Raw genomic sequence first — 115,343 nt, forward strand, 5'->3', positions numbered from 1 at the left:
GCTGAACGTAATCCATTGGCGAAATTATTCGTATCAAAGCCGACTTCACGCTGATCAATAATACAATTATGGTGCTTATGCAAATACTCAATTGGATCTTCAAGCGTGATGATATGTTTACGCATTGTATAGTTCATATATTGAATCATCGCAGCCAGTGTGGTAGATTTCCCACTTCCGGTTGGTCCGGTGACTAGAACGAGTCCTTGAGGCTTGGCTGCAATTTGCTTTAATGACTGAGGCAAGTCCAACTCTTCAAGCGTCGGAATTTTCGTGGGAACAATTCGGATTGCCATGGCTACACATGAACGCTGAAAATAAGCATTGATCCGAAATCTCGACACACCAGGAATTCCGTAGGAAAAATCAAGTTCTCCTTTTTCCTTAAATTCATCCCACATATTATCTGGGATGATTCCACGCGCCATTCCCTCTGTTTCTTCCGGTGTGAGAAGCTCTTTTCCGTATTTCTTTAGTTCTCCATTTAACCGCATAACAGGCGGCACACCTACGGTTACATGGATATCTGACGCCTTTAATTCATGGCCTGCACGCAGAAGTTGATCAATTTTCGTTTTCATAACTGTACCCCTTTACTCTAATACTGCTACACGCAATACTTCTTCCGTTGTGGTTAGACCCTGTTTTACCTTTAACAAGCCATCATCCATTAAGAATACAGTTTTAGCCTTAATGGCCATTTCGCGAAGCTTCGAGAAGGACTCACCGTTCATAATGACTCTTCTCATATCATCTGTCAGTACGAGTATCTCATGGAGAGCAATTCGGCCTTTATAACCGGTCATATTGCAGGAAGCACAACCTCTCCCCTTGGTTACGTGATCAACTTTAAACCCACGTTTTGCAAAAATCTCTATTTCTCGTTTGGATGGTTCCTGTTTTTGCCCACAATCTCGGCAAACCCGGCGGACAAGCCGTTGGGCGACAACACCGCTCAACGACGAGGCAACTAGAAATGGTTCAACTCCCATATCTACAAGCCTTGTAATCGTACCAAGCGAGTCATTTGTATGAATCGTACTTAAGACCAAATGACCCGTGAGCGAGGCTCTGATTGATACTTCTGCGGTTTCCCTGTCACGGATTTCTCCCACCATAATAATATTCGGATCTTGCCGAAGAATGGAACGAAGTCCTGCTGCAAAGGTCATCCCAACACTTGCATTTACTTGAATTTGATTAATTCCTTCTAATTGATATTCAACGGGGTCTTCAATCGTAATGATATTCACTTCTTCGCTGTTCAAGAGATTCAGCGCTGCATACAATGTGGATGATTTTCCTGAACCTGTTGGACCCGTTATCAGGACAATCCCATTGGGCTGATCAAGCATCGTACGAAAACGCTGCAGATTTAAGTTATTGAAGCCTAGCTTATTTAAGTCATTCAACGAACTTCCAAGATCGAGAATTCGGAGAACGATTTTTTCACCAAAAACGGTTGGAAGACTCGATACCCGTAAATCAATCGGTGAGAATTCTAAATTGACTTTAATCCTGCCATCCTGGGGAACCCGGTGTTCGGTTATATCTAATTTAGCCATAATTTTAATTCGGGCAGTCAGAACATTTTGCATCGATTTTGGCAATACTTTTTCGGTACGCAACACCCCATCAATCCGGTAGCGGACCACGATTTTAGTTTCTTGGGGATCGATATGAACATCACTCGCCTTTTGTGTCACCGCATTGGAGAGAATTTGGTTTACCAAGCGAATCACTGGAGAGTCTTGATCCCCTCTTTGCTCTTCTTGAACAGCATTTTTTGAACTGGAGAGGTCATCTAATAGCTCGACTAGGCCTTCATCCATGTCGTAATACTTAGAAATCGTCCGCAGGATATCATCCTTTGTCGCAATGGCCGTTTCAATTTGAAAACCTGTCGCCAAACGTAAATCATCAATCGCTATAAAGTCCATTGGATCGGCCATCGCAATATAGAGCCGTTCTCCGTCTTTTTTCAAGGGAATAAGCAAATTTCGTTTAGCCGTTTCCTTTGAAAGCAGCGCGAATAACTTTGGATCAAATGGATAATTAAACAAACTGACATGCGGAATTCCAAGCTGGAATTCTAGAACTTCGATCAGCTGCTGCTCCGTAATAAAGCCTTTACGAAGCAAGACATCTCCGAGACGCTGATTTTTCGTTTTTTCCTCTAATGCAGCATGAAGCTGATCTTCATTAATAAGACCAGCTTCTACTAATAAATCACCTAAACGTTTTCGGGTTTGTGACATAGTTAAACCCCGCTTTTCTTATTTTTCCGGTGCATCTGGATCTTCCCAGATATTATCATCGGAATCCTCTGTTCGTTCAGAATCAACTTCCTTGTTCGGTGTGGGCGAATCCGAGTCCGTAGAGTCACCAGTTTCCCCCTGATTGTCACTCTCATCGGTTTCTTCCGTACGACCATCCTCACTATCAGAACCCGACTCATCTTCCACACCATCACTGTCTTCATCCTTTTCAACATCAGAAGGATCTTCTGATTCTTCATCCGTACTTTCAACTACTGGAACAGATAATGGATGAATTTCAATTCGATGAATAGGCGCATAAAAATCTTCTGAAATTTCTTCTGATTCAATCAAATTCCCTTTTTCATCAGAAATTTCCCTTGTGATTTTAATCGAGATTCCTTCTTTACCTGGTTCAGTTACGTTCATCTGCCCGCTGGTAAGCTGCGAGTCAAATTGAATGATTGTTTTTGGTTGATACCTTTTTTCGGCACTTTTCTTTACTTTGTATTGATTCAGGAACGATTTCCCTTTGAGTAGCACATTTAAGTTTTTACCACTTTGGGTAAATTCAAGGAAGTAAGAATTTTCATTTATGTTTGAAAAAACCAAATCAGTATTCTTTTTCGTATTGACCTTCGCTTCCATACCCAGATTCGCATAGCTTGGAAACTTTGTACTTACGCTTCGTTCGATAATTGCAAAATTCGTCGGAAGAATGGTTTCATAGATGCCTGTCGCAATCCGGCTCAATGCTCCCGTACTATAGATTTTATCTTCCTGAAGATCTTTCAGTTTGTTCAACAGCGAAAATTGTGTTCTCCCCTGAATCTCAACAGGTTGTATCAAACTGATTATTTCTTTAATCTCACTGCTATATTTTCCTGTTTTAATGACTGCTTTTGCGATTACTTCATCCTCAGCAGTCACTCCATCCAAATAATTTTCTAAATGGAACCGATAAGAACCAGCGGTAAGCATGGTTGCGCTCGCACTTATATCGTTTGCCAGCTGCTCCGTATTTACCGCCTCCGAAGATAGTGAAATTGATGTATCATATACTGCTTCCAACAAAGTTTCCTGATCAATCAATACTGAAACTAGATTTTTTTGACCAGATTTTACATTTGCCAGTGTTTCTTCTACTCGAAACTGAGTATCAACATCACTCGCCTGATTTTCGATTTCTTTATACGTAAGATTAATGGTCGTTCCTTGCTTCCAAGCTACAATCTCTTCCTCTAGCAACTTCTTAATCTCCGGTTTCGTCTTACCTGAAATATTCAGACCTCCAAGTGTCGTTCCTGGTTCCATAATATCTTGGTCATTGACCAACTTATTAAACGCTGATGCCCCAAAATGTGAAAAACTGAGGATATAACCTGTTGATAGGATAAGAGCAAGAAATAATTTCAGCGTCTGCTGGTTCCTCACATTTAGTTCTCTCCTTTTAGACGATTACGCTTCCACATTCATGGACAAACCAACCAGTACACCCGGTCCCACTTCTTGTGCATGCCTAATGTCTTCCTCTGATAAAACAGAGCCTTCAGCGAAAAGTATATTCCCTGATGGATCTTCGACATTACGAATTAATTTCTTTCCTTTTAACAACTCAATTTGCTTATTCTTGATTTCCATACCCTCGTCAAGAAACATTCCCTCTTCCACATCATCACTGTTTAGTAATTGGTTCGGGTTATCAAGGAAGTAACTCGGCGCTTCTTCCGTGACGATTAGAATATCTTTTCCGAATGTTAGAACGGTTTCAGAAGGAAGAATCACTTCTTTATCCTTAATCTTTATCAGCATACCAATCACATGACCGTTGTCTTCATCTGTGAAAAATTCCATAACAGACCCTAGAAGTTCACCTTTACGAGTCATCACTCTTGCATCTGTTATTTTAATTTTTTTATTGACCAGCTGGTTCGCAATTGGAATTTCATTCAAATCTATAACCGCGCCCTCACTATCTACTGTTAGTGCATACTCTCCAATTCCAATTACTTTTTTAAATGGAATGGCTTTAACACTTACCTGCCAGTCTTCATGCTCTATTGTTAGAAAATCGACCGATCCCTTTTCTGGATTAATCACCAATGATTTAACTGTGCCAATTTCAAGTCCCTCTGAAATACTTATAATGGGAAGTCCTAGCATTTGTGCGCTTGTTCTCATTTCTTCACCCTACCTAGTCTATGAATTTAGATTATTGTATGCTGCTTATCTAGTTGTTTAAAATGATAATCTAGTATGATCCTTGCAGAAACGATTGCTCAGATAACTAATTTCTGCCAGCACAACCGGGTATGCTTGGAATTTGTTCTCTAAACGTGCTAAAAGCTGTGTCAGCTTTTCTTGATTTTTCGTCTGAACGTACTGCTGAATTAACATGTTGGCAAATATATAATAATCCTGATGCGGCAGACTATCGTCTAAATAACTGCTGACCAGCAGTTCATAATCCTGATCACTCTTCTGTTTTTTAGCAAGTACTAATTCCTCTATTAATGTCTGGAACAGCTCTTGTTGGAGCTTGGTTTTATGAACAGGCATTTCAGATTGAGAATCTTCCTTTACTGCTTCTTGTTGTTCAATACTAGTATCTATATCGGTTATAGCTGGTGCTTCTTCAGCAATTTCAGCTAAAGCTTCTACTTCTTGCACCATGATTTCTAAATGTTCATCAATTTCCGCAGGGCCTTCTGCTGTTTCTGTTTCCTCTATGAACTCTAAGATTTCTTCTGAATCAATTTCTTCTACTACATTCTGTCCAATCCACTCAGGTTGTTCTTCTAAACTAGCAGCGGCTTCACTGTCAGTAAACACTTCAACATAGACATTCTCTTCAAGTGAATCTATTTCCTCAGTAACATTTTCACTTTCAAGAAGCTCAGCCAGTGAAATGACTTCTTCAGATTCCTTACCTGCTTCACTAATCAGATTTTCATCTTCGTTTACAGGTACTTCCTCAACCTTGATTGTCTCCGACTCCAACACTTCTAAAAATAAATCTTCGTCCCACTCATCCACAATTTCTGCTTCTGTTTCATCAGACTCTACAACCTCTAAAAATAGGTCCTCATCCCACTCTTCTACTAGTTTCGACTCAGAAACGGACGGCTTGTCCTCTACATCTGGATCTTCCACTTCCATTTGGTTTTGGAAAAAGTCAAACTCTTCAGAAGTTAAAACTGGGGTTGGATTAGATTGAGCTTCTGGATCATTCTTGATTTCTTTTTCCAAAATAATGTGTTCTAAATCAGGTTCACTATCAAAATCAACTATTTCTTCTTTTGATTCATGAAGAAGCTGTTCGAAATCTTGATCTCCTTGTTCACTAAAATTAATTGCCTGTTCGATTCCTTTATCATTTACTGTCGATTCGGCAGAATAATTGTATGAATAGTCCTCATTACCTTGTTCATTTCCTATCAAAGCAAATAACTCGGTTTTCTTCTCAAATAGATAGGTAAATATAACGAGAAGAAGCAATGATAGAAGAGCACCTAACCAAGGATTGTAGGTAAAATTAGCTATTAATCCCGCCATAGCGGCGATCATAGCTGCCCCCATAAGAATTACTTTCCCCTTAAAATCGATACCCATCGGGAGAAAATAAAAAATTGGAATTAGAAAAACCAGAGAAATACATGCAAAAATAATCGTTTCCAATTTATTGCCCCTTCTCTAAACTTGTATTTTTTTCGTATAAAAGAATTTATAACCATAATTACAAAAATCGCCTATAATTATTGTATAATAAATACAGTTATATTGAAAGAAGGGAAAGCTATGAAAAAAATGATTTTTTTCAATACCCAAAAAGGATTTACCTTAATTGAAGTCCTTCTATCAGTCTCACTGCTGGGTATTATTTCCGTTTCTATCCTATCATTCTTCAATCAATCCTATGATTATACAAAAAACAACCAAAGTAAAACGGTAGGTATAAATGTTGCTAGAAACGTTGTTAATTATATAGAACAGCTGGATTTTGATAAAACGATGACTTATCTTACTAACACAACAACAAGCCCATTAGTCCTAAATAAAAGTAATTGTGCCGACCTCAGCAGTGACGCTACCTGCCAAAGGATCTTTGAATCTGTCATTAACAACGTTCGATTTGAAGCCGTCGTTACACTAAATAAGTATGAAAAAGATTCTACTGAGAAAATTGATGCAGAAGTCGAGACCCCCCTTCAATTAGAAAAAAACTTGATACCGATTTCTGTTAACGTTACATGGAATGAACAGGACACCACGGTGAAAGGGATTATAAAAAAATGAAACAACTACTTTCATCTAATCGCGGTTTCACGCTCATTGAAGTTTTACTGACTGTAATGATTGGGACAATTGTCTCTTCTATGATTTATTTATTATTTACGACCGGACTCAATCTCTATCAAAAAATCCAAATCGAAGGACAGCTTCGAGATGAAGCCGATTATATAGCGACGATGATTTTAGATGAAATGTACAGCAATTCTCCTGAAAGTATCGAAACGACAGCTGATGGCATTAAGCTTAACCGGGCCGGTACAAAAGAGATTAACAGCTATCTTATCGAGGATACTGATACGGATAAAGCGGAAATAGACATTTATTTTAAAAATGGTCAATTTACGATTAATAGGACCAAAGAAAGTGGAACTGAGACGACGGTTTTAGATATTCCAAGTGCAACCTTACTAGATGAGTTAGACGGCAAGAAAACAGAGATTTCACTAGCCCCTTCTTCTGCTTGTACAAATAAGGGAGACCAAAAAGAATGTACACATGGCACACTCAATGTAACGATGGTTATCGAAAATAATCCTCGAATACAAGGCTCACTGATTAAAACAGAACCGCTCGTTCTCGAGAGCAGCTTCGGATTTTAAGGAGGATCATATGTTAAAAAGTCAAAAAGGCTCCACACTTATAGCCGTCATGCTGGTCTTTCTCGTTCTGACAACCCTGCTTCTAGTCCTTTTAGCTGCAAATATTGGCGGTGCTAAACGTACCGAAACGCGTGAAACGGATATTACCGAAAATCTAGATGCGCTGGCTGCCATGAAAGAAGGGGTTGCTGTTACCCAAGCATTTATCACTAATAACAGCCCGACTCTGCTTACTTCAATCACTACCTATGATACGCAACTTAAAAAATTTATGGATGAAGAAAATGCTAAAAACATTGGATACAAGCTTAAGGATACAACTAGTGCCCCTCTGACAGCTGGTTTTACGAGAGTACTAAAGGTAACTAGTCCACCTTACAGCCAGTTAGTTTATGTAACCGCCACTCCAAGCTTTCTAAAATATGCACTCGGATCGCGTTCAAATCTAACCATGAATGGTTCGCCCTCCATCCAAGGAGATATTTATTCACGGTATTCCTTGAATATTAGTAATGAAGCATTATATATGAATAACGGCGTGCTTCAATCAAAATCAACGTATCTCCCAGTTAGTAAACATTCACCCGAAGTTACTTCAGAACTTTTTATTGAAGAAGGGGATCTACAGCTTTGTACGAGTGGAAACTGTTATAGTAAAACCGCCAATGCTTATAAAAAAACAGCCGGCTGGGGAACCCTATCCCGTGAGAAGTTACCAATAGATATCCACACAGCTTTTAGTGACAAATATGCCCCACGATACGCACAACTGGATGCACCCTTTGCTGATATCGATATCCCTGGTACTTTTCTAGAAAAAGCAAGAGATGTCGGGATTATGCTAAGCGATTTTCCTACTGCGTTTTACGATACAGAGGAAAAAAGAAATGAAGCTAAAGTCGCCCATATCCGCGATCAATTAGCAAAAGAAGCTCCAACGTATACAGATTCGAAAAAATTAGAAAAACCTCCAGCATCTCCATATATATTGTATCGCGGCGATCCAAATATTAATGTATCCTCCTTAACCGTACCTGAGGATGGATGGCTGATTATTGATGGTGACGCAAATTTTGAAGATAACGCTCAAAAAGCACTCGATATAAAAGGAAATATTTTAATAACCGGTAATTTAAAGCTGACAGGGAACTTGAGTTTTGATTCTGTTATCTATGTATTAGGCCAAACCACCATAAAAAATGCTAATATTCATTGTTATCAAAATTCCTGTACAACCGGAACAATTGATAAAGATATTTGGAAAAATCCCGCCTTTATTTTAATGACTCAGGGCAATTTAGATATTAACTTAGTTAATAAATTTAACAAAACTACAGCTGGAATTAATGGATATCTGTATACCGCTTCAGTCGCGGATGTCTATGGAGTAGGATCGTTACTGAATGTGACGGGCGGCCTCTTTTCAAAAGATAACTTAACAATTAATAGTTTTAGAGGGAATGCAGCAGAGGGCACCCCTGAACTGACTTTTGACGAAAAAGCTGATATTGAATTTTCAAGATTTAAAATCGTTAACAATAAACGACTATTTTTCGAACAAGAAGATGCATTACCTAAAGTTAAACAGCTTTCCGCCGTTCCAGATCGACTGGAAAAAGATAACTAACAAAAAAACTCCGCTCAGATTAGTCAGCGGAGTTTTTTAATGTATCCATCACGTCTTCATGCTTCCATTCTTTTGCGTATCCATAAGCAGTTATTCCTTCAGGACTTTTTAACGCTGCGTTTGCTCCGGCTTTGAGTAACAAATTAACTACTTCAACGTTACCAAACTCACTAGCATACATGAGCCCTGTTTTTTTAGCTTTATCCTTTGTATCTACGGCTATATTATGTGTAAGAAGCAAGCTGACGATATCACTCCGGCCATTAAGAACTGCACTGATTAAAAGGCTATTGCCACTTTTATCTACGACGTTAACCTGCTTCTTATCTGCCTTTATCAGCTGTTCACAAACCTTCGTTTTTCCTGACTGCACAGCGTAAGCTAGAGCCGTTTCACCAGTTTTATTGCTGACAGCTGGAGATATTCCTTCTTCCAGCAAGAGCTTCACTACCTCATCATTGCCTTTTAATGAGGCATAATGCAGGGCCGTATTCCCCTCGTTATCAACAAGATTCAACTGATCCTTATCCTGTTTTATCGCTGTTTTAAACAACTTAACAGCATCTTTTTGCATGTCAGGATTACCTTCAAGCTGAATACTATCATTCAATGAAAGTGACAGCTGAACAAACAGCGGCATGGCTGATTGTTCATTGATTTTCGCGTTTTTTTCCAATAGTTCGTTTGCGATAGCATACTCCTGATAAGCAATCGCATATTCAAGCGGTCGTCTACCATTCTCTGTTTCTGCTTTTAGTAGTTTCGAGTTATCTTCTAATGACTCCAACACCTGTTTTTTATTTCCAGAAGTAATATTTTCTATAAATGCATGAAGTTCTTCAGGATTCACCTTAGCAGTTGCTGATGTATACGCATAGAAACCAGAACCGGCTGCTACCATAATAATCAAGAATATTACTAGATATTTCTTCAAAGGAGTTCTCATTTTACACCCTTTCTATGATGCATGCAGCGAAAAATAAAAAGAAAAGAGGGCATGGAGACTGCAGCCCTCTTGTTCCTTTTAATACTTATCATCATCGTTGTTATTACCGCCGCCACTGCCATTATCGCCTTCTTCACTGACTATGACAGACACCTCAGCAGTAAATTGCATTCCTTCTTCATCAATAACTTTTACGGTCACCATGGATTGACCTATTCGTTCGCCCGTTATCTCACCTGTAATTTTATCGAGTTTAACATAATATTCCTCACCCTTAGCTTGGGTAAACTCAGTGGATTTTACATTTGTTGAATCTGCTGGGTGTTTAATAACCGTAATAGTATTAGTCTGACCTTTGGTAATATATATCGGCCCGTCTACCGAAATGGATGTCAATGGTTGTCCAACCTTAACAGTTACCTTTGTTGTTACTTTTCCATCTGGAGTTGTTACCTCTAGTATAGTTTCACCTGTAGCATTTCCTTGAATTTTACCGTTCTCTACTACCGAGGCAATGGTTGGACTGAGTGAAGTCCACACCACTTCCTTATTTGTAGCATTATCAGGTTCAACCCTAACCGTAAATTTATCGTAAATCTCTGTTTTATCGATTTTCACACTATTAGGCGTCACTATGATATTTGTGACGGGTACATTTTTCACAGTAATAGTAGCAGTTTTTTCAGTCCTGACACCTTCTGAATTTAGTCCCGCGACAAACAGTTTAATTGTACCTTCTTTTAAACCTTTAATAGTGAAGTCATCTTTATTAATAGAAGCTGTTTTCTTATTATCCGTCTCATCAGCAAGCCAAACTTCTAAACTAGATCTACCATCTTCAGGTACTATAGCCGTAATAGGCAACGGCAATGTTTCACCAACATCTATGTCCATATCTTTTACAGTGAATTCTTCAACTGGAATCCGAACTGTAATGGTTGCACTAGCTTCTTTTACATTCCCAAAGTTATCGGTTACTTTTACTTTAACAGTGGTCTGACCTTCCTTAATAACCTTAGCAACACCAGTCGCAGGATTAATCTCTAGGTTTTTCCCACCACTCTCTTCACTCCAAACAATCTCTTTAATTCCAGCCTCTTCAGGAAGTATTTTTAAATCAAGGCTGAAATTCTTTTCAGAACCTTTACTTAAAATATAGCTTTCTGGGAGTTTAATCCCGGTCAAAGCCACATCAGCAAAGAAATTAATAGAATTGAATGCTGGTTTCTCCTTTTTATCGTTTAGGTCTGTATAGCTTAGTATTGAATCGTTAAGGGCATATTGACCTTTCTTAATCGGTGTTACTTGAACCGAAAAAGTTATGGGCTTTGCCGTAAATATAGGGTTTCTTTCAGTTCCGGATTTTTCATAAATGATATCAGAAAGGTTTCTAACCAGTTTGATTCCTGTTTCTTCACTGCCTGTTTTCGTTCCTTCTGAGACCACTTTTAAATTCGCTGGAAAATTTTCTAGTAACTGTATTGACTTAACACTTACTTCATCTATTTTTTTAAGCTTCAAGTCATTAACTAATGATTCAGCAGCTTTCCCTGTAATGGCCTGCGGCGTCACTATATAATCAACAATTACATTCTCCCCAGTTTTCACTGGACTTGGTGCTGATATAGAGCGATTCACTTCTAGACTAGCTGTTATCTTTTGAATAAGAACCTTAACTACCTTTTCACTTATAGCACCAGAAGCATCGGTTGCTTGAATTTTTATCAGAACCTCGCCGCCATTTGGCATTTCATGTCTCAATGATTCATTTATTGTCGATCCATTAGTAACATCATTATTGGTCGAGACTAATTTGTCATTTATAAACACCTTAGTAGACACTTTCTTATCTTTCAAATCATAATCTTGTAATGTGTATGATAATTCGATATTCTGATTTGTTGGAATGATTTGATTTTCTGAAGGCGTATGCACAGTAATTTCAGGTGCATGATTCGAACCTAAAAATGCACGGTACATCGTATTGACGAATAAACGTTGTTCTTCATCTGGAAAACCAGTACTTGTATGGCCAGTTCCTGAATAAGTAATATTCCCCTTAGAATACGTATAATAATGATTCCAACTGTCATTCGCATCCCGACTGTCTTCATCAATGTTATACCATGAAATGATATCGGGATCTTCTAAGTTCAATGTAAAATACTGATTATGAGTATTAGCAATTTTAATATTTGTTTTTTCATTACCTTGTGCATCTTTATCAATTGAGAATGGATAAGAAGTAACGAGCCCTTTATTAACTATTTTTGTGTTTGTTGCTTGGTTCGGTGCAGAATATCCTAAATTGGTCATTGGGTTATCTTGCCCTGTCGCATCTCTAAAGTTTTGCACCCAAGTGTTTGTAGTTGAACCATTTTCGATGAAAATTGTATCATGAGTAAACATAACACTTTGCTTAGAATTAATATAAGAATTTACAGTGTCAGCGGCAATTTGAGAAATAGCTGCTGATTTATTATATGAATCAGCGAACCCGAAGATCACCATATCGTATTTACCATTGATTGTCCGATGTGTTGTTGAATTAAATGTCGTCATGTTGACTACATCTATTTCAATATTATATTCATCTGTTCTTTTTAAATAGGATTGCTTCATGTTTGATTCGGTCTTTAGGGAACTTGAATTTGAACTATTCGTAACTTGAAGAACCTTTACATCTACTGATTTTCCTTTAAATTTAATCATACCTTTTTCATAACTTTTTAGATTCGTTGCATTGTCCACTAATTCCAGCTTCCAGTACCGTACCCCTGAATAGCCTTTTGGCAATACAAAGGAAATGGTTGACGAAGAAGATAACACATCTTTCTCAGCCACGATTTCATCTGTTGAATATTTATCGTCAAAATTAGAATCAATATATAGTTTAGCTTTTAAGCTTCTAGAATTAACATCAGCAGGAACGGTAACATTCATAGTAAAATCAAGCGTATTTCCCGGCACATACTGGGCTGTTTTACTAGGTTCTCTGGTCAAAGAATAACTAGGTGTTTGTTTATATGCATTGCTAGTTAAAAACTGATTAAAGTCTGATCTAAATTCTCTTGTTCCTGTAAAAAATTTCTTATCATATAAAATAACATTAGCCGGTGTATTGGATAAATACGTATTAAATTTTTCTTTTAATTTATTTCCTGTCTTGATGCTGTCTACGTCCAAAATAACAGGTTGACCCTTTATAATAAAATCTTCAATAATTTCATTTGCTTTTAACCTGGTTATGTCATTCATAACTCCTGAAGTATTATGATTTTTCCCGCTTACTCCCGTACTTGTATAGTTGCCTTCCATAATGGCAATCACATCATACTTGCCATCTAATTCCTCACGTAACGCAACAAATTTTTTCATCGTCATAACCGTATAGTCAAAATCATAATCAAAATTCCCTTTTTTAAGTTGGCTCGGTAATTGGGATCCTCCGGAAGCCACAATCTCAAGCACCCGTAATTTTGATCCTGATTGTATAGCTGCTTCGGCATTATTAGACATAGGTGTGAAAATCGAAAAAATCAGCAATAATGACAAAAAGATTGTACTTAGTTTCTTCATGTCCATACACATCGCTCTCTTATAATCTATTATTATTCCTTACTTTTATTATATAACGCGGTTCTTACAAAAATCTTGTTTATTTTACAAATTTTGTGACACAGGTAGACTTATCCCACATACTGAGCAACTTTGTTCCTTCCGGCCTGCTTAGCTCCTGTATACATGGCACGGTCTGCGTGACGAATCAGTGCTTGTTCGTCATCCGCATCAATAGGCGCAGTGGCTACACCCATACTGGCAGTAATCGTCACCAGCTGTTTGGAGCGGTGTTCATCAAGATCTGAATGGACCGCGAATGGTTTATTGGCAATCGATAATCGGATAAATTCAGCAAATTTAAAAGCTTCTTCCTTTGCTAGATTCGGAAGAAGAATTACAAATTCTTCTCCGCCATATCTAGCTAACGTTCCCGTTTTACCCACAATTGAATTCAGCCGTTCTGCTAACTGGCAGAGAATTTCATTGCCGCTTTGATGACCAAAACTATCGTTTACCGCTTTAAACCGATCAATATCGATTAAAATAAGTGAGACATTTTTCGTAATGTGGTTAGCTAGATTCGTAAACTGTACTTGCAGTTCTCGTTCTATATATCGGTAATTATATAAATTAGTTAATGGGCAGCGCTCGCTTTGCTGCATGGCCAGTGAATGGTGTCTAGCATTTTCAATAGCCACACCTAGATACGAACAAAGAATATCCATTATCATCATTTGATGGTTTTCATAGGCGCGTTTTTTTGTCGATACAAGCATGACTTCTGCTACAACCAGCTTGTCTCTGACAATCGGAATCGTCATAATACTCTCTATATTCGGCTCAATGATGCCCATATCGAGATGCTTCCATTCTTTGCGAGAATGAAAGAGTAACGCTTTCCCCGTCTGCCAAACTTCTCCGGTAATTCCAAGTCCATTCCGCAGCGGCTCGATATTTTTTTCTTTAGCCACACCATTTTCAAAATAGCGCAGTAGATGAATTTCCTTTTCTGCGTTATATATATCGAATATATAGCCCTGTTCAGTCTCAACAATCGTCGATATCCGATTAATGAATAATTCAAGAACACCATCGATATGAAGTTTTTGAGTAAGCTGATGACCAAATTCTCCAGCACTTTTCAAATGAGTATTAATCTGTTTAGATTGATTATATAATTTTAGAATCCAAGCTAAGCTAATGATGGGAACGCCAATAAGGACGATTGAAATAATTCCGATTTGTTGATAGAGAATGAATAAGATAATCCCGATTGGCAATATCAACAAAGTGGCTATGCCGTCCCATAAGAGACTTTCATCTTTAAACGTGAATTTCTTATTATGTAAAAAATAATCTGAGATGGAGAGCATAATTGAGTTGGTAACAAAATAGACTAACTGGTAGACCATGATTAAAAAAATGTGCTTCCCATCTAATGTTGAACCAAATTGATGATCACCGCCGAATGAATAATAGGCTAAACCGCTCATTAAACTCATAATAAAAAATAGTAGTGAATTAAGCGGAATGCGATATACTTCCGGACGACGGATGTGTACCATCAAAAGGATAAAGATGAAGGAAATCTGTGTCGCCATGATTTCTGCTGCTAATCCAAATTCGAGAAAGAGAGCTAACGAAACACCTTGTACGACCGTTACCGGATCCTTGTTAATCATGATCGGCATCATGGAAAGAACACACATTAATGCTAAAAAGGCTAAAAGGTGCCATTCCTTGCCGATGAATTGAGGAGGAAAATAATGAAACGTCAGCCAGAGACCTAATGGAAAAATTAGTGCCCATAATCCCCATATCGTCCATATTTTCCGATTTGAAATCACCATTTCCCCCTCCTTCTTCCAAAAACTATGTAAATATTGGTAAAATAGTCCTTGTTTTTAAATATTTTAGCAAATATTTGGATTAAAGTCACACTAATTAGATAGTTTTCAGAAAATTATTTTCCTTTTTAAGTACGGACGAACAAAGGCAACAAAATATAATGAACCCGTAAAAATGAGTATTTCATTTTCTTTTACCGTATTTAGGCCATATTCAGCGGCTTCTTTCCAATCAGTGAAGGCGATTTTATCAGCCAATTTACTTGCTCTAAGTAGATCATCAAGGCTGGAAGCTCGATCGATGTCTATCTGCGTCAAAATCAGTGCGGATGCATGTTCATCAATAAGATGCAGCATGTCGTCGAACTTTTTATCTTGTAAGGCTGTAAAGACAAAACGATAATTCTTATCAGGATACCGTTCCTTTAAGGTTTTAATCAGAACTGTAATGCCCGCAGGATTATGAGCACCATCAATAATTATCTGAGGACTCAGCCTTTCAAATCTGCCGTTCCATTTGGATGCAAGTAACCCCTTCCGAATGCACTCTTCATCTATTTGATAACCATATTGCTGATTCAATAGTAAGATCGCCGAAACACCAAGTGCTGCATTGTCGACTTGATGTCTGCCAAACATAGGTTGAATCAGGTCTACGAATTCTACATCTCCAAACGTAAGTGAAAACGATTGAGTTTGATTCTGTATTTGATAGTTGCTTATCGTCAAATCGTGGTCAAGCCTATAAAGCTGTGCGGACTGCTCAGCTGCTTTAGCGGCAATTACACTGGATGGTTCCTGAACACGAACGCCTGAAATAACAGGTACTGCTTGTTTAATAATACCCGCTTTTTCAAAAGCGATTTCCGCCAGTGTATTCCCAAGAATATTCGTATGGTCAAGTCCAATGGAGGTTATCACTGAAAGAAGCGGTGTAATGACATTGGTCGAATCCAGTCGACCGCCTAACCCTGTTTCAATAACAGCGATATCAACCTTCCTTTTCTCAAAGTACATAAAAGAAAGAATCGTCAAAATTTCAAAATAGGTAGCCCCGTATTTTTCAATGACCGGAAACGCATTATTTATCAATTCAAGTAAGTCCTTGTCTGAAATTTGAGTGTTATTAATCATAATTCGTTCATTTACTCGTTCTAGATGCGGAGAGGTAAACGTTCCTGTCTGTAAACCAGACTGTATTAATATTTGCTTGATTACATTTAGGGTTGAACCCTTTCCATTGGTACCAGCGATATGAATCGACCGGAATTTTCTTTCTGGATTCCCTAGAGCTGTTAGGATCGATTCCATTCTCCCTAGGCCAAAATCCATGCCCAACGCTGATTCTCGAGTATGTAAATAGTTCATCATTTCTTCCACTGTGTTAAACAATTAGTTCCACTCCTCATGGCTGAACTGTAAATTTTTCTTTCCATATTACCATTCTTCTATTTAAAAAGCCCGCTGAAAATAACAACATGTTATTTTCAGCGGGTATTGGCTTACAATTGCTTTAATTCTTGAATCCGGCTGATTACCGCATCACGTTTTTCTACATAATCTTGTTCTTTGGCACGTTCTTCTTCAATAACAGCTGCTGGGGCTTTTTTAACAAAGCCTTCGTTGCCTAGTTTTTTCTGAACACGTTCTACTTCCTTATTCAGTTTCTCACACTCTTTATCTAAACGTTTAATTTCATCCTCAATATTGATTAAGCCTTTCAGCGGAAGAATGAGTTCAACACCCGTAACAACCGCAGTCATCGCTTGTGCTGGTCCTTCTACATTTACCCCAATCGTTAATTCTTCAGGATTACAGAAACGTTCAAGATAAGCACGATTTTTCTCAAGCTTCGCCACAATTGATTCGTCTTTCGCTTTTAACATCAAGTTGATCTTCTTACTCATCGGCGTATTTACTTCTGACCGGATGTTACGTACAGAACGAATAATTTCGACAAGCAGCTTCATTTCTTCTGCTGCTTCCGTATTCGTCAACGCAGGATCAACAGTCGGCCACGCTGCAAGGGTAATGGATTCCCCATTATGCGGCAAGTTCTGCCATATTTCCTCGGTAATAAACGGCATAAACGGGTGAAGCAGGCGCATTGTGTTATCAAGAACATAAGCAAGAATCGAACGTGTTGTTTTCTTCGCTGCTTCGTCTTCCCCGTATAATGGCAGCTTCGCCATTTCAATGTACCAATCACAGAAGTCATCCCAGATGAAGTTATATAGGGCACGGCCAACTTCACCGAACTCATATTTGTCAGCTAGTCTTGTTACGGTTTCAATCGTTTCATTTAAACGCGTTAAAATCCATTTATCGGCCACTGATTTTTCACCATTTAAATCGATTTCTTCATATTTCAAGCCGTCCATGTTCATCAAGGCAAAGCGAGAAGCATTCCAGATCTTATTCGCAAAGTTCCATACGGATTCAACTTTTTCCGTACTGTAACGAAGATCTTGACCTGGTGATCCGCCTGTTGACAAGAAATAACGTAATGAATCGGCACCATACTTCTCAATCACTTCCATTGGATCGACACCATTACCTAGTGATTTACTCATTTTCCGGCCTTGTTCATCGCGAACCAGTCCGTGAATAAGCACATCTTTAAATGGACGTTCTCCTGTAAATTCAATTCCTTGGAAGATCATCCGTGATACCCAGAAGAAAATGATATCATAACCAGTTACAAGTGCACCGGTTGGGTAATAGCGTTTGAAATCAGCTTGATCAGTATCCGGCCAGCCCATTGTAGAAAATGGCCAAAGTGCTGAACTGAACCAAGTATCTAACACATCATTATCCTGTTCCCACATCTCGCTGTCAGCTGGTGCTTCTTGACCAACGTAGACTTCGCCTGTTTCTTTATGGTACCAAGCAGGAATTCTATGTCCCCACCATAGCTGACGAGAAATACACCAATCATGAATATTCTCCATCCAACGTAAGTACGTATTTTCAAACCGTTCAGGAACAAAATTAACTTTTTCGTCTTCGGATTTCTTCTGTAATTCAATGGAAGCATCAGCAAGCGGCTGCATTTTAACAAACCATTGTGTAGAAAGATAAGGTTCTACAACAGCTCCGCTTCGTTCTGAGTGGCCAACTGAATGAAGATGTTCTTCAATTTTGAACAATACACCTTGTTCTTGAAGATCTTTAACAATCTGCTTACGGCATTCAAAACGGTCCATTCCTTCATAAATACCAGCTTTCGCATTCATCGTACCGTCTTCGTTCATCACAAGAATGCGTTCAAGATTATGGCGGTTCCCTACTTCAAAGTCATTCGGATCATGTGCCGGTGTAATTTTTACAACCCCTGAACCAAAATCAATTTCAACATAATCATCGCCCACAATTGGAATTTCACGTCCAACGATTGGTAAAATAACAGTTTTTCCGATCAGGTGTTTATAACGATCGTCTTCTGGATGAACCGCAATCGCAGTATCACCAAGCATCGTTTCTGGACGAGTTGTTGCGATTTCAATTTCACCTGAACCATCAGCAAGCGGATATTTCATATGATAGAAGGCACCTTGAACATCCTTATGAATCACTTCTATATCAGAAAGGGCTGTTTTCGTAGCTGGATCCCAGTTAATGATTCGTTCCCCACGATAGATTAGACCTTTTTTGTATAAGTCAACAAACACCTTATTAACAGCTTTCGACAAACCTGAATCAAGGGTAAATCGTTCACGGGAGTAATCTAGACCCAATCCTAATTTCGCCCATTGATCACGGATATGTCCTGCATATTCTTCTTTCCACTTCCATGTTTCTTCAAGGAATTTCTCGCGTCCTAGGTCATAACGGCTTATGCCATCTGCACGAAGTTTTTGTTCTACTTTCGCTTGAGTAGCAATCCCCGCATGGTCCATTCCCGGCAGCCAAAGTACGTCCATTCCTTGCATCCGTTTCATACGAGTCAGAATATCTTGGAGTGTGGTATCCCATGCATGACCTAAATGAAGCTTTCCTGTCACATTCGGCGGCGGGATTACAATCGTATACGGTTCTTTTGTTTCATCAGGTGCGGCTTCAAAGTATTTTCCTTCTAACCACCACTCATATCGCCCTTTTTCGATAGTTTGCGGATCATATTTCGTTGGCATTGATTGTAGATTATCTTCCATAATAATTCCTCCTATAATGGCTTTTTTTCCATAAAAAAACTTCCTCATCTCAAAAGGACGAAGGAAGTTTTTCGCGGTGCCACCTTTTTTCCGAAAAAGAGAATCATCGCGTGTTTTGCGATTCTTAATCGGCTCTCAAATAAGATAACGGCTTCTGCCGGCACCCGTTACTCACTTCACGGATACAGCTCACAGGCGACTTCAGGGGATACTTACTTAGAAACCTTTCACCAATCGGTTTCCTCTCTAAAAGCAGCTTTCCACCGTACTACTCCTGATCACAGCATTCAATTTATGTAGTTACGTCATTATTCACAAAAGAATTAATACTATTATCTTACTTAAAAAACAGGGCTTTCGTCAATCATCTTTTCCTTATTTCTGAGATTTTATACGATTTGTGCTAGCTTATGCGAGCTATTTCAGGTATGTGCGAGGATTACGTGAAGGAGTCTTCCAGATAAAAAATAGCCGGAGCAAGGATGATCATGATTCTCCTCCTGCTCCGGCATTAACTATGCTCCTGTTCGGCTGCTTGAGCTGCTTCCGCTGCTGCAGCTTTTTTACTGTTTTCAATTTCTTCAATTTTCATCACCATATATTCAATGTTTTTCAACTGCCAGTAGTGGCGTTGTAATGATTTCACGGAGTGGTACTCACTTTTGTTTGTTTTCTCGAAATACTTTCTCGCAATGGAGACAGTAGCGCCGGGATAAGCTAAATAGCTCTGGAAAAGAAGCATTTCTTCTTCCTTAAACGGAAAATAGCGAAAATAATTATATAACCAATCAATACAATCATTATTATTGGAGGGATATGTTTTGGCCGTTTTCTCCAAAAACGGAAGCAAATCAAAATGCGGCGGTGCTTTTTGTGACCTTTCAAAATTAATGAAATAACCATAGCCTCGTTCATTATAAATAAAGTGTTTTAGTGAGACCTTGCCGTGTGTGACAACTGTCCTGACTTTTTCCAAGTCCTTTGACTTCTCTGCCCACGACTCTATTTTTTTCAGGGAGTAATCCATTGCTTGTGAGATATCGGTATAATAGTTGCAAAACATCATTTCAAAAGGCGCCATATACCATTTCTTTTCACAAGCAATGACAAATTCATCTAAAAATTCCCGTTGCTTTTTCCACTCCTCAACGGTCACGTTATAATGCTCTTCTCGTTCCTCAGCATCCACCGGAATATCTCTCACCGATAACGTGTGCATACGTGCTAGTTCACGAAACATCTGCTTGTGACGCTCGGAACGTTCTCCGCTTTCTTCATCAACAAGCCAAGGCATTAAATAATACAAACGGTTGTTATTCAGAACGCCATATCGACCACCCTCAGCTTGGTAAATTGGCACAATTCGATTATAGCCGCGTTGATACAGCGTTTGGATATTGCGGATAAAATCAATCCCCTCCTGTGCTGGCATTGACTTTAACGCAAAAATCCCCTGTTCACTGTAGACCTTCGTGATTTTCCCAAAGTCTTCAAGATACTTAACGCGAAGTCCATATTGAGACAATATTTCACCCAAGTTTTCATTCGGTTCTTTATTTCGGTACACTGTCTGTCACCGCCTTTCTTCATTCAATAAAAGCAGAGCCAATAATGACCCTGCTTTTATCGGTTAGTGCTTGTATATGGTCACCTTAGGAATGTACAACACTTGACCTTCATAAATATCCATTGTTGGCTCAAGCATATTGCTGTTCATTAAGGATTGAACAGAGACCTCATAACGCTCCGCCAAGATATCGAGTGTATCACCTTGTTGGACGATACAGACCTTCATCTTCACAAGCTCTTCTTCTTGTTTCCTGCCGAAGAAATCTGTTAGTGAAACATGCTTCTCTTTCGTTTCTTCCTTTGACTCCTGTTTATTTTTCTTATAACTTTTAGATCGCGGAATTTCTACAGCTTCCGCTTCTTGAGGCTCTGGCTTTCGAACAAGATCCAATAAGTGATGGTATTTCTTTTCTTGTTTTTGTTCAGCTTCAACTACTGACTCCTCTTCACCACTTTCTTCATAAACAGGTTCTGTTTTTTGTTGAAATACCACTGGGTCTGCCGCTTCCACAGAGCGAACTTCCTCCATTTCCACTTTCTTCGGTACAGTCTCAGTCGGGCAATCTTCCTGGTCTCTTTTCAGCACAGGTCCTTTTTTCGGTTCAAAGACAGTGGTTGACGATTCATCATCTGGCTGCTTCCTAGCTTCAACGTAAAACGGCTTATATAAATCATCCTCAGAGTTCATCTCGTCAGACTCAGGACTCTCCCTGTTAAGCGGCTCCATCTTACGATCGGCAACGGCCTCCTCGCTCGATTCAACACTTGACTCCACTTCTAATTCCACTGAAGAATGGGAACTCGACTCTTCTTGTTTTTGCTCCCGGGACCCGGCACTTACCTCTTGTTCTACTTTATCGTATTGCTGAGAACTCGACTCTTGGTCAAATTCGTATCTTGATTGAGAACTTACCTGCTGCTCTTCGGTTGACTGCGAACTTGACTCCTGTACGATTTCGATCTCGTATTCTTCTTGTTTCAAATCTTCTCTTTGTGGCATATGCGGCTGTTCACCATAAATACCTGTCACCAGCAAGTCAGCCTGAAGCTTCAAACAATTTCGTTCAATCAACGTATAATCAAACGTCTGAATGTTTACACCAATATCATCCACTGACTCCACCCGATTATATGGAATGGAAATATCAACAGGAAAGCGATGGTTAAATTCCTGCGTGCCATTCCCTGAGTCTTCTACAGATTGCATCGTCTTTGGATAATACCCCTGTGAATAATGCTTGATTTCTGATTCACCACTTGAAAGATTAATCTTATATTCCCCACTCAAATCAAGAGTTCCTTTAATTACTACATACTCATCGCTTTCTTGAATAGTCACATTTGGATCGAGTGAAATCGAATAGAGCTCGGCTACTTCCTGCCCCTTCTGAAACCAAATCGACTCCTCGAGTGTAAAACGTAAAAACGGCAAATTATCCGCGGTCAAAACCATTCCTCCTTTCAAAACAATAACGATACCAATACAATTTATGAAACTTAACAGCTGTTTATGCCACCAGATTGTTGGATTATTTCAAAAGTTAGTATGGAGGAGGGACTATGAGAAATGTATTTTTACCACTTTACTACCTAGAGCAAAGCAGCCTCTTAAGCCATTCTTCTTCCTTACACCAAAGTCACCAAGCTAATCCGAATATTTTAGTTATCCCTTTATAACTCTTGTTGCAAAAATAGGGTATCTGGCTCTTTTGGATACCCTTTTTGAGCAATTCTGCCTCTCAAGCTATCAGAAAGTGATTGGATATTGATAAAAAGCTAGGATTCTACATTTATTTCACCATTTCAAGCTTGCCGGATCACCTAAATGGAGCTTAATGAACGCTGATTCGTCCCATTTCAGCTGTTATTCGGCCCTTTCTCTGATTGATTCGGCCCTTTTTGGCTATCATTCGGCCCTTTCTCTGATTGATTCGGCCCTTTTTGAATATCATTCGGCCCTTTCCAAGATGAACTTGCTGATCCAGTTATAGCTCTCATTGAAAACTACTGTTTTTAGTAACCCATTTGGATAAACCCGCCTCTCAAGCTACGAGGATGAGCCTATTATTCTCCACCGTTTTAAATGGAAAAGCTAATCCAAATATTTTGGTTATCTCCTTATACCCCGTGTTGCAAAAATAGAGTATCTAACTCTTTTGGATACCCTTTCTGGGCAACCCCGCCTCTCAATCTATCAGAAAGTGATCTATTTTTGATAAAAAGCTAGGATTCTACGTTCGTTTCTCCATTCCAAGCTTGCCGGATCACTCAAAAGTAACTTAATGATTGCTGATTCGGCCCATTTTGGCAGTTATTCGGCCCTTTCTCTGATTGATTCGGCCCTTTTCGGCTATCATTCGGCCCAAACTCGACTTGATTCGGCCTTTCCCAAGATGACCTTGCTGACCCAGCCTTTCCAAATTTCCGCGCCTCTCAAGCTAGAATAAAAAAACCCGAATTCCTCATAAAATGTACCCTATAAGATAGACACTTTGAAAAAAGTCTATCTTGTAGGGTATTTTTATTTATAATGAGAAAAAAGATACGGGAGCGGAACCGAATGACAAAAATCTACTTAACTGAAAAACAACAAGCGCAATTAAAATGTAATCCCTACGTACAGGCAGTTAGTGAAAAGGCCATTACCTATACAGATGAATTTAAGCGCCATTTTATTGCAGAAAATGAGAAAGGAAAGCTACCAAGAATCATTTTTGAAGAAGCGGGATTAGATGTCGAATTAATCGGTTTGGAGCGTGTGAGTTCTTCCGCAAAACGTTGGCGAGCAGCGTATCGAAAAGCTGGTATAGACGGTTTACAGGATACACGTAAAACGAATTCAGGACACCCACTTGAACGGGAACTAAGCCTGGAAGAAAAATACGCACGATTAGAAGCGAAAATGCGATTACTTGAGGCAGAGAACGAACTACTAAAAAAGCTGGATCTACTCGAAAGGCAGATGAGGAAGAAGAAATCACAATGGAAGCGAAAATAAAATTTGAACTGATTTATGGCGCCATCAATAAATACGGATTGAAGCGCATGGTGAGCTACTTCTGTGAACTGATGGGGGTTTCTCGCTCAGGTTATTACAATTATTTTGATGAACGCTCTGCACAAAACCGTGCAGATCAAGATGTGGCAGATGAAGTGGTGAAAGAAATCATTTTAAAGGCGTATTATTTCCGAGGACGCAAAAAGGGAGCACGCCAAATCAAAATGACGCTTCAAAATCAATATAGTGTCACATATAACTTAAAACGAATTCGCCGTATTATGAAGAAATTCGATATTATCTGTCCAATTCGTAAGGCCAATCCCTATCGACGCATGGCAAAAGCAACGAAAGAACATCGGACATGCCAAAATGAACTAAACCGTAACTTCAAGCAAGGTGTGGCAGGAAAAGTGTTATTAACAGATATCACGTATTTGACGTATAGAGGCGGAAAACGTGCTTATTTATCAACGATTAAAGACGCAGAAACGAACGAAATTTTAGCGTATGAGGTGTCCGATTCCTTATCGCTGGATATCGCCCTCCATACAGTAAAGAAATTGAAAAAGCATAAGCATTTAGCGAAAGATGCGTTTATCCATTCGGATCAGGGTTTCCATTATACGAGCCCTATTTATCAAACCTTAGTAAAGAAAATGGGCCTAGGCCAGTCGATGTCACGCCGTGGCAACTGTTGGGATAATGCGCCCCAAGAATCCTTCTTTGGGCATTTTAAAGATGAAGCCAATCTAAAGGAATGTGAGACATTAGAAGTAGTGAAACGAGAAATTAAAAGTTATATGACGTACTACAATCATTATCGAGGCCAGTGGAATTTAAAAAAGCTGCCGCCTGTAAAATACAGACAGCAGCTTCAACAAGTTGCCTAGGCTTTTTCAAAATGCCCTTTACAAAGGGTACACTTTATCATAGGAATTCGGGTTTTATATTATTTTCTTAGTTTAGAGAAGGCTTTTTCTGCTGCGGCTATGGTTTTTTCGATGTCTTCATCGGTATGTGCCGTAGAGAGGAATAGGCCTTCGAATTGGGATGGCGGCAGGTAGATGCCTTGCTCTGCCATTTCTCTATAGTACGTGCCGAAGAAGGCTAAATCAGAGGTTTTAGCTCCTTCATAGTTGATTACTTCTTCGTTGGTAAAGAATAGGCCGATCATGGAGCCTGCACGGTTAAACGTATGAGGAATATCATATTTTGCCGCTGCTGCGCTGATGCCTTTTTCAAGCATGTCGCCTTTACGTTGGAACTCTGTATATACTTCAGGTGTCAGCTGGCTAAGCGTTTCAAGGCCTGCTGTCATCGCTAGTGGATTTCCTGAAAGCGTTCCTGCTTGATAGATGGTTCCGCTTGGTGCAACTCTTTCCATGATTTCACGTTTTCCGCCAAATGCTCCAACTGGAAGTCCGCCGCCAATTACCTTGCCTAGACAAGTCATATCTGGAGTCACTCCGTAGTAACCTTGGGCGCAGTTATAGCCGACACGGAAGCCGGTCATGACTTCGTCGAAGATTAACAGTGCGCCATATTGCGTTGTTACTTCTCTTAGTCCTTCAAGGAAGCCTGGCTGTGGTGGTACGAGACCCATGTTGCCTGCAACTGGTTCAACAATGATACATGCGATGTCTTCACCAAATTGTTCAAATGCATACTTAACCGCTGCAAGATCGTTATAAGGTACCGTAATCGTGTTTTTTGCTGTTCCTTCTGGGACACCTGGGCTGTCTGGCAAACCAAGCGTAGCAACGCCCGAACCAGCTTTAATCAGCAACGAATCACCATGACCGTGGTAGCAGCCTTCAAATTTCAAAATTTTGTTTCTGCTTGTGTAACCGCGAGCGACGCGAAGTGCACTCATGGTTGCTTCCGTTCCCGATGAAACCATCCGAATCATTTCAACTGAAGGAACCCGATCAATGACCAGCTGCGCCAATTCGTTTTCAATCACCGTTGATGCTCCGAAACTTGTACCTGTTTCTGCAACCTTCTTAATTGACTCAACCACGCGATCATTGGCATGACCTAAAATAAGCGGTCCCCATGATAGAACATAATCAATATATTCATTGCCATCGATGTCATAGATTTTCGAGCCTTTACCACGTTCCATAAAGATCGGATCCATATCAACCGATTTGAATGCACGTACAGGACTGTTCACTCCGCCTGGCATGAGGTCTTTCGCTTTAGTAAAAGCTTGTTTTGATTTTTCATATGAACGCATTTTCAGATCTCCTTTGAAAGGTTAGTTTTTTTCATCTCGCAGCCAAGCAGCTGCTTCCTTTGCAAAATAAGTGATGATCAAGTCGGCGCCAGCACGTTTGAAGCCTGTCAGCATTTCTAAAACAATTACTTTTTCATCTATCCAACCGTTGTTAGCGGCTGCTTTCACCATTGAATATTCACCGCTGACGTTATAAGCAACTATCGGAAGCTTCACCGTATTTTTCACATCGCGGATGATATCCATATACGAAAGAGCAGGTTTTACGATTAAGAAATCAGCACCTTCAGCTATATCGGATTCTGCTTCACGGAACGCTTCCATTCGATTCGCTGGATCCATTTGATAGGTTTTCCGGTCACCAAACTGTGGAGCTCCATTGGCAGCGTCGCGGAAAGGACCGTAAAAAGCAGATGCATACTTAACGGCATACGACATAATTGGAATATCTTCAAAACCAGCTTCATCAAGTCCTGCACGAATTGCTGTAACAAATCCATCCATCATATTCGATGGTGCAATAATATCCGCACCTGCTTCTGCCTGGCTGACTGCCGTTTTGGCAAGTAGATCTAATGATGCATCATTAAGAATTTTGTCTCCTTCAACCAGACCACAGTGACCATGACTTGTATATTCACAAAGACATGCATCAGCAATCACGATCATCTCAGGATACAGTTCCTTCACTAGGCGGGTCGCTTGCTGTACGAGGCCATTATGATGAAATGCTCCAGATCCCTGTTCATCCTTATCATGCTCGAAAGGAACGCCAAATAGTATCACGGATTTAATCCCAAGCTCTACTACTTCATCCATCTCAGCACGAAGGTTATCCATGGATAATTGATAGATTCCGGGCATAGAAGAAATTTCGTTTTTAATGTTTTCTCCATCAATAATAAAAATCGGGTAAATTAAATCCTCTTTTTGAAGTACGGTTTCACGAACCATTGCTCGGATGCCTGCACTTGAACGTAAACGACGATGACGGTTAAACTGTAAATCTTTCATCACTTATTCCTCCTTTTTATTTCGGTCAATTAGGTAGGCCGCTAAGCTGTCAATCATGGCGCTAACTGTATATTGTTCTGGACAAACCTTTACCTTCAATCCATAATTCAATGCCGTTTTTTCAGCAATCGGACCAATGACAGTGATGATTATGCTGTCTAAACATGACTGCAGCCGGTGGGTACGAACTATTTCCATAAAGTGATCCACCGTTGAGGAGCTGGTAAAAGTAATCACATCAAGACTGCGATTCTTTAACAGATTCGCAACCACTGGACCACTTTCTTTAGGAAAATAAGTCTCATAGAGAATCAATTCCTGACAATGTGCACCCGCTGACTCGATAGCCTTCGCGATAACCGAGCGTGCTCGATTCCCTTTAGGCAGCAGTACCTTCGTGTTTTTTTCTATCAGCGGAATGAATTCTTTCACAAAGTTCTCTGCCACAAATTCAGTTGGTATGAAGTCGGCTTTGACGCCGTGTTTTTCAAGGGTTTCTCCTGTTTTTTTGCCAATGACCGCAATTCGCGGCAGCTGAATAGGATTGTCTATTTCCTCTAGTAGTCGAAAGAAAAACTCTACACCGTTATGACTGGTAAGAATCAACCAATCATAATCCGCTGTTTTCGCTGCTTTTTCGAGCAGCTTTTCTTTTTCCTTAGGGAATGTAAAGCCGAGTAGAGGGACCGTAACCGGTATCCCCCCATACTCTTTTATTTTGGAAGTCAGACTATCAGACTGCCCTTTTTCTCGGGTGACCAGGACACGGCAGCTGCCCAACGGTCCAGTGTTACTCATTACTGATCTAACTCCGCTTTCACTCGGTCAATCAGATCTTTCGCACCTTGCTCGCTCATTATTTCTGCTGCCTGAACGCCGATTGCTTTCGGATCTGTTCCTTCGACAACTTCCTTATAAATCACTTTTCCATCAGGTGAAGCAACTAAAGCGGTTAATGATACGGTTCCGTCTTCTGATTTCTTCGCAAAACCAGCAATTGGTACTTGGCAGCCGCCTTCCATTTTATCAAGGTAAGCACGTTCTGCTTCAACTGTAATCTTTGTATTTTCACATGTTAATTTTTTAAGTTCATTTAGTAAGTCTTGGTCATCTGTACGGCATTCAATGGAAAGTGCCCCTTGTCCTACAGCTGGCAGACAAAGTTCCGGTTCAAGGAATTCAGCAACAATATTTGGATCCCAGCCCATTCTTGAAAGGCCAGCCGCCGCTAAAATAATCGCATCATATTCTTCGTTCTTTAATTTATCTAATCGTGTATCAATATTTCCGCGGATCCATTTAATTTCTAAATCTGGGCGAACAGCTAACAATTGTGCACTGCGGCGCAGGCTGCTTGTCCCAACAATCGCTCCCGGTTTTAGCTCAGAGAATGTAAGATTGCCTTTCGAAATAAGGGCATCTCGCGGATCTTCTCGCGGTGGAATACAACCAATCGTCAAGCCTTCAGGCAAAACGGCTGGCATATCTTTCATACTATGTACAGCCATATCAATGTCTTTATCAAGCATGGCTTGCTCAATTTCTTTGACAAACAATCCTTTTCCGCCCACTTTAGAAAGCGTAACATTTTGGATTTGATCGCCCTTCGTAACGATTTCTTTCACTTCAAATTCATAAGGAACGCCTAATTTTTTCAACTGATCAATCACCCAATTGGTCTGTGTGATTGCAAGCTTACTCCGTCGTGAACCAACAATAATTTTTCTCATGTGTTCCTCCTATGTAATCCAAAAATGGAATGTTGAAAGACTGCCGAACAGGAAAAAATTAATTAAGACGCTCATAAATGAACACACATTTAAAAACGCTAATGTTTTTCCATATATATGCTTTCTTACCTTAACGTATAAATACACACTATAAACAACAAGGACAAAAAATGAACCGACAATTTTGAAATCAAACCATTGTAACCCCGGAACCTTAATATAAGCCCATTGAAGCCCTAAAATTAATGAAAAGAGCAGCATTGGTACACCAATCACAGTTAACACATATGACATATGCTCAAGCTTATTCAGATCACCTAGACGGATTAATCGTTTTCCCCACTTCTTCCTTTTCAGTAAATCATATTGAATTAAATACAACAAGGAAAACACCGCAGAAATCGTAAAGGCACCATACGATAGAATCCCCAGCGTTATATGGATTAGCAGCAATTCAGATACCAGCTTTTGAGCCAAAACCACTGATTCTATCTGAACAGGTGCAAAGGTATGAATCGCCATAACCATAAATCCGAGAACATTTGTAAAAAATACCGTAAAATCTACTCGCAGGAGCTTATTAATGATAAGTGACAAAGTAATCAGTACCCATGCATAGAAGTACAATCCCTCAAATATCGTCAACACAGGAAAACGTCCTGTTTTCAACACATATAAAAACAAAAACACAGTTTGTAAAAGCCAAACAATAGCAAGTAACCAGAAGGCCGCGCGGTTCGCCTTCTGGTTACTATGGAGAAAATCAATAAAATAGAGGAGAACACTTAAGGCATATAGTAGGACGGACGCTTCGTGCATTCTCGTCATTGTCAGTTCCATCATAAGAACTCTATTATGCTCGGACAGGCGTTGGTATTAGCTCCGCCTGTACCTTAGCCTGTTTTTTCTGTTCAGCCGGCATAGCTTCATCCTCGAGTAGTTCCTCAAGATGAAAGATTTTCACGAAGCGGTCTAATGCTTCTCTTGCATCCGGCTCGTCCGCTATTTCTTTCGCATAAAGGATTGGATCCTTCAGCATTTGATTGATGATACTCTTGGTATGCTTATTTAATACTTTTTTATCACGTTCACTTAAATGAGGCAGTTTGCGTTCAATGCTTTCCATCGTATCTGCTTGAATCGTAAGCGCCTTACTTCTCAGTGCTGACATAACCGGTACTACACCAAGCATATTCACCCATTGATTAAATTCGACTGCTTCTTCTTCAATCATCAATGAGATTTTATCTGCAGCTTGTTTTCTTTCTTCCATGTTTGCTTGAACAATACCCTCAAGATCATCAATGTCATAGAGAAAAACATTTTCATGATCATTAAGTGCAGGATCAAGATCTCGCGGTACTGCAATATCTACCATGAAGATGGGACGCCCTTTACGCATTTTATTAACAAATGTCATCATTTCTTTGTTAATTACATAATCCTTAGCCCCAGTTGAACTAATAACAATATCCGCTTCAACAAGTGCACATTGAAGCTCTTGAAGCTGCTTAGCTGTTCCCGTTACCTTGTCCGCTAATTCGACAGCTTTTTCAAAGGTTCGGTTAATAACCGTAATATCTGAAACACCGCTGCCATGCATGTTATGGACAGCCAATTCACCCATTTTACCAGCACCAATTACCAAGACACTCTTATTATCCAGCTCACCGTAAATTTTCTTAGCTAATTCTACTGCAGCATAACTGACTGAAACTGCGTTCGTATTAATTTCCGTTTCAGAATGAGCTTTTTTAGCAACCGTCAATGCTTGTTTAAATAAGTGATTGAAAACCGTCCCAATCGTATCTTCTTTCTGTGCAAGCATGTAGCTTGAGCGTACCTGTCCAAGAATTTGTGTTTCTCCAAGAACCATAGAATCTAAGCCGCAGGCAACTTGGAATAAGTGTTCAATCGCACCATCTACTTCATAGATAAATAAATACGGGGCGAACTCATCCTTCTCCATATTGAACCATTCAGACAGAAATTCCTTAACATAATACCGACCTGTATGCATTTGATCAGCTACTACATAAATTTCAGTCCGATTGCAAGTGGAAACGATTACGTTTTCTAGTATACTTTTCTTATTTTTAAGAGCCTTCATAGCCTCTGGAAGTTCCGATTCATCAAAAGATAATTTTTCGCGTATTTCAACAGGGGCCGTTTTATAGTTTAATCCAACCGCAAGAATATGCATCCCGTTTATTGCACCCCCAAATTTTAGTCAATGAAACCCTGTATATTATAACATGTATTATTTAATAATCAGAACAAATTTATGAACACTTCATGAAATGATATGCTAACATGTTACTGTACTAGTTATTCCCGTCCTGGATGTCTGGAAAACATCCTTCTAAATGCTACAAAAGTACCATATCAAATAAACTTCTGAACTTCAAGCAATCAATCTAACAAGGAGGTCTCTATGAAAACAACGCGAACCTTTCCCGGTATTATCCTGCTTGGCCTCGGCCTTTATTTCATGCTGCAGCGGGCGCAAATTGAACTATTTCCGGGCTTTTTTGATTGGCCGACCATTCTTTGCCTCATTGGGATTGCCTTTTTAGTCCCTGCCTATGCAGGCGGCGATACCCAATCCATTCTTCCAGGTGTTCTTTTACTAGGTATCGGTCTCCATTTTCATTTTGTTAACGTGCTTGATTTATGGCCGAATAATATTGGGATATTCATTCTATTTGTTTCGTTGGGCATGATTCTCAAGGCTCGAAAGACAAATGCTGGTTTATTACCCGGTATATTATTATTTATCATTTCCTTAATCACCATTTATTATGACCATATAATGTCTTGGCTGCAAATCACTAACACTGGCATGGCGGATCCCGGTAAATACTGGCCATTTGTCTTACTGGCGATTGGGATTTACTTTCTAATCAGTAAAAAAGACTAATATGATCAGGCTGTTTTCAACAAAAGAAAGAGTGCAGAGAACTTGTTCTCTGCACTCTTTCTTTAGGCATTTACATAAATTTCTTAATTACGCCCCAGGCTTGATCTTTTCCTTGTCCGGTTTCAGATGAGAAAAGAAGAAGTTCATCACTCTTGTCCATTTGAAGTGTTTCACGAACCACTTTTAGATGTTTTTGCCATTTACCTTTAGGAATCTTATCAGACTTTGTCGCGACAACCACACACGGTAAGTCGTGGTGCTTGAAGTATTCATACATCGTTACATCATCCTTAGATGGTGCGTGGCGTAAGTCAACAATCATGATTACAGCTTTTAGCTGTTCACGTGTAGAGAGATACGTTTCAATCATTTTCCCCCAAGAATCACGCTCGGTTTTTGGAGCTTTCGCATATCCATAACCGGGAACATCGACAAAGTGAAGCATGTTATTGATGATAAAGAAATTCAACGTTTGTGTCTTACCTGGCTTTGAAGACGTCCGTGCCAGATTTTTGCGGTTAATCATCTTATTAATAAAGCTTGATTTTCCGACATTTGATCTGCCTGCCAATGCAAATTCTGGCATGGGTGCTTTCGGATACTGCTCTGGCTTAACTGCACTGATGACAATGTCAGAACTAGTTACTTTCATTTATTTTCACCTGCCAATGCATGTTCAAGAACTTCGTCTAATTCTGAAACAAGAACAAATTCTAAGTCGTTGCGGACACTTTCAGGTATATCATCAATATCCTTTTCATTATCCTTTGGAATAATTAGCTTCGTCAACCCTGCTCGATGAGCTGCAAGGGATTTTTCTTTCAAGCCGCCGATTGGAAGTACACGGCCTCGTAATGTAATCTCGCCTGTCATGCCTACCTCTTTTCTAATAGGACGACCGGTTAGTGCAGAAATCAATGCTGTAGCAATGGTAATTCCAGCTGAAGGTCCGTCCTTTGGAACTGCTCCCTCAGGAACATGAATATGAACATCTTGTTTTTCATGGAAATCCTTATCAATATGCAGCTGCTCCGTTTTCGAACGAACCACACTAAAGGCAGTTTGAGCAGATTCCTTCATTACATCGCCAAGCTTACCCGTTAACACAAGCTTGCCTTTACCTGGAGATAGAGAGACTTCTATTTGAAGTGTATCTCCGCCAACCGTCGTATAAGCGAGGCCTGTTGCAACACCAATCTGATCCTCTGCTTCAGCCATTCCATAATGGAAAATCGGTTTTCCTAAGAAATCAGCTATGTTTTTATCACTGACAACTACACGCTTTTTCTCACCTGAAACAATAATTTTCGCCGTTTTTCGGCAAATAGCTGCCAGCTGACGCTCAAGACTTCTGACACCTGCTTCTCGTGTATAATAACGAATAATTTGCATCAACCCATCTTCACGAACTTGAAGCTGTGATTTTTGCAGACCATGATTTTGCAGCTGTCGAATCAGTAAGTGATCCTTAGCAATATGAAGTTTTTCTATCTCAGTATAACCTGCAATTGAAATAATCTCCATCCGATCACGTAATGGACCAGGAATTGTCGAAAGATTATTCGCGGTTGCTATAAACATTACCTTGGATAAATCATACGACTCTTCAATATAATGATCGCTGAAATTATGGTTTTGTTCAGGGTCCAGCACCTCTAGCATAGCAGCAGAAGGATCACCACGGAAATCATTTGACATTTTATCAATTTCATCTAGTAAGAAAACAGGGTTAACCGTACCTGCTTTTTTCATTCCTTGAATAATTCGTCCAGGCATCGCCCCGACATATGTCCTGCGATGGCCCCGAATCTCAGATTCATCACGAACGCCGCCTAATGATACACGCACGAATTGACGATTCATTGAAGAAGCAATCGATTTAGCAAGACTCGTTTTCCCTACACCTGGCGGCCCAACTAAACAAAGGATTGGTCCTTTTAATGATTGAGTTAACTGTTGAACTGCTAAGTATTCCAAGACCCGTTCTTTTACCTTTTCTAGACCATGATGATCTCGGTGAAGGATTTTCTCAGCCTTATGAATGTTTAAGTCATCCTTTGTCGCTTTCGACCAAGGAATCGTAATCAGCCATTCAATGTAATTGCGAATCACGGAACTCTCAGCAGATGAGGAGGGAACCTTTTCGTAACGGTCTAATTCCTTTAAAGCGGTTTCCTTGATGTGTTCCGGCATACCAGCAGCTTCGATTTTCTCAGTAAGGACCGCAATTTCACCGGTCTTCCCTTCTTTATCTCCAAGCTCTTTCTGAATGGCCTTCATTTGTTCGCGTAAGTAATATTCTTTTTGAGTACGTTCCATAGAACGTTTGACTCGCTGACCAATTTTTTTCTCAAGCTGCAGAACTTCTTTTTCATTATTAATGATTTCAATAACCTTGTTTAAACGTTCCCGCACATCAATAATCTCGAGAATTTCTTGCTTTTCCTTTTGCTTTAACGGAAGGTGAGAAGCAATGATATCCGCAAGACGGCCAGGCTCCTCAATATCCGAAGTCGACGAAAACGTTTCAGCTGTGATTTTTTTGGACAGTTTAATGTATTGTCCAAAGTATTCAAGGAGCGTACGCATTAGTGCCTGATGCTCTATTTCTTTATCTGGGTTATCTTCAAATACGTCCAGCTTAACGGAAAAATACGTTTCATTATCATAGAACGTTGTCACTTCCGCACGATTAAGTCCTTCTACTAACACACGAATTGTCCCATTTGGAAGCTTAAGCATTTGTTTAACCTTTGTTAACGTTCCCATATTATATAAGTCTTCTTCTCCCGGCTCATTTAAGGACTCGTCCTTTTGAGTGGTCAAGAAGATTAAATGATCATCTAACATAGCTTTTTCAAGCGCTTGAACTGATTTATCGCGTCCAACGTCTAAATGCAACACCATCGTTGGATAGACGAGTAATCCTCTAAGCGGTAGGAGGGGAACGATGATTTCTTTGTCAGCCATAATACCTGGCACCTCACTTTTTATTTCCAATACACTTCCTAAGTCGTTTTTGGCAGAAACACCGATGTGAGAACCCCACTTTACTGCCTTCAACCTTGGTTTTCCGGTGTATAGAACAGGTCTAACATCATTCATATTCTGCAAAATAATTTACTTTCCAACTTGTCAGCCTTCTAACAATTCTAACTTATTTAGCTGGCAGTGTCTATTCGTACACGTTCTTAAGGCAATAATATCAGACACATCCGGCATTTTCTTTTTTATTATCTCCAAAAAGGCAAAAAAACGCACGCAATTACTTCTCTTCTCAAAAACATAAAAAAATCCCCAGTGTTGATGTTCCACTGGGAATTTGGTTATACACTTTCTTTTTTCGTCAGATTGATTTCGACATTCAATTGTTCTGGAATATGGTCTTTCTTTAACGCAAGCTCAAATACCTCTTTAATCATTTTCACAGGAATAATCTCAATGTCTTTAATGTCTTTTAGCAGCGGCTGCATATTCTCATGGGGAATAATGACACGTTTCGCCCCAGCCAGCTTAGCCGCTTTAATTTTCGGAATCACGCCGCCTATTGGCTTAACCGTACCGTGGATTCCAATTTCACCCGTCATTGCCACCAGATGATCGATGGGGAATTGATAAATGGCAGAATAAATTCCCGTCGCCATCGCAATGCCTGCAGACGGACCATCCACGGGACTTCCTCCTGGAAAATTAACATGGATATCAAACTGATCTGCCGGTACTCCCATGGACCGCAGTACGGTAATGACATTTTCTATGGAACCCTTTGCCATACTCTTACGACGGATGGATTTACCATTGCCTCCTATCCGTTCTTCTTCTGCAATTCCCGTAATATTAATACTCCCTTTATCAAGGGCAGGAATTACATTTACTTCGATTTCCAGAAGAGCACCGCTGTTAGGACCATAGACAGCCAGTCCATTCACAAGACCTATTTTGGATTCATCTGCAATTTTCCTATCCATTCTTGGTGTCAATTGACTACTGTGGGCAATCCACTCAATATCGCTTTCCTTAATGTACGTACGATCTTCTGTTATCGCTATACCAGTCAGGGTTTGAACGATATTAACCGCTTCTCTCCCATTCCTTGCATACTCAGCAATTGCTTCCAACCCTTTATCAGATATCTCCATGTTAACTTTTTCAGCAGCTTTCTTTGAAATCGAGCTGATTTCACTTCTCTCTAATTCTCTGAAGAAAACTTCCATACATCTTGAACGGATTGCAGGCGGAATTTCATTCGGTGTTCTAGTCGTAGCTCCAATTAAACGAAAATCTGCTGGAAGACCATTTTTAAAAATATCATGGATATGAGTGGGAATCGTTAGATTTTCTTCTTGGTAATAAGCACTTTCAAGAAACACCTTTCTATCTTCTAAAACCTTTAACAGTTTATTCATTTGAATCGGGTGCAATTCGCCAATTTCATCTATGAACAACACGCCCCCATGAGCGTTCGTCACAGCACCCTGTTTTGGCTGAGGAATACCCGCTTGTCCCATTGCCCCTGCCCCTTGATAAATCGGATCATGAACGGAACCAATCAATGGATCAGCTATCCCCCGTTCATCAAATCGTGCCGTTGTGGCATCAAGTTCAACAAACACCGCTGATTGACGAAAAGGCGATTTCATATTTTGCTTTGCTTCCTCTAAAACTAGCCGAGCCGCTGCCGTTTTCCCGACACCAGGAGGACCATAAATGATAACGTGCTGCGGATTTGGCCCGCATAAAGCAGCCTTTAACGATTTAATTCCATCCTCTTGGCCGACAATGTCATCAAACGTAACCGGCCGCACTCTTTCAGATAGCGGTTCCGTTAAAGAAATCGAACGCATCTTTCTCAGCTGCTCAATTTCTTTTCGAGAATCACGGTCAATTGAAACCTTTTGTGTACGCTGACCCTTAAGTAGATTTAAAAAGTAGACACCAATAATTACTCCAAAAAACAACTGGATAAATAATGCTAGCCCTGTCCAATTCATCTCTTTCCCTCCTGCATATACCACCTTTGTAAGGCTAGTATCTCCTCACTTTAACGAAATAACCGCAAACTTTAGAGATTAGAGAAGGTTCTAATTTACAATAAGGTTGAACTGGGGAGTATCCGTATACTTTGCAAAAAAAAATCCCTGCACGAGGCAGGGCTTTTTGGAGATATTAAGCTGATGTTTTCTTGCCTTTTTTAATAATCGTGCCGTCTTTTAGCACTAATTTAGGAGCTTTGTTAGCCGAGATGGTTTCAGCTGTGATGATACATTTGTCGATATCGTCACGTGAAGGCAGATCGAACATAACCTCCAGCATGATTCCTTCGATAATAGAGCGTAGTCCACGGGCACCCGTTTTACGTTCGATTGCTTTTTTAGCAATTTCAGTAAGTGCGCCATCTTCAAACTCTAGCTCAACATCATCAAGCTCAAGCAGTTTTTGATATTGTTTAACTAACGCATTTTTTGGTTTGATTAGGATTTCGATCAACGCAGCCTCGTCTAATTGCTCCAATGTAGCAATAACCGGGATACGGCCGATGAATTCTGGAATTAAACCAAAACGCAGTAAATCTTCTGGAAGTACTTTCGACAGTAATTCCTTTTCTTTTACATCCTCTTTTTTAACATCTGAACCAAAACCAATTACTTTTTGGCCTAAACGGCGCTTGATAATCGGTTCGATTCCATCAAATGCACCACCGCAAATGAAGAGAATATTGGTTGTGTCAATTTGGATGAATTCTTGATGAGGGTGTTTACGTCCGCCTTGTGGTGGAACGCTCGCTACAGTACCTTCAAGAATTTTCAAGAGTGCTTGCTGAACACCTTCACCAGAAACATCACGAGTAATAGACGGATTTTCTGATTTACGTGCTACCTTATCGATTTCATCGATATAGATAATGCCTTTTTCAGCTTTTTCTACATCATAATCTGCTGCTTGGATTAGTTTCAGAAGGATGTTTTCAACATCTTCCCCAACATAACCAGCTTCTGTCAATGAAGTTGCATCGGCAATAGCAAATGGAACATTCAGCAGACGAGCAAGTGTTTGTGCAAGCAAGGTTTTCCCGCTTCCTGTTGGTCCAATCAGGGCAATATTACTCTTAGAAAGTTCAACATCGTCAGTCTTTGAGCTCGAATTGATACGTTTATAATGATTATAAACAGCAACAGCCAAAGATTTTTTAGCCTGTTCCTGACCGATTACGTATTCATCAAGAATGTTCCGAATTTCATGCGGCTTCGGTACATCTTTAAATTCTACTTCTTCGTCCGTCCCTAGCTCTTCCTCAACTATTTCTGTACAGAGTTCAATACATTCATCACAAATATATACACCCGGTCCTGCTACAAGTTTACGCACTTGTTCTTGAGTTTTACCGCAAAAAGAACATTTTAATTGTCCTTTTTCATCATTAAATTTAAACATATTCACTCACCCCTTTAAATACTTTTGCAACATCTATACGTGGTAAAGTCCAGTCTATACAACCGGTACTCCCCTTGAACATTTAATAGGTCTTGTACATCTGTACATTCTTGCCTTAACACCAAGCACACCTCATGATATGCGTCAGCTTTTATTAAACATTGGGAGTAGTGCCGAAAACTCCAATGAATACTTGTATGCTTTGCATTTTATCATGTTCCTGACAGGAATGTAATTAAAATGCTTCATCCAAGTTGTTCATATGGTATTAACTTAAAATAATTCTCTATGTATTTGTCCTTTACCATCATTCCCAAACCTTTAGCTTTTCATAGCATGAGAATGTAATTATTTATGTATATGCGGCTTAGCATTTAATCTACACTTAAATGGAAAAAAAATCAATCTATACTTGTCAGAAAAATTAATTTTTATCTTCCAAACTAAAATAGTCCTTATATGTATAAAACAAGGCACGATTGCTCGCGCCTTGTCTCTTTTCTATTGTTTATGGAATTATTCAGCTGAAGCTTCAACGATCTTGCTGTTTTCAACAAGGAAGTCGATTGCTTTACCAATTTTCAAATCACCTTTAACGCCTTCAAGGCTTCCAAGTGCTTGTTTGATTGCTTCTGTTTCCATTTTGTACATTTCAGCCATTTTTGCAATTTCAGCATCAACATCAGCATCAGATGCTTCAATGTTTTCTGCAGTAGCAATTGCATCAAGAGTCAAGCTAGTTTTAACTTGTGTTTCAGCTTCTTCTTGCATTTGCGCTTTCAAAGCTTCTTCATCTTGACCTGAGAATTGGAAGTAAAGCTCTAGGTTTAATCCTTGAGATTGTAAACGTTGATCGAAATCTTTCATCATACGTTCTACTTCTTTTTCGACCATAACTGCAGGAATATCTACTTCTGCATTAGCTGTCGCTTTTTCAACAACTGTGTCACGGACTTGGTGTTCTGCTTGGTGCTTTTTATCATGCTCAAGCGTTTTTCTAGTTTTTTCTTTCAATTCTGCTAATGTTTCTACTTCTTCATCGACATCTTTTGCGAACTCATCATCAAGCTCAGGAAGCTGCTTAGATTTGATTTCGTGAATTTTTACTTTGAATACTGCAGGCTTACCAGCAAGTTCAGCTGCATGATACTCTTCAGGGAAGTTCACTTCGATATCTTTTTCTGCTCCTGTTTCAAGACCAACAACTTGTTCTTCGAATCCAGGAATGAAAGAGTTAGAACCAAGTTCTAGAGAATAGTTTTCAGACGCTCCGCCTTCGAAAAGTTCTCCTTCAACACTTCCTTCAAAATCAAGAACGACTGTATCGCCCATTGCTGCTTGTCCTTCTTCTTTAACAACAAGCTCAGCTTGTTTCTCTTGCAATGTTTTGATTTCGTTATCGATATCTTCGTCAGTTACTTCAGTGTTAACTTTTTCTACTTCAAGACCTTTATATTCACCTAATTTAACTTCAGGCATTACAGTCACAGTAGCTTTGAAAATAAGGTTTTTGCCTTTTTCCATTTGGTCAACATCGATTTCTGGACGATCAACAGGGTTAATTCCTGCTTCTTCGATAGCAGTTGCATACGCGTCTGGAAGAATGATATCCAATGCATCTTGGTATAATGATTCTACGCCGAATTTTTTGTCGAACATTTGGCGAGGCATTTTACCTTTACGGAAGCCAGGTACGTTAATTTGTTTTACGACTTTTTTAAAGGCTGCGTCGATACCTTCGTTAACTTTAGCTGCGTCTACTTCTACAGTTAGAACGCCTTGATTACCTTCTAATTTTTCCCAATTTACAGACATTTGTTTCCCTCCAAAAAAATCTATGATATTTCATGAATAAGCAACGGATGAATCTGCCTTGCTATTCGTAACAAGTCATCCCCGGTATTCCCAATTTACATGGAACCCGTCGTTTTTCCTAAAATCGTTACATTACAACCACTACATTATAACACAGGTCCCCTTAGTTTCAATAACAATAGGCTAAATAATCGGGGAAGAAAAATCTTCAATTTCCCTTAAAACCTTTAACTTTTCTGCTGCTTGATTTTGATCTACCTGGTATAGTTCAGCAATTCTCTCTAACGAAGATTCCCCATACAGGTACTCCTCTGCTAACAGATGATACCCCGCAGCATACCCGCTGTATTCTGCCTTCTCGGGTGTGAAGGGGTACATAACGAGGTGCTGCCTCTCTATTAAACTGACCGCCATATCAAATAGAGTCGGATCACGGTCACCCAAGTTTTCTTCTAACAGCTTAACAGAATGCTGATAAAAGACTGTTTCATTAGGTGCAGAAAGAGTAGACGGGATGACCTTCATTTGTTTTGAAAATTTTGAGATAGTGAGCTCTTTATCGTATTCTTGTTCTTGCAAAATATTAAGCAGCAATGTTTTGACAAACGGGCTGATTTGGTTATTTTCAAGAACCGGCCTGATTTGATTCATATGCGGCCTAATGTTCACTTTAGATAAACTAGATACAACGGCAAGCAGCTCATTATCTGTCTTGTTTTCAAAAAGTCCTTCGTCTTCAGCTAACTCTTCCTGGATTTTTTCTTCAATACGTACTTCCAGATCCTTTTGTTCATCAATTGCACGTCTGCTGAAATGAAGCATATTCTCAAAGTGATCTTTCTTATCTAAAGGAACATGTCCCTCTTCAAGCAACGCTTCTATCGTAGTAACCATTTCTTGATGTTCATTTAGATGCAGGAGAACCATTAAATAAATCGTCACTACATGGAAGTAGTCACCAATCCCTTTAAAGAGCAGTTCCTTACATAAATCTCGCGCTTCCTCATAATCATTCAGCTCTACAAGTGATACAACCAGCCCAATATTCAAATCTGGATTTTCTGGTTCTAACTCTCGTGCTTGACTAAATAATTCAGCTGCCATTTTAAAATCTCTAACCTCTAATCGCTCCAACCCTTTGTCGACAAGTCTTTTGCAAAGGTTTGGAAAAGCAATGATGTTTGAATTATCCATGTTTCTTCCGCCCATTAGCAACTCCGTCCTGTCCTTTGTCTTTACTGACAAACAGTTTAGCATGGAAAACCTTCAAACACAAAATTTTACCAATAAAAATTTTTGCATAAAAAAACCCACTCATGGAGCAGGTATCAAACAAATTCATGTGAAAATCGAGTTTATCTTTTTTTGTAGATTGTATAACTTGAACCTTGATTTCCACTTCAGGCACTTGCTTTCCGCGGGCGGTCGGGAAGCCTCCTCGGCTTTCGCCTGCGGGGTCTCCCCTAGACACGCTTTTCCCGCAGGAGTCTCGTACCTTCCGTTCCAATCAATTTTGTTTTACCTTTTAGATCCTCGAATCACTTTGTTTGAAAATAGAAGGATTAGTACTTGAGGTGATGAGGATGCTTTCTAAACAAGATTCTATTCAGCGAGATCCATTTAAAATGTTAGATTAACTAGTGCCACTGAACCATTTGTTTCGTAAAATTGAGGCGGCCATTGATTTCACCTTTCATTTATGACTTGGTGAAAGGTATGTATTCAGAGGCAGATGCCCAAGTTTTCCAATAGGGAATCGGAATTTTTTAATTCCAACCTCATTTAGTCTAAAAACTGATACCTGCTCAATAAGCAGGTATTTTTTCTTCTATTATATAGAGAGTGTTTGTTTACTATTTTCGTATTCAGAAATTTTCTTATCATATTGAAGTGTGATAGAGATTTCATCCCAGCCGTTAATCAGCATCTGCTTCCAATATGGATGAATCTCGAAATTCGCTTCAAACCCATCTGGTCCAGAAACCTTCTGATTCGGCAAATTAACTGTCAGTTCATACTGACCACCCACGGCGGCTTTCATTAAATAGTCCACTTCCGCTTCAGTCAAAGCAATTGGCAGCATGCCGTTTTTCATGCAATTACTTTTAAAAATGTCCGCAAAGGATGGTGCAATTACAATTGGAAAGCCAAAGTCAAGCAGTGACCACGGGGCATGCTCTCTTGACGATCCACATCCAAAGTTTTCCCCTGCTAAAAGAATGCTTGTTCCTTTATTTTCTGCCTGATTTAATTCAAAGTCAGGCCGCTCATTTCCTTGTTCATCATAGCGCCAATTAAAAAATAGATATTGACCGAACCCACTTCGTTCGATTCGTTTTAAAAATTGCTTTGGAATAATTTGATCTGTATCCACATTTTTTCTGTCCATGACAGCCATTCGTCCTGTATAAATCGTTATTGGTTCCATATAGGGCACCTCCTTCATGATTTGCTAACTTAGTGTACTGGTTCTGCGATCCGTTCATTTTTTCTAATGTCCACAAAACGACCGTGTAAAGCAGCGGTTGCGGCCATTGCAGGACTAACTAAGTGCGTACGTGCTCCTGCACCTTGACGTCCTTCAAAGTTACGGTTCGAAGTAGATGCACAATGCTCGCCTGCAGGAACGACATCTGGGTTCATACTTAAGCACATGCTGCAGCCAGATTCGCGCCACTCAAAGCCCGCTGCTTTGAATAGTACATCCAGTCCTTCTTCCTCTGCTTGTTTCTTGACGCTTTGCGAGCCTGGAACGACCATTGCCCGGACTCCAGGATGAACGTGTTGACCGGAAAGTACTGCCGCTGCTTTCCGAAGATCTTCAATACGAGAATTCGTACATGATCCGATAAAAACATGTTGTACTGGAATTTCTGTAATGGCCATCCCTTCGTTTAAGCCCATGTAATCTAATGCGCGGCCAAGCTCACGAGCATCCATCACACCATCCCTGGTTGTCGGTACAAACCCATCGACTCCCGTAGCCATACCAGGATTAGTACCCCAGCTGACCATTGGCGGAATCTCATTTCCATCTAGGACTATTTCACGGTCATAAACTGCATCCGCATCACTGGCAAGCTGACTCCATTCTTCTACACAGCGATCAAATTCACTGCTTTCCGGAGCATACTTACGTCCTTTCATGTAGGAATAAGTCGTATCATCTGGACTGACAAGCCCTGCTCTTGCTCCTCCTTCAATCGACATATTACATACCGTCATCCGTTCTTCCATCGACATATCTCTGAACACTTCACCACAATATTCAATAATATGCCCTGTCCCGAAATCCACACCAAAACGCGAAATCACATAAAGAATGACGTCTTTTGATGTGACACCATAGCCCAGTTGACCGTTCACTTCAAGCTTTAATGTTTTTGGCTTGGTCTGCCAAATGGTTTGAGTAGCTAGGACGTGCTCTACCTCACTTGTACCAATACCGAATGCAATCGAACCAAAGGCACCATGTGTCGAAGTATGACTATCTCCGCAAACAATGGTCATCCCCGGCTGGGTAAGTCCAAGTTCCGGCCCGATAACATGAACAATTCCCTGCTCGCTGCTATTTAAATCAGCTAAGTGTATGCCAAATTCCTGGCAATTCGCAGACAGTGCATCAAGCTGTTTCTTTGCAATTTCATCTTGAATGAAATAACGGTTCACGGTAGGAACATTGTGATCCATAGTGGCAAAAGTCCGGTCTGGCCTTCTTACAGAACGTCCTTTCATTCTAATTCCTTCAAATGCCTGTGGTGACGTTACCTCGTGAATATAATGTAAATCTACATATAATAAATCTGGCTTATCTTGTTCTTCTGAAACAATATGCCGATCCCATATTTTTTCAATGATTGATTTTCCCATTTTCCATCCTCCTACTCGCTCGTTCAGTTTAGAAAAAAAGCTGACGCGCTGTCAGCCTTTTCAGAAGTCTTATTTACGCATATGCTCCCATGATGTTTAAAATAGCTTCCTGATCCAGCAATGCCGCTTTGATTTCTGCTATCATTTGACTGGTCGATATTCCTCTGATTGGGCCGTTAGCCAGATCACTGGTTCGAAGCCCAGCATCAAGGACTTTTTGAACGGCTTTTTCAACGGCGTCTGCTTCTTCTTCCAATCCAAACGATAAACGAAGCATAGAGGCAGCTGATAAAATCATACCCATTGGATTCGCCACATTTTTCCCTGCAATGTCTGGGGCTGACCCATGAATTGGTTCGTAAAGGTTGCAGCCTTCCAATGAAACAGAGGCTGAAGGGAGCATACCAAGTGAGCCAGTCAATACAGATGCCTCATCACTTAAAATATCGCCAAACATATTTTCTGTAACGATGACATCGAACTGTCTTGGATTACGAATTAACTGCATTGCAGCGTTGTCCACCAACATATGCTCAAGCTCAACCTCTGGATAATTCTTGGCTACTTCTTCTGCCGTTTCCCGCCACATTCGACTGGATTCAAGGACATTTGCTTTATCAACAGACGTGACCTTATTCCTTCTTGCCGAAGCCAGTTTAAATGCTAGTTCAATAATTCGTTTGATTTCTGACTTCTGGTAAAATAATGTGTCCACGACTGCTTCTTTGCCGTCTAATGTTGTACGCTCACTTGGTTTACCAAAATATAATCCACCAGTTAATTCCCTGACAATTAATAAATCTACGCCTTCAATAATTTCTTTTTTCAAGGGGGAGGATTCCGATAAACTCGAATAGTAGCTGATCGGCCGAAGATTGGCATATAGGTGCAAGTCCTTGCGGATTTTAAGTAAACCGCGTTCGGGCCTCAAATGCAGCGGTTGCTGATCCCACTTTGGTCCTCCGACAGCACCTAATAGAACCGCATCGCTGCTCTTGCACATTTCAACTGTTTCATCTGGAAGCGGTGAACCAGTTTGATCAATGGCACTCCCGCCTATTTCTCCAAAATGAAACTCAAAGTCATGACCAAATTGTTCTCCAACAGCTTCGAGGATTTCGACGGCACCTCGTGTTACTTCTCTACCTATTCCATCTCCCGGCAATACTGCTATTTTCCGTTTCATCGAAATCTCCCCTTCCCATGCTTTTTATTGTAAAATTGGTTCTTTCTCAGTTAAGTAAATGACACGGTTTACCGCGTTCAAGTAAGCTTTAGCAGAGGCTTCCAATACATCTTGATCCAATCCTCTGCCTCTTGTTTCTGTTCCTTTGTATCGAATCGTGACAAATACTTGAGCTAACGCGTCTCTGCCTGCGCCTACTGATTGGATTCGGTAATCAAGTAAGTTCACTTCGCTTCCAATACACCGTTCAAGTGTATTATAAAGTGCCTCAACACTCCCAGCTCCAGTAGCCGCCTCACTAACGGTATCCTCTTCACCTTTTTTCAACCGGACTGTTGCTGTCGGAACTTGGTTTGTACCGTAGCTGATTTGCATGGATCCAAGTTCGTAGAATCGATTATCCTTCGACGTTTTTTCTTCAAGGACAAGGGCAACCAAATCTTCGTCAGTCATTTCTTTTTTCTTATCAGCTAATTCCTTAAACTGAATGAATAAACGATTGCTTTCTTCATCTGAAACGGAAAGCTTCAATGTTTTCAAACGATCTTTAAATGCATGACGCCCAGAATGTTTACCTAGCACAAGTGCATTCGAGGATACACCCACAAGTTCTGGAGAAATGATTTCATACGTTGTTTTTTCCTTTAATACGCCGTCCTGATGAATACCTGATTCGTGTGCATAGGCATTTCGACCAATAATCGCTTTGTTTGGCGGAACTGCAAATCCAGTTAACTTACTAACTAAATCGCTGGTCCGTTTAATTTCATTTAGTGTTAAATCAGTTTTTGCTTGATAGTAATCAGAGCGAATTCGTAAGGCCACGGCTAATTCTTCAAGAGCAGCATTTCCAGCACGTTCACCAATGCCGTTTATCGTTCCTTCAATTTGATTAGCTCCTGCTTCAATGGCTGCCAGTGAATTCGCAATTGCCATTCCTAAATCATCATGACAGTGCGCAGATAAATTTACTTTATCTATAGAAGGAACATGTTCTCGAAGGTGCTTAAATATGGCTCCATATTCTTGTGGTGCCGCATAGCCGACTGTATCTGGAATGTTAATCACGCGTGCACCAGCTTGAATGACTGCTTCAACAATTTCAACCAAATAATCAAGTTCAGTTCTGCTTGCGTCTTCCGCTGACCATTGGACAATCGGGAAGCGTTCTGCCGCGTACTTCACAGTCTGAACGGCCGTTTCAATCACTTGTTCTTTAGAAAGCTTCAATTTATACTCCCGATGAATCGGTGAAGTAGCAATGAACACATGCAATCTTGGTTCTGCTCCGCCCTTTAATGACTCCCAAGCTGCATCAATATCTCCTTGAACAGAGCGCGCAAGTCCTGTAACGGATGCATGACGGATTTTATTCGCAATTTCTTGCACGGAACCAAAGTCACCTTTTGAAGCAGCTGGGAAGCCTGCTTCAATGATATCAACACCTAAGCGTTCTAACTGAAAGGCGATCTCTAATTTTTCCGAGTAATTTAGATTGATACCAGCGGATTGCTCGCCGTCTCTAAGTGTCGTATCGAAAATATTAATTTTTCGCAACAGTCACCACTTCTTTCTTAGTTTGTTGTTGTTTAACAAATGGCATCATTTTACGTAGTTCACGACCTACCACTTCGATTGGATGTTGATTTTCTCTTTGGTTCACAGCGTTAAAGACAGGTCGGTTAGCTTGGTTTTCAAGGATCCAGCCTTTTGCGAATTCCCCATCTTGGATATCTTTCAATACTTTCTTCATTTCACCCTTAACCGTTTCATTTACAATACGAGGTCCGGATACAAAATCTCCCCACTGTGCTGTATCAGAAATAGAATAGCGCATGTTCTCTAGGCCGCCTTCGTACATTAAGTCAACAATTAGTTTCAATTCATGTAAACATTCAAAGTAGGCAACTTCCGGCTGATAACCAGCTTCTGTTAGTGTTTCAAACCCAGCTTTAACGAGTGACGTCACTCCTCCGCATAGTACGGCTTGTTCCCCGAATAAGTCAGTTTCGGTTTCTTCTTTAAATGTTGTTTCAAGGACACCTGCGCGTAAGGCTCCGATTCCTTTTGCATACGCAAGAGCTAATTCTTTCGCTTCACCTGTTACGTCCTGATGGATAGCGAACAGAGCGGGTACACCTGCTTCTTGTTCATATGTACGGCGAACGAGGTGACCAGGTCCTTTTGGTGCTACTAGTAGGACATCAACATCTGCCGGCGGAACGATTTGACTGAAATGAACATTGAAACCGTGAGCGAAAAGCAAGGCATTTCCTGCTTGGAGTCCAGGTTTAATATCTTGTTCATAGACCTTCGGTTGTGTTTCGTCTGGAAGAAGAATCATAATTACATCAGCTTGAGCCGCTGCATCTTCTACTGTATAAACGGTAAAGCCATCCGCTTTTGCTTGATCAAATGATTTTCCTTTTCTGATTCCGATAATAACGTCAACACCGCTGTCGCGTAAATTTTGAGCGTGAGCATGACCTTGTGAACCGTAGCCAATCACTGCTACTTGTTTGTTAGTGAAATAATTTTCGTTTGCATCTGAATTGTAATATACCTTTGCCATTATAAAATCTCTCCCTTTTTTATCATCATTTTATTTTTATTTAAATATTTAGTATTTTCAAACTATAGTTAAGCTTTTATTGCTCATACGCTGGGTTCCCCGCGGAAAAGCGGTGGTGCCGGTACGGGCTAATTCTTTAATGCCATATGGCTTCATTAATTCTATAAAAGCACCAATTTTTTCGGATTCACCCGTAATTTGAATGGTCAATGAGTCCTTACTGATGTCAATAACAGCGGCTCGAAACGGTTCAATTAAACTATTAATCTCCGCTCTATTTTGGCTCGTTGCCATTACCTTGATTAAGGCGAGCTCTCTCGATACGATCGATTGGTTTGAAATATCATTCACTTTTAAAATATCAATTTGTTTATTTAATTGTTTGGTCATCTGTTCAATCACATGTTCATTTTCAACATGTACGACGACAGTCATGCGTGATATTCCTTCTTGCTCGGATGGACCTACTGTCATGCTCTCGATGTTATAGTTCCTTTTTGTAAATAGATTGGTGATCCGGTTCAGCACACCCGGACGATTGTTTACCGTTAGGGTTATAATTCCTTTCATTGCTTGACTCCTTCCATTTCATGCAGCCCTTTTCCTGGAGAAACCATCGGATAGACGTTTTCTTCGGGCTCCACGTGAAGATCGAGTAGAACCGGTCCATTCATCGTGACTGCTTTTTCTATCAAATCAATTGCTTCTGACTCTGTTGTGGCTTTAAAGCCTGGAATTCCATATGCATCAGCAAGTTTCACAAAATCCGGCTGAGTCTGGAATGTGCTGTGTGAATACCGCTTCTCATGGAAAATTTCCTGCCATTGTCGAACCATTCCCAATGCATGATTATTAATAATCACAATTTTGATTGGCAGATTCATTTCTGCAATGACGGCCAGCTCTTGATTTGTCATTTGGAATCCGCCATCCCCAGATATGGAGATTACTATTTTTTCTGGTTCTGCAATTTGGGCGCCAATTGCTGCTGGCAATCCAAATCCCATTGTTCCAAGCCCACCCGATGTTACCCAGGCATGCGGCTTATTGAAAGGATAGTATTGTGCAGCCCACATTTGATGCTGCCCGACATCAGTGACCACAATGGCTTCTCCATTTGTGTACTGATGTAAAAGTTCAATTACTTTTTGCGGTTTTAAAGCCCCTGTATCATTTCGATAACATAAGGGAAAGTCTTTTTTCCAAGCGTTAATGGTTTCAATCCACTTCGTTACTTCTGGTTTTTTCCCGTCTTGTGCAATCAATTCTGTAAGTGCTTCTTTGGCATTGCCGACGATAGGAATCTTGGTTGGTACATTCTTACCAATTTCAGCAGGATCAATATCGATGTGTGCAACCGTCGCATACGGAGCAAAACACTTCAAGTTTCCTGTCAGCCGGTCATCAAATCTCGCTCCAATATTAATTAGTAAATCACAGGTTGATAAAGCCATATTTGCTGCATATGAACCGTGCATGCCGCCCATTCCAATAAATAAGGAATGATCTGCTGGATATCCACCCAATCCGAGTAAGGTATGCACGACCGGAATCCCCTGTTGCTGGGCATAGGTCTTTAATTCATCTGCACCCTTAGAATGGAGGACTCCCGCACCAGCAAGAATAACTGGCTTTTTCGAAGAGCTCACAGCTTCAACCAATTTTCTAATTTGAAGATGATTTGGCTGAACAGTTGGCTGATAGCCCGGTAAATCCATTTCTGGATCTTCATCTGCAAAGCCTGACAGGATGGCAATATCCTTTGGTATGTCAATTAAGACTGGACCCGGCCGGCCGCTGGACGCAATATGAAAGGCTTCTTTAACAATTCTAGGAATATCTTCTGTCTTTCTAACCTGATAATTATGTTTCGTTATAGGTGTCGTAATCCCGAGTACGTCCGCTTCTTGAAAAGCATCCGTACCAATGACACTTGTAGAAACTTGCCCAGTGAAAATGACGAGGGGAAGTGAGTCAATCATTGCATCGGTAATCCCCGTTACAACATTCGTTGCTCCTGGACCTGATGTTGCAATGACTACGCCTGGTTTACCAGTCACTCTGGCATAGCCTTCAGCTGCATGAATGGAGCCCTGCTCATGTCTGGTAAGAATATGAAAGAGACCTGAGCTGTAAAGCTTGTCGTAGATTGGCAATACAGCTCCACCAGGATAACCAAAAATAACGTCTACATTTTGCTTCTTGAGAGCATCCATTAAAAAATCTGCTCCGCTTTTTTCTACTTTTACTTTCTCCCTGTTAGTCAGGAGTGCTTTCTCAGTCATTTAAAGACCTCCTCTACATCATTTCACCGGTACTCGTTCGGAACCTTACTTTGTATCGATGGATTTTTTCATATAAAAAAGCCCTCCACCCTAATAGACCCGCTTTCGCAAGTTTCAAGGGGTGAAAAGGCTACTTGACCAGTCCACGGTACCACCCTAATTCGTACAACTATGTACGCTCTTCATCTTTTTGGTAACGGGTGCCGGTATGCACCCGTTCAGCTTTACTTGCAAGTTGCTTTCAAGCTGAAACTCAGAGGTGAGTTCATCTTTTGTAACACTACCGGTTTCCAGCAATCCCGGCTCTCTGTGAATGTTGTATCAAAAGACTACTTTTCCTCTTCATTGCTTTTCTTTATAATAGCCAACGGCAATTTTATCTAAATAGTAAGTAAATTCAGTATGTTAGGATGTCCTCGTAATTCTCGGCTGTTGATGATTATATTACGACGATATGTAAGGTACGTCAATAGGTTTTTTTGTAATTATTAGATTATTCTTAAAGTTCAAACTAATTTGTATCCGCTTACATCGTTGAAGAGAAAGAGTTTCCCATACCTTAAATTTTTTGATTATTCTTTATACTTTTTCTCAAAAAAAACCTGCAGAGCTGTTCGCAGGCTAAAACATTTTATCCCAAGTTTCTTTTTCAACAGTACCTGTAACTTTAAGTTTGTTTTTTTTCTGATAAGCTCTCACAGCTGTCTCTGTTTTCTTTCCATACTTCCCATCTAATTCACTTTTTTTCAAACCAGCTGCTTTTTGAATTTTTTCCACGTTTTTACCACTCATTAGTGGAGATTTAACTTTATAAACAACCCCTGGGTATGAACTTGCAACCGGCACCTTCGAAGTGAGAACCGGACGTTTTCCACTCAACAACTCTTTCATTGTCAAGCCTTTCGTCATTTGTAAATGGGGATAATCTTTAAAAGATGACCATTCTCCTCCCCACTCAAATCCTAGTGATTTAGCAATACTTGCCGCTCTGCGCCATTTATCAGTTACTGTCCAAATTGCCCTCCTGCCATCATCACTTACAATCACAAAGTCAATCGCTAATCCATAATTATGGGCAGAATACCCTCCGCGCGCATTCGTCACAATCGGTTTTGATTTATTAGTTCTTCCCTGAGCATACAACTTATCTTGTTCCGCGAAGCTTCTAAACCCATTGGAAATAAGGACATATATTTTTTCTTTATAGGCCCGCTTCACCACTTCAATAGCCGTTTTTTTCACAACAGGATTGATATTTTTCCCCATATTCGTTTCAGCTTTTTTAATTAATGAATCCACACTTACTGCCATCTTTACCGCCTCCATACACTAGTAAATGCAAACGAGCCGCCCTTGGTAAGGGCGGCTCGTCTGTATCATAAACCTATTTTTCAGAAGCTAACAATAAATCTTTTCGACGATAAACGCTTAGGATGGTTCCAAAAATGACCGAGTTTATTAAAACCGGTACCGCTCCATAACTGATGAACGGCAGTGAAATAGAAATGATAGGCAATATCCCGAGAGACATTCCTAGATTAGCAATTACTTGGACCGCAAAAACTGTCAGCCCTCCGACAATTAGTAACTTCCCAAAATGATCATCCACTTTTAGTAAAATCCAAGACATTCGATAAATGACTAATAAAAGAACACTTGCCAGGATACATCCAAACAACCAGCCAAGTGTATGGGTAAGACCTACAAACACAAAATCTGGATTACTAAACATTAAACCATTCATATCGTCTGATAATGGCTGATCTAACCACCCTGCATTTTACATATGATTTTTAACACTAATATACATGTAGCCCTTCCTTTTCAGCCTCTTGTCTGTCACTAATCGGGTACAGGTAAAAGAAGGACTTTTTCATGAAATAGAAGAAATATTCTTAGTAAAAAGAGGAGGTGGCAATTTTGAGTGAATGTTCAACCTGTGGTAGTGAAATGAAGAAAGGTTACATACAGAGCAGCAATAGGCTTGCGTGGGTACCCAAAGTGGCTAAGTTGAGCGTGGAACCTAGTTTGAATGAAGGGTCGGTTTTATTATCTAATCAAAATCGATTTTCCATTAATTATGTGGATGCTTTTCTTTGTGAGAATTGTAAAAAAGTCCTTATAGACTTTTCCGATAAAGAAGAGTAGCGGGGCAATTTATAAGAGCCTTGCATAAGGATTCAGCAAGGCTCTTTCAATTTATTCTGCTAGAACATCTTGGTACTCCTGATTTTTGTCAAATTCCTTTTGTGCAAATGTACAGGCCGGGACAATTTTTTTCTTTTCCTCCCGAGCAAGGTCTACTACTTTTTTTACTAACTGATTACCTATTTTCTGCCCCCGAAGCTCTTCAGAAACTACCGTATGGTCGATGGTCATTTCCTTTTCTCCGGTTTCGGTAAACGTTATTTCCGCCACTACTTCACCTGATTTTTCTACATAAAAACGCTGCTTTCCGCGTTGAATATCCATCTCTAAAACCTCCCTGTTTTTTTCCCCTTACTCTTAACTAGCCGGAGAATGCGATATCTAAACGTTACTTCCTTTACTATTCTCCATAAGTAATTTTTAAAAACACCCTCAACTCATATTTCTACTTCTACTAGTTTCAAGAAAATAATTAGTAATTCTCTTTACAAATGAAAGGAAAACCTGTTTAATTAATTAGGCTAACTAACTAATTTCAGAGGAGATCATCATTATGAATTCTATGTTTTCCGCATTTAAATTTTTTAATCGTCCTTATACAGTTAAGTTACAACAGCTTATCTCTCCTTATCATGTAACGGAAATACAGTGGGCAATGGTCCGCTATCTATATGAAATGGGGCCTGCTACAAATTCTGATATCGCTTCGTACTGGCTTGTCGAAAAGCCCTCTGTTACAGCCATTGCACAGAAACTAATCGATCAGAAATTACTCTATGTAGTTCCTGGTGTGGATAAGCGGAAAAAAGTCATGCATTTAACAGAGGAGGGAATTTCTATTTATCAGCAGTTAAAGGTAACAATTGATACCTTCCATGCTTCTCTTTTAGATGGGGTAACTGAAGAAGAGAGTCAAATTGTTAAGAACGTTTTCACTAAACTGCATCAAAATATTGAAAGGTGAGATAGGATTTATGAACAAAGAAAAACTTTGGACAAAAGAATTTATTGTCGTTTCAACCATCAACTTTTTAGCCATTTTAGTCTTCTTTTTACTTATGGTAACCATCGCTTCGTATGCAAAAACTGAATTTGGAGCCGCTACTAGTACAGCGGGGTTAGTATCTAGTATCTTTATTATTGGGTCCTTATTCGGAAGACTTGGCGCCGGACGCCTAATCGGTCAAATGGGTCCAATCAAAATTCTTTGGATTGGACTCACTGCGTTTACCCTTACTTCAGCCCTTTATTTTATCGCCATTAACATACCGCTATTATTGGCTATCAGATTTATTCAAGGTGTATCCGTAGGCGTTATCGGTACAGCCACAGGAACTATCGTGGCACATATTTTACCGAATACACGCAAAGGTGAAGGCATTGGCTACTTTAGTTTAAGCGCCATACTTGCAACTGCCATTGGTCCGTTTATCGGGATTTTGCTTATGAAAATGGATAACGGCTTTACCATCATGTTCACAATGAACGTCATTTTATCAATAATTTGTTTGGTCTTCCTTGCGGTCGTTAAATTACAATTACCTGCACCGAAAGTTTCCACAATAGCAGAAGAAAAAGGCTCTTTTTTATCAAAATTTATCGAACCAAAGGCTGTACCTATTTCTTTAATCGCCTTAATTATCGGATTTAGTTATTCTGGTGTAATGTCTTATTTATCCTTTTATGCAGAGACAATAAATCTAGTAGATGCTGCCAGTTATTTCTTCTTAGTTTATGCAGCTATTATCATCATCTCGCGGCCCTTTACTGGGAAATTGATGGATACAAAAGGGGCAAACCTGATTGTTTATCCATGTTTTATTGTTTTTGCTGTTGGGATGTATTTCTTCAGTCAAGCAACCGCTGGATGGATGTTACTGCTTGCCGCAGCGTTAATCGGATTTGGCTACGGAAACTTTAATTCCATTGCCCAAACTGTTGCAGTCAAAGTGACTCCTCCCCACCGCTTCGGCTTAGCTACAGCTACTTACTTTATTTTTTACGATATGGGCTTAGGATTCGGACCATACTTATTAGGCTTTATCGTTCCCATCACTGGATACCGTTCGATATTCTTAATCATGGTAGCCGTGATTATAATCTGTATTCCACTCTACTATTTACTACACGGTCGAAAAGACAAAGAGCTATTAAAAATTGTGTAACTCAAAACGCCCGACGAAAATTTTTCGTCGGGCGTTTTTTATAAGTTTGATGTTTATTTCCCGTCCACGACTTCTTTTAAAAGTTCGTACGACCGTTTTTGTTTTGCTGGATCGAAAATATACGAAACAGCCATCAGTTCATCCACATTATATTTTTCTTGGAAACGTGTCAGTTGTTCCTTGATTGATTCTTTGGATCCAAGTAAAGCCATACTAGACATCGACATAGCCATTGCCTTTTCAGATGGACTCCATAATTCATCCATACTTTCAACAGGAGGACTTAACAGATTTTTTGTCCCACGGACTACATTTAAGAAAAATTGCTGCATGGTAGTTAGCTCAAACTGTGCTTCCTCATCGCTGTCAGTTGCAATCACATTCAGACAAACCGTCATGTGTGGAGTCTTCAAGTATTTAGACGGTTGGAATCTATCTCGGTAAATCGCTATCGCTTCTTCCATATAACGCGGTGCAAAATGAGAAGCAAATACATAGGGCAGGCCCAATTTAGCAGCTAAGACAGCTGAATCGGTAGACGAACCAAGAATATAAATAGGGATATTTGTTCCCACCCCAGGATAAGCTTTTACATAACTTTGTTCCTCTTCAGATCCAAAATAAGTCAAAAGAGATTGAACATCGTGTGGAAAGGTGTAAACAGAATCCTTATCAGATCGTCTTAACGCACTAGCTGTCATCATGTCAGTTCCAGGAGCTCTTCCAAGTCCTAAATCTACACGATTCGGATAGATGGTTGCCATTGTTCCAAATTGTTCTGCCACGACTAACGGTGAATGGTTAGGAAGCATGATCCCGCCTGAACCCACTTTTATATGATCTGTATGTTCTAGAATATGTTTAATTAAAATCGCTGTCGCTGAGCTGACCATTGTCGGTGTATTATGATGCTCCGCAACCCAATATCGAGAATAGCCCATTTTTTCGGTCGCTTGCGCCAAGTCAACCATCGAATTAATGGCTTCTTTAGCATCCTGACCTTCTCTAATCGGTGCTAAGTTTAAAACAGAAACAGGGATTTGTATAGTTGACATGTTTGATGTATCCTCTCCTCGTTAAGTTACCTTCATCCTAACAAAAAGTAACCAATAAACAAACTTTATTGCTTGACCATTCACTTTGAAAAATTAAAACCAGTCTTCAGATTCCTGTTATCATTTCTTACCCTTTTTCTTCTCGTAAGTTCTCACGGTTGTTGAAGGTGAAAATATAATTTTATACTCCCCTTTAAGTTCATCCTTTATTTTCTCTGTTAAATTCAACCCTTTTTCATTGTGTTCTTCTTCTAATTGAATTCCATTAGAAAGTAAGATATCTTTATCCCAATCTATCCACTCACCATACATGTTTATCCATTCCTTCAATTCTCTTATTAACTCAATCGAAATCGGAATGTCCTCTATATCAAGATTACAACCACATCGATTACACCAAATAGGATCCGCACCAACATCCCCTGCAATTTTTAAATCAAAGGATTTTTTCTCACATATACATTCCATATGATTTACGCCTCCCTATTTATAACACGAACTATGGTTTCTCTTTTTAACAAAGGTAAGAATCTGTTAGATGAAGAGCAATCTATAGTATTTTACAACTAAGTCTTGCACCCATAAAAATATCAACCAGCCACACACTCCGAAACTAATGGCTATGAATAAATGAATGGAATTTTGTAAGGATATATAAACAATCACTAACAAAACAGCAGTTGCAGGAAAACCCAAAAGTACTCCTAACGCAAACTTACTTAACGTGGCTGTTTGTTCTCCTTGAAAATACAGCCATATGATGCTAAGTAAACTTACCAAAGGAAGTGCAGCTATTATTCCTCCATATGACGGAAATCTTCTGGATATCTCCGTAACCACACCAATTACAATTGCTGAAGCCATAATTTTCGTTATTAAGTACATTCTTTTGCTCGTTCACTTAATATTTTCAAGGCGTTTTCTACTAAGATCTTTTCATTATCATCTAGTTCACTTAATACCCGTTCTAGTTTTTCTTCATCCAAACTCGTATTTCTATGTAAAACTTCTTTACCCAAATCAGTTAAACAAAGGCTAACTTTTCTCTCATCAAGAGGGTCTCTCCCTTTTATTAAATAGTTCTTTTCAATCAATCTTTTAATGTGTTCTGACGCAGTATTATGAGAAACTTGTATGTATAAAGCAATTTCATTTACGCCTATCTCTTCCTGTTTATCTACAAGCTGAAGAATACGGACCACTTGATGAGAAATCTTTTCTTTATGAAGATAATGTAAATGGAAATAAATATCCGTCCAATATTGGTTTAATAGCGAAACTTTACTGCTCAAAAATACCACCCCTTTATCGTTACTTACGATTATATCGTACTATACGATATAAATAAATACGTTGATTGTTTTTTGATGTAAAAGTGAATAAATAAACTGCTATCGTTCTACATACATTCCAATATATCTCTCCATATTAATCCTAATTATTGTCTTACTTTACAGCAATGAATTATGCTCTAACGATCTAGTGTAACTCTGTATCACGTATTTTCTGGAATCCTCTATAAACAAAAAAATGCCCCAAACCCTTAAAAGGATTTGAAGCATTTTTCTGGTTCGAACTTAGTGTTCTGAACACTTGGATGTCCCAGGAGAGATTCGAACTCCCGACCCACGCCTTAGAAGGGCGTTGCTCTATCCAGCTGAGCTACTGGGACATTATGATATTTTTGGCGGTTCGTTATGTAATTCCTTACATTGTACTCTCCGTCAGGACATTTATTATTATAGTACGATATCGACATGAAGTCAACACTTTTTCTCACTCTTTTTTAGAAGAGAGAGGAGAAGTTATTTCCACTTCTCCATTATACATAAATTCAGCCCAAATTGTAAGCCCTATTTAAATCTTTTACTTCTGCTCCTTCGTGGTCATAAAACGTTACGGCAGCTTCTTTGTCAATGACTTCAACAATCGCATAGGTTTTTTCTTCTCTTCCTCGAGGTAAACGAATACTCCCTGGATTAATATAGAGCCGACCGTCAATAAGCTCAGATCCCGCTTGGTGAGAATGACCGAAACAGATGATAGACGCATCCTCTTCCTCCGCTTTATAGGATATATTCATTAACGTCATTTTAATATTATATAAGTGACCGTGAGTAACTAAAAAACGAGTTCCTTCTATCTCTTCAACAAGAGCATCTGGGTATCCTGTATCGTAATCACAATTACCACGAACGCCGATAAAATCAGCCATAACCGGACTTTCTTTCTGCAGTTCTGAATCTCCACAATGAATCATTGCGTCTACTTCTTTCTGATGACGATTTTTTATAGCTTGTACCTCTTCCGTAAGACCATGACTGTCACTGATGATCAAGGTTTTCATCGGCTGCTCCCTTCTCTCGTTAAAAATAAATCAAGCTCTTTTTCCAGCTCTTTTAACGCATTTGCCCGGTGACTAATTGCATTTTTCTCTGCTGATTCGAGTTCAGCCATTGTTTTCCCTTTTTCTGGGACAAAAAATACAGGATCATATCCGAAGCCATTTGTACCAGCAGGTGATTCAGCAATACGGCCTTCCACATAACCAGAAACAGTAATCGTTTCCTGATTTGGCGATGCTAATGCAAGGACGCAATAAAAACGAGCCGTTCTTTTTTCAGCAGGAATATCTTTTAATTCCTCCAGCAGTTTTTGAGTATTCGCTTCATCATCTTTATCTTCACCTGCATATCGAGCAGAGTAAACACCAGGACGGCCATCCAATGCATCAACAACCAAACCAGAATCATCTGCCATGACAACTTGATTTAATTCTTTTGCAATTGTTTCTGCTTTTAAAATAGCATTTTCAGCAAAGGTCGTTCCTGTTTCTTCAACGTCTGTCGCGTTTTCATAATCTAGAAGCGTGTGAATTTTATACCCTCTAGGTGAAAATAAACTTTCAAATTCCTTTGCTTTTCCTTTATTTTTCGTTGCAATTAGAACATTTTTCATCGTTACACTCTCCTGAATAGCTGCATAGTTTGTTTCTTTAGTCTACCACAATCAGGATATTTGCCCAAAAGAAATAGGAGCCGCTTTTCGCGTGCCCCCGAATAATCAGTATTAGAAACTACCCGTATTAACCTTTGCCGGCCGGCTTACTGGTTCCGAAAGCGGCTTGCCATCTTCTTTCAATAAATCAGCATTTCCATCCACTTTCAGCTCTACCCGTTCAATGCCCTTCTGTTCTGTTAATGACAGAACAAGTGCATCAAGTACTTGTTGGGAAACCTTTTTCTCTTTAAAACTATTTAGAATCGATTCATTGAAATTCAAGGTAACCATGCCATCCGCTAATTGAGGCTCATCCAACAGTTCTACATCAGACATCACAATTGATTGTAAACCGGAGAAATGTGATGGTCCTTTAGCCAGTTCTTGAACAACCGCTGTCACGTTATCCACATCGGTCTCGTTTACCCGCTTCGTGATTGGCACATAATAGTAATTGCCTTCCTCTCCGCCGATATAATAAACCGTCAATGCCTTCGATTGGCTAATATCATTAACACCACTTGTATCTAGATTAATGCCGCTTGCCCGAGACAGTCCTTCCTGCACTGGTGTACCGTTAACCGGCATCTGCTTCAGTTCTGTACCATTCAACTTAAGCTTGACTGTCTGCACTGAATCAAACTGTGTCAACGTCCAAGTCACAGCCTGCAAAATTTTCAGTTCATCTTCTTTCTTGTAATTCTTAAACTCTTTTGAAAAATCAACCACCGCTGTTCCATCTTTAATATCCACACTAACCTCAGTACCTGCTGGCAGAACTGCTCTAAAACCAGAAGGAAGGACATTCGATATCGGACCATCCTCCACTAGATATTTCAGCGACTGCGCAGCCACACCTCCACCTTCTGTAGATGGCAGTGCCAAGGTTTGCGGAACCACATACCCGCTGCTATCAATCAAATACAGTTCCGTCTTTACACTTGCTTCTTCAGTTTCCTTGTTTTCATCAGCCGTCGTTTCAGCTGGATCTCCCTCTAATTTAGAAGGACTGTCAACAAGTGATACATCCGGCGGGTCAATTTTATTTTTTTCTTCGCCGGTAAACAAGCCACAGCCTGATAAAAGAACAGCAGAGGCCAGAATGGTCGTGGCAACTGTTGCCTTTGTTACATTGGACATATATATCCCTCCCAGGACGGTTTGTACTACTATTTATACGAGCCCTGGGAAGTTTTAGACCGAAATCTTTTTATTTTATAAAAAAACTCCCATCAAGGGAGCCTTAATCGAGCTTAATTGTTTGTACGACACCAACCTGTTCACCAATCCAGGAATGAGCAATATCCTGAAAAATATCTTTGGAACCTGTGGTGAAAAATTGATGCTTTGGTTCCTCTGATGAAACATTCATCAGCCCTTTATGTTCAAGAATAACACTTGCTTCACGGGCCGTTTCATCTCCTGAAGAAATCACCTGAACACCTTTGCCCATGTACTCTCTAATTACTGGGCCAAGCAAAGGGTAATGTGTACAGCCAAGTATCAGTGTATCTATACCCGTACGTTTCATCGGTTTTAGCGTTTCGGCAATCACCTTTTCAACAATTCTTCCTTCAAATTCCCCGCTCTCAACAATCGGTACGAATTTCGGGCAGGCCAAACTATCAACGGTTACCTTCTTATTAATAGAAAGAAGCGCCTGATTATAAGCCTTACTCTTAACCGTTCCTTCGGTGCCAATAACACCAATATGTAGATTGGTAGATACCTTCAAGGCGGCACGTGCACCTGGATTAATGACGCCTATTACAGGAATAGACAGTTCCGCATTAATCTCTTCAAGCGCTGCTGCGGTTGCGGTATTACAGGCAATAATCAGCATTTTAATTTGTCGTTTTAATAGGAAACGCGTCAGCTCCCATGTGAAGTCTTTCACTTCTTCCTTCGTTCTCGGTCCATAGGGACATCTTGCTGTATCACCGACATACATTATATGTTCATGAGGAAGTTGACGCATCACTTCTTTTGCAACCGTCAATCCGCCAACCCCTGAATCAATAATTCCAATTGGTCGTTTCAATTATATCGCCTCAATCTTCTCGCATTTCTTGATGTAGTTTTGTTAGGTTCTTAGTGAGGGAAGCTATGTCTGTATCTGAAAAATCGCTTAAAATATCCTGCAAATAAAGCTGCCGTTTCTTAATAACTTCATCAATGATCCGTTCACCTTCCGAAAGAAGGTTAATGCGAACAACCCGACGATCTTTATCATCTTTCACCCGGCTTACCAGTTCATTCTTTTCCATACGATCGATTAAATCTGTCGTCGTACTGAATGCTAAAAACATCTTTGAAGATAGTTCACCTATTGTCATATCGCCTTCTTCAAAAAGCCATTGCAACGCGACAAACTGCGGGGGGGTAATTTTATAGACATTCAATATTTCCCGGCCCTTTTGTTTAATCAGACTGGAAATATACCGTAATTCCTTCTCGATTTTTGCAACTTGGTCCATTTTCAATTCAGTCATTCACGTTTCTCCCCCTAAAACTTCCTGCTCTTTATTGTCTCTGAAAATCATAAAAAATTCAAGGTTGAGGTTATAAGTTAAATTATGCTAAAAAAAAGGCACCAGAGACAGCAGCCGAAAGGATTTCTCGATAGCTGTCTTTGCTGCATAGTAATCAGGGAAAATCTATTATTCTGCCATAAGCCTCTTCTTCTACTGCTCTTATACTGAAAGTTAAACAATCTATAATTTAAGCTCCCCCATGCGTAGAAGTTCGATAACTGCTTGTGAACGGCCTTTTACTCCAAGCTTTTGCATCGCATTTGAAATATGGTTTCGAACTGTTTTTTCGCTGATAAACAATTCGCCTGCGATTTCTTTCGTTGTTTTGTCCTGAACTAATAATTCGAATACTTCTTTTTCTCTTTTGGTGAGAAGTGGCTTATGAGTGAACTCGTTCTCTTTCAAGTATGGTAACCCTCCCTGCCTTCACCAGCATAAAACCCGGAGTGGGTGTCTATTTAGTCAAGATATAGTATGTCAGGGAGGCGAAGGAAGTGACTGCTGTATATGGGATTATGTGTTTTACGTTTTTTATTTTCTTACTGGACTTTGCTTATCCATTAATTGTTTCATTTCGTCTGTCCATGCTAATGGCTTACCTGTCGCTTTATTGATTTGGACGACCGTTCCTCTGCCTGTCAAACAGATTGACCCATCCTCTTTTTTACCTAGATAATGAATATCAGCGGACGTATTGCCAATCTTCGCCGCCTTAACCTGAATAAGTACTTTATCATTAAAGAACATTTGCTGAAGAAAATCGCACTGCAAATCGGCAACTACCGGTATCGCTCCACTCTCATCATGAACCCAATCCTGCATAAATCCTAGGCTTTTAAAGTATTCAATTCTCGCTTCTTCGAAATAAGTAAAAGGTACCGTATTATTCAGATGTCCAAACATATCCGTTTCTGAAAAACGAACTTTCACTTCATGTGTAAAGGAAAAAGAAGCAGTCCAATCCTCCATGTTTTCGATATATGAAATTCTACTCATTATGACAACCCCTTTTTCGAATAAAATGAATGGTTATTCATTCATTTTATTCGAAAAAGAACATAAAGGAAAGTATTTTGGTAAGAAAACCCGCTAAGAGATCAAAACGAAGGCTGTATCTCTTAATATCTTCTTTACAGCTCCTATTGGAAGACTAGTTTCCTACTCTTGAAGCCATCATTCGGCCCATTCTGTGCTACATTCGGCCCTAATCGCACTTCATTCGGCCCATTTCTACATTTATTCGGCCCAAAATCAACTTGATTCGACCCTCAGTAAATTTTTAAAAGAAAAAAGCTGTCGAGGATTTCGACAGCCAGTCTTTCTTTATACTTGATCGCTTCCGAAGAAGTTACGGAACATTTGGATAGATGTATCACGGTTTAATGATGCAATTGATGTAGTCAACGGAATGCCTTTTGGACAAGACTGCACACAGTTTTGTGAATTACCGCAATTAGCTAGTCCTCCGTCTCCCATAATTGTATTTAAGCGTTCTGCTTTATTCATTGCACCTGTTGGATGATTGTTAAATAAACGCACCTGTGAAAGTGCTTGCGGCCCAATGAAATCGGAATTATCGTTCACATTCGGGCAGGCTTCTAAACAAACACCACATGTCATACATTTCGATAATTCATATGCCCATTGGCGTTTCTTTTCTGGCATACGCGGACCAGGTCCGAGGTTATAGGTACCATCGATTGGAATCCATGCTTTTACTTTTTTCAAGGTATCAAACATCCGACTACGGTCAACCTGAAGGTCGCGGACGATAGGGAATGTGCGCATTGGTTCTAAACGTATTGGCTGTTCAAGTTGATCGATAAGTGCTGTACAAGATTGGCGCGGTTTACCGTTGATTACCATTGAACATGCTCCGCAGACCTCTTCTAGACAGTTCATATCCCAAGAAATTGGAGCTGTTTTTTTACCCTCAATTGTAACCGGGTTCCGTCTGATTTCCATCAGTGCAGATATAACATTCATATTCGGACGATAGTCCAAATCGAATTTCTCCGTGTAAGGGGCTGAATCCGGTGTATCTTGTCGAACGACTTCAAAACGAATTTTTTTTGTCTCAGCCATTACTTACTCCCCCTTTATTTAATGTTTTGTTGTATAGTCACGTTTCCGTGGTTCGATTAGCGATACATCAATATCTTCATAATGGAAGGCAGGGGCTGTTTTTGGACCAGTGAAGTTAGCCATGGTTGTTTTCATAAACTCTTCATCATTACGTTCTGGGAAGTCAGGTTTATAATGTGCTCCACGGCTTTCATCACGATTTAAAGCACCAATTGTTATAACACGTGCCAGCTGCATCATGTTTTTCAATTGTCTTGTGAAGGTTGCCCCTTGATTGCTCCATTTTGCCGTATCATTGATATTGATATTTTCGTAACGTTGTAACATCTCCTGAATTCTTTCATCTGTTTCCTTAAGCTTATCGTTGTAACGGACAACAGTTACATGCTGTGTCATCATTTCCCCTAGTTCTTTATGAAGGACATATGCATTTTCTGTTCCATTTAAGGACATGATGTTATTCCATTTTTCCTGTTGTTCTTTAACCGCATCCGTAAACACTGAAGGTGAAACGGAATCAGCACCTTTTTCAAGGCCTTGGATATATTTAACTGCATTTGGACCTGCCACACTGCCGCCATAAATAGCAGATAATAGTGAGTTCGCTCCTAGACGGTTTCCGCCATGCTGTGAATAATCACATTCCCCTGCTGCAAATAAACCTTGGATGTTCGTCATTTGATCATAATCTACCCATAATCCACCCATTGAATAGTGAACAGCTGGGAAAATTTTCATTGGAACTTTACGTGGATCCTCACCCATGAATTTTTCATAGATTTCTATAATTCCACCAAGTTTAATATCCAACTCTTTCGGATCTTTGTGTGAAAGATCAAGATATACCATGTTTTCTCCATTAATACCAAGCTTCTCGTTCATACATACGTCAAAGATTTCACGTGTTGCAATGTCACGTGGTACTAGGTTTCCATACGCAGGGTATTTTTCCTCAAGGAAGTACCATGGTTTACCGTCTTTATATGTCCAGATCCGTCCGCCCTCACCACGAGCTGATTCACTCATAAGACGCAGTTTATCATCACCTGGCAATGCCGTTGGATGGATTTGAATAAATTCTCCATTAGCATAAGTAGCTCCTTGTTGATAAACAATTGAAGCCGCTGAACCTGTGTTAATAATAGAGTTTGTTGATTTTCCGAAAATAATTCCAGGTCCGCCGGATGCCATGATGACGGCATCACCAGCAAAGGATTGAGTCTCCATACTGGTTAAGTTTTGCGCAACGATTCCGCGGCAAATTTGTTCCTCATCTATAATAGCTCCAAGGAATTCCCAGCCTTCATATTTAGTGATTAGTCCAGCCACTTCATAGCGGCGAACTTGCTCGTCTAAGGCATACAGAAGCTGCTGGCCTGTAGTAGCACCGGCAAAGGCTGTCCGACTATACTGTGTTCCCCCAAAACGGCGGAAATCCAATAAACCTTCTGGAGTACGGCTGAACATAACACCCATACGATCAAACATATGAATAATTGATGGTGCCGCTTCACACATTGCTTTTACCGGTGGTTGGTTAGCCAAGAAATCTCCACCATAGATCGTATCATCAAAGTGAATATATGGGGAATCCCCTTCACCCTTTGTATTTACTGCGCCATTAATTCCGCCCTGGGCACAAACTGAGTGGGAACGCTTAACAGGAACTAGTGAAAACAACTCTACCTGCTGGCCTTCTTCAGCTGCTTTAATCGCAGCCATAAGTCCTGCTAATCCGCCGCCTACGATAATGATTTTACCTTTACTCACTCTTGCTCACTCCCTTATATCCAATATCAAAGCACGTGCTTTGACTAGTAATCTCATACAAAAGCAAAAATTGCTCTAACACCTACATAGGACAGAAGGACAAATACGACCAACGTAACATATGTAGAAATCTGTTGTGATTTTGGTGAAACAGTAAGCCCCCAGCTTACGGCAAACGACCATAAACCATTAGCGAAGTGGAATGTAGTTGATAGAATACCAACAACATAGAAAGCAATCATAAATGGACTAGACAAAATAGTTGCCATCATATCAAAGTTTACTTCTGTACCAAGTGCTGCCTGAATTCTCGTTGACCATACATGCCAAACGATGAAAATTAACGTAACAATCCCGGTAACACGCTGTAATACGAACATCCAATTACGGAAAAATCCATATCTTCCCGCATTGTTTTTAGCCGTAAACGCAATATAAATGCCATAAACAGCATGATAAATCAATGGTAAGAAAATGATAAATACCTCAAGAAAAATTCTGAATGGCAGACTTTCCATAAAATGCGCTCCTGCATTGAAAGCTTCCGGACCTTTTGTTGCCATATAATTGACAATCAGATGCTCCAACAAAAATAGGCCGACTGGAATAACTCCAAGAAGCGAGTGCAGTCTGCGGTTTCCAAACTCACGATTTTTTGCCAATTAGTGCCCCCCCTTAATTTGTGAAAATTCATGCAAAGATAAGTATAAGTTCCCCTTTATCCCAACATTTCTACTCTATTGCTATCTTTCTAACAATTATGTGACATGTTTATTTTACTCCTGACTGGTAAAAGCGTCAAGAAAACGGATACAAGATTTCTTTTTTAAAATAGAATTATTGTTCTGAATCGTTCAAACAAATGAAGAATAAATACTCTAAATCCAAAAATGGATTAATTTATCAGCAAAATATTTTTTTCAAAAAAGAAAATTACTTGTAAATGGATAATAATTGTACGAATTTAGTATCACTTCCGTTTATAATAGAGTTATATAGAAAGTGGGGAAATGCCTTGAAAAAAGAAAATCAAACACTACTTGATTCCAAGGATGATGGTGAATTATCAATCCCCGTCTTTGGCCATGAACTCATAAGAGAAATATTATTAAAAGATCTTCTAGGACCGAACTCTCGCCAGGTGCTCTATTGGGCAGGAAAGCGTATGGCTCGTAAATTCCCACTTGGAAGCATGGAAGAAATTATTGAGTTTTTCAACAGTGCTGGATGGGGAAACTTAGAATCTGTAAAATCCATTAAAAATGAATATTCACTAATGCTGTCAGGTGAAATGGTCGAACGCCGTTTTTCCATAGACAGCGACTGTCACTTTCAACTAGAAGCAGGATTTCTTGCCGAACAGATCAGCTTACAAAAAGGATTTAATGCGGAAGCTCTTGAGGAACCAAAACGAAGAGCCGCCAGAGTTTCTTTCTTAGTTAAGTTGGATTTAAAAGATCCAATTCAATAACAATGGTATGATTGCCATCAATTCATCTAGTTGGATTGATGGCATTTTTTTGAATGGATATACGAATAGGCTGTCAAGATATTCTTGACAGCCTAAGGATAAAAAAGTTATTTTACAATACTTCTACCGGTTTGCGTTCATCCAGATTAAACGCTTCATGTAATGCTTCTACTGCTGTAACCATTTCTTTTTCATTGATAACGGTCGATACTTTGATTTCAGAAGTACTGACCATTTTTATCTGGATTTTTGCTTCAGCTAGGACTTCAAACATTTCTGCTGCTACACCCGGATTTGAAATCATTCCTGAACCGACGATTGAAACTTTCGCCAGATTGGTTTCTGTTTCAACTCTTTGAAACGGCATCATTTCTTTATTCGCTTCAAGCACCTCAAGCAGGTTTGAGACATCTTCGCTTTTAATAGAAAATGATAAATTATTCATGTCATGCTCTGTCATACTCTGAATAATGATATCAACATTTATCTGATTCTTTGCAAGTGTAGTGAAGATTGTAGATAATGTTCCTAAACTCCCAGCCAATCCATAAATTGTGACTCGGGTAATTCGATCCTCAAATGCGATTCCTCTAACAATTAAATTCTGCTCCATCGTTGCTTCCTCCTCTATCAATGTTCCTTTTTCTTGTGCTGTACTTGAGCGGACTTCAAGCGGTATATGATGATTCTTGGCAAATTCAACGGCTCTAGGATGTAAAACACCTGCGCCTAGGTTAGCTAGTTCCAGCATTTCATCGTATGAAATTGAATAAAGTTTTCTCGCGTTTTTTACATACCGAGGATCAGTAGTAAATACCCCCGTTACATCTGTATAGATGTCACACCGATCTGCTTTTAATGCTGCTGCAAGAGCTACGGCCGTCGTGTCAGATCCTCCGCGTCCAAGAGTGGTTATCCCACCATCTTCTGCCAATCCTTGGAATCCAGCAACAACGACAACTTTCCCCTCATTCAAACTATTCTGTACTTTTTCTGTATCTATATCTAAAATCCGTGCATTTCCATACACCGCTTCACATTTTATCCCTGCCTGCCAACCTGTTAACGAAATCGCTTCCTGTCCTTTTTCTATCAACGCCATTGTAAGAAAGGCAATGGTTACTTGCTCTCCTGTAGTGAGTAACATATCCATTTCCCGCTTCGATGGTCGTTCGGTTATATCGTATGACATGGAAACGAGCTCATCAGTCGTTTTCCCCATGGCTGACACAACGACGACTACGTCATTACCATTTGCAGCCTCTTCAATTACTCGATCCGCAACATTTTTGATTTTTTCTATACTTCCTACTGAAGTCCCGCCGAATTTTTGAACAATCAAACCCATATCATGCTGCACCCTCTCTTATTTTAGTACAAGAAAAACCACAAAAAAACAGCAATGAGAAGAGTCTCATTGCTGTGATATCGTAAAAGAATACGGCTAACACAGTGAGATAGCTCTCCAGAATTTTTCATTCTGACAATCTGCCATCTCTTAAATGTACAGACCAGCACTTTGAGTGGATGAGCACTCAATTGCTTCGGCGATTTTCCCTTTCCAGACTTTTCACGGAAGCTCATACTTCTCCAAGTCTGTACTAATGAATCTCGCACCTCTATCAACACGTTAAATTGTTAAATACTTTAAATTCATACTGAATTATAGCATAGGGATATGTTTGGTTCAACACTATTCTTGCAATTTTCTTGCAATTTCCTCAGCTACGCTCTGCGGCATTCCTGCCTCCAAAAACTCTGTAACCCCAGCCTCACGCATTTTTTTTATCGATCCAAAATGCTTCAACAGCTGTTTTTTACGTTTTTCTCCGACACCCGGAATCTCATCAAGTAAAGATTGAAAGGCACTTTTTCCACGAAGTTGTCGATGGAATGTAATCGCAAATCGATGGACCTCATCTTGTATTCTTTGCAGCAGATAAAATTCCTGACTGCTCCGATCCAGTGGTACAATTTCAAGCGGATTGCCAATCATCAGTGAGGACGTACGGTGCTTCTCATCCTTAACAAGACCAGCGAGAGGAACTTCAAGCCCTAGTTCATTCTCTAAAATATCTCGAACTCCATCCACATGACCTTTTCCTCCATCAATAATGATTAAGTCTGGAAGCGGTAAGCCTTCTTTTAAGACTCGAGTATATCTACGTCTGACGACTTCACGCATCGTTTCATAATCATCTGGACCCGATACCGTTTTAATTTTATATTTCCGATACTCACGCTTTTCAGGCTTTCCATCAATAAATACAACCAGTGCGGAAACTGGATCAGTTCCTTGGATATTCGAATTATCGAAAGCCTCTATACGATGTGGTGTATAGATTCCTAATCGTTGACCAAGGTTCTCCACGGCTTTAATCGTTCGTTCTTCATCCCGATCAATTAAAGAGAACTTCTCTTGAAGGGCAATCGAAGCATTTTTATTTGCCAGCTGCAGCATATCCTTCTTCTGACCGCGTTTTGGATGAATCACTTTAACTTGAAGTAACTTTTCAGCCATCTCACCATCGACAGCTTCAGACACTAGAATTTCCTTTGGTTTAAAATGATTAGGTTTCGTATAAAATTGGCCCAGATAGGTCAAAATTTCTTCTTCCGGCTCATCATATATAGGAAATAAAGAAACATCTCGTTCAATTAACTTCCCTTGTCTTACAAAAAACACCTGAACACACATCCAGCCCTTATCATAGGCATAACCAAAAATATCACGATCGGTAAAATCAGTAGACATCATCTTTTGTTTTTCCATGGTAATCTCAATATGGGCAATTTTATCGCGGTACTCTTTAGCCCGCTCAAAATCAAGAGCCTCTGCCGCAGCATGCATTTTCTCTGTCAGCTCGGCTTTAATCTCTTTATAGCCGCCATTTAGGAAACGAGTAATATCCGTTACAATCTTTTTATACTCTTGTTGTGGAACATCAAAGACACAAGGTGCCAGACATTGCCCCAAATGATAATAGAGACACACTCGATCTGGCAGCGTGTTGCATTTTCGCAACGGATAAATTCGATCAAGCAGCTTCTTTGTTTCATTAGCAGCTATTACATTCGGATAAGGTCCAAAATACTTTCCTGAATCTTTTTTCACTTTCCTAGTAATAATTAACTTTGGATGTTTTTCGGCAGTCAACTTTATAAACGGGTACGTTTTATCATCTTTCAGCATCACATTATATTTTGGGTCATGCTTTTTAATTAACGTCAGTTCTAAAATCAACGCTTCAATATTCGATGAGGTAACGATGTATTCAAAATCCTCAATTTCATTAACAAGCCTTAGTGTTTTTCCATCATGCGACCCATTGAAATAAGAACGAACTCTATTTTTTAAAACTTTTGCTTTCCCGACATAAATAATCGTACCTTGCCTGTCTTTCATCAAATAGCAGCCAGGCTGGTCAGGAAGAATTGCAAGCTTATCCTTAATTCTTTGATTCATCGGCTGCCTCCTTCTTCACTCTAAGATAGTACATATGTTTCCCACTAATCTAACTATACTACAAAATGGCCTAAGGTAAACCTAAGAGGTATTTATTCCCTCATTCTCTTATTTTGGTGTGAAAGGCAGGGGGAGGAATAGAGGTGATTATGCTTTGCACACTAATGGGCTGGTTTTGCACAGAAATCCGCCGGTTTTGCACAGAAAATCACTCCAAATGCACAGATTTTTTCATTTTTTGCACAGAAACAACTGCATCTTCATTCACCAAATCAAAAAAACTTCAAGCACGAGGCTTGAAGTTTTTTTGTGATTCACTTATTAAGAATGTTTTGCAAGAAGCTCTGAAAGGGCTTCTTTCGGTTGGAAACCAACCACTTTGTCTACAACTTCGCCGTCTTTAAGAACGATTAAAGTTGGGATACTCATAACTCCAAATTTACCAGCTGTTTCTTGGTTTTCGTCAACATCGACTTTAACGATCTTAACTGTTTCGCCTAGTTCTGAATCTAATTCTTCAAGAACAGGAGCGATCATTTTACAAGGTCCGCACCATGGTGCCCAGAAATCTGCAAGTACGAGGCCTTTTTCAGTATCTGTAGTGAATGATTGGTCAGTTGAATGTACAATAGCCATAATAGTTAGCCTCCCGATAGTTACAATTAATTACTAATATCAGTATAACACCGTCATTACAATAGATGCTATTATTTTGCTTCCTTGCTAGCATTCCCTTGCAAAGCCAATTTATACTGGCTAAACAGCGTCATCTATACATCTAAAGTACACGTTCTTCAAAAGTAAATCAAGGCATCTGCTTGAGGCAGACACCTTGATTCACAAGCCTTTAGTTGAAAGTCCTGACCTTTCGGTACTCGGCCCCACAGGATGTGGGGCCTTTCAGGTTCCTTCGTCTTTCGCTTTTCTGATTTAGCTGCAGTGCCTTGCTTGCTGTGGAAAAGATGGAAGTCCTCAAAAGGCAAAGAACGCCTTTTGGTCCATAGGCCCACAGGATGTGGGTCATGCCGACGTTGCCACAGGACGTGGCGCACTTAGTCGGTAGTCGGCCTTCCTTTCAGGTTCCTTCGCAAGCAGTACAGGCACTTTCGCTTTTCTTGATCCAGCTACAGTGCCTTGCTTGCTGTGGAAAAGATGGAAGTCCTCAAAAGGCAAAGAACGCCTTTTGGTCCATCCCCTATTTCCTTCACAAGCAGTGCAGGCACTTTCGCTTTTCTTGTTATGCGTTGACTTTTAGTTTTTTGAATTCTTCGGTTAGTAATGGAACGATTTCAAATAGGTCACCTACAATACCGTAGTCGGCTACTTTGAAGATGTTTGCTTCTGGATCTTTGTTAATGGCAACGATTACTTTTGAGTTGGACATTCCGGCTAAATGCTGAATGGCTCCGGAAATACCGCATGCAATGTAAAGGTCTGGAGTAACGACTTTACCTGTTTGGCCAATTTGCAGGGAGTAGTCACAGTAGTCTGCGTCACATGCTCCACGTGAAGCACCAATGGCTCCACCTAGGACGTCAGCTAGTTCTTTAAGTGGTTCGAATCCTTCTTCACTCTTGACTCCGCGTCCGCCGGAAATAACAACTTTTGCTTCAGAAAGGTCAACGCCCTCTGTTGCTTTTCTTACTACATCTTTAATGATGGCACGCAGATCTTTAATTTCAACATTTAGAGAAGTTGTGTCCCCAGTGCGGGTTTCATCCTTTTCTACTGGATCGATGTTGTTAGGACGGATTGTCGCAAAGATGATTCCATCAGTCACAATTTTCTTTTCGAATGCTTTACCGGAATAGATAGGACGAGTAAAGACTAAGTTGCCGCCCGTTTCTTCGATAGAAGTTACGTCAGAAATTAAACCAGAGTTTAATTTACTTGCAATACGGGGTGCAAGGTCTTTTCCTAGTGCCGTATGTCCAAAAATAATGCCTTCCGGTTTTTCTGTTTCTATAACTGCAAGGATCGCTTGTGCATATCCGTCAGATGTATATTGGCTAAGCTTTTCATCTTCAACCGTCACAACGCGGTCCGCTCCGTATTGAATCAGTTCTGCTCCAAGAGATTGGATGCCGTCACCAATTAATACCCCTACGATTTTGCCGCCGTCTGCTGCTAGTTTAGCCGCTCCAATTGCTTCAAACGATACGTTTCTGAGAGAACCTTCACGTGTCTCCCCTAAAATGAGAAATTTTCTTGCCATTATAAAAACCTCCTGTGCTCTATTTTTTATGTTTGCTTGAGCTTACACCTATTAGTCAGAGTTAGATTACTTTAGCTTCTGAACGAAGTAATTGGACCAATTCAGTTACTTGATCTTTAATTTCACCACTAAGTACTTTCCCTGCTTCTTTTTTCGGCGGGAGGTAAATTTCTAGTGTTTTTGTTTTTGCTTCAACATCTTCTTCTTCAAGATCTAGATCATCCAGTTCTAATTCTTCAAGCGGTTTTTTCTTCGCTTTCATAATCCCTGGAAGCGATGGATAACGAGGCTCGTTTAATCCTTGCTGTGCCGTTACAAGCAATGGAAGAGATGTTTCGATTATTTCAGAGTCACCCTCAACATCTCGGGTAACGCTTACATTTCTATCGCTGATTTCAAGCTTGGTGATAGTTGTAATATATGGGATTTCTAAAAGCTCCGCCACACGCGGCCCTACTTGTCCTGATCCTCCGTCAATGGCTACGTTCCCAGCTATAATTAAATCTGCTTCTTTACCATTAAGGTATTCAGCTATAATTTTAGATGTGGTGAATTGATCACCATTTTCAATATCATCTTCTATATTGATTAATACCGCTTTATCAGCACCCATCGCTAACGCCGTACGGAGTTGTTTCTCTGCTTCTTCTGTTCCTACAGAGATAACAGTTACTTCGCCGCCTTGTGCATCGCGGACCTGGATCGCTTCTTCTACTGCATATTCATCGTATGGATTAATAATAAATTCCGCTCCATCTTCATTAATTTTGCCGCCGGAAAGCGAAATTTTTTCTTCTGTATCAAACGTTCTTTTTAATAGTACATAAATATTCAAGATAATCCCTCCCAGTTATGTTATGTCTGAAAAATATGATTTCACACCACATATAAAACTTCTACATATAATGCTGATTTCCTCTTAAACTCGCAAATTTATTATTTACCCTTGAATACAGGTTCTCTTTTTTCGATAAAAGCACGAATACCTTCTTGGGCATCCTGGGAAACAAAAATCGAACCAAATGCTTCTGCTTCCTTTTCTACACCTTTATAAAAATTATCTGATTTTGAATAGTTTAATAATTCAATCGCTGTTTTTAATGCAAGCGGTCCCTTTTTAGCTATTTTTCGAGCCATTTTAATTGCGCTTGGCATCAGCTCATCCTCAGGATATGCATGATTGGCTAGGCCATATTGAGCCGCCTCTATCCCTGTAATCGGGTCTGAGGTAAACATCATTTCTGCTGCCTTCGCTGGACCTACGAATCTAGGTAATCGCTGTGTGCCGGCAAATCCTGGTACAAGACCGAGCTGAAGTTCAGGTAAGCCAAGTTTTGCTTGTTCCGTTACGAGACGAATATGGCAAGACATCGCTAATTCAAGTCCACCGCCTAATGCTGCACCATGAATAGCCGCAATTACTGGCTTCGGGTACGTTTCTATTTTTTCGAAGATCTTCTGACCATCTTCTGAAAGATTTGAAAAGCCTTCTCCACTCTTAATCGTGGTAAATTCCTTAATATCTGCACCTGCTGAGAAAAATCGGCCATCACCATGGATAAGGACTACACGGACATCTTCATTTTCCTTCATTTCATCAAACAGAGCTGACAGCTCCTGAATAATGCCTGAAGAAAGAGCGTTTGCTGGAGCACGTTGAATGGTGACTACAGCTACATGATTTTCAATCGAATGCCTTAAAAATTCCATTCCATTGCCCTCCTTCTAAGGGATAACTATGTACTTTATATCTGAAGGGCTGGCAGAATCACCAGCCCGTACAGCCATTAATTCTTGCAGGCACATCCGCCTAGTAATAATTGATGAACCGCTTCAGCTTGTTTCGGTAAGGAATATTTTTGATCATTCATTACCCATGTTGTCGCCGTTTCATCGATTGTACCAAAGATCATTTGCCTTGCTAATTTCACACTCAAGTCAGGAAGAAATGCCCCGGTTTCTTTACCTTCGATAATGATGCTGTCAATCAGGTTTAAATATCCTCTTAACACGTCATTGATTCGAATCCGTAATTCCTTGTTTGATTGTCTTAGCTCAAGCTGAGTAACAACGGCAAGATGAACATCATCGGACAAGATTTGAAAGTGTTTTTTAATCAAGACAAGTAGTTTGTCCTGTGCATTTTCCTTGCCGCTGATTTCTAACTCGATTTGTTCAACAAAGTAACCCATTTTCTCTTGAAATAAAGAGATCAGAATGTCTTCTTTGTTTTTAAAATAAAGATAGATGGTTCCATCTGCTACCTTAGCTTGCTTAGCGATTTTGGAAACTTGAGCTTGATGATAGCCATTTTCTGCAATGATTACGACGGCTGCATCAATAATCTGTTTGTACTTCGGTCTGTTGCTTTTCACATTGGTTCCCCTTTCAGAGAAAATGAATGAATCGTCATTCATATTTCTATAATAGAATGTTGCTCTCTTGCTGTCAAGGAAAATGCTGCCTATCTTTTCTATTTAAGGGTACTACAAAGTTTGTCCAATAACCATCTAAAAAAATAGGAGCAAGTTTCACCACTCCAACTTAGTTTATGCGTTTTTTAAATCTGTTTCTGCTAGCTTCTTTACTTCTTCATCAACCAATGACCTTCTCAGGATCTTACCAACGGCTGTTTTAGGTAATTCATTACGGAACTCATAGACTCTTGGTACTTTGTATGCCGCCAGATGTTTTCTAGCGAATTGATTCAATTCTTGCTCTGTTGCACTTGCTCCTTCTTTCAAAACAATATACGCTTTCACGGTTTCTCCACGATAAGGATCTGGTATTCCTGCTACAACAAGCTCTTGCACGGCTTCGTGTTCATAGAGAACTTCTTCAATCTCGCGTGGATAGATGTTATATCCGCCAGCTATGATGATATCCTTTTTCCGATCAACAATATAGAAGTAGCCCTTTTCATCCATATACCCTAAATCTCCAGTTAACAGCCACCCGTTTTTAAAAGTCGCAGCTGTTTCTTCTGGACGATTCCAGTAACCTTGCATAACCTGCGGTCCTTTAATGGCAATCTCTCCGATTTCTGATGGTTCCACCGGCTCACCCGTTTCCAGAGATAAAATAGCAGCTTCTGTATCAGGCCATGGCAGACCAATGCTTCCCTTAACACGGGGTTCATCCCAAATTAAATTGGCATGCGTAACGGGTGACGTTTCTGACAAACCATACCCTTCAACTAATTTACCACCCGTGATCCGTTCAAATTGTTCTTGAACCTCAACCGGCAGAGCAGCTGAACCACTAATGCAGGCATTTATGGAAGATAGATCATATTTCTTAATGTCAGGATGATTCAACAAGCCGATATAAATGGTCGGCGCACCAGGAAACATGGTGGGACGCTGTTTCTGAATGGTTTTTAATGTATCCTCGACATTAAATTTAGGTACGATAATCATGGTATTTCCCTGCATAATAGAAAGCACTAAAACTGTGGTCATCCCGTAAACATGGAAGAAAGGCAGCAAAGCCATTACCCGTTCTTGGCCTGGCTTTGTTTGATAGAGCCATGCTTCACACATTTTAGCATTAGCAAGTAAGTTCTTATGGGTAAGCATGACACCCTTTGGATGTCCCGTAGTGCCCCCAGTATATTGAATCAGCGCAAGGTCTTCATTGGTGTTTACTGGTATGTTCATTTCTTCAGGGACCGGGTTTTTCATAATCTCAGTATACAAATGATGATTCCCTTCATGGGCAACCTTAACGACCATTCCATATTCCTTTTTCTGAATAAAAGGGTACACAAGATTCTTAGGGAATGGCAGGGCATCTTTGATAGCGGTTACAATTATATGTTTAATTTCTGTCCTTGGGGTAATAGCCGTAACACGTGGAAATAAAATATCCATTGTAATAATAATTTTGGTTCCTGAATCCTTCATTTGGTATTCCAGCTCACGCTCAGTGTACAGCGGATTCGTTGGGACCACGGTGCCTCCGGCCATTAATATCCCGAAATAGCTGACTACACATTGGGGCGTATTAGGAAGCAGAATAGCCACTCGGTCCCCTTTTTCAAGGCCGATTTGTTTTAAATAGGCAGCAAACTTCAATGCAGATTCGTAGATTTCCTTAAACGTCATCTCTTTTCCCATAAAGTGTGTGGAAACTTTATTAGGAAATTTAAGTGCAATTTCCTTTAAAAATGATTGCAAAGGTTTATCTTCATATTCCAATACAGCTGGTATATCGGCTGGATACATATCCAACCATGGCTTTTTACCCATCAGACCCCTCCTTGACAGTTATTATTAAAAATTCAAACTATTCCCTTTTATTATAGTATAACGAAGACCTAGTGACAATTACATCTCATCCAAAGGAATACAAAAATAAGGAAAAAGACTCATGACACCAGACGATTAGGTGAGAAAAAACTTTTTTTGCAAAATTAAAAGGATTGAGCTCGGGACAATCCCGAACGCAATCCTTGAAAGAAGAGTAGATTCACTTAGGCAATGAACCCCATATAGATAATTCCTAGTAAAAAGAATACCCCACAGATAACTAGAAGGATTTTTGCAAGCCGTTCCACTTCTTTTCCCCCTTACTAAGCTTACGAGATTCCGGCACCAATGACATAGGATAAACCAATTGAAATAATCATCGCAATTAGTCCAACCGCTCGATTATCCGCTTGAATTTCATCGTCTATTTTAAATGCAGGCGTTAAAAATTCAAAGATAAAGTACCCAATGAGAAGCAGAGCAAATCCATAGACACCCCAGCCAATCATAGTCAGCAGTGAATCATTGTGAAGAATTGATTGGTGAAAAATATTAGAAATACCAAAAATCTTACCACCAGTCGCCATCGCTACAGAAAGGTTTCCGTTCTTTATCTCTTGCCAATTTTTATATTTTGTCACCAATTCAAAAATCGCTAAAAAGACCACGATACATAAAATTACAACACTATAATAGGCAGCGATGAACACATATTCATTTCCCCAGATTTTCTCCATGCGGTTCCCCCGAATTTATGAAGATTATTTAAATTCTACGATTGTAACACCCGTGCCGCCTTCTCCAGCTTCACCAAAACGGGCTCGTTTTACAGAACGATGGTTTTTCAAATATTCCTGTACACCTTGACGAAGTGCTCCGGTTCCCTTTCCATGGATAATTGAAACCCTTGGATAGCTTGCCAATAAGGCATCATCAATATATTTTTCCACACGTGAAATGGCACTTTCAAAGCGCTCGCCTCGTAAATCAAGTTCAAGGCTGACATGATAGTCTCTGCCTTTGATTGTCGCCATCGGCTTAGGTTCTTTTTGTTTTTGTGTCTGAGTAAACTGGAGATCTGTTTCAGCTACCTTCATTTTCATGATGCCAATTTGAACTTGCCACTCATTTGACGAAACCTTTTCAATTAGATGTCCTTTTTGATTAAAGCTAATGACCTTCACTTCATCACCTGGCTTTAACTCTTGTTTTAAAGGCTGCTTCGCTTTTGCTTTAGCTTTCTTAATAACAGGTGCCGCTTCATCGAGACGTTTACGAGCATTTATTAGTTCATGTTCTTTTATATTCGCATTCTCAAAGCGCATTTTCCTTAACTCTGAGATAATATCTTCCGCTTCCGCACGAGCTTTCTCCACTAAGTCAGCCGCTTTACGCGCAGCCTTTTCCATCATGGCATCTTTATCATCTTGATAGTGTTGGAATTCCTCTTCCAATTCCCGCTGCAGCTTTTCAGCATTCTTTAGGTAGATTTCTGCTTCTTCTTGATCAATTTCCGCTTGGCGGCGACTGCTTTCAAGTGAGGCAATCATCTTTTCAACCTTATTTGTATCTTCACCAATATGGCTGCGGGCATTTTGGATGACTGAGTCATTCAGACCCAATCGTTTGGAGATTTCAAATGCATTACTTCGTCCAGGAACACCAATTAATAACTTATAGGTGGGGCTTAGTGATTCAACATCAAACTCAACGCTCGCATTAACCACACCGTCTCTATCATAGCCATACGCCTTCAACTCAGGGTAATGGGTGGTGGCAATAACCCGTGCACCTCGTTTATGCACTTCGTCGAGAATGGAGATGGCTAGTGCCGCACCTTCCTGCGGATCCGTTCCTGCTCCAAGCTCATCAAACAATGCGAGACTCTCATGATCCACATGTTTCAGGATTTCAACAATATTGACCATATGAGAAGAGAAGGTACTCAGACTTTGTTCAATCGACTGTTCATCGCCAATATCTGCAAATACATCTTTGAAAACAGCAATTTCTGAACCATCAAGTGCTGGAATCTGCAGACCCGATTGCCCCATTAATGTACAAAGGCCAATCGTTTTAAGTGTAACGGTTTTACCGCCTGTATTCGGTCCGGTAATGACAATGGTCGAAAATGTATCTCCGAGAAAAATATCATTCGCGACAACAACATCTGCAGGTATTAACGGATGCTTTGCCTTAAATAGACGGACTCTGCCTTCATCATTTATTTTCGGCTTAGAGCCGCGGATTGCTTTTGAGTACCGAGCCTTAGCAAAAATAAAGTCGATTTGAGCGAGAATCTTTACATTCTGCAATAATTCGTGCGTATGTTCTCCAACCGCAGCCGATAGTTCAATCAAAATTCGTTCTACTTCGACATGTTCCTTCATACGGGTTTCCTGTAGGACATTATTTAACTCCACAATCACTTGAGGTTCAATAAATAATGTCTGACCTGATGAAGATTGATCATGAATAATCCCGCCATACACACTACGGTATTCCTGCTTAACAGGAATAACAAAGCGATCATTACGAATCGTGACCAGAGCATCTGAAAGCATTTTTTGTGCATTAGAAGAACGAATCATGCTTTCTAACTTTTCACGGACTCGGCTTTCATTGGTCCTTAGCTGATTACGCAGTGTCCGCAGCTTATCACTTGCAGAATCAAGGACTTCCCCATGTTCTCCAATCGCAAAACCGATTGTTTCTTGCAGTTCCTGATGAGGGTTTAGTGTCTCCATATATTCCAAAATCAGTGGAATTTCATGATCATCCTCTGCCACATCTTGAAAGAATCGAGAAAGAATCCGTCCAGCGCGGATCGTGCTGGCTACTTCCATCAGTTCATGTGGACTAAGCACACCGCCTATTTGAGCACGTTTGGCTGGTCCCCTTATATCAAAAATACCCCCAAGTGGAATATTTCCTTTTAATCGGAGCACATTTGCTCCTTCATCTGTTTCGTCATGCCATTTAATTACCTCAGCAAGATCCGTGGACGGAGCTAATAGTAAAGCACGTTCCTTCCCAATGCTTGAAGAAGCATAGGTTAACAGTTGTTCTTTAATTTTGTCGAATTCCAATGTTTTCAAAACTTTCGAATGCATGGAGTAAAAATCCTCCCTCTTGCGTAGGTATAGTAGTTTGTATTATTTCTTTAAAAAAGTAAGTAATTCTTCAGTTGTGCCGGCATTAAGTACGGTAGACTGCTTCAGCCACCCTTTGATTGCTGACGATACACCAACAGCCATATGTTCGAGCATATCAATACTGTGAGCATCTGTATTAATTACGATTTTCACTCCTGCATCCTGTGCTTTACGAACATTAGCTGGAGATAAATCTAAGCGGTTTGGATTTGCATTTAATTCTAATGCTGTATTCGTAGAAGCGGCCAGTTCAATCAGCATGTCCATATCTACTTCATAACCTGAACGTTTTCCAATCAGTCTTCCCGTTGGGTGGGCTATAATATCCACATGTGGACTATTTAAAGCTGTCTTTAATCGGTCCATAATTTTGTCACGGGATTGTGAAAAGCTTGAGTGAATCGAGGCAATCACAAGGTCCATTTCAGCCAAAAGCTCATCATCATAATCTAATGTACCATCCGGCAGAATGTCCATTTCGATTCCTGAAAGAATGGTGATATCATCATATTTCTCATTTAAATCATGAATGATTTTCTTTTGTTCCCGCAGTCTTTCAGCTGTTAGTCCATTCGCTACCTTAAGGTATTGGGAGTGATCGGTTATCGCCATATATTTATACCCTTTAGCTCGGCAGGCTTGAATCATTTCATCAATTGTATGTGCTCCGTCGCTCCAGGTCGTGTGCATGTGCAGATCCCCTTGAATTCCTTCCAAAGTGATGAGCGGAGAATCATCCGTATATTTGTCTACCTCTGTTCCGTCTTCACGGAGTTCTGGCGGAATAAACGGTAATCCAAAATGATGATAAAACTCGTCTTCACTATCAAAGGTCTTTATTTCTCCAGTCTCTGCCTGCTCGACACCGTATTCACTAATCTTCTCGCCACGTTCCTTGGCCAGTTGACGCATCCGTACATTATGATCCTTCGAACCTGTGAAATGATGCAGTGTGGTAATAAATTCATGGTCTTTTACCATGCGAAAATCTACAGATACCTCATATTTATAATCTAAATTGATTGAAACCTTTGTATCTCCTGCAGCAATGACCGATTTTATCCCTGGTAAGGATAACAATTGATCTTTGACTTGTTCTGGATTGTCCGTTGACAGAATAAAATCAAGGTCCTTGATTGTTTCTCTCATTCTGCGGATACTTCCTGCTCTCGAATACCTAATGATCCCATCCATATTTCCAAGCGACGCCTCAATATCAGAAGCAATAGGAAGCATGAAAGCGAGAGGAAGCCGATCAGGACGTGAGCCTGCATCTTTAATCGCATCAAGGATTTTTTCTTCTGTTTTTTTACCAAATCCCGCTAAATCACGAACCCGGCCTTCTTCGCAAACACGTTTTAAGTCTTCCACGTCACAGACAGCAAGCTCTTTATGAAGCTTAGCAATTTTTTTGCCGCCGAGACCTTGAAGCTGTAATAATGGGATTAAGCCTTTAGGCACTTCTTCCTGCAGCTCTTCTAAAACTGTTGATTTATTATGTTCGATATATTCAACAATAACAGCAGCAGTTCCTTTACCTATTCCGTTTAGCGCTGTGAAATCCTCAATTTCGGTAAGGCTTCTATCATCTGTTTCCAAAGCAGCAGCAGCTTTTCTAAAAGCAGATACCTTAAAAGGATTTTCACCTTTCAATTCCATATAAACAGCAATGGTTTCTAACAGTTTAATTATATCTTTCTTATTAATTGTCATCCGTTACACCTGCTTTTTAAAGAGTCTTGTTAAAACCAAAGTTCCTTCACCAAATTCGAGAAGTAAGGCGTTTTCGTGATGATTGCCTCGGAAAGGAAAGACTGGTTGATTGGTGTCTGTACTGCTTCTATTGGCAGTAAAACAGCTATGTATAATAGAATAAACATGATAAGATAAACTTCGGCAAAACCTAAAATACCGCCGCCCCACCTGTTCAATTGCTTTAGGATAGGCAAATGTGCGATAAAATCGAGCATTGAACCAAACAGCTGCCAAATAATTTTAGCACCGAAGAAAATAATAGCAAAAGCAATGGCATTATAATAAGCAGTGTCCAGTCCAACGCTGTCAGGTATCATTTCTAAACCAGACAGATTTCCAAGTGATGGATATGGAATCCATAACTTTAACCTTGGTGCAAGGTCGCCATAATATACATAGGCAGCAATAAAGGCAACAATAAATCCTGTTAAATGGATCAGCTGCAGAATAAACCCACGTCTTAAACCAATTAAAAAGCCGATCAAAAGAATAGCTAAAATTGCCAAATCAAGCATGTACTCAGTCCCTTTTTTTCAGTAATTCCAGTTCTAGCTGGGTAATTTGTTCCTTTAATTTCATATAATCGTGCACGGTATTAACGGCTGTCAATACTGCAAGCTTAGCTGTATCCAGCGAAGGATTCACGGCACTAATTTCGCGCATCTTATCATCGACCATGGATGCAACAACACGAATGTGACTTGAACTTTCTTCCCCGACGATTGTATATTGCTGGCCATATATATCAACTGTTATTTTTCTTTTTTTATCGTCTAACAAAATGATGCCTCCAATCTGAAGAATCCTAGTCTATATCATATCATGAAGCTTTTCCTCTTGAAAGAGTGAGGACTGGCAATTCACCAGCCTCCGCCTATTTTTTTGTAAATTAACGGAAAATATTAATATATAAGGAGCCTATTTGATGTCCCATGTCGTTATCCTTCTCTCATCCGACCAAATTTCGAATGTCAAACGCTATTATTCTACTCAGTTGATAGAGAAATTACCCCCTGGCAGCCTGTTTGCTGCCCAGTTGCAGTCCTGCACGATTACAGCTTACAAGTCTGGAAAAGTATTATTTCAAGGTGAGCAGGCGGCGGCAGAAGCGAGCAGATGGGGAACAGCTGCCCCTTCAGAATCTTTGCCTTCTATCAAACAACACCGCTTCTCACCTCCCCCGCATATTGGCAGTATGTCGATAATAGGCTCCGATGAAGTCGGTACAGGCGACTTCTTTGGCCCCATTACCGTTGTTGCGGTATATGCAGATCGGGAGCATTTAACGTTGTTAAAGGAGATTGGCGTAAAGGATTCCAAACATTTAAAAGACCCGCAAATCCTTGAAATTGGCGAGCAGTTGAAAGAACTAGTACCCTATAGCTTGCTCGTTTGTACTAATCCAAAATACAATGCACTGCAAGCGCAAGGTATGTCACAAGGAAAGATGAAAGCACTGCTTCATAATCAAGCTATTAAACATGTGATCAAAAAAATAGAACCCGTTCAAACTGAAGGCATTCTAATCGATCAATTTGCTCAGCCGGACGTATTCTTTAATTACTTAAAGGGACAAGAAGTATTTACGTCCAAATCCGTTTATTTAAGTACTAAGGCTGAAGGCATTCATCTTGGAGTGGCTGCTGCTTCCATATTAGCCCGCTATGCATTCGTCAAGCATTTCGACATCTTAAGTGAACGTGCTGGGTTCAAGATTCCAAAAGGGGCAGGCCCAGCCGTGGATCAAGCTGCAGCCAGGCTCATTCATGAAAAAGGAATCGAAGCCCTCAACATCTTCACTAAAGTCCATTTTGCCAATACAGAAAAAGCTAAGGTAATCTACCGAAATACCTATCAATAAACAAAACAGGCTGTCGAGAGATCGACAGCCTGTTTCCGTTTAGCAAAATACCTTTTGCACAATTTTTTTCGAGTTTTGCACACAAATCCGCCTGCTGTGCACACTTTTTGAATAGTTCTGCACAGCAATAGTCACCTTGTGCATTAAAACTATGCTTTTCTGCACAATCAATTAACAAATAGGTGAAATCTTTAAAATCGAGATGTTGATTTCCATTCCAGGCGCTTCGCTTTCCGCGGAGCGGGCGGTGAGCCGCATCAATGCTTACGCTCCTGCGGGGTCTCACCTGTCCCGCTGTTCCCGCAGGAGTCTTCACGCCTTCCACTTCAATCAACTGACTTTCTAAACTTAAAAAAGTAAGGCTATTTAAAGTTACGGATTGATTTTTAGTAAATTCGGCTTTGTTTATAAAGGTTACAACTTAACCTAACTGTGCAATTTGTTAATAGGATTTGGAGTGTTTCTCATGAATAAAAGAGAGTTTGAAGCAGTAATTAAACAACCACCGTATATAAGATACGAGTATTTCATAAAAAAAGTTATAGATTATGAAGAGGTTTGGGCTTTGTATAATGATGGATGGGTAACAGCACAAGATGAGAAAGGTAATACTCTGATTCCATTCTTTCCTAAAGAGGAATTTGCAGAATCCTGTACTAAAAGTGAATGGATAGATTTTAAAGCTAAATTAATTAACCTGGATGTTTTATTGATAAATGGCTTAGTAGAATGAAAAACGATGGAATAAAACTGTCTATTTTTCCAACTGATAATAATACAGCAGTGGTAAATATAGATGTTATCCTCAAAGATTTAGAAACTGAATTAGAAAATTATTGATTTAAAAATGTCTTTAGTAAAAAAGGGTGGAATAGTAAAATGATCGTGGGAAAAATTTTCCATACTCATTTTTTGGTTAATCTTGAACTCAACCTTTTCTTTTAACATAGCCAAAAGTAAATGACCTATTGGTCCGAAAAATGTAAAAGAGGTTCGGAATGAAACCATTCCGAACCTCTGCTTATTGGTTATCCTCTTAATTCAGCGCCTGATTTTTCTTTAACGGCTGTTAGTACTTTTTCATGTGCTTTGGTTACTTCTTCGTCTGTCAACGTCCGTTCAGGATCGAAGTATTTCAGCGAGTAAGCTAGTGATTTTTTACCAGCTTCCATGTGCTCTCCTTCATATAGGTCAAAAATACTGACTTCCTTCAGAAGGGAACCGCCTGCTTCGATAATAACTTTTTTAATATCGCCTGCTACCGTATTCGTATCAACGACTAACGCAATATCACGAGAAATGGACGGGAAGCGTGGGATTACTTGGTAAGCAATCGGCGCAACGTCAGCCAGGGCTGCATCTTTAAAGGAAAGTTCAAAGATAAACGTTTCTTTCAAATCAAGTTCCTTTTGAAGCGTTGGGTGAATCTGACCAATAAAGCCAATAACACGGCCATTCAGTAAGATTTCTGCTGTACGACCAGGATGCATGTCTGCAATATTTTCAGCTTGACGGTACTCAACTTGGCTGTTCAAGCCTAGTTCATTGAATAAAGCTTCCAAAATTCCCTTAGCCACGAAGAAATCAACTGGTTTCTTCTCACCTTGCCATAGATGTGATTCCCATAGGCCAGTCATGGCTGCAGCAACATGCTCGCGTTCTTCAGGAAGTTCTTCCCCATCTTGCTTAAGGAACACTGCTCCTATTTCATAAAGAGCTAGTGAATCAATTGAACGTGCATTGTTATATTTAAGAACTTCAAGCAGTTGTGGAACAATGCTCAACCGAAGCTGACTGCGTTCCTCACTCATTGGCATGGCAAGTGTTATTGATTCACGATTTTCGAGTGCAAATTGAGCGGCTTTTTCCTTGCTTGTTAATGAATAGGTCACCGCTTGATTCAAGCCTGCACCTTCAAGAATAGAACGTGTTTTACGGCGTTTCAATTGATAGTCCGTTAAACGGCCCGGAGCTGTTTCGCCGATAGGCAATGTCGCTGGAATATTATCATATCCATATAACCGTGCTGCTTCTTCCACAAGATCAGCCTCAATCGTAATATCTCCACGGCGAGTCGGAACGGTAACGATAAATGTTTCATTATCCCGCTCAACACCAAACTGTAAACGAGTAAAGATGGATTCAACCTCTGATACAGTCATCGATGTACCAAGAAGGGTATTGATTTTGTCTAACGTAATCGAAATTACCTTAGGCTCCATTTTCATTTCATCAAATTCTGCTGTACCAGCGAGTATCGTGCCGCCAGCATACTCAGAAATTAACTGTGCTGCACGTTCTCCAGCAGCGCGAACACGAGCAGGATCAACACCCTTTTCAAAGCGGGCACTGGCTTCACTACGTAATCCATGATCTTTCGAAGCTTTACGGACAACTGTTCCAGCAAAATAAGCCGATTCAATAATGACGGTTGTTGTATCCTGTTTTACTTCAGAATTAGCCCCACCCATAACACCGGCAATGGCAACAGGTTCAGTACCATTTGTGATGACCAGATGATCAGAAGTTAACGTGCGTTCTGCTTCATCTAACGTGGTTATTTTTTCAGCATCTTTTGCTCTTCTAACAACAATCTCCTTTGAACCAAGACGATCGTAATCGAATGCATGAAGCGGTTGACCATATTCAAGCAGAATGAAGTTGGTAATATCCACTACGTTGTTATGTGGACGAATACCGCTTGCCATTAAACGAGTTTGCATCCATAACGGTGAAGGTCCAATTTTTACATCTTTTATCACTTTAGCAATATAAAGCGGGTTATCCTCAGCATTGTCTACTTTAATAGTGATGAAGTCAGATGCCTTTTCAGCCGCTTCTTCCGTCGAAATTTCCGGCCATTTCACGTCACGTCCCAAAATTGCTCCAACTTCGTAAGCGACGCCCAGCATACTTAACGCATCCGAACGATTTGGAGTTAAGCCTAGTTCAAGAATCTCATCGTCAAGACCTAGTGCTAGTAAAGCGTCTGTTCCTACTTCTACATCGCTTGGAAAAACAAAAATCCCAGTCGCATATTCCTTCGCAACCAACTTAGAATCAATACCAAGCTCTTTCAGTGAACAAATCATCCCGTGTGATACTTCACCCCGAAGCTTCGCTTTTTTAATTTTGAAGTTGCCGGGTAATACAGCTCCAACAGTTGCTACAGCTACTTTTTGACCTTTATCAACGTTTGGCGCTCCGCAAACGATTTGAACGGTTTCATTTCCAAGATCAACTTGGCAGACATTTAATTTATCAGCGTTTGGATGCGGTTCACGTTCTACAACATGACCGATCACAATGCCTTTTAATCCTTCACTCTTTTTTTCTACTCCTTCAACCTCTATGCCGCTTTTTGTAATTTTTTCTGCCAGCTCATCAGCGCTGATGCCTGAAAGATCTACATACTCCTGCAGCCATTTATATGATACAAACATGATAGGTCCTCCTTTAAAATTTATTCTGATTCATGAGTGTGAAATTGCTTTAAGAAACGCAGATCATTTGTATAGAAATGACGGATATCATCAACGCCGTATTTAAGCATGGCAATACGTTCTACACCGATTCCGAATGCAAATCCAGAATATCTTTTTGAATCGAAACCAGCCATTTCAAGTACGTTTGGATGGACCATACCACCACCAAGTACTTCGATCCAGCCAGTGTTCTTACAAACACTGCAGCCTTTGCCGCTGCAAATTTTACACGAGATATCGATTTCAACGGATGGTTCAGTGAATGGGAAGAAGCTTGGACGAAGACGAATTTCCCGGTCTTGACCGAATACTTTCTTCGCAAATACTTCAAGTGTTCCTTTCAAATCGCTCATGCTGATGTTTTCATCGATAACAAGGCCTTCGATTTGCATGAATTGATGTGAGTGCGTTGCATCATCATTATCACGGCGATACACTTTACCAGGACAAATAATTTTAACTGGACCTGCGCCTTTGTGCATCTCCATGGTACGTGCTTGAACAGGAGATGTATGTGTACGCATAAGAATTTCATCCGTAATATAGAAAGAATCCTGCATATCACGTGCTGGATGACTTTTCGGCAGATTCAACGCTTCAAAGTTATAATAATCACTTTCCACCTCAGGACCTTCCGCAACGCTATACCCCATCCCAATGAACAAGTCTTCGATGTCTTCAACAATGCGTGTTAATGGATGTTGGTTTCCCTTATTAACTGGACGTCCTGGAAGGGTTACATCGATTTTCTCAGAAGCAAGCTGTGCGTTAACCGCTGCTGTTTCAAACACATGCTGTTTTTCTTCAATTTTTGAAGCAATCGCAGCACGAACATCATTAGCCAATGCGCCAATTTTCGGACGTTCCTCCGCAGATAATTTCCCCATGCCTCGTAATACCTCTGTAATCGGTCCTTTTTTCCCTAAATATGCAACACGAATATCATTTAATTCCTTTAGTTCAGTCGCTTCGGTTGCCTTTTGCAGCGCTTCCTGCTGCAGTTCAAGCAGACGTTCTTGCATGATGTTTCCTCCTCATAAATAAAGATTTTTGGAACACAAAAAAACCCCATCCCAGAAAGGGACGAGGTTTATGTATCGCGGTACCACCCTTATTAGCACCAAAATCAACAAGGGTGCTCACTTAATTTAGATAACGGCTTTTCGCCGGGGCATCTTTCGATCACATAAAGAGACCATCCCGATGCCGACTCGAGAGTTGAATTCACAAAAAGCGCGCCATAAAATGCTCTCAGTCTCGGCATTTTTTCCCTGAATGGTTGAGTTTTGCTACTGGTCTCTGTCACTGTCGATAAACTTTATACAATTGTGTTTTATTATAGTATAAATCGGGATGGGTAGCAAATCGATTATAAATTTTTTCTTAGGTAATACATTAAAATTCCTGCGGCAATCCCCACGTTCAGTGATTCACTTCTGCCGTGGATTGGTATATACAGGTTCTGAGTGGTTTTAGCAAGTAACTCCTTACTCACTCCCTGCCCCTCATTGCCAACTAAAAGCGCAAATTTCTCTGTTTTTTCAACTTGTTCAAATGGAATAGCTCCTTCAAGCGCAGTTCCGTAAACTGGTACTCCCTGTTCCATAAGCGAATTAATTACCTCTGAAAGATTGGCCTTGATGACCGGCATATGAAATAGACTACCTTGTGTAGAACGAATGACCTTCGAGTTATACACATCTGCACAACCTTCGCCTAAAATCACGGCATCCATTCCTGCAGCATCAGCTGTTCGAATCATCGTCCCAATATTACCTGGATCCTGAACGGCATCAACCAGAAGAAGTCTTTGGGGATTAATCTCACTTAAATTCTGCGTCTTCTGCTCACAAACTGCAGCAATTCCTTGTGGTGTTTCTGTATCACAAATTACTTTCATCACTTCTTTGGCCACATAAATAATTTCTGTATCTTCTATTGTAAAGCCCGCAGGTAATTCCGTATCTTGGCTAATAATCACTTCTTGGACAATATTTTTTTCTTTTAACGCTTCCTCGACAAGATGGAATCCTTCAATTAAATAGCGGCCTGATTTATCTCTTTCTTTCTTGGTTAATAGCTTCTTCCATTGCTTTACTTTAGTATTTTTAACTGATTCGATATAGTTCAAGGCTGAACTCTCCTTTTATGCTGACTGATTTTCCTATTATAACGTAATTTACATACATAATGCATACCGATCTGTGCAAGCTATCAATGTGAGTACTGAATGAGGAGGATAAATGATGAACCTGAATTTACGTAATGCCATTATTCACAACGTTACAGGGAATACTCAAGAACAATTACAGGACACAATTGTAGATGCCATACAGAACGGTGAAGAAAAAATGCTTCCAGGTCTTGGCGTCTTATTCGAAGTCATTTGGCAAAATGCAAGTGAATCAGAAAAAGCAGAAATGCTCCAGCTTCTCGAAACAGGATTAAAAACACAATAGCCTTAGGCTATTGTGTTTTTCCATTCTAGACCGAAAAAAGCTACCGAGATTTTCTCGATAGCTTAATCCATTACTTGATTACAGATGATCTGTGTTGATCCGATTTTTCAGCTGTTCGTCATGAATGATTGCATTACCATCATTGTCGAGTTGAACATCGTCCGCCTCATTAGCTACTTCCCGTCTAATGATATTCGATTCTTTAGTCTTAGATGAGACAGGGTCAGCATTTGGGTCACTCACTGGCTGCCTAGACTCTAAGTCTTTTACTTGCTCCAACTCTTCGGTGGTTTGGTACGTAGTCTTTTCACCATCTGGGACAGATGTTTTGGTTACAGGTGGATAATCTTTTTTATTTTGCTGTTTATGCGGCTTTACTTGTTCCATGTAGCCCGCTTTTGTCCCTTCAATAAGGTGCGAACCTTCGTTTACTAAAACGACTACTTTTCCTTCATTAATTTCTTTCATATATGCATGTGCTTCTGTGTCAGATAAACCAGCACCTGCGAGTTTGTCTGTTAAGTCTTCTTTTCCAATATTCATAAATATCCTAGCTACCTTATCTACCAGCGATTCATCATCTTCATCAGAAAAGGTTTTTACATGCTCGAGCCCGTTATCACCCAATCGTTCTAGTTCTTCTTCACTTTTTGCTAATACCGTTATTTCTTTTCCTTTGTATCCCTTGGCTTGAAGTGCTTGTATTTCTTGAATCGCTTCATTTTGATGAAATACTCCGTATACCTTCGTTTCCATGTTCATTCCTCCCTAGTTTTTCCATATACCTATTAATACCCATAGGATGGATTACTAAACGATTTTCTCCCCCTCCAGCCTCGTAACAAATGAAAAAGCTGTCGAGAAATTTCTCGACAGCTTCCACATGTTATTAATACGTTTTTCTTGATGATTTAGTTTCTTCATCATTTGGATTTAAAGTACGACTGATTACTTTGTATCCTTTTTCATCCATTTGTTCATCACGCATAGTTGGCTCATTTTTTTCTTCTTTTTTCGTTTCCGAATCTAAATCAAAACGACTGTGACTGTTTGCAGCATACCCAACCGTATTCAAGTTATCCTCATCTTTAACCATTTCATCCGTTGTCGGACGGTTAACCTGGCGTGAGGCACCTTTTGCTGTCACAGGAGTGTTAGGGTCACGTTGTCTATCCCCTTGTATTGGAGGGAAAACCGCTGTATCTGGATCATTATTTTCCCCATCAAAACGGTCTCGGCTGCTTTGTGCATACCCAACATCATTCAACTTCTTTTCATTGTCTACTCTATCTTCTGTTAACGCTTTTTCATCTAAATCAAAATTATGGTGCTTTATATCACCTGTTGTTGAATCACTTGGCCGACCATCAAAGCGGCCACGGCTTTTTTCTGCATAGCTGACATCATTCATCTTTTCATCAGTAACCAAATCATCACTTGGATCGTAAATTGGACGCTCTGCTACATTTCCCGTCACAACAGTATGTTCCTCTTCCTGTGGAAGAGCATTGCTTGTAGTAGAAGGGAAAATATTAGGATCAGGATTGTTTGTCATACCTGTTGAAATTGAATTTTTTTCTCTTAAATCAGTTTCTTCTTGTTTGCTGGTTAAAGCAACATCTGGTTCATTAGTCACAGTTCCTTCTCCAATGTTGCCCGTTCCTTCAACAAGAACTAATACCCTGCCATCTTTCACATCTTCTGTATAAGCTTCTGCTTCTCTGGTTGATAAGCCTACATTCGAAAGACGTTCAGATAAACTATCCCGGTTATCGTCTACAAAAAAGCGGACAATTTTATCGATAAATGAATCGTCTTCAGTAACCACCGTATTTACATCCACAGTACGGTTAAGATTGTCTAAATTCATTGTTTCTTCATTCTTAGCTACGACTGTAATATCGTCACTTGCATAACCTTTTGCTTTAAGTGTATTAATCGCTCTAATTGTTTCTGCATTTGAATCAAATACTCCATATACGGATTTAGTCATTATCTATTCCTCCTTAAGATGCTTTCGTTGTCATATCTACTATGTACCCGGTACGAAAGATCTTAAACGAAAAGATTATCCTTCAGAAAAGTAAAAAAAATAAAAAGGGTGCCCTTTAGCACCCTTCCATTTGTTACGTAAATGTTAATGTATCAACGGTTTCACGGTCTAGTTTTTTAATGACTTCCACAAGTAATTTAACCGTATGTTCATAATCATCACGATTAAGCATAGCGGCATGTGAATGGATATAACGAGTGGAAATCGTAATCGCAAGCGCCGGCACACCGTTCGCCGTTAAGTGAATTGCCCCTGCGTCTGTTCCGCCGCCTGGAATTGATTCATATTGATAAGGAATATTGAACTCTTCCGCTGTATGTACGACTAAATCGCGAAGTCCTTTATGAGAGATCATTGAGGCATCATAAAGAATAATTTGAGGACCGTCCCCCAATTTCCCCTGTGATTCTTTAGCGCTGATTCCCGGTGTATCTCCCGCCGTTCCAACATCAACAGCAAAGCCGATATCTGGTTTAATCATAGACGTTGACGTTTTCGCTCCACGGAAACCGACTTCTTCCTGAACTGCCCCCACGCCATATACGATATTCGGATGATTCATACCATCAAGCTGCTTAAGTACATCAATGGCAATCGCACAGCCAATGCGGTTATCCCAGGCCTTAGCCAGCAATAATTTTTCATTATTCATTACTGTAAATTCAAAGTATGGTACAACCATATCTCCTGGTCTTACTCCCCAATCTTTAGCTTCCTTAGCACTTGAAGCACCGATATCAATGAACATATCTTTTAAGTCGACAGGCTTTTTTCGTGCTTCGGGAGTTAGGATATGAGGTGGTTTAGAACCAATAATCCCCGTTAAATCGCCCGTTTTCGTTACAACGGTTACCCGTTGTGCAAGCAGGACTTGAGACCACCATCCGCCAAGAGGCTGAAACCAGAGAAAACCTTTTGCGTCAATTCTAGTTACCATGAATCCTACCTCATCTAAATGCCCAGAAATGACAATTTTCGGTCCATCTTCTTTGCCAATTTTCTTTGCAATCAGACTACCAATCCCATCAATGGTTACTTCATCCGCGTAGGGAGTAATATATTCACGCATTAATTCTCGAACTTCCCCTTCATTCCCAGGTACCCCTTTTGCATCGGTAAGACGTTTGAGCATCCTTACAGTTTCATCTAGTTCTGCCACCAAGTACTCCCCCTTAAAACGTATGTATATCCATTATTATACAACAACTTTTCACTCAATACCCTTGTTTCTGCCGATCATAATTAATTTGGTTTTTATCCACATAAGCACGCTCTATGTCTTCACTTGAAAAACCTAGCAGGTTCCCTAGCGCCAGATAATCCTGAAATACTTGTCGATACCTGGACTCCGTTCGGTCTTGATCAAACAATACAATATCTCTATACAATGTGATAAACATAGATGTAGGATCTTGTCCCTTATCTACAACGTCAGTCATCTCTGTAACTGTATCTTTGAACGCACAGGCGATACCAAGCGACAAAATAAAGTGAACACCATCAACATATTCAGCTAGAATACTTTCTTTTGCTGCTGGTCCTTTTAAGCTCCAAAACTTGAAGCATCTCGTTTCATTTGCTAATTCGCCTAACTCCACCAGCAAAGCCAGAATTTTCTTTTCGATTAAATTCGTGTTTTCCAGCCCATGCTTTTCCTCAATATGACGATCCAGGGCATCCTGCATCTTAAATAGTTTTTCTACATTCATCTCGAACCACTCTCTTTCATGCTTTCTCGTTGAAAATTATATCAAAAATTTGAAACCTATTGAAAACCTATCCGTATATATACTACTACTTCTGTAAACGTAAGGAGGAAAATTCCGTGATTCTATTATTCCGGTTACTTATATTCGCTTTCATCCTTTTCCTAGTATATACAGCTATAAAATATATACTAAGCCCGAAAAGGAAGCTAGAACTTGCTCATGAGCACAAAAAGTACTTTTTTCTAGATGATCATCAGGATATTCGCAAAAATTTTTTATTAACCTATAAGGGAGCATTATTCGAAGGAGAAAAATACCTCGGTACGACTGATGAAGCCTTTGAAGTGGTTTCCATTTTCATCTGGCCAAAAAGTACTGCGGCCCTGCAAGGCTTAGAGCGAAAGGACTTTCTATACATTCAATCCGAGATTACACGTAATTATCCGAATGCTGTGATCGACTGGAAAAGTCCTGTTAAAGAATTCTTAAAAGAATAAGAAACTCACAAAGACTGTCGAGAATTCTCGGCAGTCTTTCTTTAATCAAATATGTTATCCGGCACTCTTCTGTGAAAAAAATTCTTTCCACGGAATAACGGTTTGTTTTTCCCTTACCAGATAAAAGAGCAGCGACAGTGATAGTAAAAGTAAAATGATTAAGATTGGACTAAATGCCCGAATATAATTTCCGAAAATTGTATATATGAAAGCGAGTGGTACATTCGTTAAAAACGAGGCATAGGAGTAATCCTTTAAACCTTTCTTCGTTTCCATTAAACACAAGGAAAGCAAGTGATAGTGAATGAAGGGGATTAAACGTAAGACTGTAATTTGTTGACTATTTAACTGTCTGTTACCGAAACACTTATTCTTCATTTGCATGATGCGAGCCACAAATCTAGGAAACTGATGCACTGCCCCATAGAAGGCAATACAAGATAATGTTAGGCCAATGACCGAATAAAGTGTCCCTGCAAAAGCACCGAATAAAATCCCGCCTGAAATACAGACTACTACCACAGGTATAAATAAAAACTGTCTTAAAACATGAAATAGAATAAAGAAAATAGGCGCCATAATGGACCCTGTCTGGAAGAAACTCATAATAAGGGTGAGTTTTTGTTCCAACGTTTTGCCCTCCCTGTTTATTCTCAGCTGTTCCTTACAGCATATCCTCTGCCTGCTTGTACTATGACAAAAGGATGACATACCCCACAAGCACTAGCTGGATAATCATTAATGCAGGGAAACCCCATTTAAAGGAAGAATGCTTCGTTTTATGTCGAAACTTTTTCATCCCAGCAAAAGCCCCAGCTGCCCCGCCAATCCAGGCGAGCACCCAAAGAGTTCTTTCACTTATTCGGTACTGTTGCTTTTGTGCTCTTTTTTTATCGATCCCCATTGTGAAATAGGCAATCACATTAATAACCACTGCATAAATCCATAGCTCAGTAATCAATCGATAACTCCTTTCTTGACTAAAAAAGCCATTCTCGGTAAAGAGAATGGCTTTTCATAGATCAAATGATCTTATTTTTCTAATTGTTGTTTAGCAGTAGTTGCTAATTGTGCGAATGCTTGTGCATCACTGATAGCAAGATCAGCAAGCATTTTGCGGTTCATTTCGATACCAGCAAGCTTTAAGCCAAACATTAAACGGCTGTAAGAAAGACCGTTGATGCGAGCTGCAGCATTGATACGTGTGATCCATAATTTACGGAAATCACGTTTCTTTTGTTTACGGTCACGGAAAGCATAGTTTCCTGACTTCATTACTTGTTGGTTAGCTACTTTGAAAAGAATATGTTTCGCGCCATAGTAACCTTTAGCTAATTTTATAACCTTTTTACGACGTTTGCGAGTAACAGTACCGCCTTTTACACGTGGCATGTTATTTCCCTCCTATTTCAATCGAACAATCGATTTTACTTGATATTGTCTAACATGTGACGAATACGTTTGTAGTCACCTTTACTTACAAGACTAGCTTTACGAAGATTGCGTTTTTGCTTAGTTGATTTGTTAGCAAATAAATGGCTTGTATAAGCATTTCCGCGCTTCAATTTACCGGATCCAGTTTTTTTGAAACGTTTAGCAGAACCGCGGTGAGTTTTCATCTTTGGCATAAGGTATTCCTCCTCATTACAATTACTTTTCGTTTTTCGGTGCTAATATAATGAACATACTGCGACCATCCATTTTTGGATGTTGTTCAATAGTAGCCACTTCTTTACAAGCTTCAGCAAAGCGAACTAGTACACGTTGACCAATCTCTTTATGTGTAATCGCACGTCCCTTAAAGCGGATAGAAGCTTTTACTTTATCGCCTTTTTCAAGGAATTTAATCCCGTTGCGAAGTTTCGTATTATAATCATGTTCCTCAATTGTAGGGCTCAAACGAACCTCTTTCAAACTGATGATCTTTTGATTTTTACGAGCTTCTTTTTCTTTCTTTTGCTGCTCGAAGCGGTGTTTTCCGTAGTCCATAATCCGGGCTACCGGAGGCTTTGCATTCGCAGCAACTAGAACTAGATCAAGATTTACACGAGCGGCGATTTCCATTGCTTCGAATTTAGTTTTAATTCCAAGCTGCTCTCCGTTTTGATCGATTAGTCGAACTTCACGGGCGCGGATGCCCTCGTTTACCATCGCGTCTTTACTAATAGTTAGCCACCTCCAAGGTTATTTAACGAATAAACGGTTTGATTAAAAAATTCACACACGACTATCGGCGTAATCGCCCATGATTTGCTCTTGCCTTATCGCACAAAAAAAGCGTCGATGCCTATGACACCCACACTGATAGACTAAGTTGAATAAATTCAAATAATCAAATCATGACCTGCAGACAACTTATTGCGTCGCCAGGTGAGAAGCGGGTGCTCCTTCTTTCACTCAAACACGTATTCAATTTACCTTAGAAAATATATCATAAACACAGATGATCTGTCAAATGCATAAATTAAATATTAATTACTACAACAGAAGTTATCTTATCAAATATCGACAGAGTTTGCAATACCTTTTTTATCATCTGCTATACTTTTCTACAAATTTTGTTAAATTAACTTGGATAAATAGTATTCATCACAATAACTCCCATCAATAAAGACAGAGTTTCTTTTCGTTCCCTCTACTTCAAATCCCATCTTACGATAAAGTGCGCGTGCAGATTCATTTTGAGCAAGTACCGTCAACTCCACTCGATGAATAGCGTGTTCGACCGCCCATTTCTCCATTTCCTCAAAAAGCCTTGTGCCAATACCTTGTCCACGAAATGCCTCAGAAATCCCAATAACCAGATAAATGGTATGTTTAACTCTTTTAAGCGCGCTTCCCTGAATTAATAAATAACCAGCAAGAACGCCCCCAATATCCTCCACCAGCCACTCAGAAGTATCCGATTCAGACACAGCAGTAATTCTCTTACGAATCTGCTCAGGCGTCGTTTGACGTTCCCCTGGTCCGTATAGCATGACATTTGACTGATCCACTTCTTTAAACAGCTGCGATAATCGCACCGCATCATCTGGTACTGCTTTTCGAATCAATAAAAACTCCCCATTTCGTTATAATATTTCTGCATATACATTACTGCATTCCTCATTTGAGAGTATTTCCACCGGAATTTAACGCAAATCCATATTAATCCCGTCTGGCAACTAATTAAGTGGTTCGAATACCCCATCGTGTATCAGTCACTTTAAAAAAATGTAGCTGATGATACTCTTGGGGGGGTATTTCCACCCGATTTTAACGCAAATCCATATTAATCCCGTCTGGCATGGAGTTATTCCCGTCTGAGGATGCTGTATTCCCGTCTGGCACATCGTATTCCCGTCTCGTGAGCCCATATTCCCGTCTGGAAGCTAATTAAGGGGGTCAAATACCCAGCTGGGTATCAATCACTTAAAAATTGTCGCTAATGATTACTCCTGTAGGGGATTTCCGCCGGATTTTAGAGCAAATCCGTATTACCCTCGACCGGGACCTTAATTAACAAATTTTTCAGTCTTCTTTTGTTAAAATAAAGGGACACATGGCTGTGTCCCTTTATTGCTTAGAGTTTTGCTTCTGTTTTAATGACTTTTAGGAAGTCATCAAATGACATGGTTTCGGATTTTTGTTCGCCGTATTTACGAACGTTTACGCTGCCTTCTTTGCTTTCATTGTCACCGACAACGAGCATATAAGGAATCTTTTGCATTTGTGCTTCGCGGATCTTATAGCCGATTTTTTCATCACGCTGATCCATTGTAATACGTAATCCTTCTGCTTGAAGTTTTTCTTGAATTTCTTTTGCGTATTCAAGATGGACTTCAGGCGAAACCGGAATGATTTGCGCTTGTACAGGCGCAAGCCATGTTGGGAACGCACCTTTGTATTCTTCAATTAAGAACGCAACGAAACGTTCCATTGTTGATACAACCCCGCGGTGAATAACTACAGGACGGTGCTGCTTGCCATCTTCTCCTACATAATTTAAATCAAAGCGTTCTGGCAGTAAGAAATCAAGTTGAACCGTTGAAAGTGTTTCGTCCTTGCCAAGTGCTGTACGTACTTGAACATCCAGCTTTGGTCCGTAGAAAGCAGCTTCTCCTTCAGCTTCGAAGTAATCTAAGCCTAGATCATCCATGGCTTCTTTCAGCATGCTTTGTGCTTTTTCCCACATTGCATCATCATCAAAATACTTTTCAGTATCGGCAGGATCGCGATAAGAAAGGCGGAATGAGTAGTCATTCAGATCAAAATCTTTATACACGGCAAGAATTAGGTTCACTACGCGTTTGAACTCATCTTTAATTTGGTCTGGGCGTACAAAGATATGAGCATCGTTTAATGTCATCCCACGAACACGCTGAAGGCCAGATAAGGCACCGGACATTTCATACCGATGCTGTGTTCCAAGTTCCGCAATACGAATTGGCAGCTCACGGTAGCTGTGAATGCTGTTTTTGTAGACCATCATATGATGCGGACAGTTCATCGGACGAAGAACCAGCTGCTCATTATCAAGGTCCATTACTGGGAACATATCCTCTTGGTAATGCTCCCAGTGGCCGGATGTTTTATATAAATCGACACTTCCCATTATAGGAGTATACACATGATCGTAGCCAAGACGCTGTTCTTTATCAACAATATACCGCTCGATTACACGACGGATAGTCGCACCTTTTGGCAACCATAATGGAAGGCCTTGACCTACTAATTGTGAGCTTGTAAACAATTGAAGCTCTTTCCCAATTTTACGGTGGTCACGCTCTTTTGCTTCTTCAAGTAAACGCATATGTTCCGCAAGATCTTCTTTTTTGAAGAAGGCAGTACCATAAATACGTTGAAGCATTTTATTATCGCTGTTCCCTCTCCAATAAGCTCCGGCAATACTAAGCAGCTTAAATTCTTTAATCTTGCCAGTTGAAGGAACGTGAACGCCGCGGCAAAGATCGAAATAATCGCCCTGTTCATAAATAGTTACTTGCTCATCAGCTGGAATGGCCTCAATTAGTTCTAATTTATATTCATCATCAATTCCCTTAAATCGTTTAATTGCTTCATCACGACTTACCTCAAGACGAACTACTTCAATATTTTCATTGATAATTTTTTTCATTTCTTTTTCAATCTTCGGAAGGTCTTCTGGAGTCAGTGATTCTTCTAAATCAATATCATAGTAGAATCCGCCTTCAATAACGGGACCTACACCGAATTTTGCACCTTTATAGAGGCGTTTAACAGCTTGTGCCATTAAGTGAGCTGTACTGTGACGCAATACTTCAAGAGCGGGTTCACTATCTTGAGTAATGATTTCTATGGCAGCATCTTCTTCGATTGGACGTTTCAGATCATACATTTCGTTATTCACTTTTCCAGCGATCGATTTTTTCTTTAACCCTGGGCTGATTGAAGCAGCGATTTCTTCAATCGAAGTACCTGATGGATATTCCTTCACTGCGCCATCAGGGAATGTAATGTTTAGTAATTCAGACATGTAATACCACTCCTTCTAATTTTTAGGACAAACAAAAAAGCCCGCCCCTGTATAAAATACAGGGACGAGCTTAATAAATTAATTAAGACCCGCGGTTCCACCCTCGTTCCGCTTCACCCTTTCAGGTAAAACGACACTCGTAACCAGATAACGGGGGTTTTCCGTCAGCCATTACTCACACATGTTTTCCAGGCTGAAGTTCTGAGGCGGTAAGTGTTCTGTCCATGCTAGGAAGCTTTCAGCCATGACTTCCCTCTCTACTAACTGGTTATAAGAATACCCGTGCCCTCAATCGTAACGTTAAAATGTATAAAATTAGTATGTAGCAAATTATAAGTTGTTATGTAATGAAAATCAAGGGCTTTTTTCTCTCTTCAAACCGTTTTTTGATTATAAACCAGGTATTGCTTCGTCATCCCATGGCTGAATCGCTTTTTTCTGCAAGTCAAAGAAAGTGGTAATGGGTCGAATTATACTGCGTTCTTCAAATAATCGGACGATTGCTCGCACATGACCATCCTCTGCATGATCACTATATAGATAGACACGTTCTGGTGCTATTGAAATAAGTGGTGCAAGAGTAGTTGAATCCACATAAATTAAGTTCCCTGCGAATAACCGCCGGTTGATCATCATTTGTAGTTCCTTCTTATCTACTTTACGGAAATCTGCTGTATAAAAACTAAAGTCATTTTGATGAAGTAAATGCAGGACTTTCATCTTCGGCTCCTGTCGTTTTAAGCAATCACGTAATGACGCAAGAAAGCTTTGATAATCTTGTTCAAGCTTATACTCATCAATGGCATGTTCCACATAGGTTCCGAGAATATCGTAAATCGCTCTAAGTCGAAACATTGCAAACGAGTCGAAGGAAAAGCTTTGGCCGTCTGCAAAAATCACCGCAGTCAGTCCTTCCGAGATCATCTCTCTAATTTTCCGCAGCGGTTGATTCTCACCAGTCAATCTCTCTCCTTCTATAATCGCCGCTGAAATATCCAAGATTGCATCAATTTCATCACGTTCACGAAAATAAAAGCGAAGTGTAATAATTTGTTCAAGCCATTCCCAAATTTTCTCTGTTAAAAAAAACGTATAGAACGCATCACTAAGGAGCATATGCATCTTTTCCATATACTCGCTATCCAGATCAACGATTAGTTCATTTTTAGGAAGCCACTGAAAAAATGTGTGAAGCTCTGTCCACAGCGGGTGGTCAGAGATGATAGTGTTCAACTTCTCTGCCTCTCCATTACCTTGAAAATAAATATGCACCAAATCCCCCCCTACATATGCTTATGTACTTCATATATATGGGATAAGCTGTTTATTTAGAAGCAGAACGTCTAGCAAAAAAAAAAGCCGTCCAAGAATGGACGGCCATGAGAGTATTTCGCTAAAGCTTAATGCCGGCGATTTTTCCCATCAAGATGAATAGGATCTGCAAGATACATGATCCGTTCCATCACTCGAGCTGCTTTGACTTCTTCCTTTTCGCCACGCTGCGAGAAGGTAAGATGATTCTTAAGCTCTGCAAAATTAAAGTTTGAAGTAAAGAAGGTCGGTAAATTCTCGAGCATTCTGAATTGCAAAATGGGACCGATGACTTCGTCTCTTCCCCAGCTTGTCATGGATTCAGCACCAAGGTCATCCAACATCAATACTGAGGCCTTCTTCACCATTTCAATTTTGCTGTTTAAGGTGTTATCACCAATTGATCCCTTCAATTCTCTAAGGAAATCAGGCACATAAACAATCATAGAAGAAATCTTCCGTTCAGCCAGCTCATTAGCGATTGCACCGAGTAAATAGGTTTTTCCAACGCCAAATTGACCATGAAGATATAACCCTTTTTGTTTCTTACCTGCTTCATATTCTGTAGCAAAAATCGTGGCCTTTTCAGCTGCTTCCATTCGTCCTGCTGAAGAATCCGTTTGATAAAAGTCACGGATTGATGCCGATAAGATGTCACGAGGGACATAAAGACTTTGAATCAGCTTTTCGCGTTTCTTTTTATCATCATCAGCCGCTTTACGCGGACACATATCATATTGTAAATCTAGTGAATTGCCTTGAATAATCAATCGAGGCTGATAGCCCTTCAAGACATTGTTACACTCTCCAAGAGTCGGGCACTTTTCACAATTATGCTTACTTTGTGTGGTAAATTCATAGAGCTTGACCAAACTTTTTTCAACCATTTCATTCGTTACCGTCGAACTATTTTCATTCAAAAACAGTACGATATCCGGGTCACTTAACACTTCATCTTTTAAATGATCATACCGTTTTTTAAATTGACCAGTATTCGCTAGTTTATTAAGCGCCGTATTTATTTTTTCCATCATTGATCACCCCCTGTTTTTAAGATTTTTCATTTTTTCCTCAAGCTGTCGTTTTCTTTCTATTAAGGCTGAATCGTCAACAACTGCCGCTGTCTCTGGTTCTTCTTTATTGAGCCATTCCGGAACTGGTTCTGTCCGGGTTGCTTTTTTATTTGGGTTTCTGCCTTCTTTTTTCGCTTTTGCCCATTCCTGATATTGGCGATGCTCACTCTTAGCGAGTTCCATCGCTTCAGTAACTGTCGAGACATTTTTTCGTGTCCAATGACTAGCGATTTTCTCCACATAAGCTTTGGTAAGCTTCATATCTGTTTTCAGCATAACATACTCAATTAAGACATTTATAACCCCAGGCCGTAAATTCTGATTCAGCATAACCCCTTCAATAATCTTCATATCATTTGCAGAGGGCTCCGCCCCGCCTGAAAGCTGCATAAGACGATCCCTTGGAGAGGTCGTTTCCAAGTGTCGGATATACTCTTGTTCTTGGGTTTTCGGCTCTTCATGCTGCGTTCTGTGTTTGACAGGCTGTACTCTTTCTGTCAGCGATGGCATGTCCTTATTATACTCGATTTGATACCAATTTTGCGCCGACTTTCTCAGCTCTTTCAAATCGATTTCATTATCCATATTCACTGAACCAATTACAAGTCCTTGCATTTGCAGCGGATTGATTCCATATAAAAATGCAAGCTTGCTGATTGTCTCTGTCACTTTTGATGTAAATGCCTTTTTAGGTGCCAGCGAGCTTTTTAATCCTGAGAAAAAGAGCGTAAAGTCAAATGTGCTCTCAAAGCCTTCAGGTTCCTCGCCGTCAGGACGGCCGATAAATTTCTGTGTACTTTCAGGCTCTAGTGTATCAGCCGCCTCATCTGACATGTATAATGAATCCATATGGTCGGAAGTAAAAATAGCAGAAAATGATTTAGTTACCTCTTCAAACTCATCCACTTGAATATGGTCATCACAGAAGAATTTTTTCAGGCGGTTAAAATGGGCTTTGCCGATTTTCTTGTACAAATAGATATTCAGCATTCCATCTGTAAAAAATTGCTCAGGCGTTAATGGAGGCCTCAATTCATAAATAAACTGCTTCTCATCAACCATTTTCTTCCGGAAGACCTTTACTAGTCCGATTCCTTCCAGCTTCGTCCTCGCTTCAAAGATTTCATTCAAATTTAGACCGATTGTATTCATCAGGCTGTAATGAGTTGATGAGTGTGACCAAAGCCGATTAGCTTCTATTTCACTCCACAGGGTCATATAAAGACTAACGCAGACAGGTCCAATTAACGGCTGGTAAAGAAGCGTCAAAACCTTTCTGTCATAATCATGCAGCAGTCCTGCTGAAGAAACCATATACCGGTCCACTGGTAGTAGTTCCTGCCAATGTTTGGTCATAACACCAACCCTTTCCGTACCGATAGAAAAGAGCCAAAGAGGAGTCTTTAGCTCTGTTTACCTTCTCTATTTAGTAGTTCCTTTAATTCATCAATAAAAACATTAATATCTTTAAATTGACGATAAACCGAGGCAAACCTTACATAGGCTACTTCATCAACTTCAGCAAGCCGATCCATAACCATTTCCCCAATCAGGTCGCTTTTCACTTCTGAAATACCTTGGTTCCGTAATTCTTTTTCAACATAGTTCGTTATATCTTCCAATTCTTTCAATGGTACTGGACGTTTTTCGCAAGCCCTGATTAAACCGCGTAGAATTTTGTCGCGGCTGAACTCCTCACGTGTACCTTCCTTTTTGACAACAATCAAAGGAATTTCCTCAACCTTTTCAAATGTTGTAAACCGATAAGCGCACGCTTCACATTCACGTCGGCGGCGAATTGATTTGCTTTCATCCACGGGACGAGAATCAAGGACACGGGTTCCATTATATTGACAAGACGGGCACTTCATACGTATCAGCTCCGTGTTTTTTAATACTCCCGATCACCTTTCCCGGGAGAATACCCTTTTTTCGTTTCTTTTATCTTATATAAAAGCGTCACTGTGTACAAGCAAAAAAACGATTCAGCATTATGTATCTCATCTTAGCACATTTTATTTACTTGATTCTACTGCGGTTAATTTCTTGCCAAGTCTGCTGTATGCCTCTATCACTTCTTGTTTTAACTGAGGATAAGCCCCAGTCAGCCGCCATTTATCCGTTGATACATAAAAATCAATCGCATTCTCAAAGTTTCTGATTGGGACTACTGAAACCACAATGGTAATGGCATGTTTTTTTGCTTCCAGCAATATTTCACCATGCTCGCGTGAGATTGATTTAATCTCATAGCGTTGCTTATCACTAAAAATTCCTTCAACTTCTGTCAGTGCCTTGTCTTGTGTGATCTTATAATAACGTGTTTGCAGCTCTTTATCTTGATGGTGATCATTAGTCGAACATTGTTGTTTATACCGAGTAACAATTGATTTAGCCCAACCCATCTGCTTCATCTCCACCTTAAATATCTTTCCCTTTATTATACATGTTTGCAAGGCAATCCTGTTATAAAAAGCCCTTTTTTGCCTTTAATTGTCTAAAAAATCCATTAAAAAAAGAGATGCATCCGCACCTCTTCTTGATTTAGTAATGTTAATTATTGCGCCGTGACTTTACTCTGATTTACTTTAACCGGACCCATGCCGCGCGGAAGCTCAATGTTTTCGCGTGTTTGAGCATTCAATGCTTCGGCAATGTACTCTGCAGCTACGTTTGGATTAAGTTCGCCGCACGTATAAACGTCAATGCTGGCATAACCATGTTCCGGAAAGCTGTGTATGGTCAAATGCGACTCTGAAATAATTACAACACCGCTGACACCTTGCGGAGCAAACTTATGAAAAGCTACTTCACGTACCTCTGCACCTGATTTTAACGCAGCATTAACAAATGTCTTCTCAATAAAATCCATGTCATTCAGTTTATCAAAGTCACATCCCCAAAGTTCAGAGATTACATGTCTACCCATTGTTTCCATGTTAAGTTTCCCCCTTTTACATGATTTAGGATTCTGTAGAAACCTTGTTCTACAAACAACTACCACGGGGGAAAGTTAGTCCAGAGAGGTCCTAACCCTTTAAGTAGCCATTATGATCACTAATCAGCTCACGAGTCATAGTATACTGTGTTTGGGTTTTTTTTGCAATATGATTTTTCTATAAATCAATTGATTTAAAATTTTCCCTCTATTCGTTCACACAACAAAAAAGCTTTCTACCGGGGGCAGAAAGGCTTTTTTTTCCTCTACATTTATCCTGCTTTTACTTCGGAAACATTTTTCATTTCCTGTGCCACATACTTCACTAAATCAAGAACTCGGCTGGAATAACCCCATTCATTATCATACCAAGCAAGAATTTTGACTTTGTTTTCACCGATTACCATAGTCGATAATCCATCGATAACACCTGAGTGCGGGTCACTCGTAAAATCGACAGAAACCAGCGGCTCATCCGTAATGCCAAGAATCCCCTTTAATGAGCCGGTAGCAGCTTCATGAAAAGCTGTATTTATCTGATTTACCGTTACAGGACATTTCAAATCAACGACAAGGTCGACCAATGAAACGTCTGGAGTCGGCACACGCAAAGACATGCCGGAAATCTTCCCCTTAAGTTGAGGGAGTACCAATGCCAATGCTTTGGCAGCACCCGTACTTGTAGGAATAATACTCTGAGCACATCCTCTTGCTCTTCTTAAATCTTTATGTGGATTGTCTATATTATTTTGATCATTTGTGTAAGCGTGTACAGTTGTCATCATGCCATTTTCAATCCCGAACTGTTGGTCGAGTACCTTAGCAATTGGACCCAGACAATTCGTCGTACATGATGCATTTGAAATCACAAAATGCTTATCTACATCAAGCTGTTCTTCGTTCACACCCATAACAATTGTGATATCTTCATTTGTTCCAGGTGCCGTAATTATAACTTTTTTCGCACCAGCTTCAAGATGCAAGCTCGCTTTATCTCTGTGATTAAATTTGCCGGTGGCTTCAATCACGATATCTATGTTTAATTCCTTCCATGGCAACTGTTTAGGATCACGGTTATTTAATAATAGAACTCGGCGGCCATTGATAATCAATGCATGATCTTCAACAATGACTTCGCCTTCAAACTTCCCATGAGTTGTATCATATTTAATTAAATGAGCTAATGTTGCAGCAGGATAACTTGCATTAATAGCAATTATGTCAACCTTGTTATCTACGATTGCTTGACGAAATACCATTCTTCCGATTCTACCAAATCCATTAATAGCTGCTCTTGCATTCATTTTTCGGACCCTCCCGAATTAGTGTTATACTTAAACGCTTCTTTTGTCTTAATTAGTATAACATATTAGGACACTAATGTGATGATAAAATTACGTTAAATGATATTTTATTGAAAATTTCCACGATCTTACCAGCAAATATGTGAAATACATGTTTTAATGTTGCTCATTAAGAGGAATATATAAAAAAGCAGAGAGGATTGCCTCTCTGCTTTTTTACTCTACGATTCCCCATTCTTTAAGAATGTTTCTTGTCTGCAGTTTCGTAGTTTCTAACGGCCCATTATTATCAACTGTCGCATCTGCTAATGCAATCTTTTCTGCAAGCGGCATTTGGGAATTGATCCGTGCCATTGCATCAGCTTCAGACAATTGATTCCGTTTCATTAATCGCTCAACTTGAATGTCGGCATCGACATAGATAAGTAATGTTTTATCAACCATATAAGTTAGCTTGCTTTCAAACAATAGCGGGATATCCATAAAGACTGTACACTGCCCATTTTGGAAAGCTTCTTCTTTTTTCGCTAACATCCACTTTCTCACAGCAGGGTGAACAATTCCATTTAAGAGCAGGCGTTTTTCATCATCATGAAAAATAATCGCCCCTAGCTTTGTTCGATTGATACTTTGGTCTGGAAGCAGTAATTCTTCGCCAAATACTGAAATGATCTCGGTGTAAGCTTCTTGGCCAGGTTCAACAACCGCTCTTGAAGCAAGGTCAGCATCAATCACAGTAAACCCCATATCTTTGATATATTGGCTAATGCTGCTTTTGCCGCTAGCGATACCGCCTGTAATTCCGATAACCTGTTCCATATTCGGCTCCTTCTTTTATAATTTTAAGATTCCAATCATAATTAATAATACTCCTGGTAAAAAAGCAATATGCTGCATGACTTTATTGGCAGCTAGTAGTCTTCCGCTTAGCAATCCGCCCCAAATAAAAACAAAACTCATAATAGCAATACTAAGGGTTAGGATAAAAGGTGAAATGCCGATCATTGCTGCCCCAATGCCTGCTCCGAAAGCATCCAAAGACAAAGCGAACCCTAAGACAATCGCCTCAATGCCGTTTATCGTTCCCGATTTATCAAAATCTGCTTTCATTGGTTTTTGTAAAATATTGATGACAACACCCATAGATTTTATTTCAAAGTTAAAAATCGTCGTTTCTGTAGCAATATTTTCAGGTGTCTTGTCAGGTTTGAAATACTGAAGCAGCATTCCAGCTCCCAGCATAATTAAAATAATTCCGCCTGTCATCGCAGCTGCAGTTCCTGATACTACTTGACCAATAAAATCACCAATAATTATTCCAAAACCCAGACTTAAAGCTGAACAACAAGAAATGACGGCAATAGATTTATAAGGAATTTTCATTTTTTTCATACCAAAGGTCAGTCCTACCCCAAACCCATCAATACTTACGGCAAAAGCTAGAATGAAAAGTGAAAGCCACATCGATATTCTCCCCTCCATCAAATAACTACGTTAGTATATGGGAGGAGCCTATCCGATGTGTGAATATCGTTTTTTCTTAGGTTTTTGGCAACGGCTGACAGATGGGACAAATATGCGTTCCCCTGCCTCCGACTACTAATTTTTCCAGTGGCGTTCCACAACGCTTACATGGCTCACCCTTGCGTCCATAAACAAATAATTCTAGTTGAAACATCCCTATTTGTCCTTGTGAGTTCACATAAGAACGAATGGTACTGCCGCCTTTTTCTACAGCCTCAGCCAATGTTAACTTTACTTCTCCATGTATTCTCGTAATCTCATCCAATGAAAGGGATGAAGCCATTCGTTCTGGATGTATGCCAGCACGGAATAAAGATTCATCTACATAGATATTGCCTATCCCAACCACTACCGTTTGATCGAGAAGTACTGATTTTATCTTCCGGTTTGTTTTGGCTAACTTCATCGCTAAATCCGCTGTTGTAAATTCTTCAGAGAGCGGCTCTGGACCTAAATGAAGAAGCGGCATCCTAGAGACCTCTTCACCTTTTGTAAATAAATGCATCGTTCCAAACTTTCGTACATCACGGTAACGAAGTTGATATCCGTCTGTAAAGGTAAAGACTACATGAGTATGCTTATCACGCGGTTCACTTTCAGGATAAACCGCGTATTTCCCTTCCATTCGTAAATGGGAGACAAGAGAATAATCATCAAGCTGAAAAATCAAAAACTTACCGCGTCGGCCTATTTCATGAATTGTTTGCCCGATCAATGCATCACTGAATTGTTCCACCGGTTCGGGGGCTTTAATGATTTTTGGCCAATATATATCCACATTTTTAATCTTTTTTCCAAGGACTAGCTGTTCAAGTGTTCGTCTAACGGTTTCTACCTCAGGTAATTCTGGCATCTGCAATCTCCTTCAAGTGAATCTAGATCCTCATTATTTAGCATCAAACCACGTTGGTCCATATGCATAGTCAACTTTTAACGGTACATTTAATTCAATAGCTCTTTCCATTTCTTCCGGGACAATTTTCATTAAAATTTCTAATTCTTCAGGAGGTGCTTCAAAAATCAATTCATCGTGTACTTGAAGCAGCATCCGGGTTTTTAGGTTTTCTTCTTCGATTCGCTCACTCATATTAATCATGGCAAGCTTTATAATATCAGCCGCACTTCCCTGAATGGGTGTATTCATCGCGGTACGCTCAGCAAAGCTTCTTTGATTGAAATTACGGCTCGTAATCTCCGGAATATAACGCCGGCGCTGCAACAACGTGGACACATACCCCTTTTGCTTCGCTTCATGAATACTTTCATGCATATATTCCTGGACACCCGGGAAACTTTTTAAATAATTATCAATAAATTGAGCAGCTTCCTTTCGGCTGATTCCAAGACTCTGTGATAAACCATAATCACTAATTCCGTAAACAATCCCGAAATTAACGGCCTTTGCATGACGCCGCATATTCGATGTCACTTCTTCCTTTTGTACATGGAAGACATCCATCGCTGTTTTGGTATGGATATCCATATCAGCCCGGAACGCTTCAACCAGTCCCTCATCATTCGCAATATGAGCCAAAACCCGTAATTCAATTTGGGAGTAATCCGCTGCAAAAATAATCCAATCTTTTTCTGAAGGAATAAACGCTTGTCTAATCTTTCTGCCTTCTTCTAGACGAATCGGGATGTTTTGCAAATTCGGATCAGTAGAACTTAAACGTCCTGTTTGTGTCAACGCCTGGTTAAAGCGAGTATGAACTTTATCACTATCGGCATTGACCACCTTTAATAATCCTTCAATATAAGTAGATTGGAGTTTACCCAACTGACGGTAATGGAGAATTTCCCGCACAATTTCATGCTGACTTTCTAATCGTTCAAGCACATCTGCCGAAGTAGAGTAACCTGTCTTCGTTTTTTTGTAAACGGGAAGCTGAAGCTTCTCAAATAAAATCACACCCAGCTGTTTCGGTGAGTTAATATTGAAACATTCACCCGCTGCTTCAAAGATTTTGGCTTCTATTTCATTCAATCTCAGCGCCAATTCTTTTCCAGATTGCTTGAGGCGTTCAACATCTACCTTAATTCCTTGGGTTTCCATTTTCGCCAGTATAATGGACAGCGGGATTTCCAAATCCATTAACAGACTGTATTGTTCATTTTGTTCAAGTGTTTCGATCATAATCGGCTTTAATTCCAGCAATGCTTTCGCTTTTCGAGCAAGGTGCTCACTTAGTTCCGTTTCACCAGGAATCGATCGCTTAGCCCCTTTTCCATAAAACGATTCATCAGGCATTAGTGGTGAATAATTTTGTTTTTTGGCAATAGCCGCCAAATCTTCAGCAGCATCAGCGGGATCGAGAATATAAGAAGCCAAGAAAATATCAAAATCAACGCCTTTTAAGTCAATGCCGCGCTTGTTCAAAGCAACAATTGTCTTTTTCGCATCATAAACGGCTTTCTTTTTCGTTTCGTCACTGGCCCATTCTTTAAAAACAGCTGACGCTTCCGCCTGTTCTGCCTTTAAATAAAACTGACCATGTTTATTAGAAATCGTGATTCCAATGATATCAGCTTGATGATAGTTATCCTCCAGTATCTCTACAAAAAGCCCATTTTCTTCTGCAAGCATTGCCTCGCTGATTTCAGACACTACTTCAACCTGAATCTCGTCCTGAACAATCTCCTCAGAAATGTCTGCCAGGTCACCCAGCTTTTCAAGTAAGGAATTAAAACCGAGGTCTTTATACATTTCAACCACTTTTGTAATGTCCATCCCTTTGTATTCTGTTTCTTCAAGTGTCACTTCGATTGGTGCTTCTCTTGTAATGGTCGCCAGCTGCTTACTTAGGACAGCCAAGTCCTGGTGCTCTTCAATTTTTTCTTTCAGCTTCTTCCCACTAACTTCATCAAGTGATTGTAATAGGACTTCCACTGTATTAAATTGCTGTAATAGCTTTAATGCCGTCTTCTCGCCGACACCAGGAATGCCTGGGATATTATCTGAAGCATCTCCCATCAGACCTTTCATATCAATAATCTGCTGCGGAGCAAGACCGTATTTTTCACGAATATGTTCTGGTGTATACAGCTCAATATCCGTAATTCCTTTTTTAGTAATTCCAACTGTTGTTGCAGTCGAGGCTAATTGCGTTAAATCCTTATCGCCAGAAATCACTTTAATCTCAAAGTTATCTTGCTCTGCCTGTAAGGACAGTGTCCCGATAATATCATCTGCTTCATAATTGGGAAGTTCGTAACGGGTGATTCCAAAAGCATCAAGTAATTCCCTTATGAATGGAAACTGTTCTGATAACTCAGGAGGCGTCTTCTGACGGCCGCCTTTATATTCCTTAAACGTTGCGTGTCGAAACGTCGTTTTCCCTGCATCAAAGGCAACTAGAATATGACTTGGTTTCTCTTCCTCCAAAATTTTATTCAGCATCATGGTAAATCCATACACCGCATTCGTATGAATCCCTCTATCATTATTCAACAGCGGTAAAGCAAAAAAAGCACGATACGCTATACTATTACCATCTATTAACACTAATTTTTTTTCCAAATTAACTTCCTCCTGACAAACTAATACGCTCTTTTTATGTTTCCTATTTTTCACTAAACAATAGTAAATCATCCTTAAGCGTACCCTTTGAAAATCCGGTTTATATCTACTTTTATTCTACCAGAAGGGAAAAGAAAAGCGAAGGCAGCTGTGCTGTCCATGAATGGATAGACCTGTTTTCCTCTGACTATCCAAACAAGGAAGACCATAATCTTAAAGCAAAAAAGCCGGCTATCCACCTGATAGGTAGCCGGCTTCTTTTACTTTGTATTTCCTGAGAGCAATTTAGCATATGGTGAATCTGAAGGGAGAACGATGACTGTTTGGTCATTGACCGTTTTTGTATATGACTCAAGGGTTCGATATAGAGAGTAAAATTCAGTATCTTTAGAGAAAGAAGCATTGTAGATTTGTGCTGCTTCTCCTTCACCTTCCGCTCGAATGATCTCTGCTTTTGCCTCTGTCTTAGCGATAAGTTCGATTACTTTCCGATCCGTTTCAGCCATAATTGTATTTTTCTCCGCGTCACCTTTTGAAAGGTATTCCTGCGCTTTTGATCCACGCTCAGATATCATCCGTTTGTAAACAGACTCTTCGTTTTCAGGTGGAAGGTCAGTCCGTTTTATCCGTACATCGGTTACGGAAATACCGTAATTATCTTTTTCCAGTAATTCATTTACTCTTTGAGTGATACGATCATTAATGCTGCCTCTTGATGATTTTTCATTGATTATTTCGTCATAATCCAGCTGACCTAGCTCAGTTCGAACAACCGAGTATATAAATTCTTCCATTCTTGATTCAGCACTTTCCATCGATCTGGCGTTCGTAATCATCTTAATCGGATCATCTATCCGCCAAATTGCATAATTATCAATAATCATTCGTTTTTTATCTTTGGTATTGATTTCAGCTTCAGATACATCATATCCCATTTGATATTTTGGAAGCGTCGTTATACTTTGCACAAATGGGACCTTTACCTTCAGTCCTGGTGACTTATCGATTCGAACGATTTCACCAAACTGACGCACCACTTTAAATTCTCCCTCTTTTACAATATAAACATTCGTGAACAGAAACAGTAAAAGAGCAAAGAGAACAATAAAGAAAATCCCGACCTTAACATACTTTCTCCAAGAAATGTTATTTTTAAGTTCGTTAATATTCACGACTTTATTTGTCATCCTTTGTCTCTCCTTCCTCTTCCTTTGTTGGTGCCACTTTTTCTGTTTCTTTTTCAAGTGGTCGTATCGGGAAATACTTAAGTGTATTTCCATCGTCATTCATAATATACATTTCTGCATTTGGCAGCACCTGCTCCAGCGTTTCAATAATCAACCGCTCTTTTGTAACATCAGGGTTTTTCTTATATTCCTTATATAATTTGTCAAAGACGGCTACATCCCCGCGTGCTCGTTCAGTACGGGCAATTTTTTCACCATTTGCTTTTGATAAAATAGCTGCTTCTTCACCTTTTGCCTCATTCACCCGCTTATTTTCATATTTACGCGCTTCATTGACTTTCGTATTCGCCGTTTCTCTTGCATCCGTTACCTCTGTAAATGCTTTACGCACCTCGGAATTTGGAAGTTCAACATCCTGTAGTTTTACCGCTAAAATCGAGATCCCAATGTCATAGTTATCAATAAGATTCGAAAGTAGATCTCGAACATCTCCTTCAATTTTTGCTTTCCCTGAAGTTAAGGCATCATCAATTGCTGAATTGCCAATAATGCTCCGTAAAGCGGCTGAAGTTGTGTCATATAATATTTCCTTTGGATTATCAGCATTATATAAATATTTTGGCGGATTCGTAATTTTCCATTGAACAACCATATCAGCTAAGACAATATTTTCATCCCCGGTAATCATTTTTGTTTCTCTTGGATAATCCTTCACTTCTCCGTTGCTTTCTGAAAAGCCAAACTGAAGACTAAAGGTTTCCTTTGAAAGCTTCTCCACCGTTTGGATTGGCCAAGGTAATTTAAAATGCAGACCTGGCTCAATGACCGTTTCTTCAACCTTACCGAATGTATGAATCACAGCTTGATCTGATTCATCCACCGTATACCAGGTTGTGATTGCTGTTATTAACAGAATGATAATTAAGAATGCTAGACCTGTTAACATGTAGATTCTTTTTAAGCTAATCATTTCCCCACCCCTTTTTTGTTCTCCTTTTATTTACGTAACAAAAGAAGAAATGTTTCAATAAATTCATAATAAGTATATTTTTAACAAGTATGAACGAAAAAAGAAATGGCGCGGACTAGGTACGTCCACGCCACTTCTTTCCTTGGATGAAGGGGGTTTTCAATAGTAATTGTAAACTATTGATATTAAGAACATTTAAATTCATTGTTAATTTAATGTAAATGCTCTTCCCTCATCGTTTTACTTGTTAATTTGTTTTTTTAATAAAACTGTAAATACGGTCCCTTTTCCTGGTTCACTGGCTACTGTAATTTCACCATGAAGGACCTCTAGAATGTGTTTTACGATAGCTAACCCTAGACCGGTCCCGCCAGAATCACGGCTCCGCGCTTTATCCACTCGATAAAAACGTTCAAATATACGAGGCAATTCCTCCGTTTCAATGCCAATTCCGGTGTCTCGAATCGTCACGATTACGTCTTCTTTTTGTTCTTTTACTTCTACTTCAACCATTCCACCATTAGGAGTGTATGTCAAAGCATTGGTCATTAAATTAAGAAACACCTGTGTAATCCGGTATGAATCTCCTTCTATCCAGACAGGATTTTCAGGTACGTGTAAGGTCAGTTCAATATCTTTTTCGACTGCTTTTCCATTAAGGATGGTTCGTGTTTCTTCAAGAATAGGAGTCAATTCTAAAGGTTTAATATTAAGCACAAATTCCTGTTGTTCAATACGGGACAAGTCTAAAAGCTCTTGAATCAACGCTTGAAGCCGGTCACTTTCTTTCAAAATAATCATTAAAAAGCTCTTTAATGCTTCTTCATCCTTTAACGCTCCGTCTAAAAGTGTCTCAGAAAATCCTTTAATAGAAGTAATGGGAGTCTTGAGCTCATGAGAAACATTCGCAACAAAATCTTTTCTCACTTGTTCTAATTTCTTAAGCTCAGATATATCATGAAAAACGACCAATATCCCTTTCCATTCGTCATTATTTCCGATAATTGGCGCCCCATACACTTCAAAATGTCTTCTTTCAAAGGCAAGTGGAATCAGCAATTGCCGCTTCATACTTTTTTCCGTCATAAAAATCTCTTCAATAAGGCTAATAATTTCTTTATGCTCAATGACCTCGTAATACACATGATACAAGAAGGTTAATGGATCTACCTTAAATATATTTTTATAGGCACGATTCGAGAGAGTGATGTAGCCTTTATTATCAATCAGCAATACACCACTTCCTATATTCTCAATCAGTGTCTCCAGTCGATCCTGATGCATCTCACGAGAAATTTCCATTTCCTGTAGATTTCTCGCAAGAATATTCAGTGAGGTATTCAATTTACCTGTTTCATCTGCTTGCGCCGAGGAAGCCCTTGCCCGGTAATTCCCCTTTGCCAGCTCGATGGCTGTTTTAGTAGCTGTTTCAATTGGACGCGTATAACGGGTAGCAATACGACTTCCCAGCATAATAATAATGAGTAATGAAGCACCAAGGCTGACAGCAAGTATAATCCACGCTTGTTTATTCGCTTGTTTAATGGCTTCTTCTTCATTGCTGAAAATGGCGTATCCTTCTAACTTACCGCCGATTTCTATCTTTCCCCAGTAATAACGGAGTTCATTTTCACCGACAATTTTCTTATAGCCGTAACGTTTCGTACTGCTTTTTTCTTCGACTATATTGTCCAACAGGACTTTATGCGTGCCGACATTATCGAAACGATTCGCATTAGAATCAAAGAGAACCTGACCTTCGCTTGAAATTATTGTACAGTTATGGTCTTCAATCGAATCAATAAGTTCTACGTTCTGCTTATTTAAAAAAGGCGTAATCCCGCCAATTTCCTCAATATAATTAGTGATAAATAAGGTTTCATTTTCAATACGTTCGTTAAACGCATTCGCATAATAGGTCTTAAATAGCAATCCTAACAATAAGCCCACAGCCAGAAAAACGACCATGATTAATAGAATCAATGCCAGGAGAAGCTTCGTTCTAAACTTTGTCATTCTGCCTTCGGTTCCTCAAGTTTATAACCCAATCCCCTAATGGTTTTTATGTAGAGAGGTTTTCGTGTATCATGTTCAATTTTTTCACGCAAATGGCTGATATGAACATCAACAATACGTGTATCACCTGCAAAGTCATAATTCCAAACAGCACTAAGCAGTTGATCACGTGTCAGTACCTTCCCCTTATATCTGGCCAGATACAGCAGCAATTCAAATTCTTTTGGAGTCAGCTCCAGCAAAGACGATTCAAAATACGCTTCATAACGCTCGGGGAAAATTTCAAGTCCGCTAAGCTTGATTAGTTCCTCATCTGTTTCTTTATCTTCCTTAACAGGAGCCTGTATTTCCATTCTTCGTAAAATCGCTTTAACTCGAGCAACTACTTCACGTGGACTGAAAGGTTTTGTCATATAATCATCTGCACCTAACTCTAGGCCCAGTACTTTATCGAATTCATCATCCCTTGCTGTCAGCATGAGAATGGGGACCATGATCTTTTGCTGACGAAGCCGCTTGCACACTTCAATCCCATCAAGTTTAGGCAGCATTAAATCTAATACCATTAAGTCCGGAGTCTCAATACTCGCTAGCCTCAACCCTTCTTCTCCATCAGATGCTGTCAGTACAGAAAAGCCTGCTTGCTCCAAATTATATTGAAGCAAAGTTACAATTGATTGTTCATCATCCACTACGAGAATTTTTTTAACCATGATTTCCTCCTGAATATGTATTACCCCTAACTCATTAGAGTCTGTTCATCCATCCCCATTATAAATGAATGCGAGAGAAAACGCATAGTTCTAGTGACAAATAAACCTCGCACATGTGAGCGAGGTTCTCAAAACGGATCGGTAAATACATGCGTATTCTGCTTTTCAAAAGAAGGTGGAATGATTAGTAATTTCCCCATTAAAACAGACTCTTCTTGTTCATTTTTTGCTGTTACACTAAT

At 39.9% G+C, this 115,343-nt stretch carries 106 protein-coding genes, 1 tRNA gene, 1 riboswitch and 4 other annotated features (2 of these 112 running past the window's edge); of the genes, 13 read left to right on the forward strand and 94 right to left on the reverse strand.

Features of this window, described 5'->3' with window-relative positions; all coding sequences use genetic code 11:
• The 5 genes in view from MHI18_RS07085 to MHI18_RS07105 are tightly spaced (at most 57 nt apart) and all read right to left on the reverse strand, a layout consistent with a single transcriptional unit that may run on beyond the window.
• Positions 1–581, reverse strand: the 5' portion of a protein-coding gene (locus MHI18_RS07085) for a type IV pilus twitching motility protein PilT (RefSeq protein ID WP_340846684.1). The gene continues 460 nt to the left of window position 1, outside the view; only the first 581 of its 1,041 coding nucleotides appear in the window; it begins with the start codon at positions 579–581; its stop codon lies beyond the left edge, outside the window.
• Positions 582–593: 12 nt separating this feature from the next.
• Positions 594–2,258 (reverse strand): GspE/PulE family protein, encoded by a 1,665-nt coding sequence (locus MHI18_RS07090; RefSeq protein WP_340846686.1) that lies wholly within the window; start codon positions 2,256–2,258, stop codon positions 594–596.
• Between the two features lie 18 nt (positions 2,259–2,276).
• Complete coding sequence (locus tag MHI18_RS07095; RefSeq protein ID WP_340846688.1) at positions 2,277–3,692, reverse strand: VanW family protein; 1,416 nt, start codon at positions 3,690–3,692, stop codon at positions 2,277–2,279.
• A 24-nt stretch (positions 3,693–3,716) separates the two neighbouring features.
• Positions 3,717–4,439: a PRC-barrel domain-containing protein gene (locus MHI18_RS07100; protein ID WP_340846689.1), complete on the reverse strand. Its 723-nt coding sequence runs from the start codon at positions 4,437–4,439 to the stop codon at positions 3,717–3,719.
• A 57-nt stretch (positions 4,440–4,496) separates the two neighbouring features.
• Positions 4,497–5,936, reverse strand: a complete 1,440-nt coding sequence (locus MHI18_RS07105; protein WP_340846690.1) for a hypothetical protein — start codon at positions 5,934–5,936, stop codon at positions 4,497–4,499.
• 120 nt (positions 5,937–6,056) lie between these two features.
• On the opposite strand from MHI18_RS07105, the gene MHI18_RS07110 reads away from it, so the two are divergent.
• Genes MHI18_RS07110 through MHI18_RS07120 form a run of 3 tightly spaced genes read left to right on the forward strand, consistent with a single transcriptional unit; the run spans position 6,057 to position 8,777 of the window.
• On the forward strand, positions 6,057–6,554 hold the full coding sequence (locus tag MHI18_RS07110) for a type II secretion system protein (RefSeq protein WP_340846691.1): 498 nt from the start codon (positions 6,057–6,059) through the stop codon (positions 6,552–6,554).
• Entirely contained in the window at positions 6,551–7,150 is a 600-nt protein-coding gene (locus MHI18_RS07115) for a type II secretion system protein (RefSeq protein WP_340846692.1), read from the forward strand. The genes MHI18_RS07110 and MHI18_RS07115 overlap by 4 nt, the downstream gene beginning before the upstream one ends.
• Positions 7,151–7,160: 10 nt before the next feature.
• Positions 7,161–8,777, forward strand: coding sequence for a hypothetical protein (locus tag MHI18_RS07120; protein ID WP_340846693.1), 1,617 nt, complete (start codon positions 7,161–7,163; stop codon positions 8,775–8,777).
• 19 nt (positions 8,778–8,796) lie between these two features.
• Here MHI18_RS07120 and MHI18_RS07125 read toward each other — a convergent pair whose 3' ends face one another.
• From MHI18_RS07125 to MHI18_RS07160, 8 genes are all read right to left on the reverse strand, one after another.
• The gene (locus MHI18_RS07125) at positions 8,797–9,711 is read right to left on the reverse strand and encodes an ankyrin repeat domain-containing protein (protein ID WP_340846694.1); all 915 of its coding nucleotides are present in this window, start codon (positions 9,709–9,711) and stop codon (positions 8,797–8,799) included.
• Between the two features lie 90 nt (positions 9,712–9,801).
• Entirely contained in the window at positions 9,802–13,308 is a 3,507-nt protein-coding gene (locus tag MHI18_RS07130; protein WP_340846696.1) for a DUF5057 domain-containing protein, read from the reverse strand.
• 104 nt (positions 13,309–13,412) lie between these two features.
• Positions 13,413–15,134 carry a sensor domain-containing diguanylate cyclase gene (locus MHI18_RS07135; protein ID WP_340846697.1) on the reverse strand — a complete coding sequence of 574 codons (1,722 nt, stop codon included), beginning with the start codon at positions 15,132–15,134 and terminating at the stop codon, positions 13,413–13,415.
• A 105-nt stretch (positions 15,135–15,239) separates the two neighbouring features.
• The gene (locus MHI18_RS07140) at positions 15,240–16,523 is read right to left on the reverse strand and encodes a bifunctional folylpolyglutamate synthase/dihydrofolate synthase (RefSeq protein WP_340846698.1); all 1,284 of its coding nucleotides are present in this window, start codon (positions 16,521–16,523) and stop codon (positions 15,240–15,242) included.
• Positions 16,524–16,633: 110 nt separating this feature from the next.
• Positions 16,634–19,285: a valine--tRNA ligase gene (locus MHI18_RS07145; protein WP_340846699.1), complete on the reverse strand. Its 2,652-nt coding sequence runs from the start codon at positions 19,283–19,285 to the stop codon at positions 16,634–16,636.
• A gap of 50 nt (positions 19,286–19,335) precedes the next feature.
• Positions 19,336–19,576, reverse strand: a binding site (T-box leader).
• A gap of 220 nt (positions 19,577–19,796) precedes the next feature.
• The gene (gene ysxE / locus MHI18_RS07150; protein WP_340846700.1) at positions 19,797–20,852 is read right to left on the reverse strand and encodes a spore coat protein YsxE; all 1,056 of its coding nucleotides are present in this window, start codon (positions 20,850–20,852) and stop codon (positions 19,797–19,799) included.
• Positions 20,853–20,915: 63 nt separating this feature from the next.
• A complete protein-coding gene (locus MHI18_RS07155; protein ID WP_340846701.1) occupies positions 20,916–22,301 on the reverse strand; it encodes a LysM peptidoglycan-binding domain-containing protein in 1,386 nt (461 codons plus the stop codon).
• Between the two features lie 410 nt (positions 22,302–22,711).
• Positions 22,712–22,852: a hypothetical protein gene (locus tag MHI18_RS07160; RefSeq protein ID WP_340846702.1), complete on the reverse strand. Its 141-nt coding sequence runs from the start codon at positions 22,850–22,852 to the stop codon at positions 22,712–22,714.
• A 562-nt stretch (positions 22,853–23,414) separates the two neighbouring features.
• Between MHI18_RS07160 and MHI18_RS07165 the strand changes: the two genes are divergently transcribed.
• A protein-coding gene (locus MHI18_RS07165; protein WP_340846525.1) for an IS3 family transposase occupies positions 23,415–24,745 on the forward strand; the annotation gives its coding sequence in 2 pieces (ribosomal slippage) (positions 23,415–23,799 and positions 23,799–24,745; 1,332 coding nt in all).
• A gap of 59 nt (positions 24,746–24,804) precedes the next feature.
• On the opposite strand, the gene hemL is transcribed toward MHI18_RS07165, so the two are convergent.
• Genes hemL through hemA form a run of 6 tightly spaced genes read right to left on the reverse strand, consistent with a single transcriptional unit; the run spans position 24,805 to position 31,041 of the window.
• Positions 24,805–26,094 carry a glutamate-1-semialdehyde 2,1-aminomutase gene (gene hemL / locus MHI18_RS07170; RefSeq protein WP_340846703.1) on the reverse strand — a complete coding sequence of 430 codons (1,290 nt, stop codon included), beginning with the start codon at positions 26,092–26,094 and terminating at the stop codon, positions 24,805–24,807.
• 21 nt (positions 26,095–26,115) lie between these two features.
• Positions 26,116–27,108, reverse strand: coding sequence for a porphobilinogen synthase (gene hemB, locus MHI18_RS07175; RefSeq protein ID WP_340846704.1), 993 nt, complete (start codon positions 27,106–27,108; stop codon positions 26,116–26,118).
• 3 nt (positions 27,109–27,111) lie between these two features.
• Complete coding sequence (locus MHI18_RS07180; protein WP_340846705.1) at positions 27,112–27,906, reverse strand: uroporphyrinogen-III synthase; 795 nt, start codon at positions 27,904–27,906, stop codon at positions 27,112–27,114.
• On the reverse strand, positions 27,906–28,838 hold the full coding sequence (gene hemC / locus MHI18_RS07185; protein WP_340846707.1) for a hydroxymethylbilane synthase: 933 nt from the start codon (positions 28,836–28,838) through the stop codon (positions 27,906–27,908). Before hemC ends, MHI18_RS07180 begins: the two co-directional genes overlap by 1 nt.
• A gap of 9 nt (positions 28,839–28,847) precedes the next feature.
• Positions 28,848–29,681 carry a cytochrome C assembly family protein gene (locus MHI18_RS07190; RefSeq protein WP_340846708.1) on the reverse strand — a complete coding sequence of 278 codons (834 nt, stop codon included), beginning with the start codon at positions 29,679–29,681 and terminating at the stop codon, positions 28,848–28,850.
• A 10-nt stretch (positions 29,682–29,691) separates the two neighbouring features.
• Complete coding sequence (hemA, locus tag MHI18_RS07195; RefSeq protein ID WP_340846709.1) at positions 29,692–31,041, reverse strand: glutamyl-tRNA reductase; 1,350 nt, start codon at positions 31,039–31,041, stop codon at positions 29,692–29,694.
• A 231-nt stretch (positions 31,042–31,272) separates the two neighbouring features.
• Between hemA and MHI18_RS07200 the strand changes: the two genes are divergently transcribed.
• A complete protein-coding gene (locus MHI18_RS07200) occupies positions 31,273–31,758 on the forward strand; it encodes a hypothetical protein (protein ID WP_340846710.1) in 486 nt (161 codons plus the stop codon).
• A 70-nt stretch (positions 31,759–31,828) separates the two neighbouring features.
• Here MHI18_RS07200 and yihA read toward each other — a convergent pair whose 3' ends face one another.
• The 16 genes from yihA to MHI18_RS07280 all read right to left on the reverse strand — a co-directional run bounded on the left by yihA (position 31,829) and on the right by MHI18_RS07280 (position 51,662).
• Positions 31,829–32,410 (reverse strand): ribosome biogenesis GTP-binding protein YihA/YsxC, encoded by a 582-nt coding sequence (yihA, locus tag MHI18_RS07205; RefSeq protein ID WP_340846711.1) that lies wholly within the window; start codon positions 32,408–32,410, stop codon positions 31,829–31,831.
• Complete coding sequence (gene lon, locus MHI18_RS07210) at positions 32,407–34,728, reverse strand: endopeptidase La (RefSeq protein ID WP_340847608.1); 2,322 nt, start codon at positions 34,726–34,728, stop codon at positions 32,407–32,409. The genes yihA and lon overlap by 4 nt, the downstream gene beginning before the upstream one ends.
• A gap of 356 nt (positions 34,729–35,084) precedes the next feature.
• Entirely contained in the window at positions 35,085–36,749 is a 1,665-nt protein-coding gene (gene lonB / locus MHI18_RS07215; RefSeq protein WP_340846712.1) for an ATP-dependent protease LonB, read from the reverse strand.
• Positions 36,750–36,924: 175 nt separating this feature from the next.
• On the reverse strand, positions 36,925–38,190 hold the full coding sequence (clpX, locus tag MHI18_RS07220) for an ATP-dependent protease ATP-binding subunit ClpX (RefSeq protein WP_340846713.1): 1,266 nt from the start codon (positions 38,188–38,190) through the stop codon (positions 36,925–36,927).
• A gap of 516 nt (positions 38,191–38,706) precedes the next feature.
• Positions 38,707–40,005: a trigger factor gene (gene tig, locus MHI18_RS07225; RefSeq protein WP_340846714.1), complete on the reverse strand. Its 1,299-nt coding sequence runs from the start codon at positions 40,003–40,005 to the stop codon at positions 38,707–38,709.
• A 183-nt stretch (positions 40,006–40,188) separates the two neighbouring features.
• Positions 40,189–41,199, reverse strand: coding sequence for a tetratricopeptide repeat protein (locus MHI18_RS07230; protein WP_340846715.1), 1,011 nt, complete (start codon positions 41,197–41,199; stop codon positions 40,189–40,191).
• A complete protein-coding gene (locus MHI18_RS07235; protein ID WP_340846716.1) occupies positions 41,192–41,512 on the reverse strand; it encodes a hypothetical protein in 321 nt (106 codons plus the stop codon). Before MHI18_RS07235 ends, MHI18_RS07230 begins: the two co-directional genes overlap by 8 nt.
• Before the next feature lie 324 nt (positions 41,513–41,836).
• A complete protein-coding gene (gene leuD / locus MHI18_RS07240) occupies positions 41,837–42,433 on the reverse strand; it encodes a 3-isopropylmalate dehydratase small subunit (RefSeq protein ID WP_340846717.1) in 597 nt (198 codons plus the stop codon).
• A 29-nt stretch (positions 42,434–42,462) separates the two neighbouring features.
• Positions 42,463–43,875, reverse strand: coding sequence for a 3-isopropylmalate dehydratase large subunit (gene leuC, locus MHI18_RS07245; protein ID WP_340846718.1), 1,413 nt, complete (start codon positions 43,873–43,875; stop codon positions 42,463–42,465).
• Between the two features lie 73 nt (positions 43,876–43,948).
• A complete protein-coding gene (leuB, locus tag MHI18_RS07250) occupies positions 43,949–45,061 on the reverse strand; it encodes a 3-isopropylmalate dehydrogenase (RefSeq protein ID WP_340846719.1) in 1,113 nt (370 codons plus the stop codon).
• A 24-nt stretch (positions 45,062–45,085) separates the two neighbouring features.
• On the reverse strand, positions 45,086–46,618 hold the full coding sequence (locus MHI18_RS07255) for a 2-isopropylmalate synthase (protein WP_340846720.1): 1,533 nt from the start codon (positions 46,616–46,618) through the stop codon (positions 45,086–45,088).
• A complete protein-coding gene (gene ilvC, locus MHI18_RS07260) occupies positions 46,605–47,633 on the reverse strand; it encodes a ketol-acid reductoisomerase (protein ID WP_340846721.1) in 1,029 nt (342 codons plus the stop codon). Before ilvC ends, MHI18_RS07255 begins: the two co-directional genes overlap by 14 nt.
• A 57-nt stretch (positions 47,634–47,690) precedes the next feature.
• Positions 47,691–48,203 carry an acetolactate synthase small subunit gene (ilvN, locus tag MHI18_RS07265; protein ID WP_340846722.1) on the reverse strand — a complete coding sequence of 171 codons (513 nt, stop codon included), beginning with the start codon at positions 48,201–48,203 and terminating at the stop codon, positions 47,691–47,693.
• Positions 48,200–49,918 (reverse strand): acetolactate synthase large subunit, encoded by a 1,719-nt coding sequence (gene ilvB, locus MHI18_RS07270; RefSeq protein ID WP_340846723.1) that lies wholly within the window; start codon positions 49,916–49,918, stop codon positions 48,200–48,202. Before ilvB ends, ilvN begins: the two co-directional genes overlap by 4 nt.
• 114 nt (positions 49,919–50,032) lie before the next feature.
• Positions 50,033–50,273 (reverse strand) — a binding site (T-box leader).
• Positions 50,274–50,539: 266 nt separating this feature from the next.
• Positions 50,540–51,229 (reverse strand): M15 family metallopeptidase, encoded by a 690-nt coding sequence (locus MHI18_RS07275; RefSeq protein ID WP_340846724.1) that lies wholly within the window; start codon positions 51,227–51,229, stop codon positions 50,540–50,542.
• Between the two features lie 73 nt (positions 51,230–51,302).
• On the reverse strand, positions 51,303–51,662 hold the full coding sequence (locus MHI18_RS07280; protein ID WP_340846725.1) for an FtsW/RodA/SpoVE family cell cycle protein: 360 nt from the start codon (positions 51,660–51,662) through the stop codon (positions 51,303–51,305).
• Positions 51,663–51,829: 167 nt separating this feature from the next.
• Here MHI18_RS07280 and MHI18_RS22140 point away from each other — a divergent pair, with 167 nt between their 5' ends.
• The gene (locus MHI18_RS22140; protein ID WP_445669959.1) at positions 51,830–52,066 is read left to right on the forward strand and encodes a PF20097 family protein; all 237 of its coding nucleotides are present in this window, start codon (positions 51,830–51,832) and stop codon (positions 52,064–52,066) included.
• 51 nt (positions 52,067–52,117) lie between these two features.
• Here MHI18_RS22140 and MHI18_RS07285 read toward each other — a convergent pair whose 3' ends face one another.
• Positions 52,118–52,390 (reverse strand): GNAT family N-acetyltransferase, encoded by a 273-nt coding sequence (locus MHI18_RS07285; RefSeq protein WP_340846726.1) that lies wholly within the window; start codon positions 52,388–52,390, stop codon positions 52,118–52,120.
• 229 nt (positions 52,391–52,619) lie between these two features.
• Between MHI18_RS07285 and MHI18_RS07290 the strand changes: the two genes are divergently transcribed.
• Both MHI18_RS07290 and MHI18_RS07295 read left to right on the forward strand, forming a co-directional pair.
• The gene (locus MHI18_RS07290; RefSeq protein ID WP_340846727.1) at positions 52,620–53,030 is read left to right on the forward strand and encodes a MarR family winged helix-turn-helix transcriptional regulator; all 411 of its coding nucleotides are present in this window, start codon (positions 52,620–52,622) and stop codon (positions 53,028–53,030) included.
• Positions 53,031–53,040: 10 nt separating this feature from the next.
• The gene (locus tag MHI18_RS07295; RefSeq protein WP_340846728.1) at positions 53,041–54,231 is read left to right on the forward strand and encodes an MFS transporter; all 1,191 of its coding nucleotides are present in this window, start codon (positions 53,041–53,043) and stop codon (positions 54,229–54,231) included.
• 53 nt (positions 54,232–54,284) lie between these two features.
• Here MHI18_RS07295 and MHI18_RS07300 read toward each other — a convergent pair whose 3' ends face one another.
• The 15 genes from MHI18_RS07300 to MHI18_RS07370 form a co-directional block, all read right to left on the reverse strand.
• Positions 54,285–55,286, reverse strand: a complete 1,002-nt coding sequence (locus tag MHI18_RS07300; RefSeq protein ID WP_340846729.1) for an LLM class flavin-dependent oxidoreductase — start codon at positions 55,284–55,286, stop codon at positions 54,285–54,287.
• A gap of 120 nt (positions 55,287–55,406) precedes the next feature.
• Entirely contained in the window at positions 55,407–55,754 is a 348-nt protein-coding gene (locus tag MHI18_RS07305; protein WP_340846730.1) for a hypothetical protein, read from the reverse strand.
• Between the two features lie 66 nt (positions 55,755–55,820).
• Entirely contained in the window at positions 55,821–56,171 is a 351-nt protein-coding gene (locus MHI18_RS07310; RefSeq protein WP_340846731.1) for a DUF3147 family protein, read from the reverse strand.
• Positions 56,162–56,578: a MarR family winged helix-turn-helix transcriptional regulator gene (locus MHI18_RS07315; RefSeq protein WP_340846732.1), complete on the reverse strand. Its 417-nt coding sequence runs from the start codon at positions 56,576–56,578 to the stop codon at positions 56,162–56,164. The genes MHI18_RS07310 and MHI18_RS07315 overlap by 10 nt, the downstream gene beginning before the upstream one ends.
• Positions 56,579–56,884: 306 nt before the next feature.
• Positions 56,885–56,958, reverse strand: a tRNA-Arg gene (locus tag MHI18_RS07320).
• A 162-nt stretch (positions 56,959–57,120) separates the two neighbouring features.
• Positions 57,121–57,633, reverse strand: a complete 513-nt coding sequence (locus MHI18_RS07325; RefSeq protein WP_340846733.1) for a metallophosphoesterase — start codon at positions 57,631–57,633, stop codon at positions 57,121–57,123.
• Positions 57,630–58,244, reverse strand: a complete 615-nt coding sequence (locus MHI18_RS07330) for an XTP/dITP diphosphatase (protein ID WP_340846735.1) — start codon at positions 58,242–58,244, stop codon at positions 57,630–57,632. The genes MHI18_RS07325 and MHI18_RS07330 overlap by 4 nt, the downstream gene beginning before the upstream one ends.
• A 111-nt stretch (positions 58,245–58,355) precedes the next feature.
• Positions 58,356–59,426, reverse strand: a complete 1,071-nt coding sequence (locus MHI18_RS07335) for a GerMN domain-containing protein (protein ID WP_340846736.1) — start codon at positions 59,424–59,426, stop codon at positions 58,356–58,358.
• Between the two features lie 103 nt (positions 59,427–59,529).
• Positions 59,530–60,327 (reverse strand): glutamate racemase, encoded by a 798-nt coding sequence (gene racE, locus MHI18_RS07340; protein WP_340846737.1) that lies wholly within the window; start codon positions 60,325–60,327, stop codon positions 59,530–59,532.
• Positions 60,328–60,337: 10 nt separating this feature from the next.
• On the reverse strand, positions 60,338–60,778 hold the full coding sequence (locus MHI18_RS07345; protein WP_340846738.1) for a MarR family winged helix-turn-helix transcriptional regulator: 441 nt from the start codon (positions 60,776–60,778) through the stop codon (positions 60,338–60,340).
• A gap of 222 nt (positions 60,779–61,000) precedes the next feature.
• Positions 61,001–61,225 (reverse strand): helix-turn-helix domain-containing protein, encoded by a 225-nt coding sequence (locus MHI18_RS07350; protein WP_028392149.1) that lies wholly within the window; start codon positions 61,223–61,225, stop codon positions 61,001–61,003.
• A 126-nt stretch (positions 61,226–61,351) separates the two neighbouring features.
• Positions 61,352–61,816, reverse strand: a complete 465-nt coding sequence (locus tag MHI18_RS07355) for an acyl-CoA thioesterase (RefSeq protein WP_340846740.1) — start codon at positions 61,814–61,816, stop codon at positions 61,352–61,354.
• 327 nt (positions 61,817–62,143) lie between these two features.
• A complete protein-coding gene (gene sdhB / locus MHI18_RS07360; protein ID WP_340846741.1) occupies positions 62,144–62,905 on the reverse strand; it encodes a succinate dehydrogenase iron-sulfur subunit in 762 nt (253 codons plus the stop codon).
• Between the two features lie 18 nt (positions 62,906–62,923).
• Positions 62,924–64,675: a succinate dehydrogenase flavoprotein subunit gene (gene sdhA, locus MHI18_RS07365; RefSeq protein ID WP_340846742.1), complete on the reverse strand. Its 1,752-nt coding sequence runs from the start codon at positions 64,673–64,675 to the stop codon at positions 62,924–62,926.
• A gap of 53 nt (positions 64,676–64,728) precedes the next feature.
• On the reverse strand, positions 64,729–65,337 hold the full coding sequence (locus tag MHI18_RS07370) for a succinate dehydrogenase cytochrome b558 subunit (protein WP_340846743.1): 609 nt from the start codon (positions 65,335–65,337) through the stop codon (positions 64,729–64,731).
• A gap of 353 nt (positions 65,338–65,690) precedes the next feature.
• On the opposite strand from MHI18_RS07370, the gene MHI18_RS07375 reads away from it, so the two are divergent.
• Complete coding sequence (locus tag MHI18_RS07375) at positions 65,691–66,146, forward strand: YslB family protein (RefSeq protein ID WP_340846744.1); 456 nt, start codon at positions 65,691–65,693, stop codon at positions 66,144–66,146.
• A gap of 112 nt (positions 66,147–66,258) precedes the next feature.
• Here the strand turns inward: MHI18_RS07375 and MHI18_RS07380 are convergent, their stop codons facing one another.
• The 13 genes from MHI18_RS07380 to zapA form a co-directional block, all read right to left on the reverse strand.
• Positions 66,259–67,494 carry an aspartate kinase gene (locus tag MHI18_RS07380; protein WP_340846745.1) on the reverse strand — a complete coding sequence of 412 codons (1,236 nt, stop codon included), beginning with the start codon at positions 67,492–67,494 and terminating at the stop codon, positions 66,259–66,261.
• A 102-nt stretch (positions 67,495–67,596) separates the two neighbouring features.
• Positions 67,597–67,776: riboswitch (Lysine riboswitch) on the reverse strand.
• Positions 67,777–67,839: 63 nt separating this feature from the next.
• Entirely contained in the window at positions 67,840–69,612 is a 1,773-nt protein-coding gene (uvrC, locus tag MHI18_RS07385) for an excinuclease ABC subunit UvrC (protein ID WP_340846746.1), read from the reverse strand.
• A 321-nt stretch (positions 69,613–69,933) separates the two neighbouring features.
• Complete coding sequence (gene trxA / locus MHI18_RS07390) at positions 69,934–70,248, reverse strand: thioredoxin (protein ID WP_340846747.1); 315 nt, start codon at positions 70,246–70,248, stop codon at positions 69,934–69,936.
• A gap of 601 nt (positions 70,249–70,849) precedes the next feature.
• Positions 70,850–71,827: an electron transfer flavoprotein subunit alpha/FixB family protein gene (locus tag MHI18_RS07395; protein WP_340846748.1), complete on the reverse strand. Its 978-nt coding sequence runs from the start codon at positions 71,825–71,827 to the stop codon at positions 70,850–70,852.
• Between the two features lie 61 nt (positions 71,828–71,888).
• Complete coding sequence (locus tag MHI18_RS07400) at positions 71,889–72,662, reverse strand: electron transfer flavoprotein subunit beta/FixA family protein (RefSeq protein WP_340846749.1); 774 nt, start codon at positions 72,660–72,662, stop codon at positions 71,889–71,891.
• Positions 72,663–72,763: 101 nt separating this feature from the next.
• Positions 72,764–73,537 carry an enoyl-CoA hydratase gene (locus tag MHI18_RS07405; protein WP_340846750.1) on the reverse strand — a complete coding sequence of 258 codons (774 nt, stop codon included), beginning with the start codon at positions 73,535–73,537 and terminating at the stop codon, positions 72,764–72,766.
• 77 nt (positions 73,538–73,614) lie between these two features.
• Positions 73,615–74,202, reverse strand: coding sequence for a TetR/AcrR family transcriptional regulator (locus MHI18_RS07410; RefSeq protein WP_340846751.1), 588 nt, complete (start codon positions 74,200–74,202; stop codon positions 73,615–73,617).
• Between the two features lie 174 nt (positions 74,203–74,376).
• Entirely contained in the window at positions 74,377–76,080 is a 1,704-nt protein-coding gene (locus MHI18_RS07415) for a long-chain-fatty-acid--CoA ligase (RefSeq protein ID WP_340847610.1), read from the reverse strand.
• 326 nt (positions 76,081–76,406) lie between these two features.
• Positions 76,407–76,814: a DUF350 domain-containing protein gene (locus MHI18_RS07420; RefSeq protein ID WP_340846752.1), complete on the reverse strand. Its 408-nt coding sequence runs from the start codon at positions 76,812–76,814 to the stop codon at positions 76,407–76,409.
• Between the two features lie 24 nt (positions 76,815–76,838).
• Complete coding sequence (locus MHI18_RS07425; protein ID WP_340846754.1) at positions 76,839–79,190, reverse strand: endonuclease MutS2; 2,352 nt, start codon at positions 79,188–79,190, stop codon at positions 76,839–76,841.
• Positions 79,191–79,232: 42 nt separating this feature from the next.
• Positions 79,233–80,945 carry a DNA polymerase/3'-5' exonuclease PolX gene (polX, locus tag MHI18_RS07430; RefSeq protein WP_340846755.1) on the reverse strand — a complete coding sequence of 571 codons (1,713 nt, stop codon included), beginning with the start codon at positions 80,943–80,945 and terminating at the stop codon, positions 79,233–79,235.
• A gap of 29 nt (positions 80,946–80,974) precedes the next feature.
• Positions 80,975–81,502 (reverse strand): CvpA family protein, encoded by a 528-nt coding sequence (locus tag MHI18_RS07435; protein WP_340846756.1) that lies wholly within the window; start codon positions 81,500–81,502, stop codon positions 80,975–80,977.
• Positions 81,503–81,506: 4 nt separating this feature from the next.
• Entirely contained in the window at positions 81,507–81,767 is a 261-nt protein-coding gene (zapA, locus tag MHI18_RS07440; protein ID WP_340846757.1) for a cell division protein ZapA, read from the reverse strand.
• Between the two features lie 145 nt (positions 81,768–81,912).
• Between zapA and rnhC the strand changes: the two genes are divergently transcribed.
• Together rnhC and MHI18_RS07450 are read left to right on the forward strand one after the other, a co-directional pair.
• Positions 81,913–82,848, forward strand: a complete 936-nt coding sequence (rnhC, locus tag MHI18_RS07445) for a ribonuclease HIII (RefSeq protein ID WP_340846758.1) — start codon at positions 81,913–81,915, stop codon at positions 82,846–82,848.
• Between the two features lie 466 nt (positions 82,849–83,314).
• Positions 83,315–83,581 carry a DUF2750 domain-containing protein gene (locus tag MHI18_RS07450; RefSeq protein ID WP_340846759.1) on the forward strand — a complete coding sequence of 89 codons (267 nt, stop codon included), beginning with the start codon at positions 83,315–83,317 and terminating at the stop codon, positions 83,579–83,581.
• A gap of 295 nt (positions 83,582–83,876) precedes the next feature.
• On the opposite strand, the gene pheT is transcribed toward MHI18_RS07450, so the two are convergent.
• The 3 genes from pheT to MHI18_RS07465 all read right to left on the reverse strand — a co-directional run bounded on the left by pheT (position 83,877) and on the right by MHI18_RS07465 (position 88,464).
• Complete coding sequence (gene pheT, locus MHI18_RS07455) at positions 83,877–86,291, reverse strand: phenylalanine--tRNA ligase subunit beta (protein ID WP_340846760.1); 2,415 nt, start codon at positions 86,289–86,291, stop codon at positions 83,877–83,879.
• Positions 86,292–86,311: 20 nt separating this feature from the next.
• A complete protein-coding gene (gene pheS / locus MHI18_RS07460) occupies positions 86,312–87,355 on the reverse strand; it encodes a phenylalanine--tRNA ligase subunit alpha (RefSeq protein WP_340846761.1) in 1,044 nt (347 codons plus the stop codon).
• A 54-nt stretch (positions 87,356–87,409) separates the two neighbouring features.
• Positions 87,410–87,648: a binding site (T-box leader), on the reverse strand.
• Between the two features lie 54 nt (positions 87,649–87,702).
• Positions 87,703–88,464, reverse strand: a complete 762-nt coding sequence (locus MHI18_RS07465) for a TrmH family RNA methyltransferase (RefSeq protein WP_340846762.1) — start codon at positions 88,462–88,464, stop codon at positions 87,703–87,705.
• Positions 88,465–88,579: 115 nt separating this feature from the next.
• Between MHI18_RS07465 and sspI the strand changes: the two genes are divergently transcribed.
• Positions 88,580–88,792: a small acid-soluble spore protein SspI gene (gene sspI, locus MHI18_RS07470; protein WP_040374592.1), complete on the forward strand. Its 213-nt coding sequence runs from the start codon at positions 88,580–88,582 to the stop codon at positions 88,790–88,792.
• Between the two features lie 78 nt (positions 88,793–88,870).
• On the opposite strand, the gene MHI18_RS07475 is transcribed toward sspI, so the two are convergent.
• From MHI18_RS07475 to MHI18_RS07490, 4 genes are all read right to left on the reverse strand, one after another.
• Positions 88,871–89,548 carry a general stress protein gene (locus MHI18_RS07475; RefSeq protein WP_340846763.1) on the reverse strand — a complete coding sequence of 226 codons (678 nt, stop codon included), beginning with the start codon at positions 89,546–89,548 and terminating at the stop codon, positions 88,871–88,873.
• Positions 89,549–89,681: 133 nt separating this feature from the next.
• The gene (locus MHI18_RS07480) at positions 89,682–90,785 is read right to left on the reverse strand and encodes a general stress protein (RefSeq protein WP_340846764.1); all 1,104 of its coding nucleotides are present in this window, start codon (positions 90,783–90,785) and stop codon (positions 89,682–89,684) included.
• A 133-nt stretch (positions 90,786–90,918) separates the two neighbouring features.
• Positions 90,919–92,004, reverse strand: coding sequence for a M42 family metallopeptidase (locus MHI18_RS07485; RefSeq protein ID WP_340846765.1), 1,086 nt, complete (start codon positions 92,002–92,004; stop codon positions 90,919–90,921).
• 55 nt (positions 92,005–92,059) lie between these two features.
• Complete coding sequence (locus MHI18_RS07490) at positions 92,060–92,554, reverse strand: dUTP diphosphatase (RefSeq protein WP_340846766.1); 495 nt, start codon at positions 92,552–92,554, stop codon at positions 92,060–92,062.
• Between the two features lie 116 nt (positions 92,555–92,670).
• Between MHI18_RS07490 and MHI18_RS07495 the strand changes: the two genes are divergently transcribed.
• Complete coding sequence (locus tag MHI18_RS07495; RefSeq protein ID WP_340846767.1) at positions 92,671–93,051, forward strand: sigma-w pathway protein ysdB; 381 nt, start codon at positions 92,671–92,673, stop codon at positions 93,049–93,051.
• Positions 93,052–93,105: 54 nt separating this feature from the next.
• On the opposite strand, the gene MHI18_RS07500 is transcribed toward MHI18_RS07495, so the two are convergent.
• The 23 genes from MHI18_RS07500 to MHI18_RS07610 form a co-directional block, all read right to left on the reverse strand.
• Positions 93,106–93,681 (reverse strand): TVP38/TMEM64 family protein, encoded by a 576-nt coding sequence (locus tag MHI18_RS07500; protein WP_340846768.1) that lies wholly within the window; start codon positions 93,679–93,681, stop codon positions 93,106–93,108.
• Between the two features lie 61 nt (positions 93,682–93,742).
• On the reverse strand, positions 93,743–94,012 hold the full coding sequence (locus MHI18_RS07505) for a DUF1294 domain-containing protein (RefSeq protein WP_340846769.1): 270 nt from the start codon (positions 94,010–94,012) through the stop codon (positions 93,743–93,745).
• Between the two features lie 71 nt (positions 94,013–94,083).
• Positions 94,084–94,443 carry a 50S ribosomal protein L20 gene (rplT, locus tag MHI18_RS07510; protein ID WP_340846770.1) on the reverse strand — a complete coding sequence of 120 codons (360 nt, stop codon included), beginning with the start codon at positions 94,441–94,443 and terminating at the stop codon, positions 94,084–94,086.
• Positions 94,444–94,478: 35 nt separating this feature from the next.
• Entirely contained in the window at positions 94,479–94,679 is a 201-nt protein-coding gene (gene rpmI, locus MHI18_RS07515) for a 50S ribosomal protein L35 (RefSeq protein WP_040373406.1), read from the reverse strand.
• Between the two features lie 22 nt (positions 94,680–94,701).
• The gene (gene infC / locus MHI18_RS07520; RefSeq protein ID WP_040373407.1) at positions 94,702–95,202 is read right to left on the reverse strand and encodes a translation initiation factor IF-3; all 501 of its coding nucleotides are present in this window, start codon (positions 95,200–95,202) and stop codon (positions 94,702–94,704) included.
• A 114-nt stretch (positions 95,203–95,316) separates the two neighbouring features.
• Positions 95,317–95,450: a sequence feature (ribosomal protein L20 leader region), on the reverse strand.
• A 162-nt stretch (positions 95,451–95,612) separates the two neighbouring features.
• Positions 95,613–96,104: a GNAT family N-acetyltransferase gene (locus tag MHI18_RS07525; RefSeq protein ID WP_340846771.1), complete on the reverse strand. Its 492-nt coding sequence runs from the start codon at positions 96,102–96,104 to the stop codon at positions 95,613–95,615.
• Between the two features lie 509 nt (positions 96,105–96,613).
• Complete coding sequence (thrS, locus tag MHI18_RS07530; protein ID WP_340846772.1) at positions 96,614–98,545, reverse strand: threonine--tRNA ligase; 1,932 nt, start codon at positions 98,543–98,545, stop codon at positions 96,614–96,616.
• 390 nt (positions 98,546–98,935) lie between these two features.
• Positions 98,936–99,817 carry a sporulation protein YtxC gene (gene ytxC / locus MHI18_RS07535; protein ID WP_340846773.1) on the reverse strand — a complete coding sequence of 294 codons (882 nt, stop codon included), beginning with the start codon at positions 99,815–99,817 and terminating at the stop codon, positions 98,936–98,938.
• A gap of 128 nt (positions 99,818–99,945) precedes the next feature.
• On the reverse strand, positions 99,946–100,887 hold the full coding sequence (gene dnaI, locus MHI18_RS07540) for a primosomal protein DnaI (RefSeq protein ID WP_340846774.1): 942 nt from the start codon (positions 100,885–100,887) through the stop codon (positions 99,946–99,948).
• 6 nt (positions 100,888–100,893) lie between these two features.
• Positions 100,894–102,285, reverse strand: coding sequence for a replication initiation and membrane attachment family protein (locus MHI18_RS07545; RefSeq protein ID WP_340846775.1), 1,392 nt, complete (start codon positions 102,283–102,285; stop codon positions 100,894–100,896).
• Positions 102,286–102,332: 47 nt separating this feature from the next.
• Positions 102,333–102,800: a transcriptional regulator NrdR gene (nrdR, locus tag MHI18_RS07550; RefSeq protein ID WP_040373416.1), complete on the reverse strand. Its 468-nt coding sequence runs from the start codon at positions 102,798–102,800 to the stop codon at positions 102,333–102,335.
• 144 nt (positions 102,801–102,944) lie between these two features.
• Positions 102,945–103,334, reverse strand: coding sequence for a hypothetical protein (locus tag MHI18_RS07555; RefSeq protein WP_340846776.1), 390 nt, complete (start codon positions 103,332–103,334; stop codon positions 102,945–102,947).
• A gap of 152 nt (positions 103,335–103,486) precedes the next feature.
• Positions 103,487–103,867, reverse strand: a complete 381-nt coding sequence (speD, locus tag MHI18_RS07560; protein ID WP_340846777.1) for an adenosylmethionine decarboxylase — start codon at positions 103,865–103,867, stop codon at positions 103,487–103,489.
• Between the two features lie 272 nt (positions 103,868–104,139).
• A complete protein-coding gene (locus MHI18_RS07565) occupies positions 104,140–105,171 on the reverse strand; it encodes a glyceraldehyde-3-phosphate dehydrogenase (protein ID WP_340846778.1) in 1,032 nt (343 codons plus the stop codon).
• A gap of 216 nt (positions 105,172–105,387) precedes the next feature.
• A complete protein-coding gene (gene coaE, locus MHI18_RS07570) occupies positions 105,388–105,990 on the reverse strand; it encodes a dephospho-CoA kinase (protein WP_340846779.1) in 603 nt (200 codons plus the stop codon).
• A gap of 15 nt (positions 105,991–106,005) precedes the next feature.
• Positions 106,006–106,635: a sporulation membrane protein YtaF gene (gene ytaF, locus MHI18_RS07575; protein WP_340846781.1), complete on the reverse strand. Its 630-nt coding sequence runs from the start codon at positions 106,633–106,635 to the stop codon at positions 106,006–106,008.
• A gap of 76 nt (positions 106,636–106,711) precedes the next feature.
• Complete coding sequence (mutM, locus tag MHI18_RS07580; RefSeq protein WP_340846782.1) at positions 106,712–107,548, reverse strand: DNA-formamidopyrimidine glycosylase; 837 nt, start codon at positions 107,546–107,548, stop codon at positions 106,712–106,714.
• Between the two features lie 33 nt (positions 107,549–107,581).
• The gene (polA, locus tag MHI18_RS07585; protein WP_340846783.1) at positions 107,582–110,215 is read right to left on the reverse strand and encodes a DNA polymerase I; all 2,634 of its coding nucleotides are present in this window, start codon (positions 110,213–110,215) and stop codon (positions 107,582–107,584) included.
• A gap of 260 nt (positions 110,216–110,475) precedes the next feature.
• A complete protein-coding gene (hflC, locus tag MHI18_RS07590; RefSeq protein ID WP_340846784.1) occupies positions 110,476–111,402 on the reverse strand; it encodes a protease modulator HflC in 927 nt (308 codons plus the stop codon).
• A complete protein-coding gene (gene hflK, locus MHI18_RS07595) occupies positions 111,392–112,372 on the reverse strand; it encodes an FtsH protease activity modulator HflK (RefSeq protein ID WP_340846785.1) in 981 nt (326 codons plus the stop codon). The genes hflC and hflK overlap by 11 nt, the downstream gene beginning before the upstream one ends.
• 240 nt (positions 112,373–112,612) lie before the next feature.
• On the reverse strand, positions 112,613–114,388 hold the full coding sequence (gene pnpS, locus MHI18_RS07600) for a two-component system histidine kinase PnpS (protein ID WP_340846786.1): 1,776 nt from the start codon (positions 114,386–114,388) through the stop codon (positions 112,613–112,615).
• Positions 114,385–115,101, reverse strand: a complete 717-nt coding sequence (locus MHI18_RS07605; protein WP_340846787.1) for a response regulator transcription factor — start codon at positions 115,099–115,101, stop codon at positions 114,385–114,387. Before MHI18_RS07605 ends, pnpS begins: the two co-directional genes overlap by 4 nt.
• Before the next feature lie 128 nt (positions 115,102–115,229).
• Positions 115,230–115,343 carry the end of a MaoC/PaaZ C-terminal domain-containing protein gene (locus MHI18_RS07610; RefSeq protein WP_340847612.1) on the reverse strand. The gene runs 363 nt beyond the window's last position, so 114 of the gene's 477 nt are visible here — the last part of the coding sequence; its start codon lies beyond the right edge, outside the window; the stop codon is at positions 115,230–115,232.

It is taken from the genome of Peribacillus sp. FSL H8-0477, from assembly GCF_038002765.1.
GTDB lineage: Bacteria > Bacillota > Bacilli > Bacillales > DSM-1321 > Peribacillus.

Coding starts and splice junctions, on each gene's coding strand:
- hflC (WP_340846784.1), bottom strand. CDS start 111,402: ATGACAAATAAAGTCGTGAATATTAACGAACTTAAAAATAACATTTCT.
- MHI18_RS07325 (WP_340846733.1), bottom strand. CDS start 57,633: ATGAAAACCTTGATCATCAGTGACAGTCATGGTCTTACGGAAGAGGTA.
- MHI18_RS07130 (WP_340846696.1), bottom strand. CDS start 13,308: ATGGACATGAAGAAACTAAGTACAATCTTTTTGTCATTATTGCTGATT.
- MHI18_RS07090 (WP_340846686.1), bottom strand. CDS start 2,258: ATGTCACAAACCCGAAAACGTTTAGGTGATTTATTAGTAGAAGCTGGT.
- MHI18_RS07115 (WP_340846692.1), top strand. CDS start 6,551: ATGAAACAACTACTTTCATCTAATCGCGGTTTCACGCTCATTGAAGTT.
- MHI18_RS07145 (WP_340846699.1), bottom strand. CDS start 19,285: ATGGAAGATAATCTACAATCAATGCCAACGAAATATGATCCGCAAACT.
- rnhC (WP_340846758.1), top strand. CDS start 81,913: ATGTCCCATGTCGTTATCCTTCTCTCATCCGACCAAATTTCGAATGTC.
- ilvN (WP_340846722.1), bottom strand. CDS start 48,203: ATGAAAGGAATTATAACCCTAACGGTAAACAATCGTCCGGGTGTGCTG.
- MHI18_RS07545 (WP_340846775.1), bottom strand. CDS start 102,285: ATGACCAAACATTGGCAGGAACTACTACCAGTGGACCGGTATATGGTT.
- MHI18_RS07380 (WP_340846745.1), bottom strand. CDS start 67,494: ATGGGTTTGATTGTTCAAAAATTCGGCGGGACTTCAGTAGGAAGTATA.
- MHI18_RS07190 (WP_340846708.1), bottom strand. CDS start 29,681: ATGATGGAACTGACAATGACGAGAATGCACGAAGCGTCCGTCCTACTA.
- dnaI (WP_340846774.1), bottom strand. CDS start 100,887: ATGGAAAAAATAAATACGGCGCTTAATAAACTAGCGAATACTGGTCAA.
- MHI18_RS07605 (WP_340846787.1), bottom strand. CDS start 115,101: ATGGTTAAAAAAATTCTCGTAGTGGATGATGAACAATCAATTGTAACT.
- clpX (WP_340846713.1), bottom strand. CDS start 38,190: ATGTTTAAATTTAATGATGAAAAAGGACAATTAAAATGTTCTTTTTGC.
- MHI18_RS07555 (WP_340846776.1), bottom strand. CDS start 103,334: ATGGGTTGGGCTAAATCAATTGTTACTCGGTATAAACAACAATGTTCG.
- leuB (WP_340846719.1), bottom strand. CDS start 45,061: ATGAAACGGAAAATAGCAGTATTGCCGGGAGATGGAATAGGTAGAGAA.
- MHI18_RS07305 (WP_340846730.1), bottom strand. CDS start 55,754: ATGGAATGTATATGTGAGAAAAAATCCTTTGATTTAAAAATTGCAGGG.
- polX (WP_340846755.1), bottom strand. CDS start 80,945: ATGACAATTAATAAGAAAGATATAATTAAACTGTTAGAAACCATTGCT.
- MHI18_RS07310 (WP_340846731.1), bottom strand. CDS start 56,171: ATGTACTTAATAACGAAAATTATGGCTTCAGCAATTGTAATTGGTGTG.
- mutM (WP_340846782.1), bottom strand. CDS start 107,548: ATGCCAGAATTACCTGAGGTAGAAACCGTTAGACGAACACTTGAACAG.
- MHI18_RS07280 (WP_340846725.1), bottom strand. CDS start 51,662: ATGAATGGTTTAATGTTTAGTAATCCAGATTTTGTGTTTGTAGGTCTT.
- MHI18_RS07295 (WP_340846728.1), top strand. CDS start 53,041: ATGAACAAAGAAAAACTTTGGACAAAAGAATTTATTGTCGTTTCAACC.
- MHI18_RS07180 (WP_340846705.1), bottom strand. CDS start 27,906: ATGAGTAACACTGGACCGTTGGGCAGCTGCCGTGTCCTGGTCACCCGA.
- MHI18_RS07100 (WP_340846689.1), bottom strand. CDS start 4,439: ATGAGAACAAGCGCACAAATGCTAGGACTTCCCATTATAAGTATTTCA.
- leuC (WP_340846718.1), bottom strand. CDS start 43,875: ATGGGAAAATCAATCATTGAAAAAATATGGGATCGGCATATTGTTTCA.
- MHI18_RS07330 (WP_340846735.1), bottom strand. CDS start 58,244: ATGAAAAATGTTCTAATTGCAACGAAAAATAAAGGAAAAGCAAAGGAA.
- MHI18_RS07135 (WP_340846697.1), bottom strand. CDS start 15,134: ATGGTGATTTCAAATCGGAAAATATGGACGATATGGGGATTATGGGCA.
- MHI18_RS07300 (WP_340846729.1), bottom strand. CDS start 55,286: ATGTCAACTATACAAATCCCTGTTTCTGTTTTAAACTTAGCACCGATT.
- rpmI (WP_040373406.1), bottom strand. CDS start 94,679: ATGCCAAAGATGAAAACTCACCGCGGTTCTGCTAAACGTTTCAAAAAA.
- tig (WP_340846714.1), bottom strand. CDS start 40,005: ATGTCTGTAAATTGGGAAAAATTAGAAGGTAATCAAGGCGTTCTAACT.
- MHI18_RS07425 (WP_340846754.1), bottom strand. CDS start 79,190: ATGCATTCGAAAGTTTTGAAAACATTGGAATTCGACAAAATTAAAGAA.
- MHI18_RS07345 (WP_340846738.1), bottom strand. CDS start 60,778: ATGACTGAATTGAAAATGGACCAAGTTGCAAAAATCGAGAAGGAATTA.
- MHI18_RS07395 (WP_340846748.1), bottom strand. CDS start 71,827: ATGGCAAGAAAATTTCTCATTTTAGGGGAGACACGTGAAGGTTCTCTC.
- pheS (WP_340846761.1), bottom strand. CDS start 87,355: ATGCAAGAACGTCTGCTTGAACTGCAGCAGGAAGCGCTGCAAAAGGCA.
- MHI18_RS07120 (WP_340846693.1), top strand. CDS start 7,161: ATGTTAAAAAGTCAAAAAGGCTCCACACTTATAGCCGTCATGCTGGTC.
- MHI18_RS07355 (WP_340846740.1), bottom strand. CDS start 61,816: ATGAGTAGAATTTCATATATCGAAAACATGGAGGATTGGACTGCTTCT.
- leuD (WP_340846717.1), bottom strand. CDS start 42,433: ATGGAACCAATAACGATTTATACAGGACGAATGGCTGTCATGGACAGA.
- MHI18_RS07275 (WP_340846724.1), bottom strand. CDS start 51,229: ATGGCAGTAAGTGTGGATTCATTAATTAAAAAAGCTGAAACGAATATG.
- sdhB (WP_340846741.1), bottom strand. CDS start 62,905: ATGGCTGAGACAAAAAAAATTCGTTTTGAAGTCGTTCGACAAGATACA.
- ilvC (WP_340846721.1), bottom strand. CDS start 47,633: ATGGCAAAGGTATATTACAATTCAGATGCAAACGAAAATTATTTCACT.
- hemC (WP_340846707.1), bottom strand. CDS start 28,838: ATGAGAAAAATTATTGTTGGTTCACGACGGAGTAAGCTTGCAATCACA.
- ilvB (WP_340846723.1), bottom strand. CDS start 49,918: ATGACTGAGAAAGCACTCCTGACTAACAGGGAGAAAGTAAAAGTAGAA.
- sspI (WP_040374592.1), top strand. CDS start 88,580: ATGAACCTGAATTTACGTAATGCCATTATTCACAACGTTACAGGGAAT.
- pheT (WP_340846760.1), bottom strand. CDS start 86,291: ATGTTTGTATCATATAAATGGCTGCAGGAGTATGTAGATCTTTCAGGC.
- MHI18_RS07450 (WP_340846759.1), top strand. CDS start 83,315: ATGAATAAAAGAGAGTTTGAAGCAGTAATTAAACAACCACCGTATATA.
- hemA (WP_340846709.1), bottom strand. CDS start 31,041: ATGCATATTCTTGCGGTTGGATTAAACTATAAAACGGCCCCTGTTGAA.
- uvrC (WP_340846746.1), bottom strand. CDS start 69,612: ATGAATCAAAGAATTAAGGATAAGCTTGCAATTCTTCCTGACCAGCCT.
- nrdR (WP_040373416.1), bottom strand. CDS start 102,800: ATGAAGTGCCCGTCTTGTCAATATAATGGAACCCGTGTCCTTGATTCT.
- MHI18_RS07565 (WP_340846778.1), bottom strand. CDS start 105,171: ATGAATGCAAGAGCAGCTATTAATGGATTTGGTAGAATCGGAAGAATG.
- MHI18_RS07290 (WP_340846727.1), top strand. CDS start 52,620: ATGAATTCTATGTTTTCCGCATTTAAATTTTTTAATCGTCCTTATACA.
- hflK (WP_340846785.1), bottom strand. CDS start 112,372: ATGATTAGCTTAAAAAGAATCTACATGTTAACAGGTCTAGCATTCTTA.
- lon (WP_340847608.1), bottom strand. CDS start 34,728: ATGGCTGACAAAGAAATCATCGTTCCCCTCCTACCGCTTAGAGGATTA.
- thrS (WP_340846772.1), bottom strand. CDS start 98,545: ATGTCTGAATTACTAAACATTACATTCCCTGATGGCGCAGTGAAGGAA.
- MHI18_RS07435 (WP_340846756.1), bottom strand. CDS start 81,502: ATGCTTGATTTGGCAATTTTAGCTATTCTTTTGATCGGCTTTTTAATT.
- yihA (WP_340846711.1), bottom strand. CDS start 32,410: ATGAAAGTAACTAGTTCTGACATTGTCATCAGTGCAGTTAAGCCAGAG.
- ytaF (WP_340846781.1), bottom strand. CDS start 106,635: ATGTGGCTTTCACTTTTCATTCTAGCTTTTGCCGTAAGTATTGATGGG.
- MHI18_RS07200 (WP_340846710.1), top strand. CDS start 31,273: ATGAAAACAACGCGAACCTTTCCCGGTATTATCCTGCTTGGCCTCGGC.
- rplT (WP_340846770.1), bottom strand. CDS start 94,443: ATGCCACGTGTAAAAGGCGGTACTGTTACTCGCAAACGTCGTAAAAAG.
- MHI18_RS07110 (WP_340846691.1), top strand. CDS start 6,057: ATGAAAAAAATGATTTTTTTCAATACCCAAAAAGGATTTACCTTAATT.
- speD (WP_340846777.1), bottom strand. CDS start 103,867: ATGGAAACAATGGGTAGACATGTAATCTCTGAACTTTGGGGATGTGAC.
- MHI18_RS07405 (WP_340846750.1), bottom strand. CDS start 73,537: ATGGAATTTTTAAGGCATTCGATTGAAAATCATGTAGCTGTAGTCACC.
- hemB (WP_340846704.1), bottom strand. CDS start 27,108: ATGAAAGATTTACAGTTTAACCGTCATCGTCGTTTACGTTCAAGTGCA.
- MHI18_RS07160 (WP_340846702.1), bottom strand. CDS start 22,852: ATGAGAGCTATAACTGGATCAGCAAGTTCATCTTGGAAAGGGCCGAAT.
- trxA (WP_340846747.1), bottom strand. CDS start 70,248: ATGGCTATTGTACATTCAACTGACCAATCATTCACTACAGATACTGAA.
- pnpS (WP_340846786.1), bottom strand. CDS start 114,388: ATGACAAAGTTTAGAACGAAGCTTCTCCTGGCATTGATTCTATTAATC.
- infC (WP_040373407.1), bottom strand. CDS start 95,202: ATGGTAAACGAGGGCATCCGCGCCCGTGAAGTTCGACTAATCGATCAA.
- MHI18_RS07335 (WP_340846736.1), bottom strand. CDS start 59,426: ATGTCCAATGTAACAAAGGCAACAGTTGCCACGACCATTCTGGCCTCT.
- coaE (WP_340846779.1), bottom strand. CDS start 105,990: ATGGAACAGGTTATCGGAATTACAGGCGGTATCGCTAGCGGCAAAAGC.
- MHI18_RS07490 (WP_340846766.1), bottom strand. CDS start 92,554: ATGAATGTAGAAAAACTATTTAAGATGCAGGATGCCCTGGATCGTCAT.
- MHI18_RS07480 (WP_340846764.1), bottom strand. CDS start 90,785: ATGACTAAATCCGTATATGGAGTATTTGATTCAAATGCAGAAACAATT.
- MHI18_RS07475 (WP_340846763.1), bottom strand. CDS start 89,548: ATGGAAACGAAGGTATACGGAGTATTTCATCAAAATGAAGCGATTCAA.
- lonB (WP_340846712.1), bottom strand. CDS start 36,749: ATGAATTGGACAGGGCTAGCATTATTTATCCAGTTGTTTTTTGGAGTA.
- MHI18_RS07285 (WP_340846726.1), bottom strand. CDS start 52,390: ATGGATATTCAACGCGGAAAGCAGCGTTTTTATGTAGAAAAATCAGGT.
- MHI18_RS07230 (WP_340846715.1), bottom strand. CDS start 41,199: ATGGATAATTCAAACATCATTGCTTTTCCAAACCTTTGCAAAAGACTT.
- MHI18_RS07420 (WP_340846752.1), bottom strand. CDS start 76,814: ATGGAGAAAATCTGGGGAAATGAATATGTGTTCATCGCTGCCTATTAT.
- hemL (WP_340846703.1), bottom strand. CDS start 26,094: ATGCGTTCATATGAAAAATCAAAACAAGCTTTTACTAAAGCGAAAGAC.